General features: G+C 41.3%; 101 protein-coding genes (2 of these 101 cut by a window edge). 49 read left to right on the top strand and 52 right to left on the bottom strand.

Going from position 1 to position 115,343, the window contains the following annotated elements:
- Nucleotides 1-393 carry the 5' end (the start) of a ribonuclease R gene (gene rnr, locus Q0590_RS17455; protein WP_302038868.1) on the bottom strand. 1,851 nt of this gene lie to the left of the window's left edge, so 393 of the gene's 2,244 nt are visible here — the first part of the coding sequence; its start codon is at nt 391-393; its stop codon lies off the left edge, out of view.
- Nucleotides 394-705: 312 nt separating this feature from the next.
- Entirely contained in the window at nt 706-1,641 is a 936-nt protein-coding gene (locus tag Q0590_RS17450; RefSeq protein WP_302038867.1) for an energy transducer TonB, read from the bottom strand.
- A gap of 180 nt (nt 1,642-1,821) precedes the next feature.
- Here Q0590_RS17450 and bamJ point away from each other — a divergent pair, with 180 nt between their 5' ends.
- From bamJ to Q0590_RS17430, 4 genes are all read left to right on the top strand, one after another.
- Nucleotides 1,822-2,301 carry a BamJ family beta-barrel-assembly machinery protein gene (gene bamJ / locus Q0590_RS17445; protein WP_302038866.1) on the top strand — a complete coding sequence of 160 codons (480 nt, stop codon included), beginning with the start codon at nt 1,822-1,824 and terminating at the stop codon, nt 2,299-2,301.
- 514 nt (nt 2,302-2,815) lie between these two features.
- Nucleotides 2,816-4,744, top strand: coding sequence for a PrkA family serine protein kinase (locus Q0590_RS17440; RefSeq protein WP_302038865.1), 1,929 nt, complete (start codon nt 2,816-2,818; stop codon nt 4,742-4,744).
- A 64-nt stretch (nt 4,745-4,808) separates the two neighbouring features.
- The gene (locus Q0590_RS17435; protein WP_302038864.1) at nt 4,809-6,077 is read left to right on the top strand and encodes a YeaH/YhbH family protein; all 1,269 of its coding nucleotides are present in this window, start codon (nt 4,809-4,811) and stop codon (nt 6,075-6,077) included.
- 130 nt (nt 6,078-6,207) lie between these two features.
- Nucleotides 6,208-7,716 (top strand): SpoVR family protein, encoded by a 1,509-nt coding sequence (locus Q0590_RS17430; RefSeq protein ID WP_302038863.1) that lies wholly within the window; start codon nt 6,208-6,210, stop codon nt 7,714-7,716.
- Between the two features lie 96 nt (nt 7,717-7,812).
- Here Q0590_RS17430 and Q0590_RS17425 read toward each other — a convergent pair whose 3' ends face one another.
- From Q0590_RS17425 to Q0590_RS17390, 8 genes are all read right to left on the bottom strand, one after another.
- The gene (locus Q0590_RS17425; RefSeq protein ID WP_302038862.1) at nt 7,813-8,313 is read right to left on the bottom strand and encodes a hypothetical protein; all 501 of its coding nucleotides are present in this window, start codon (nt 8,311-8,313) and stop codon (nt 7,813-7,815) included.
- Nucleotides 8,314-8,438: 125 nt separating this feature from the next.
- Nucleotides 8,439-9,734: a DUF4142 domain-containing protein gene (locus Q0590_RS17420; RefSeq protein ID WP_302038861.1), complete on the bottom strand. Its 1,296-nt coding sequence runs from the start codon at nt 9,732-9,734 to the stop codon at nt 8,439-8,441.
- Between the two features lie 186 nt (nt 9,735-9,920).
- The gene (locus Q0590_RS17415; RefSeq protein ID WP_302038860.1) at nt 9,921-12,005 is read right to left on the bottom strand and encodes an alpha-L-fucosidase; all 2,085 of its coding nucleotides are present in this window, start codon (nt 12,003-12,005) and stop codon (nt 9,921-9,923) included.
- A 159-nt stretch (nt 12,006-12,164) separates the two neighbouring features.
- A complete protein-coding gene (locus Q0590_RS17410) occupies nt 12,165-13,145 on the bottom strand; it encodes an isoaspartyl peptidase/L-asparaginase family protein (RefSeq protein WP_302038859.1) in 981 nt (326 codons plus the stop codon).
- Nucleotides 13,146-13,278: 133 nt separating this feature from the next.
- The gene (locus Q0590_RS17405; protein ID WP_302038858.1) at nt 13,279-14,025 is read right to left on the bottom strand and encodes a YebC/PmpR family DNA-binding transcriptional regulator; all 747 of its coding nucleotides are present in this window, start codon (nt 14,023-14,025) and stop codon (nt 13,279-13,281) included.
- Between the two features lie 317 nt (nt 14,026-14,342).
- The gene (nth, locus tag Q0590_RS17400; protein ID WP_302038857.1) at nt 14,343-15,047 is read right to left on the bottom strand and encodes an endonuclease III; all 705 of its coding nucleotides are present in this window, start codon (nt 15,045-15,047) and stop codon (nt 14,343-14,345) included.
- Nucleotides 15,048-15,136: 89 nt separating this feature from the next.
- Nucleotides 15,137-15,370: a hypothetical protein gene (locus tag Q0590_RS17395; protein WP_302038856.1), complete on the bottom strand. Its 234-nt coding sequence runs from the start codon at nt 15,368-15,370 to the stop codon at nt 15,137-15,139.
- On the bottom strand, nt 15,345-15,944 hold the full coding sequence (locus Q0590_RS17390) for an RNA polymerase sigma factor (protein ID WP_302038855.1): 600 nt from the start codon (nt 15,942-15,944) through the stop codon (nt 15,345-15,347). Before Q0590_RS17390 ends, Q0590_RS17395 begins: the two co-directional genes overlap by 26 nt.
- 238 nt (nt 15,945-16,182) lie before the next feature.
- Between Q0590_RS17390 and uvrA the strand changes: the two genes are divergently transcribed.
- Nucleotides 16,183-19,008: an excinuclease ABC subunit UvrA gene (uvrA, locus tag Q0590_RS17385; RefSeq protein ID WP_302038854.1), complete on the top strand. Its 2,826-nt coding sequence runs from the start codon at nt 16,183-16,185 to the stop codon at nt 19,006-19,008.
- Nucleotides 19,009-19,047: 39 nt separating this feature from the next.
- Here the strand turns inward: uvrA and Q0590_RS17380 are convergent, their stop codons facing one another.
- The 5 genes from Q0590_RS17380 to Q0590_RS17360 form a co-directional block, all read right to left on the bottom strand.
- Nucleotides 19,048-19,485 carry an acyl-CoA thioesterase gene (locus tag Q0590_RS17380; protein WP_302038853.1) on the bottom strand — a complete coding sequence of 146 codons (438 nt, stop codon included), beginning with the start codon at nt 19,483-19,485 and terminating at the stop codon, nt 19,048-19,050.
- A 75-nt stretch (nt 19,486-19,560) separates the two neighbouring features.
- Nucleotides 19,561-20,544 (bottom strand): YsnF/AvaK domain-containing protein, encoded by a 984-nt coding sequence (locus Q0590_RS17375; protein ID WP_302038852.1) that lies wholly within the window; start codon nt 20,542-20,544, stop codon nt 19,561-19,563.
- Between the two features lie 74 nt (nt 20,545-20,618).
- Entirely contained in the window at nt 20,619-21,086 is a 468-nt protein-coding gene (locus tag Q0590_RS17370; protein WP_302038851.1) for a YsnF/AvaK domain-containing protein, read from the bottom strand.
- Between the two features lie 390 nt (nt 21,087-21,476).
- Nucleotides 21,477-22,109: a hypothetical protein gene (locus tag Q0590_RS17365; RefSeq protein ID WP_302038850.1), complete on the bottom strand. Its 633-nt coding sequence runs from the start codon at nt 22,107-22,109 to the stop codon at nt 21,477-21,479.
- A 148-nt stretch (nt 22,110-22,257) separates the two neighbouring features.
- Complete coding sequence (locus Q0590_RS17360) at nt 22,258-23,160, bottom strand: EamA family transporter (protein ID WP_302038849.1); 903 nt, start codon at nt 23,158-23,160, stop codon at nt 22,258-22,260.
- A gap of 329 nt (nt 23,161-23,489) precedes the next feature.
- Between Q0590_RS17360 and Q0590_RS17355 the strand changes: the two genes are divergently transcribed.
- Together Q0590_RS17355 and Q0590_RS17350 are read left to right on the top strand one after the other, a co-directional pair.
- The gene (locus tag Q0590_RS17355) at nt 23,490-23,729 is read left to right on the top strand and encodes a hypothetical protein (protein ID WP_302038848.1); all 240 of its coding nucleotides are present in this window, start codon (nt 23,490-23,492) and stop codon (nt 23,727-23,729) included.
- 177 nt (nt 23,730-23,906) lie between these two features.
- Nucleotides 23,907-24,494, top strand: coding sequence for a hypothetical protein (locus Q0590_RS17350; RefSeq protein WP_302038847.1), 588 nt, complete (start codon nt 23,907-23,909; stop codon nt 24,492-24,494).
- Between the two features lie 77 nt (nt 24,495-24,571).
- Here Q0590_RS17350 and Q0590_RS17345 read toward each other — a convergent pair whose 3' ends face one another.
- Nucleotides 24,572-26,377, bottom strand: a complete 1,806-nt coding sequence (locus tag Q0590_RS17345) for a M61 family metallopeptidase (protein ID WP_302038846.1) — start codon at nt 26,375-26,377, stop codon at nt 24,572-24,574.
- Between the two features lie 210 nt (nt 26,378-26,587).
- On the bottom strand, nt 26,588-27,184 hold the full coding sequence (locus tag Q0590_RS17340; RefSeq protein ID WP_302038845.1) for an acyl carrier protein phosphodiesterase: 597 nt from the start codon (nt 27,182-27,184) through the stop codon (nt 26,588-26,590).
- Nucleotides 27,185-27,295: 111 nt separating this feature from the next.
- Here Q0590_RS17340 and Q0590_RS17335 point away from each other — a divergent pair, with 111 nt between their 5' ends.
- Entirely contained in the window at nt 27,296-27,808 is a 513-nt protein-coding gene (locus Q0590_RS17335) for an FKBP-type peptidyl-prolyl cis-trans isomerase (protein ID WP_302038844.1), read from the top strand.
- 51 nt (nt 27,809-27,859) lie between these two features.
- Here the strand turns inward: Q0590_RS17335 and Q0590_RS17330 are convergent, their stop codons facing one another.
- Nucleotides 27,860-29,185, bottom strand: coding sequence for a NupC/NupG family nucleoside CNT transporter (locus tag Q0590_RS17330; RefSeq protein WP_302038843.1), 1,326 nt, complete (start codon nt 29,183-29,185; stop codon nt 27,860-27,862).
- Nucleotides 29,186-29,329: 144 nt separating this feature from the next.
- Complete coding sequence (locus Q0590_RS17325; RefSeq protein WP_302038842.1) at nt 29,330-30,982, bottom strand: S8 family peptidase; 1,653 nt, start codon at nt 30,980-30,982, stop codon at nt 29,330-29,332.
- 379 nt (nt 30,983-31,361) lie between these two features.
- On the opposite strand from Q0590_RS17325, the gene Q0590_RS17320 reads away from it, so the two are divergent.
- Together Q0590_RS17320 and Q0590_RS17315 are read left to right on the top strand one after the other, a co-directional pair.
- Nucleotides 31,362-31,757 carry a hypothetical protein gene (locus Q0590_RS17320; protein WP_302038841.1) on the top strand — a complete coding sequence of 132 codons (396 nt, stop codon included), beginning with the start codon at nt 31,362-31,364 and terminating at the stop codon, nt 31,755-31,757.
- A gap of 125 nt (nt 31,758-31,882) precedes the next feature.
- Nucleotides 31,883-32,299, top strand: coding sequence for a septal ring lytic transglycosylase RlpA family protein (locus tag Q0590_RS17315; RefSeq protein ID WP_302038840.1), 417 nt, complete (start codon nt 31,883-31,885; stop codon nt 32,297-32,299).
- Nucleotides 32,300-32,347: 48 nt separating this feature from the next.
- Here Q0590_RS17315 and Q0590_RS17310 read toward each other — a convergent pair whose 3' ends face one another.
- The 4 genes from Q0590_RS17310 to Q0590_RS17295 form a co-directional block, all read right to left on the bottom strand.
- Nucleotides 32,348-33,391 carry a hypothetical protein gene (locus Q0590_RS17310; protein ID WP_302038839.1) on the bottom strand — a complete coding sequence of 348 codons (1,044 nt, stop codon included), beginning with the start codon at nt 33,389-33,391 and terminating at the stop codon, nt 32,348-32,350.
- Nucleotides 33,392-33,443: 52 nt separating this feature from the next.
- Nucleotides 33,444-34,214 carry a LytR/AlgR family response regulator transcription factor gene (locus Q0590_RS17305; protein WP_302038838.1) on the bottom strand — a complete coding sequence of 257 codons (771 nt, stop codon included), beginning with the start codon at nt 34,212-34,214 and terminating at the stop codon, nt 33,444-33,446.
- A 94-nt stretch (nt 34,215-34,308) separates the two neighbouring features.
- The gene (locus tag Q0590_RS17300) at nt 34,309-35,394 is read right to left on the bottom strand and encodes a sensor histidine kinase (RefSeq protein ID WP_302038837.1); all 1,086 of its coding nucleotides are present in this window, start codon (nt 35,392-35,394) and stop codon (nt 34,309-34,311) included.
- 131 nt (nt 35,395-35,525) lie between these two features.
- Nucleotides 35,526-35,915, bottom strand: coding sequence for a T9SS type A sorting domain-containing protein (locus Q0590_RS17295; protein WP_302038836.1), 390 nt, complete (start codon nt 35,913-35,915; stop codon nt 35,526-35,528).
- A 258-nt stretch (nt 35,916-36,173) separates the two neighbouring features.
- Here Q0590_RS17295 and Q0590_RS17290 point away from each other — a divergent pair, with 258 nt between their 5' ends.
- The 8 genes from Q0590_RS17290 (at nt 36,174) to Q0590_RS17255 (ending at nt 44,873) form a co-directional block, all read left to right on the top strand.
- Nucleotides 36,174-36,770, top strand: coding sequence for an RNA polymerase sigma factor (locus tag Q0590_RS17290; RefSeq protein WP_302038835.1), 597 nt, complete (start codon nt 36,174-36,176; stop codon nt 36,768-36,770).
- Between the two features lie 13 nt (nt 36,771-36,783).
- Nucleotides 36,784-38,130 carry a TonB family protein gene (locus Q0590_RS17285; RefSeq protein ID WP_302038834.1) on the top strand — a complete coding sequence of 449 codons (1,347 nt, stop codon included), beginning with the start codon at nt 36,784-36,786 and terminating at the stop codon, nt 38,128-38,130.
- Nucleotides 38,131-38,287: 157 nt separating this feature from the next.
- Nucleotides 38,288-39,169, top strand: a complete 882-nt coding sequence (cysM, locus tag Q0590_RS17280) for a cysteine synthase CysM (protein ID WP_302038833.1) — start codon at nt 38,288-38,290, stop codon at nt 39,167-39,169.
- A 173-nt stretch (nt 39,170-39,342) separates the two neighbouring features.
- Nucleotides 39,343-40,608 carry an erythromycin esterase family protein gene (locus Q0590_RS17275; RefSeq protein ID WP_302038832.1) on the top strand — a complete coding sequence of 422 codons (1,266 nt, stop codon included), beginning with the start codon at nt 39,343-39,345 and terminating at the stop codon, nt 40,606-40,608.
- Nucleotides 40,609-40,674: 66 nt separating this feature from the next.
- Complete coding sequence (locus Q0590_RS17270) at nt 40,675-41,262, top strand: methylated-DNA--[protein]-cysteine S-methyltransferase (protein ID WP_302038831.1); 588 nt, start codon at nt 40,675-40,677, stop codon at nt 41,260-41,262.
- Nucleotides 41,263-41,477: 215 nt separating this feature from the next.
- The gene (locus Q0590_RS17265) at nt 41,478-42,959 is read left to right on the top strand and encodes a circularly permuted type 2 ATP-grasp protein (RefSeq protein ID WP_302038830.1); all 1,482 of its coding nucleotides are present in this window, start codon (nt 41,478-41,480) and stop codon (nt 42,957-42,959) included.
- Nucleotides 42,960-43,025: 66 nt separating this feature from the next.
- Nucleotides 43,026-43,973 (top strand): alpha-E domain-containing protein, encoded by a 948-nt coding sequence (locus Q0590_RS17260; RefSeq protein WP_302038829.1) that lies wholly within the window; start codon nt 43,026-43,028, stop codon nt 43,971-43,973.
- Between the two features lie 27 nt (nt 43,974-44,000).
- Complete coding sequence (locus Q0590_RS17255) at nt 44,001-44,873, top strand: transglutaminase domain-containing protein (protein WP_302038828.1); 873 nt, start codon at nt 44,001-44,003, stop codon at nt 44,871-44,873.
- Nucleotides 44,874-44,963: 90 nt separating this feature from the next.
- Here Q0590_RS17255 and Q0590_RS17250 read toward each other — a convergent pair whose 3' ends face one another.
- A complete protein-coding gene (locus Q0590_RS17250) occupies nt 44,964-46,151 on the bottom strand; it encodes a sensor histidine kinase (RefSeq protein ID WP_302038827.1) in 1,188 nt (395 codons plus the stop codon).
- Nucleotides 46,152-46,345: 194 nt separating this feature from the next.
- Between Q0590_RS17250 and hemA the strand changes: the two genes are divergently transcribed.
- Complete coding sequence (gene hemA / locus Q0590_RS17245; protein WP_302038826.1) at nt 46,346-47,620, top strand: glutamyl-tRNA reductase; 1,275 nt, start codon at nt 46,346-46,348, stop codon at nt 47,618-47,620.
- A gap of 86 nt (nt 47,621-47,706) precedes the next feature.
- On the opposite strand, the gene Q0590_RS17240 is transcribed toward hemA, so the two are convergent.
- A complete protein-coding gene (locus Q0590_RS17240; protein ID WP_302038825.1) occupies nt 47,707-49,224 on the bottom strand; it encodes a DUF5723 family protein in 1,518 nt (505 codons plus the stop codon).
- 353 nt (nt 49,225-49,577) lie between these two features.
- On the opposite strand from Q0590_RS17240, the gene tyrS reads away from it, so the two are divergent.
- Nucleotides 49,578-50,855, top strand: coding sequence for a tyrosine--tRNA ligase (gene tyrS, locus Q0590_RS17235; RefSeq protein ID WP_302038824.1), 1,278 nt, complete (start codon nt 49,578-49,580; stop codon nt 50,853-50,855).
- A gap of 35 nt (nt 50,856-50,890) precedes the next feature.
- Here the strand turns inward: tyrS and Q0590_RS17230 are convergent, their stop codons facing one another.
- Both Q0590_RS17230 and dinB read right to left on the bottom strand, forming a co-directional pair.
- Nucleotides 50,891-51,418, bottom strand: coding sequence for a GNAT family N-acetyltransferase (locus tag Q0590_RS17230; protein WP_302038823.1), 528 nt, complete (start codon nt 51,416-51,418; stop codon nt 50,891-50,893).
- 473 nt (nt 51,419-51,891) lie between these two features.
- Entirely contained in the window at nt 51,892-52,986 is a 1,095-nt protein-coding gene (gene dinB, locus Q0590_RS17225) for a DNA polymerase IV (RefSeq protein WP_302038822.1), read from the bottom strand.
- Nucleotides 52,987-53,433: 447 nt separating this feature from the next.
- Between dinB and Q0590_RS17220 the strand changes: the two genes are divergently transcribed.
- The 4 genes from Q0590_RS17220 (at nt 53,434) to Q0590_RS17205 (ending at nt 57,918) form a co-directional block, all read left to right on the top strand.
- Nucleotides 53,434-54,936, top strand: coding sequence for a PAS domain-containing sensor histidine kinase (locus tag Q0590_RS17220; RefSeq protein WP_302038821.1), 1,503 nt, complete (start codon nt 53,434-53,436; stop codon nt 54,934-54,936).
- 102 nt (nt 54,937-55,038) lie between these two features.
- Nucleotides 55,039-55,494 (top strand): response regulator, encoded by a 456-nt coding sequence (locus Q0590_RS17215; RefSeq protein WP_302038820.1) that lies wholly within the window; start codon nt 55,039-55,041, stop codon nt 55,492-55,494.
- A 96-nt stretch (nt 55,495-55,590) separates the two neighbouring features.
- A complete protein-coding gene (locus Q0590_RS17210; RefSeq protein WP_302038819.1) occupies nt 55,591-56,829 on the top strand; it encodes a hybrid sensor histidine kinase/response regulator in 1,239 nt (412 codons plus the stop codon).
- A gap of 39 nt (nt 56,830-56,868) precedes the next feature.
- Nucleotides 56,869-57,918, top strand: coding sequence for a response regulator (locus tag Q0590_RS17205; protein ID WP_302038818.1), 1,050 nt, complete (start codon nt 56,869-56,871; stop codon nt 57,916-57,918).
- 64 nt (nt 57,919-57,982) lie between these two features.
- Here Q0590_RS17205 and Q0590_RS17200 read toward each other — a convergent pair whose 3' ends face one another.
- The 3 genes from Q0590_RS17200 to Q0590_RS17190 form a co-directional block, all read right to left on the bottom strand.
- Nucleotides 57,983-58,831 (bottom strand): universal stress protein, encoded by an 849-nt coding sequence (locus Q0590_RS17200; RefSeq protein WP_302038817.1) that lies wholly within the window; start codon nt 58,829-58,831, stop codon nt 57,983-57,985.
- 179 nt (nt 58,832-59,010) lie between these two features.
- A complete protein-coding gene (locus Q0590_RS17195; RefSeq protein ID WP_302038816.1) occupies nt 59,011-59,553 on the bottom strand; it encodes an SRPBCC domain-containing protein in 543 nt (180 codons plus the stop codon).
- A gap of 56 nt (nt 59,554-59,609) precedes the next feature.
- Nucleotides 59,610-60,761 carry a helix-turn-helix domain-containing protein gene (locus Q0590_RS17190; protein ID WP_302038815.1) on the bottom strand — a complete coding sequence of 384 codons (1,152 nt, stop codon included), beginning with the start codon at nt 60,759-60,761 and terminating at the stop codon, nt 59,610-59,612.
- Nucleotides 60,762-60,896: 135 nt separating this feature from the next.
- Between Q0590_RS17190 and Q0590_RS17185 the strand changes: the two genes are divergently transcribed.
- Nucleotides 60,897-61,391, top strand: a complete 495-nt coding sequence (locus tag Q0590_RS17185) for a GNAT family N-acetyltransferase (protein WP_302038814.1) — start codon at nt 60,897-60,899, stop codon at nt 61,389-61,391.
- Between the two features lie 90 nt (nt 61,392-61,481).
- Here Q0590_RS17185 and rsgA read toward each other — a convergent pair whose 3' ends face one another.
- Nucleotides 61,482-62,555 carry a ribosome small subunit-dependent GTPase A gene (gene rsgA / locus Q0590_RS17180; protein WP_302038813.1) on the bottom strand — a complete coding sequence of 358 codons (1,074 nt, stop codon included), beginning with the start codon at nt 62,553-62,555 and terminating at the stop codon, nt 61,482-61,484.
- Nucleotides 62,556-62,929: 374 nt separating this feature from the next.
- Between rsgA and Q0590_RS17175 the strand changes: the two genes are divergently transcribed.
- Nucleotides 62,930-63,724, top strand: coding sequence for a TspO-related membrane protein (locus Q0590_RS17175; RefSeq protein ID WP_302038812.1), 795 nt, complete (start codon nt 62,930-62,932; stop codon nt 63,722-63,724).
- On the opposite strand, the gene proB is transcribed toward Q0590_RS17175, so the two are convergent.
- Nucleotides 63,725-64,831 carry a glutamate 5-kinase gene (gene proB, locus Q0590_RS17170; protein WP_302038811.1) on the bottom strand — a complete coding sequence of 369 codons (1,107 nt, stop codon included), beginning with the start codon at nt 64,829-64,831 and terminating at the stop codon, nt 63,725-63,727.
- Between the two features lie 165 nt (nt 64,832-64,996).
- Here proB and Q0590_RS17165 point away from each other — a divergent pair, with 165 nt between their 5' ends.
- Entirely contained in the window at nt 64,997-65,677 is a 681-nt protein-coding gene (locus tag Q0590_RS17165; protein WP_302038810.1) for an HAD family hydrolase, read from the top strand.
- Between the two features lie 55 nt (nt 65,678-65,732).
- Here Q0590_RS17165 and Q0590_RS17160 read toward each other — a convergent pair whose 3' ends face one another.
- Together Q0590_RS17160 and Q0590_RS17155 are read right to left on the bottom strand one after the other, a co-directional pair.
- Complete coding sequence (locus tag Q0590_RS17160) at nt 65,733-66,518, bottom strand: DUF4488 domain-containing protein (RefSeq protein WP_302038809.1); 786 nt, start codon at nt 66,516-66,518, stop codon at nt 65,733-65,735.
- 124 nt (nt 66,519-66,642) lie between these two features.
- Complete coding sequence (locus tag Q0590_RS17155) at nt 66,643-67,254, bottom strand: hypothetical protein (RefSeq protein WP_302038808.1); 612 nt, start codon at nt 67,252-67,254, stop codon at nt 66,643-66,645.
- Nucleotides 67,255-67,638: 384 nt separating this feature from the next.
- On the opposite strand from Q0590_RS17155, the gene Q0590_RS17150 reads away from it, so the two are divergent.
- The gene (locus Q0590_RS17150) at nt 67,639-68,298 is read left to right on the top strand and encodes a hypothetical protein (protein ID WP_302038807.1); all 660 of its coding nucleotides are present in this window, start codon (nt 67,639-67,641) and stop codon (nt 68,296-68,298) included.
- A 375-nt stretch (nt 68,299-68,673) separates the two neighbouring features.
- On the opposite strand, the gene Q0590_RS17145 is transcribed toward Q0590_RS17150, so the two are convergent.
- Entirely contained in the window at nt 68,674-71,901 is a 3,228-nt protein-coding gene (locus tag Q0590_RS17145; protein ID WP_302038806.1) for a PQQ-dependent sugar dehydrogenase, read from the bottom strand.
- A 413-nt stretch (nt 71,902-72,314) separates the two neighbouring features.
- On the opposite strand from Q0590_RS17145, the gene Q0590_RS17140 reads away from it, so the two are divergent.
- The 5 genes from Q0590_RS17140 to Q0590_RS17120 all read left to right on the top strand — a co-directional run bounded on the left by Q0590_RS17140 (nt 72,315) and on the right by Q0590_RS17120 (nt 77,323).
- Nucleotides 72,315-74,726: a TonB-dependent receptor gene (locus Q0590_RS17140; protein ID WP_302038805.1), complete on the top strand. Its 2,412-nt coding sequence runs from the start codon at nt 72,315-72,317 to the stop codon at nt 74,724-74,726.
- 296 nt (nt 74,727-75,022) lie between these two features.
- On the top strand, nt 75,023-75,592 hold the full coding sequence (locus Q0590_RS17135) for an RNA polymerase sigma factor (protein WP_302038804.1): 570 nt from the start codon (nt 75,023-75,025) through the stop codon (nt 75,590-75,592).
- A 1-nt stretch (nt 75,593) separates the two neighbouring features.
- On the top strand, nt 75,594-75,815 hold the full coding sequence (locus Q0590_RS17130; protein WP_302038803.1) for a hypothetical protein: 222 nt from the start codon (nt 75,594-75,596) through the stop codon (nt 75,813-75,815).
- Between the two features lie 118 nt (nt 75,816-75,933).
- Nucleotides 75,934-76,611 carry a ClpP family protease gene (locus Q0590_RS17125; RefSeq protein WP_302038802.1) on the top strand — a complete coding sequence of 226 codons (678 nt, stop codon included), beginning with the start codon at nt 75,934-75,936 and terminating at the stop codon, nt 76,609-76,611.
- 313 nt (nt 76,612-76,924) lie between these two features.
- The gene (locus Q0590_RS17120) at nt 76,925-77,323 is read left to right on the top strand and encodes a YybH family protein (protein ID WP_302038801.1); all 399 of its coding nucleotides are present in this window, start codon (nt 76,925-76,927) and stop codon (nt 77,321-77,323) included.
- A gap of 74 nt (nt 77,324-77,397) precedes the next feature.
- Here Q0590_RS17120 and Q0590_RS17115 read toward each other — a convergent pair whose 3' ends face one another.
- Nucleotides 77,398-77,640, bottom strand: coding sequence for a TraR/DksA C4-type zinc finger protein (locus tag Q0590_RS17115; RefSeq protein ID WP_302038800.1), 243 nt, complete (start codon nt 77,638-77,640; stop codon nt 77,398-77,400).
- Nucleotides 77,641-77,825: 185 nt separating this feature from the next.
- Between Q0590_RS17115 and Q0590_RS17110 the strand changes: the two genes are divergently transcribed.
- The 6 genes from Q0590_RS17110 to Q0590_RS17085 all read left to right on the top strand — a co-directional run bounded on the left by Q0590_RS17110 (nt 77,826) and on the right by Q0590_RS17085 (nt 84,900).
- Complete coding sequence (locus Q0590_RS17110) at nt 77,826-78,860, top strand: spore photoproduct lyase family protein (RefSeq protein WP_302038799.1); 1,035 nt, start codon at nt 77,826-77,828, stop codon at nt 78,858-78,860.
- 170 nt (nt 78,861-79,030) lie between these two features.
- Entirely contained in the window at nt 79,031-79,921 is an 891-nt protein-coding gene (locus Q0590_RS17105) for a cation diffusion facilitator family transporter (protein WP_302038798.1), read from the top strand.
- A gap of 218 nt (nt 79,922-80,139) precedes the next feature.
- Nucleotides 80,140-80,751, top strand: coding sequence for a DapH/DapD/GlmU-related protein (locus Q0590_RS17100; protein WP_302038797.1), 612 nt, complete (start codon nt 80,140-80,142; stop codon nt 80,749-80,751).
- 136 nt (nt 80,752-80,887) lie between these two features.
- Entirely contained in the window at nt 80,888-81,463 is a 576-nt protein-coding gene (locus tag Q0590_RS17095; RefSeq protein ID WP_302038796.1) for a DUF1572 family protein, read from the top strand.
- 109 nt (nt 81,464-81,572) lie between these two features.
- Nucleotides 81,573-82,349, top strand: a complete 777-nt coding sequence (locus Q0590_RS17090; protein ID WP_302038795.1) for a GNAT family N-acetyltransferase — start codon at nt 81,573-81,575, stop codon at nt 82,347-82,349.
- Nucleotides 82,350-82,608: 259 nt separating this feature from the next.
- A complete protein-coding gene (locus Q0590_RS17085) occupies nt 82,609-84,900 on the top strand; it encodes a sodium-translocating pyrophosphatase (RefSeq protein ID WP_302038794.1) in 2,292 nt (763 codons plus the stop codon).
- 74 nt (nt 84,901-84,974) lie between these two features.
- Here the strand turns inward: Q0590_RS17085 and Q0590_RS17080 are convergent, their stop codons facing one another.
- Nucleotides 84,975-85,931, bottom strand: coding sequence for an SH3 domain-containing protein (locus Q0590_RS17080; protein ID WP_302038793.1), 957 nt, complete (start codon nt 85,929-85,931; stop codon nt 84,975-84,977).
- Nucleotides 85,932-86,324: 393 nt separating this feature from the next.
- Between Q0590_RS17080 and Q0590_RS17075 the strand changes: the two genes are divergently transcribed.
- The 4 genes from Q0590_RS17075 (at nt 86,325) to Q0590_RS17060 (ending at nt 89,368) form a co-directional block, all read left to right on the top strand.
- The gene (locus Q0590_RS17075; protein ID WP_302038792.1) at nt 86,325-87,212 is read left to right on the top strand and encodes a mechanosensitive ion channel family protein; all 888 of its coding nucleotides are present in this window, start codon (nt 86,325-86,327) and stop codon (nt 87,210-87,212) included.
- A gap of 32 nt (nt 87,213-87,244) precedes the next feature.
- Complete coding sequence (locus Q0590_RS17070) at nt 87,245-87,928, top strand: class I SAM-dependent methyltransferase (protein ID WP_302038791.1); 684 nt, start codon at nt 87,245-87,247, stop codon at nt 87,926-87,928.
- Nucleotides 87,929-88,088: 160 nt separating this feature from the next.
- Nucleotides 88,089-88,733 (top strand): 3-keto-disaccharide hydrolase, encoded by a 645-nt coding sequence (locus Q0590_RS17065; RefSeq protein ID WP_302038790.1) that lies wholly within the window; start codon nt 88,089-88,091, stop codon nt 88,731-88,733.
- Nucleotides 88,734-88,759: 26 nt separating this feature from the next.
- The gene (locus Q0590_RS17060) at nt 88,760-89,368 is read left to right on the top strand and encodes a hypothetical protein (protein ID WP_302038789.1); all 609 of its coding nucleotides are present in this window, start codon (nt 88,760-88,762) and stop codon (nt 89,366-89,368) included.
- Between the two features lie 4 nt (nt 89,369-89,372).
- Here the strand turns inward: Q0590_RS17060 and Q0590_RS17055 are convergent, their stop codons facing one another.
- Together Q0590_RS17055 and accC are read right to left on the bottom strand one after the other, a co-directional pair.
- Nucleotides 89,373-90,242, bottom strand: coding sequence for an RES domain-containing protein (locus Q0590_RS17055; RefSeq protein ID WP_302038788.1), 870 nt, complete (start codon nt 90,240-90,242; stop codon nt 89,373-89,375).
- A 57-nt stretch (nt 90,243-90,299) separates the two neighbouring features.
- Nucleotides 90,300-91,793 (bottom strand): acetyl-CoA carboxylase biotin carboxylase subunit, encoded by a 1,494-nt coding sequence (gene accC, locus Q0590_RS17050; protein WP_302038787.1) that lies wholly within the window; start codon nt 91,791-91,793, stop codon nt 90,300-90,302.
- A 176-nt stretch (nt 91,794-91,969) separates the two neighbouring features.
- Here accC and Q0590_RS17045 point away from each other — a divergent pair, with 176 nt between their 5' ends.
- The 3 genes from Q0590_RS17045 to Q0590_RS17035 all read left to right on the top strand — a co-directional run bounded on the left by Q0590_RS17045 (nt 91,970) and on the right by Q0590_RS17035 (nt 93,343).
- Nucleotides 91,970-92,146 carry a hypothetical protein gene (locus tag Q0590_RS17045; protein WP_302038786.1) on the top strand — a complete coding sequence of 59 codons (177 nt, stop codon included), beginning with the start codon at nt 91,970-91,972 and terminating at the stop codon, nt 92,144-92,146.
- A gap of 126 nt (nt 92,147-92,272) precedes the next feature.
- Complete coding sequence (locus tag Q0590_RS17040) at nt 92,273-92,779, top strand: c-type cytochrome (RefSeq protein WP_302038785.1); 507 nt, start codon at nt 92,273-92,275, stop codon at nt 92,777-92,779.
- 63 nt (nt 92,780-92,842) lie between these two features.
- The gene (locus tag Q0590_RS17035) at nt 92,843-93,343 is read left to right on the top strand and encodes a c-type cytochrome (RefSeq protein ID WP_302038784.1); all 501 of its coding nucleotides are present in this window, start codon (nt 92,843-92,845) and stop codon (nt 93,341-93,343) included.
- Nucleotides 93,344-93,422: 79 nt separating this feature from the next.
- On the opposite strand, the gene cysK is transcribed toward Q0590_RS17035, so the two are convergent.
- The 12 genes from cysK to tpiA all read right to left on the bottom strand — a co-directional run bounded on the left by cysK (nt 93,423) and on the right by tpiA (nt 111,482).
- Nucleotides 93,423-94,337, bottom strand: a complete 915-nt coding sequence (gene cysK / locus Q0590_RS17030) for a cysteine synthase A (RefSeq protein ID WP_302038783.1) — start codon at nt 94,335-94,337, stop codon at nt 93,423-93,425.
- 65 nt (nt 94,338-94,402) lie between these two features.
- A complete protein-coding gene (gene epsC, locus Q0590_RS17025) occupies nt 94,403-95,236 on the bottom strand; it encodes a serine O-acetyltransferase EpsC (RefSeq protein ID WP_302038782.1) in 834 nt (277 codons plus the stop codon).
- Between the two features lie 91 nt (nt 95,237-95,327).
- Entirely contained in the window at nt 95,328-96,551 is a 1,224-nt protein-coding gene (locus tag Q0590_RS17020) for a chorismate-binding protein (RefSeq protein ID WP_302038781.1), read from the bottom strand.
- 131 nt (nt 96,552-96,682) lie between these two features.
- Nucleotides 96,683-97,105 (bottom strand): hotdog fold thioesterase, encoded by a 423-nt coding sequence (locus tag Q0590_RS17015; protein WP_302038780.1) that lies wholly within the window; start codon nt 97,103-97,105, stop codon nt 96,683-96,685.
- Between the two features lie 18 nt (nt 97,106-97,123).
- A complete protein-coding gene (locus Q0590_RS17010; protein WP_302038779.1) occupies nt 97,124-98,395 on the bottom strand; it encodes an MATE family efflux transporter in 1,272 nt (423 codons plus the stop codon).
- 84 nt (nt 98,396-98,479) lie between these two features.
- Nucleotides 98,480-101,710 carry a ligand-binding sensor domain-containing protein gene (locus Q0590_RS17005; protein WP_302038778.1) on the bottom strand — a complete coding sequence of 1,077 codons (3,231 nt, stop codon included), beginning with the start codon at nt 101,708-101,710 and terminating at the stop codon, nt 98,480-98,482.
- A gap of 198 nt (nt 101,711-101,908) precedes the next feature.
- On the bottom strand, nt 101,909-103,273 hold the full coding sequence (locus tag Q0590_RS17000; RefSeq protein ID WP_302038777.1) for a dipeptidase: 1,365 nt from the start codon (nt 103,271-103,273) through the stop codon (nt 101,909-101,911).
- Nucleotides 103,274-103,365: 92 nt separating this feature from the next.
- Nucleotides 103,366-104,007 (bottom strand): glycerol-3-phosphate 1-O-acyltransferase PlsY, encoded by a 642-nt coding sequence (gene plsY, locus Q0590_RS16995; protein ID WP_302038776.1) that lies wholly within the window; start codon nt 104,005-104,007, stop codon nt 103,366-103,368.
- Between the two features lie 191 nt (nt 104,008-104,198).
- Nucleotides 104,199-109,094, bottom strand: coding sequence for a hypothetical protein (locus tag Q0590_RS16990; RefSeq protein ID WP_302038775.1), 4,896 nt, complete (start codon nt 109,092-109,094; stop codon nt 104,199-104,201).
- A gap of 112 nt (nt 109,095-109,206) precedes the next feature.
- Nucleotides 109,207-110,034, bottom strand: coding sequence for a 50S ribosomal protein L11 methyltransferase (gene prmA, locus Q0590_RS16985; protein ID WP_302038774.1), 828 nt, complete (start codon nt 110,032-110,034; stop codon nt 109,207-109,209).
- Between the two features lie 324 nt (nt 110,035-110,358).
- Nucleotides 110,359-110,703, bottom strand: a complete 345-nt coding sequence (locus tag Q0590_RS16980; protein ID WP_302038773.1) for a 7(1) septoil knot domain-containing protein — start codon at nt 110,701-110,703, stop codon at nt 110,359-110,361.
- Nucleotides 110,704-110,714: 11 nt separating this feature from the next.
- Nucleotides 110,715-111,482, bottom strand: coding sequence for a triose-phosphate isomerase (gene tpiA / locus Q0590_RS16975; RefSeq protein WP_302038772.1), 768 nt, complete (start codon nt 111,480-111,482; stop codon nt 110,715-110,717).
- Nucleotides 111,483-111,608: 126 nt separating this feature from the next.
- On the opposite strand from tpiA, the gene Q0590_RS16970 reads away from it, so the two are divergent.
- From Q0590_RS16970 to Q0590_RS16960, 3 genes are all read left to right on the top strand, one after another.
- Complete coding sequence (locus tag Q0590_RS16970; protein WP_302038771.1) at nt 111,609-112,466, top strand: DUF5694 domain-containing protein; 858 nt, start codon at nt 111,609-111,611, stop codon at nt 112,464-112,466.
- A gap of 42 nt (nt 112,467-112,508) precedes the next feature.
- Nucleotides 112,509-113,315 carry a 3-deoxy-8-phosphooctulonate synthase gene (gene kdsA / locus Q0590_RS16965; RefSeq protein WP_302038770.1) on the top strand — a complete coding sequence of 269 codons (807 nt, stop codon included), beginning with the start codon at nt 112,509-112,511 and terminating at the stop codon, nt 113,313-113,315.
- A gap of 191 nt (nt 113,316-113,506) precedes the next feature.
- Nucleotides 113,507-114,472, top strand: coding sequence for a glycosyltransferase family 2 protein (locus Q0590_RS16960; RefSeq protein ID WP_302038769.1), 966 nt, complete (start codon nt 113,507-113,509; stop codon nt 114,470-114,472).
- A gap of 9 nt (nt 114,473-114,481) precedes the next feature.
- Here the strand turns inward: Q0590_RS16960 and Q0590_RS16955 are convergent, their stop codons facing one another.
- On the bottom strand, nt 114,482-115,343 hold the 3' portion of the coding sequence (locus tag Q0590_RS16955; RefSeq protein ID WP_302038768.1) for a phospholipase A. It continues 47 nt past the right edge of the window; the window shows 862 of its 909 coding nt (coding positions 48-909); the start codon falls outside the window, past its right edge — the gene reads right to left on this strand; the stop codon is at nt 114,482-114,484.

Here is a 115,343-nt window from a genome sequence, read left to right as displayed (position 1 = left end):
CACAGCTACTTTAACGGTGTCACCATCCAAGGCACCTTTCAGTGAACTGGTATTTACCCAGATGTCTTCTCCCCCTTCTTCGGAAACAATAAAGGCATACCGGGGATTTACATGGTCTACCACACCGGTTATAGTAGTGGTAGAGGATGATTTTAGCTTATAGCTGCCGTTTTTCAGGTGAGCCAGGGTGTTATTGCGTTCCAGCTCAAATAAAGCATCGTATAAGGCATCTTCAGAACTTTTGGAACGTAAGGCTAATTTTCTTCTGAGCTGGGCAGCCGTGAAGGTTCTGTTCTTATTCTGATTAAAAAATGAAAGTAATACGTCTTTCAATTCATTACGAGTGTCTTCCGCTTTTCTACCTCTCGTGTTTTTCTCTTTTGTTTTTTTCATGTATATCGTATGGTTTCAATCGTAGAAACGGCTGAAACGCAGTTAAGTTGATTTGTTTATGGATTAATAATAGGAATTAAATTCAATACCTGTTGCTAAAATGGGAATTAATTTTGTGTTAGCTGCTACAAGTAGAAAATTGTGTTTCTCTGGCTTTATAACATAGACTGATAAAAAATAATGCGGCATCTCAGCATTTTATTTACGCTAGTATACGCTGAACAAGTTAATATGATTTGCAGGCAGATGGCTTGCTTCCCTGAACGATAAGCGGCTGTATACTTCCGAACACGCCAGATTTTGTTAGCAACATTACCCAAGCTTAAATACAATCGGTAAACTCATTCTCACTTTTACTTCCTGTCCTCTATGAACGGCTGGTGTCCACTTGGGGAATCCTTTGACTACCCGTAGGGCTTCCTCATCGCAGCCCCCTCCTATTCCTTGCATAAGTTCTATCCCAGAAAGGCTGCCATCTTTATTTACATAAAATTGCACCATTACTTTCCCTTCTATTCCCTTCCGTCTAGCCTGCGTGGGATACCGTAACGATTGCATCAGATACCGCATTAACCCGTTCATGCCTCCTTTGGGCTCTGGTAAAATTTCCAGCACCTTATAGCTGTAAGGCTTGCCTGCCTTGTCATAGCTAACGCCGCTTATCAATTCTCCGGCAGTATATTGCTCTGTAAATGGTATGGATTCATCCGTATCCGGTATTTGGTAGGTTCCCTCCCATTCACCGTGCTTTACTCCATTCTGGTAGCTGCCTTTTCCTGTCGTAATGCCATTTTCAACATACTGTACTTTTCCATTTCCGTTGGTTACCTGCTGTACGCCGGTGGAATCCCAGTAGCTTTCAATTTTGTAAGTATATTCCTCAGCTTTAAGTTTAATAGTATTTTGTTGCTTATCCGGAGATGTTTTCTTTTCAAAATAGCCTATTTCTGCAGGTAATCCATTTGCATACCACCATTCCCATTTACCGGTTCTGGCATTGTTTTCATAATTTCCCTTTGCATATAAATTTCTTGCGTAATCCTCATTGTTGAGGTAAAAATATTCTGCTGGCCCATTCAGCATATTATCTTTATCGACTGCCGCCACTCGGAAATAGCTGGCTTTTTCTTTCTGTTCAACCGGAAAAAGATTCCAGTCAACATACACTTTTGTGGCAGTGGTTTGTGCAAAAAGCTGGCTCTGCACAACTAGTAATGCAAAGCAGCAGATGGTAAGAATTGCTTTCATTCAGTTAATAAAGTTTGATACTATAAAATTATACATTTACCTTAGTGGAGCTAAGACTTTATAGGGCCAGATACAAGATAGAGCAAAAAATAAGAAAATTTGCCAACACACAAAAATCCTCCAGGCTAATATTTGTCAGACTATGGCAGCAACTGTATTTCACAAATCCTAAAATTTCTTATGTTAGCAAGCCGCTTCGTTATATATTGTTTATTATTTTTTGGTTTAATTGACCTTAGCTGTTCGGGCAACAATCAGGAAGCCTATGACGCACACAAAAAGGAGAATGAAGATTTTTTGAAAGAAAACGCCTCAAAAGAAGGTGTAAAAACGTTGCCCAGCGGCTTGCAATACATCGTGTTGAAAGAAGGTTATGGCTCAAGTCCGGAGCTTACTGAATCGGTTACGGTGCATTATCATGGTACCTTAATTGATGGTACTATTTTCGATAGTTCAATAGATAAAGGTCAGCCATTAACTTTTACGGTAAACCAGGTTATCCCTGGCTGGCAGGAAGCCTTACAATTAATGCCTCAGGGCGCCAAATGGCGGGTGTTTATTCCTTCAAACCTAGGATATGGTCAGAGAGGAGCAGGATCTAAAATTAAACCTAATTCTGTACTCATTTTTGATATGGAACTGATCTCTATTAATGGATAAAGAGATAAAGCGTATAGAAAGCACTTGTAGGTAAGTTGACTTTCTGTGTTAAAAAAAATAAATTTAAATAAATCAAGACTTTTTTGAACTTTTCAAACAGGCAATACATTATACTTTTACCCATCTAAAATCTGAAGCTGAGATGGATAATGCATGAAAATTCTGTATAGAGGGCTTATAGCTTTTAATTTATTTGTAGAAATTAAATCCAGGGCTTTTAAATCATCGTATTATTCATTAAATTACAATTACCTGTGCATACCTGATTATACATCAGAAACATGCCCAGTTAGATTGTATTCGTACAGAGCATCGGTCAGCTTAAAATAGTCTTTCTGGAATTTACGTAATAAGACGTATTTCGGTAGATACCAGGTATACCAGCTATTTTCTCGATAGCGACTAAATTCAATACAGCATCTTAGAAAGTAACTAATTGGTAATTCATAAGTTAACAGTACTGCGCTACAACCTCTACTTATAATTGCCAGCCAACTAACACATATTTTTAATTATGGGTGTTTTAGATAAAATCAAAACCAATTACAGTATTTCTGCTAATGAAATGTCCATAGCAGCGTATCTGGAGCTTTGCAAAAGTGATTCCAACGTGTATGCTAAACCAGCAGAACGGATTTTGGATGCTATCGGCTCTCCTGAGTACATTGATACGCGGGAAGATCCAACCCTTAGCCGTATTTTCTCCAACAAAAAAATAAAAGTTTACCCTGCTTTCAGAGAGTTCTATGGAATGGAAAACACCATTGAACAAATTGTATCTTATTTCAGGCACTCGGCCCAGGGGTTGGAAGAAAAGAAACAAATTCTCTACCTGATGGGGCCGGTAGGTGGCGGCAAAAGTTCGATGGCTGAGAAGTTGAAACACCTCATGCAGAAAAATCCTATTTACGTGCTCAAGGCAGGACAAGAGTTGAGTCCGGTTTTTGAGAGCCCCCTGGGATTGTTTGCCGATTTTAAGAAGGAAATGGAAGATGAATACAATATTCCAACCCGCTACATTCCGGTTTGCATGAGTCCATGGGCTACAAAACGGCTCCGCGAGTTTGAAGGAGATGTAAACCGCTTTAGTGTAGTTAAACTCTACCCTTCTATTCAAGACCAGATTGCCATTTCCAAAACTGAACCCGGCGACGAAAACAACCAGGATATTTCTACCCTGGTAGGTAAAGTAGATATCCGTAAACTGGCCGAATACCAGCAAAGCGATCCGGATGCCTATTCCTATACCGGTGGTTTGTGTCTGGCCAATCAGGGGATTATGGAGTTTGTGGAGATGTTTAAAGCCCCGATAAAAGTCTTGAATCCACTGCTGACAGCTACACAGGAAAACAACTACAAAGGTACCGAACCTATTGGCGCTATTCCATTCGAAGGTATCATTCTGGCACACTCCAACGAATCGGAATGGGCTAAGTTTACCAATGACAAAAAGAATGAAGCCTTCCTGGACCGTATTTATAAGGTGCAGGTACCCTATTGCCTCCGCGTAAGCGAAGAAATCAAGATCTATGAAAAACTGATCCGGGAGAGTTCATTACGGGAAGCTACCTGTGCGCCTAAAACACTGGAATTGTTATCTCAGTTTTCAGTAATGACCCGTATTAAGGAACCCGAGAATTCCAATATCTACTCTAAAATGCGGGTATATAATGGGGAAACACTGAAAGAAACCGATCCGAATGCCAAATCTATTCAGGAATACCGCGACGAAGCAGGAATTAATGAAGGCATGAATGGCATATCAACCAGGTTTGCTTTTAAGATTCTTTCCAAGGTATTTAATTTTGATTCAGAAGAAATTGCAGCCAATCCTGTACACTTACTGTATGTACTGGAGCAGGAAGTAATTAAGCTTAGTTTGCCAAAAGAAACTGAGGATAAATACCTGGATCTGATAAAATCGGTTCTGGCCAGCAAATATGCGGAATTTATTGCCGATGAAATTCAGAAAGCCTACATTGAATCATACAGCACGTATGGCCAGAATATTTTCGAAAAATACGTAACCTATGCCGACTACTGGATGCAGAACATAGATTACCGTGATCCGGATTCGGGAGAAAGTCTAGACAGACGTATGCTGAATCAGGAACTGGAGAAAATTGAAAAGCCTGCTGGCATCGCTAATCCGAAAGATTTCCGGGCAGAGATTACTAATTTTTCCCTGCGGTACAAAGCCAATAACAATGGCCAGACTCCTCGCTGGGATGCGTATGAGAAGATTAAAAATGTAATTGAGAAGAAGATTTTCACCAACACCGAAGATCTGCTGCCAATTATATCATTCAATGCAAAATCCAATGAGGATGATGAGAAAAAGCATAAAGATTTTATCAAACGGATGAAAGACAGAGGATATACCTACAAGCAAATCCGGATTCTGGTAGACTGGTTTATGCGTGTCAGAAAAACAATGTCCTAATCTAACAAGAGCAGTATAGGCAAATTATACTGCTCTTCTTTTCTCATTAACACCCGTTCAACCCATGAGCAATATTATTGACAGGCGTAAAAATGCCAAAGGGAAGTCTACCGGTAACCGGCAGCGGTTTCTGAAACGCGTAGAAGGCCAGATAAAAAAAGCCTTACCAGATATTATTAGCCAGGAGAGTATCCAGGAAAGTAATACTGGTGGCAAAGTAAAAGTACCTATTAAAAGTATTAAAGAACCTGCTTTCTCGCACGATCCGGCTTCAGGTAACAAGCAAATTGTACGGCCCGGCAACGACCGTTTCAGTGAAGGAGATAAAATTCCTAAACCCAAAGGGAGTGGCCATGGTGGCGGACGTGGCAAGGGATCTAACAGCCCGGAAGTAAGCGAAGACGAATTTGCCGTTGTACTCTCCAGAGAAGAGTTTCTCAAATACTTTTTTGAAGACCTGGAACTGCCAAATATGGTGCAGAAGTTTTTGGAAAACACCGAATCTTTTGAGAACAAAAGAGCTGGCTTCATTAAATACGGGAATCCTTCCAGGCTGAATATCAAAACAAGTTATCAGCAGTCGCTAGCCCGGCAAATAGCTTTACGGGGTGCTTTTCTGGCTAAATTTAAGAAACTGGAAGCAACCCTGGCTACAACCACTGACCCAGTTCAACTTGCAGCGTTGCAGGCAGAAATTGAGAAAGTGAAAAAACAGTCGAATACTATCCCCTTCTTTGAAGATGTAGACTTGCGGTATAACCATTTTGAACAGATACCCCTGCCTACTACTTCGGCGGCTATGTTCTGCATTATGGACGTATCAGCTTCTATGGGCTATCATGAAAAAGATATAGCCAAACGCTTTTTTACCCTGCTCTATATATTTTTAACTAAACAGTACCTGAATGTAGAACTTATATTTATCCGGCACCACACCACAGCTAAGGAAGTGGATGAATATGAATTTTTCAATTCCAAAGAAAGTGGCGGCACTGTAGTTGCCCCTTCCCTGGAATTGATGGATAAAATTATTAAAGAACGGTACAGTGGCGGAAACTGGAACATTTACTGCTGCCAGGCTTCGGATGGCGATGTATGGTCGGATTACGATGCCGATGAGTGCGGCGTTATTCTACGGACGCAAATTTTGCCAGCCATTCAGTACATGGCTTATATTGAAATCAGCAACCATTCGCGGGATAGTTCCTTGTGGAGAACCTACCGTAGCCTGGAAGATGAAAACCGTTTCTCTATGCGTAAACTGTATGATGTAAGTCAGATATGGCCAGTCTTCAGGGGTTTATTCAAAAAAGAAAAAGCTATTCCAAGCTAGGCCAAAGGCTACCCTATATAAACACCAGGTATGAAAGTACCTGGTTTAACTTTTATGATAAAATTCCCGGTACCCTTTCAAAAGCAGTTCAAGGATGTTGCCGGCATAGTTTACCCGATTTTTTATACCCATGAATACAGAATTATACAGGCGTCTGTTCAGCAATCCCACCTGGGATGACCAAACGCTGGAGGCAGCCGACGAAATAACCAGTAAAATAGGTAGAGAGTCGTTAAAACTCCTTACCTATCCCAATCAGATTGAGATCGTAACGGCCGAGCAAATGCTAGACGCATACTCACTGATCGGTTTACCTACTTCTTATCCGCATTGGAAATTCGGAAAAGATTTTGTACTGAATCAAAACAATTATTCTAAAGGACGAACGGCCCTCTCCTACGAAATGGTAATTAATTCTAACCCATGTATTAGTTATAACATGGAGAATAATACCACCTGCATGATGGTGCTGGTTATTGCCCATGCCTGCCAGGGTCACAATGCTTTTTTTGCGAATAACTACATGTTTAAAGACTGGACCGCCGCCGATTCAATCATCGACTATATGGTGTTTGCCAGGGATTTTATTCTAAAATGCGAAGAAGAAGTGGGCCATGAGGAGGTTGAACGTGTTTTAGATGCGGCCCATGCCTTAATGAATCATGGGGTGGATAAATACCGTAAGCCCACTAAACTTTCGGCCAGGCAAGAAAACGAACGGCTAAAAAACCTGGTGAACTTTAAACGGCAAACATATAATGAACTTTGGAGAACAGTACCAAAGCCCAGACCCATTGCTGATGGCCAATTTCACCGGAGTTTCAAATTCCCGGAAGAGCCAGAGGAAAACATTTTATACTTCATTGAAAAAAATGCGCCAACCCTGCCTGTCTGGAAACGGGAAATTATCCGGATAGTCCGTAAAGTGTCGCAATATTTCTATCCACAGGGCCTTACAAAAGTGATGAATGAGGGGTTTGCAACCTTTGTTCACTACCACATTATTAATGAGATGTATGATAAGAAGCTGGTAGACGACAATTTTATGTTGGAGTTTATTCATAGCCATAGCTCTGTGCTGTATCAGCCGGAATACAACAGCCGGTATTTTTCCGGGCTTAACCCTTATACTCTGGGTTTCAATATTTTTATGGACATCAAGCGGATTTGCCAGAACCCGACACAAGAAGATAAATACTGGTTTCCTAACCTGGCGGGCAAAGACTGGCTGGAAGAAATTCACTATGCCATGCAAAACTTCCGCGACGATAGTTTTATTCTGCAATATTTATCGCCAAAAGTTATCCGGGATATGAAGTTGTTTGTGGTAGCAGATAACGAAGACGACGATGATTATGAAGTTAGTGCTATTCACAATGAACGTGGCTACCGTAAAGTGCGCGAATCGTTAAGCAACCAGTACATGCGGGAGTTTTATGTGCCTGATATTCAGGTAGACCGGGTAGATCTACATGCAACCAGCAAATTGCATCTGGTGCACCGGGTTATTAACGAACGCAGTTTACATAATGAAGAGGCGAAAGATACGCTGGAGCATATACGGTATTTATGGGAATTTCCTGTACAACTGGTTTCTAAAAACAAGCTAGGAATTAACGATAAAATATTTGAGAGTTAGTTGGCTACCAAAGTCTATAAACTACAAAGAGCTAAGTTGGGTAAATCGCCAGCTTAGCTCTTTTTTTATACGGTTCTTTGTTTTCTCCATCCTTGCTTACCAATTTTTTTGAGGCGGCCTCACCAAAGAATCATTCGCCTGATAATAGGTACCTCCATTTTTATAAGGCAATGGCGGCTGCGTAATAGTTGATTGTGGCATATTAACTGATTGGCTGGGATTATACGCCCCACTGTTGTTATTAACCGGGCTATTGCCAAAGGCATCGTAGGTCTGATTGGGAAGTTCCAGGAAAATCATTGGCCTGTTGAATGGAATGTCATTTTGAGGTGAAATGATCTGCTTGCGGTTTACCTCCTTATAATTCTGAATAACCGGTGCGTTAGCCTGGTAGGCTTTGTTAATCGAACTATTCACTTGCGGATTGGTGATGTTGCTCTCAACTTCATCTTCCGTATTTGCATCGTCAGCAGAAGATGGGGTTGAGGCTCCGGCCTCGGGCCTCACTTGGGCAAACACGCCGGAAGGAGGCAATAATGTTATACTCAAGGCCACTATTGCGCCGGGTAATAGTTTTTTTATATCTCTGATATTCATAGCTATATTGATTTAGTTCTTTTAATAAGTACTTCCTTTTCCCCCTATTTGTTTTATTTTTAGCCAAATCAGGTAAAAATAAAAAGGCTGTTTTTAGAACAGCCTTTTATTAGTAATATCAAACTCTATTTACTTCCTTTACTTTTCGCATCCGGATTCATTGGGCTGTTACCACTTAAGGCTTTGGCTTTTTCATAGTGTTCTTTAATCAACGGAAGTGTTTTAGATGCAAAGGCTTGTAATTGACTATCACCTTCGTTGCTTACCAATGCATGCTTCTCAAACAATTGTACAGATTTCGCGTGGTCTTTTACCATGGCCTGTATATATTCTTTGTCAAACTCAGCACCAGACAATTTGGCTAATTTATCTCTGAGTGCTTTATGCTCCGCAGAAAGTTCATTAGGTAAATCATACTTCATCGTTGAATTCATCATGTTTACCTCACCACTTGCTGTGCTGTTGTTGGCAGAACTATTCAGATCCTGCGAATTATCTGATGAGTTAGGGGTAGTACGGCTGATCCTGCTGTTGCTCATACTGCTGGTAGTTCCACCGGAATTGGCTCCTGCTCCACCACCGCCAGTACCATCAGATTCGTTTTCCTGCACATTAGCATCATTTGCTGTGGCCGGTGAAGTATTGCCTGGTTCTGTTAATTCGCCTCTGCCTACCCTGGTTCCACTCATGCTGGGGTTTGTAGTAGAATTGGCATCTGCCTGTGAATTCGAATTGCTGTTACTTCCATTGGAAGGTGTATTTTGTGATGCTGCCCCATCAGATGATCTTCCCTGCTGGCTACCAGTTGTACCAATGGCCCCGCCAGCATTACCTGAACTATACGTACTCCCGGTATCAGTAGTTCCTCCGGAAGCATTCGTTGAATTATCTGCGCCAGCCTTATCCTTAGAGGACATATTGCTATTGTACTGGCCATTAGTTTTTCCATCGGCCTGTGTATTCCCAGTAGTTCCGGCAGTGCCCCCGGTTGAACTCATTTTATCGGCATCATTGGCATCTGTATCCGTAGAACCTACCGAGTTAGCACTTGTGTAAGCAGATACAATAGAAGCAAGTTCAGTCTGGGCAGTGGTATGGTGTTGTATCATCATCTGAGCATATTCTTTCACTTTATCAGAAGATGACTTTTGCATGGCCAGTTCGCTAAGCTTTATTTCCGCCAAATTCGATTCAGAAGCCTTTTTTACAAAATTGGCATCAGCAGCATTATGGCTCATCGATTTTTTACCTCCCTTGGTAGCATTTTGGGTAGTTCCATGGTTGGCATGGCCTTGCGATTGCTGAGTACTCGGATTTGTCTTTGGTTGGGTCTGAGCAAAAGTATTTTCAGGCACCCCAATCAATATACCGGCTGCTATCATCATAGAAGCAGTCAGCTTATGTATAATATTTCGTTTCATAACTGGTTTTTTAATGTTTGTTATAATGCTATACCATTTTTATTGGATTATGTTGCAAAAAATCTATACTTTTTTCATGTAGAAAATAAGTAATAAATTAATGCAGCTAGGTTTAGCATATAAAAAAAGCTTACAATGCCAGATAGATGTGGCATTGTAAGCTTTACGACAGGTAAATGAACTAGCTTATTTTGTAGTAAGCACGCCTATTTCGGCGAAAGAAGCAAAGTTCTTGTTGTGAATCTCTGTTAACGCTTTTAATTTAATAAACCGTGCTTTTACTTGTGTAAAGTGTTTAGTTTGTAATACCGGATTGTTTTTAATATTACTGAACTCTCCGGAGGACACAGGTTTACCCCATGATTTACCATCCTGGCTGACATAAAATTCATATTGCGCAATGGTTCCTTCAATATTTCTTCCCTGTAAAGGCAAATACGTAAATCCTTCTAAAGCAAGTTCCTCTCCTAAGTCAATTACTACCTCGCAAGGGAATGGCAAAGAGTTATCTTTGGTACGGCTGCTCCATCCAGTTTCCGGGTCATCATCAATAAGTTTGGCTATGTTCTTATAGGCAACTGCTTGGGTGCTGATCACTTTCCATTTCTTCTTGGCTATGTCAAAATCCATCCGGCTTACCGGACTTTGTTTTCCGCTCGCATCTATTGCCAGGGCTTTCAAAGTGGCCTTGGTTTGTAAAGGAAAAGAAGCCTTGTATTTCTTGGATTGTTTGTTAGGCTCAGAACCGTCGGTCGTATAATAAAGGGTTACGCCTGTATCTGGAGCCCGCAGGCTTACCACTCCTTCTTTCGTACGGTTGATTTCTGGAGCGGCCAATAAAGCAGGTGCATGATATAGTTCTACGTTGGTAATTAGCGGACTTGCTTTGGCCTCCAATATTGTTACCCGTACTTTGGAAGCACTTATTGTAGGGAAGCGAAGAATCCGCTTATACCCAATAGTTGTTCCTTTGGCTATCTCTTTCCAGGCTCCGTTCGTAAATGCTTCTACGGAAAAAGATTTCACCCGTTGGCCCAGCTTTATATACTCCTGCACAACAAACCGGTTGATTTCGGTAGCCTTGCCTAAGTCTACTTCTACTGAGCCTTTGTGCGTTCCATCTGCTGTAGCCCAGTAAGTAGTGTCATCCCCATCCACCACATTAGCAGCCGCAAATACTTCTTTATCTCTCTCTTGGCTAGCTGTGACTTTTTTACCTTTTGCCAGATTCGTTGAAAAGTCCGCATCAATTACTGCTTTTAATTCTTTCAAGCGCTGAACATCATTTTCATGTACAAGCCCTCTGCGGTCTATTGGCAGATTTAGCAGCAAGTTGGAACCCCTGCCTAGAGATTTATAGTAAATATCTACCATATGTGTCAGGGATTTCACCTTATGGTCTTCTGACTGGTGATAATACCAACCTGGCCTAATGGAAACATCTGTTTCGGCAGGTATCCAGTGTGTTCCGTCTTCGTGGCCTGGGGTAAGCTCCTGATACTTTTCATACCCAGGGTACACTTTGTCGCCGTTTAGCGTTGCCCAATTGGTTTCTCCTGCAATTCCTTCTTCATTACCCACCCAACGGCAACCCGGGCCTGCATCGCTGAAGATAATAGCTTTAGGCTGGTATTTATATACCGTTGCAATGAATCCGGGCCAGTCGTAAACCTGCTTTTTGCCATTTGGCCCTTCGCCATTTGCCCCATCAAACCAGACTTCAAATACATCGCCATAGTTAGTGAGAACTTCTTCCAGGGTTTTCTTGAATATTTCGTTGTATTCCGCTGTGCCATATGCCGGATGATTTCTGTCCCAGGGAGACAGGTATACGCCAAATTTTAGCCCATACTCTTTACAGGCATCCGATAATTCCCGTAATACATCGCCTTTCCCGTTCTTCCAGCTGCTATTTTTCACTGAATGCTGGGTGTATTGTGAAGGCCATAAACAAAAGCCATCATGATGCTTGGCTGTAATAATAATTCCTTTCATTCCGGCTTCTTTTGCCACTTTGGCCCATTGCCGGCAGTCTAACTGTGTTGGATTAAAGGCTGACGGCGATTCTGTACCATGTCCCCACTCCTCGTCAGTAAATGTATTCATGTTGAAATGCGCAAATGCATAATATTCCATTTTGTGCCAATCTAGCTGCTGCGGGGAAGGAGTAGCTCCGAATGGCGCGGGAGGAGATTTCTGGGCACTGGTCTGGAAGCGGCAAAATAAAAGTAAAAAGAAAAATATACTAAAACGGGGGCGTAACAAGTTCATGGGATTGGTTAACATTTTTAGCAAAAACTACACCTGTAAATTATAGTTTTTGCAAGATCACGTTAGTTAAAAATAGGTTTAGTGATTCAATACGTTTGATATAGTTTCATAAGTAACAAGAGTAACATCTTATTACTATGCACACGTATAATCCTTATATTATTTGGTTATATGACTTTTGGAATCAATTAGTTGATTGTTAGTTCCATTATGAACGGCATAATTGAATCCGGGATGAATGGCGTAAGCTCCATATTCTCCATTTTTGTTCATAGCCAGAAAACCCACCTGCAAGTCAGTAACATCTTTGTACCGTTTTAAGATGCGGTCTACAGCCATTTTACAGGCCTGCTCCGGGGTATTTCCCTGACGCATCAATTCTACTACCAAGTGGCTGCCTACGATTTTAATCACAGCCTCCCCTACTCCGGTAGCACAAGCACCGCCTACTTCATTATCTACATATAAGCTGGCACCTATGATGGGAGAATCGCCTACCCGGCCGTGCATTTTCCAGGCCATTCCACTGGTGGTACAAGCTCCGGACATATTTCCGGCACTGTCAATGGCCAGCATGCTAATAGTGTCGTGGTTCTCTCTGTTTACAATAGGTTTATATTGAGCAGTTTTTAACCATTCTTTCCAGGCTTTTTCTGCTTCTTTGGTTAGTAGGTTTTCTTTTTTAAACCCATTGGCCAGGGCAAACTGCAAAGCTCCTTCTCCTGCCAGCATTACGTGGGGTGTTTTCTCCATCACCAGTCTGGCTACAGAAATAGGATGTTTGATGTGTTGCAAAAAAGCCACCGAGCCACAATTTCCCTGTTCATCCATAATACAGGCATCTAATGTAACTTTACCATCACGGTCAGGAAGCCCGCCATAGCCAACACTGTTCATTGCAGGATCGGCCTCCGGCACTTTAACGCCTTGTTCTACTGCATCCAAAGCCCTGCCATTGGCAGCTAACACTTTCCAGGCAGCATCATTGGCTGGCAAGCCATGATTCCAGGTGGAAATAACAATAGGTTTGATAGCAGATTGGTTTACAGAGCTACCAGGCAGGACTCTTGCCAATGTGCTTCCGCTTACTAAAGCAGAGCCAGCTAATGAACGGAGAATAAATTTACGGCGGCTGTTCATAGATATGGTTTGGGGATAAAGATCAATAAAAAATCCAATTTACAAAAAAGATCAATAGATAAAAGTAAAAGACCTCAACGGTTTTGGAAACCGCTGAGGTCTTTCAGAAATAACGCTGAAGTTCAGGTAGATACTATTCGATAAGTGCCATTTGTTCTTCGTTCATTTCTATATTATGATATACTTTCTGCACATCATCATCGTCTTCCAAAGATTCGATTAATTTCATTACTTTCTTAAATGCTTCATCATCCAGTTTCACAAACGTGTTTGGGATACGTTGCAACTCAGCATTTTCTACTACGATCTCCATTTCATCGAGCTTTTTCTGCAACGCACCAAAATCCTCACGGGCGCAATATACAGTAATATATCCTTCTTCAAATTCTACATCTTCCGCTCCGGCATCTATCAACTCCAGGGTAAATTCATCCACATCAATCCCTTCCGGCTGCACAATGGTAAAAACGCCTTTGCGGGCAAAAATAAATTCCAACGATCCATTCGTACCCAAAGCACCTCCATATTTATTGAATAAGGACCGGACGCTGGCCACTGTGCGGTTTAAGTTATCTGTGGTACATTCCACAAAAACCGCCACGCCATGAGAAGCATATCCTTCATAGGTATGTTCTGTATATTGGGCACCATCCGTACCAGATCCTTTTTTTATAGCCCGTTCAATGTTTTCTTTCGGCATATTGGCTCCTTTCGCATTTTGAATTGCTAATCGAAGACGTGGATTACTAGCTGGTTCTGAACCTCCTTCGCGGGCTGCAATGCTTATTTCTTTAATAATTTTTGTAAATATCTTTCCTCTTTTGGCGTCTAGTGCCCCTTTTTTTCGCTTTATGGTCGACCATTTACTATGTCCTGACATATGACTTCTACAGTTTATGCTACTAATTCTGATTTGTATGCAAATTAATCAATCTTGAGAAGATGTAAAAGGAAGACTTTAGATGAAGTTATCTATAGACAATGAGACAGGCTAAGGAATTTATACGCTGCACCATCAGATAGAAAAGCAGAAATTGATCTGAGATAGGCTTTCACCTTTTTTGGAATAGGAAGCGGCGTTTCGATTCCCCAGCCACAAGAAATATACTTGTAAGTATAGAGAACATTAGCCCTGTTGCCATGTGAATAAGAATGCCTTTCTCTATAGAACCAGATTAAATATAGAAATCTTTTTGTTTAATCAGCACCAGGCATTTGCTTTATACTCTCCGAACCTGGTTGTGTCTGTTTATTGCTTTTAGCTACATTCTTTTCATAGTATTTACAAAAATGCGTGAGCGGGCAAATGTCACATTTAGGCGACCGGGCAACACAAATATACCGGCCATGTAGAATAAGCCAGTGATGTGCACGAGAAATATATTGCGTGGGAATGTATTGTATCAATTGTTGCTCCACTGCCAGCGGTGTTTTAGCATCTTCTTTCGCCAGCCCCAGCCGCTTCGAAACCCGGAAAACATGCGTATCTACGGCCATTACCGGCTGGTTCCAGACTATGGAGGCGATTACATGCGCCGTTTTGCGGCCTACACCAGGCAATTTCTGCAATTCTTCAACCGTCGCTGGTACTTCCCCACTAAAATCTTTTACCAGCATCTGGGCCATTCCCAGCAGATGCTTGGCTTTGTTATTAGGATACGATATACTGCGGATATAAGGAAAAATTTCGTCCACAGAGCTAGCGGCCATTTCGTACACAGAGGGAAACCGTCCAAATAAGGCAGGGGTAGTCATATTTACCCGCTTATCTGTACATTGTGCACTCAATATCACAGCTACCAGTAATTCATAAGAGTTGGTAAAGGATAATTCGGTTTCTGGTTCGGCATAATGCTGGGTAAAGTATTCTACAAAATGCTTGAACCGTTCTTTTCTATGCATAAAAGGCTCTGTATAAACCCCTAAATCCCCTGAATGAAAACTACAATAGTCTCGTCCAGGGGATTTAGAAATGAATTATTTTGATTTTATTATGGTCTATTCGTTTGAAACTCTCTGGAATACGTGAGTATTTGTCCAAGTACTTTATCGGAAGGCTCTCTCATTATTTTCGATATTTCCTGCTTTATTCCCAAAATTTCTTCATAGAACGTCCGCAAGTCGGTATCGGTTAATAAGGTGTAAGCAATCAGTTTATTCTCTTCCGCTGAGGTTTCTTTGTAGACATACCTGATTACATCATTTGGGGTAAATGTTTTGATCATAATTTATATTATATTTAGTCATCTGCTTCCGCAAATTGATCAATGCATAACGCATTCTCCCCAACGCTGTATTGATACTTACCCCTGTTGCTTCAGCAATTTCCTGGAAACTCATATCTGCATAATGCCGCATTAACAGAACTTCCTTTTGTTGTTCAGGCAACTTCTGAATCATCTCCTTCAACTTCTCATGCGTTTCCATTTTTATCTGAACCGATTCAACTGAATCTTCAGAGAAATTTAACGTATTAAATACATTGCTTCCATCTTCCAATATTACGGTAGGATAACGTTTCTCCTTCCGGAAATAGTCTATAGCTAAGTTATGCGCAATCCGTACGATCCATGGTAAAAACTTCCCCTCTTCGTTATATCGGTTCGTTTTAATGGTCGTGATCGCTTTGATAAACGTATCTTGTAATAAATCTTCGGCTATATATGAATCTTTCACAATCAGATAAATAGCCGTATACACTTTGGATTTGTGTCTTTTTACCAGTAGTTCAAAAGCTTTCTCGTTACCGTTTTGATAAAGTGATACTAACGCACCATCACTTACTAAACTTTTTTCCATTTGCGAATCTTATTTAGTGAACGTAAAGCTTTATATCATAGTATACTGTTTAGAAGTTTTTTGAATTTTTGAGAAAGGCAATATTTCAAAACTACAGAGAAGAATTCAGATATGCAAGGGCTCCTGAGTCGATGTAAGGAAATTGCACATTTTTTTTATGATAAATATCCTATAAAATACTTTTAACATCCAATAACCTGTTACGCTTTCTGCTTTTATCTACCTAACTTTGTATGTGATGAACAGAGAAAAAGAGCTTGTGGCCGTGCCACAAAACCAACTATTAGACCAGCTGGACCCTAAAGAATTTATAATCATAAAAGGTGCCAGAGTTAATAATTTAAAAAACCTGAGTGTTGCCATTCCCCGAAATAAGCTTGTTGTAATTACCGGTTTGTCAGGTTCTGGCAAATCTTCACTAGCCTTTGATACACTTTTTGCAGAAGGGCAGCGGATGTATGTAGAAAGTTTAAGCTCGTATGCGAGGCAATTCCTTGGGCGAATGGAAAAACCGGAAGTGGAATACATAAAAGGCGTATCACCTGCCATTGCCATAGAGCAGAAAGTAAGTACCCGAAACCCGCGTTCTACGGTTGGCACCAGTACTGAAATATATGATTATTTAAAGCTGCTCTTTGCCCGGATTGGTATTACTTACTCCCCTGTTTCCGGAAATATTGTAAAAAGAGATTCCGTTAGTGATGTAATAGATTACTTATATACGTTTGAAGATGGACAGCGCTTTATGATCATGGCCCCCATGCACCATGATAAAAGCCGCTCGTTGCAGGATGAATTAAAAGTATTACTTCAGAAGGGATTTACGCGGATAGTAGCCGGAGGCAAACTCATATTTCTGGAAGAAGCTATTGAAAAAGGGTTAACTGAGGCTAATCCGGATGAAGTATACATATTAATAGACAGAAGTACAGTAAACCATGAAGACGAAGACAACCGATTCCGTTTATCAGATTCTGTGCAAACGGCCTTTTATGAAGGAGAAGGTGTATGCCTGGTTGAAGTAATAGGTAAAGAAACACGTACCTTTTCTGATAAATTTGAATTAGATGGAATCGTTTTTGAAGAACCGAGTATTAATCTCTTCAGTTTCAATAACCCCTATGGTGCCTGCCGCCGTTGCGAAGGCTTCGGTAAGGTACTGGGTATAGACGAAGATCTGGTTATTCCTGATAAATCTTTGTCTGTATACGAAGGAGCTATTGCTCCCTGGCGCACAGAGAAAATGAATGAATGGCTTACACCGCTGGTAAAAAATGGTATCAAGTTTGATTTTCCCATACACCGCTCCTATCAGGACTTAACAGAAAAGGAAAAAGAGCTGTTGTGGACAGGCAATCAATACTTTGATGGGTTAAATGCATTCTTCCGGCATATTGAATCACAAACGCATAAAATTCAATACCGGGTAATGCTTTCCCGGTACAGGGGGCGTACCACTTGTCCGGAATGTAAGGGAAGCCGGCTTCGCAAAGATGCAGCCTATGTAAAAATTGCCGGCAAATCTATTACCGATCTGGTATTAATGCCGATAACGAAATCTGCTCAGTTTTTTGAGCAACTGCAATTAGATATCTATCAAGAAAAAGTAGCGCAGCGCATCTTACTGGAGATTCAGAACAGATTAAACTACCTTATTAAAGTAGGACTTGGATACATAACCCTCAACCGACTAACTTCAAGTCTTTCTGGTGGCGAATACCAGCGCATAAAACTGGCTACTTCCTTAGGGAGCGCCTTGGTTGGCTCTATGTATATTCTGGATGAACCCAGTATTGGATTACATCCCCGGGATACCCAACGGCTAATTGGCGTACTGGAACAATTACGGGATCTGGGAAATACGGTAATTGTGGTAGAACATGAAGAAGAAGTTATGCGAATGGCCGATCAAATCATTGATATTGGGCCAGATGCTGGTTCACATGGCGGAGAGTTGGTATTTCAGGGAACACAGGACGAAATTTATCTGGCAGATACCCACACCACGCGGTTTTTGAATGGAACAGATAAAATTTATGTACCAAAAGTAAAACGCCGCTGGTCGGATTTTGTAGAGGTACAAGGCGCCCGGGAAAACAATCTGAAGAATATTTCTGTTAAATTTCCTATTGGTGTACTAACAGTCGTGACCGGCGTAAGTGGTTCTGGCAAATCTACCTTAATAAAAAAAGTTTTATACCCTGCCTTAAGTAAAATATACGGGAACTACAGCGAAGAATCGGCCAAGTTCGACCGCATTGATGGCAGCCTCACCTTGCTTACCCAGGTAGAGTTTGTTGACCAGAATCCTATAGGAAAATCTTCTCGTTCTAATCCAGTCACGTACATTAAAGCCTATGATTTAATCCGTAACCTGATGTCGGACCAGCCACTGGCTAAAGCCCGATCTTATAAACCTGCACATTTCTCTTTTAACGTAGATGGCGGACGCTGTGAAGTTTGCCAGGGTGAAGGTGAAGTAAAGATTGAAATGCAGTTTATGGCCGATATTTTTCTAAAATGCGAAAGCTGCCATGGCAAACGTTTCAAAGGCGAAATCCTGGAGATCAAATACAAAGACAAAGATGTGGCCGACATTCTGGATATGACCATTGATGAGAGTATTGATTTCTTTGCGGATAAACCTAAATTACTCGAAAAATTATTGCCTTTACAAGAAGTGGGCCTTGGCTATGTAAGGCTCGGACAATCTTCCAATACACTTAGTGGCGGTGAGGCACAGCGGGTAAAATTAGCTTCATTTTTAGGGAAAGGAAACCCACACCAAGGCAGCACCTTATTTATATTTGATGAGCCTACTACCGGCCTCCATTTTCACGATATTCAGAAATTACTGCATGCCATTAACGCTCTGGTAGAGCAGGGAGATTCTGTCATTATTATTGAGCATAATATGGATGTAATCAAATGCGCTGACTGGATAATTGACCTGGGTCCGGAAGGAGGCGAAAATGGCGGCTATGTAACCTTTGCAGGTTTACCAGAAGATATGCTGAAACTAGAGAATAATTATACGGCTACCTTTTTGCGGGAAAAGATGTAGGAGTGAAGTTTTCCCATAAGGCACTGTGAGGTGGCTTCCCTACTGCACCCATTCAAAATCATCAGTTTTCGGCATGGCCTCTAGTATGGTTTTATCCTCTATAATAGGTAAGGTTAATTTCCGTATTCTGGTATTGATCCAGGCGGCGTCGATGGTAAGTATGGCACAAACAGTTCCATCATTTCGGATAAAGTCATGTTGTATGCTGAATCTGGAAAAATCCTGACGGGCTTTCTTTAATTTGCTGGTTAGTTGTATGGAATCACCATACCGGATTTCTCTGCGGAAAATACATTCTTCCCGGAACAATACAGGCCCAAATTCTGCCTGTTGCATAAAATGTACGGTGAGCCCTATGGAATGTAGTAAATCGATTCGGGCTTGTGCAGCAAAATCATAATAGGCTGTGTGCCGTAAATGAAAATTAGGGTCAAGGTCTGCCCACCGGATAGAGAGGTCTTTTATGTAAGCTGCCATTTCTTGTTTATTCTTTTTAAAAATAAAAGCGGTACCTGTTTCCAGATACCGCTTTTTATCAACTCATTATTTATATTATAAACCAGCAGGTCTGTTCAGATCCAGATCATCTGAATCTAATCTGCGGTCATTATCAAGTCTGTTACGGTCATTATCCAGATCCAGTCTGTCTTTATCATATCTGTCTTTGTCAGTACCAGTCAGGTTTTCTACGTCTACGTCTGTGCGGCGTACAGTATCTCTTACTACTTCATCCCGCTCTGTTACTTCTTTATTCAAGCGTACTTCTTCGACTATGCGGGCTTCTTTATTCACCATTGCCTGCTCTGCATGTTCAGTCATTTCAATGGTACCTTCCTGGAAATTATTCAGGTCAGCAGCAGAAGCCGGACGGTTAACAGGATTTCTTTCTACGGTTACGTGTTCTTCACGCAGGCGAAGATGCTCTTCTACTGGGCGCTCAACAATCCGGCTGCGGAGGCGTACACCACCTGTAGTTACTTCACGCTTACCTACATTCAGGTTTTCTTCAATGATCGGAATAGACTTTTCAGAATCTATCGTGTCCCTATCCCTGAAACTTGTATCTGTATCTAACCTGTCTGTATCCAGCCTGGATGTATCAGCATATCCACTAGTTGTGGTATCTACAAAGCCGGTTGGAGCGGCAGAACTTCCGTAACCTAATTTCATTGCACGGTCGTTCACATCCACTGATCCATACTCATCCAGAATGTCAGCGGCTCTTTCAGCTTCTGCCATAGACTGTGCATGTACGGTTACAACACAACTTTTGCTGGCTACTCTGGAATATTTGTCAGCTTCATCCCCTCCAAACAATGAACTAAAGAAATTACCTACTTTATCGCCAAAGTCAACATCTCCATCTCCATCTCTGTCACGTTTGTCGTAAGTAGAACCACTAGTGGAGCCATAAGCAGAGTCACTCTTGTTTGAAATATCTATACTGCTTCTGGAGAAGCCATTGCTTACCAGATTGTCAACTGCATTTTGTGCATCTCTCGAGTTGTCAAAAACTCCAATTACTGTTTGTGCCATGATTTTTGGTTTTAAGGTTTAAATTGTGGTTTGTTTTAATTGAAAATTTAATTAATCAGGTGTTATTGCTTCATTTACTGAATTCGAGGTGAATTAGCTTCTGTACGATTTATTACTTCCCTATCTACAGTTACTTCTTCTTTGCGTAAGGTTACCTCTTCTTGCTTTTTGGTTTGCACCAATTTTTTGGTTATCCGTATTTCTTCTACTAATACTAGTTTTTTTTGAATCACTACTTCTTCCCGCAAAACTGGGATGATCATGGTAGCTCCATCGTGCCTGATTGAAGGGGGCGTATCTACGTATTGGTTTATTTCCACTCGCTCTACCTCATGTTCTTCATGAATGAGTGGAACATCTACCATTACGTTTTCTTCATGTACTTTTTTGGAAACACGGACTACACCCGATTCTATTACTTGTTTCTCTATCCGTGCCTGCTCTTCAATTACAGGGATTACCATCGATTGCTGAGAATCGTGCGTATCTAACGGACGGCTTCCATATTCGGAATCCCGGTTTGAGTCTGTCGTTGGGTTCATCTTCTATTACCAGTTTAATTCCTTGCTAATCTTAGTTGCTATCCTTTTTCTGACCATATTTTCATATACCCACACAGGTATACCTATGGAAGTTTTCCAGAAATACAGAACAACAAATTTCCTATAAGCTTACGGTGTGACGTGCACAAGGTTTTGTGTTTTACGATCTTTTTTCATACTATTTATCAGTTAAACACAAATGAATCTTGGCACTTAATTATTATTCAGGCATTTACATAACAAAAAAGAGGATTCATATATGTTACTCATTGTCACATACATGAATCCTCCCAGCGGACCTTAACTAAAACTTAGTTACCTATCAGATAGAGAAACCAAATGATATCCTCTATTTTATAAGTATATAAGCTTACGAAAGCTTAATACATTTTAGTCATCTTCTAATTTCAATTGTTTCGTCCAGAGTTTGTACACCCGGCCATATACATTCCCTTCTTCATCTATCGGATACTCCATACCAAGCTTTGCCATAAAATCTACGATTTGCCAACAATCGCCATACTCAAACTCATCGTCCGGATATGCTTTATCTTCCTCCCCCAGGTCATCCCATCTAACAAAGTACTTTTCTATCGTAGCTGCCGAAAGGCCAGAAACATACTGAACAATCTCTGGTGCATTTCCCTGCCAGCTCTGCAGTTCCTGGTCCGAAATAACATCCTGCCAATAGTCTGGCACTGGGTTAAAGCGGCTAACTAGTTGCCCTTTATGAAATAACTGGAACATCCATAAATCCTCATCGTGAATATGAAAGGAGAAAACACTGGTTTGTAGATCTAGCGACAGAAAGGCTGATGCATCATCCCATTCTATAAAATCGTTTGGATATAGCACCGTTGTATGTTGCCCATGCTCCGAAATAATTGCCAGGTTTGGATGATCTTCTTCTACCTCTTCTCCTAGCAGCCCACCTTCAGCATTTGTTGCAAATTTGCGCAGACTAGTTTCTACTTCTTCTGCTCGTTTATTAATAACCCCTGAAATTGATAGAAATATTCCCATTCTAATGCGTCTGTTACTAATTTATAATTTAAAATCCGTATAAGCCTTGTCATAGAAACGTACGTTTCTGTCTTTAGTAAGCGTTTAGTATTGAGTGACATTTTTTCTTTACTACCGGATTAACTAATACCTGTTATGAATGCACCTTCTATCCTGAAATATTACCTAGCTTGTACCCTATCTTTATCTTACTGATAAATAAAAGAACTGACAAAAAAATCAACAGATACGCTAACCATTGAATAAAGCTTACTTGTTCATTAAAAGCAAAGAAGGCCACTAAAAAACTAACCAACGGGTTAATATACATGAGTATACCTACTGTAGCTGATTTTAATCCTTTTAATGCAAACAAATTTAAAAATAAGGGCAAAATCGTAAATACGGTGCTTAACACAAAAACAATCCCGTAAAACTCAGCTGATGCAGGTGGAACACCCCTGAAACCCTGCCCAAGGCAACTGATTAACAAAAAGGCCATCCCAACCTGCAAAGTTAATAGCACCATTTTGTCATAGACCTTAACATACCGCTGCGAGATCAGGTACAGGGCATACGATAAGGCAATAAGTAAACTAAATGCCATATTCCCCAAAGATTCGTATCCAAGAATTGCACAACTTATAAAACTAATTGCCACCGCCAGCCACTGTTGAGGGCTTAGGCTTTCTTTCAATAAGGCATATCCCAGAAAGGCCGTAAGGATGGGACAAATTAAATAAGCAAAAGATGCGGTTTGCAGGCTAACCTGATTGACGACATAAATGAAAAATAGCCAGTTTGCCGTAAGCAACAAACTTCCTGCTATAGCAGCCAGAATACTTACCAACCGGCTTTTTTTGTCAGAGGCTTTATACAGTGCAACGGTATCGGCTATGGCTTGTCTTCGGAATAGTATAAGCAGAACCGGCAAACATATAAAAGCCATAAGTATTCGATAGAATAAGATCTGGGTACTCGGATAGGTACTTAATCCTTTTAATGGAAATGCAATAAATCCCCAGATAATATAGGCACCGATGGCAGCGAAAGTATAGGAAGTAGATCTCAAGGAATAATCAGAATGTTAGTGGCAAATTTGCTCAGGAAACCGTCTATAAACAGGATAAGTTCGGTAATTAATTTTTAACAAAATTGTTAACATACTTACTCATAGTTCCGTTTAGACGGTCAGATTAAGCCGGAATACACTAAGTATTTATCAAAAAAAGTAAAGTTCTTTCTCAATTGATAAAATCGGGTAGAAAAATCATATTAATTTCTGGCATTTCGTGTAATAATTTTTTGTTTGATTCGTATACATATTCGTTATTAAAACTGTTTTCGACTCTAATTCTCTGCTAACCTTAAGCCCTTCATTGGATCAATCACGTAAACTATATGAGAGTAATTGCTGATATCCCTCACGAGGCATGCAAGATAACTGTATTTGCCTGGAATAGCAGATATATTATAAAACTGGAAAAAGGGTTGCTTGAGCAGACTTATAAGGTTGATGAATTTGAACTCAACGGCATTGATGATATAAAAAAACTCCTGAATGAAAAATTCATGCAGCAAGCCCTGGAACGGTTTGCTGCTATGCGTTCCAGTTTACAGGCAGCTCTGGAGCAAATTTAAGTTTGCATGGGGGACAATCAGGCATAAAACTTGGCATAAGAATAGATGAATTAACACTTACAACGTTTTTTTGTTATACAAGATAAAGTACTCCGGTGCATGGCTTATGGGAGCAGATCAGGGAAGAGCACGTTTACTTTTTATCTTTTCAATTGATTAATAATATAATATTAGCCTATGTCTTTTGCCGAAAATATACTTGATAAGCTTTTTTCAAATGGAAATGCGCCTAATGAGCCATTTGTGAGTGAAATTCTGGAACGCAGCAAGAATGATAAAGCCAGTTATCAGAAGTGGATGCAGGAAAACAAACACAAAGAATTAAGCCAGATTTACTCCCTGTCTCACTTTCTAAAAAAGCGGCTTATTACCTGTTCTGCCAATGTGCATATTTTTAACTCCAGGTCAGCAAATGCTTTTTCTATCTCTTGTTGCAAATACATTGATGCCAAAAGTTTCCAGCATTACTTTGATTTTTTAAAAAACCGGGTATTGGAGAAAGGTTACGAATTGCAGCATTCGGACAGAGAGATTATTGACCGGATTCACTATATTGAAACCATTGACCGGCATTACCTGAAATTTCCGGAGATTATGCTCCCTACAGATAAGATTAATCAATTGTATGGAAATATCCAGATAGAGCACATTACCATAGACGACCGGCCGAGCTACATTAAATTAATGGCTTCTTACCAGTTGGATTCTAAATTTTCTGAACCCATTAGTTTCGACAAGCTTACCAGACATCTGTTTGATTTTTAAGCTGAAAGATTATATAGACCAAATAAAAAGCCTGTCCGATAGCTGGACAGGCTTTTTCGTTGTTATTCTGGCATGTATTACATATGGAGCCATTTTGCTAATAACGCTTCTTGTTGAGGAGTTGCATTTGCGACCCGCTGCATACGGTAGCTGATATTCGGATTCTTCAATACTACGGTTTCCAATGTCTGTAGTATGCCTGCCCGGTTAATGAGGATATTGATTTTATCTCCTACTTTTTTGGTAGCCATAATCCTGTTCAAGTCATCGTTTACCCGGTAATTATCAATGGCTAGTATTTCATCATTCACATTCAAGCCTGATTCGTAGGCTGTGGTTCCGCGCATCACTGAGGTGACCATTAACTTTCCATTCGTGTTGGATGTATTGGCTCCCAGATAGGGTTCATTTTTTCCTTCCCCAGCATTTATTAGTTTCAAGCCTACATATCCCAGGTATTGGTTATAATCTATAGGCTCAGTACCATACACATATTTCTGAAAAAAATCATTCAGGGATTTCCCGGCAACTTTTTCTACAGCCGCCTGCATCTCCGCCTCTGTGAAACCTCTTTTCTGCTTTTTAAAATATTCATTGTATAATAACCGGAGTACATCATCAAAGCTTTTTTGCCCCTGCGTATTATTTAAAATTTCCAGGTCCAGTAACATACCCAGAATAGCACCTTTGGTATAATAAGAGATTGAGGTATTATTAGAGTTTTCATTCGGACGATAATATTTAATCCAGGTATCGAATGAAGATTCAGCAGCCGATTGCACTTTGTTACCAGGAGCATTCTCAATAGTTCCGATATTGCCAGTGGCTGTATACAGGTATTCATCCGGGCTGCTGAGTCCTACCCGTCGTAACAGGTAATCGTCATAATAGCTGGTAATTCCTTCAGAAACCCATAACAAGGTGGTATAATTCTCATTTTCGTAATCAAAAGGACCCAAAGCTTTAGGCCGGATACGTTTCACATTATATAAATGAAAATACTCATGAGCTACCAGACTCAAAAAGCCACTATAGCCAGCTTCAGAACCATAATTCCAGCGGCCGGTTTGCAAGGTTGTGGAATTTAAATGTTCCAGGCCGCCTCCGCCACTTTGCAGATTATGAACAATAAAGGTGTAATGCTCATAAGGTATCTCACCAAAAATACCGGTAACTTCTTCTACAATCGTCTTCATGTCTGCCAATAGCCGCTTCTCGTCATAGTTGCCTTCGCCATACATGGCTACCCGGTGAGGTATATTCTGCACGGTAAACTCCATTATTTTATGTGTGCCTACTTCTATCGGGGAATCTACTAACACATCATAATTGGGAGATTTTAACACAAATTTATCAGTAGCAGCGGCAGATAATCCGGTAGAAATCTGGTTCCACTCTTTATACGGTTTAATAGTTACTGTAGCAGGAGTAGCCATTAATTCTTTCACAAACATAAAAACCGCTGCCGGTTGAATATATCCATGGCTTGCATCCAAAAAAGGAGTACGCACACTAATTTCAAAAGCATACACTTTGTAGTTCACAGTTATTTCATCGGCAGAATTGCTGGACACACGCCATGTATTTTTGTTAACCTTTTCCCATTTTAATGCTTGCCCCTTGCTATTTTTGGCTGAAAATGCTTCTACATTCCTGGCATATTCTCTGATCAGGTAAGAGCCCGGTGTCCAGACTGGCATTTTAAAGTCGATGTACTGTTTTTTGTAGCCGCTTACTTTCATCTGTACATCAAAATAATGGGTGTGGGGTTCATCCATAGAGACAGTGTAAGAAATCTGGGGAGCTGCTTGTAGAAAACTACTGGTTATCAGGCATATCCATAGCAAGAATATAAGCCGCAGTGCTGTTCTTTTTGAAATCATTGGTTAGTGACAAAAGGATTTTTTAAACAAGTGGCAAAAATACCTATTTTCCATAGGAAAAATAAGATACTAGTACTTGTTTAAGAAGTTTTATATGTATGGAAAGATTTTCAAACTATTTCTCTTCCATCCTATGCTCTACAAGAAGTATAGAAAGAGCTGCCTGGTTGTGTAGATTAAAGCTCAGCTATCATAGTATTGCAGACAGCGTTAGGAGGATTTCAAGTTGATGCTGCACCACTCTTGTACGTATTCTATAACAATAGGAAAAAAATTAAGAAACTCTTTGCTGTAGGCTGTATAATCTCTTTCCAGATCATGGATAGCCAGCTCCATATTAGACAGAAAAGTTGTCCGGCGGGCCATTCCCTGCAATACACTGGCTACTCCTTCTATCTGTGCATACGATACTAACCAGTTTTGCTGTTGCATATAGTGAAACATTTCGTGCATGGTTACCGGTAATACAGCTTTGTGCTCATTAATCAGAGAATAGGTTTTAGTCGCAAAAGCAGGTAGGGATTCTTTGGAAAACACCGACCAGTTGCTAGCTAGAAAATGGTCGTAAAAGATGTCAACTATCACTCCGGCATATTTATGATAGGCTGGCTGTAATCTCCGGATGCTTTGCCTGACTACCGGGTGAGTATCAGTAAAGGTATCAATCAGGCGATGCAAGGCAATTCCTTTAACTACATTCTCTGGCAAATGGGCAGCAGGTTTGCCCTTTACAAAATCAGCTATAAAGTTTCCGACCAGTATTTCTTCCGAGTCGCCAGATAAATATAAGTGTGCTAGAAAATTCATGCCTGTTCCAAAATACGAAGGTTCTCTCAATAATTTTACTAAAATTGTAGTTATCTGCTGGTATTATACGTATACTGGCTAAAAGTTTTGTGAACACACTTTATTTAAATTATGACTGTCAACGAGAACAAAGTAGTATCATTAACTTACGAGTTAAGAACAAATGATGAGAATGGCCAGCAAACGTTAGTAGAAAAGGTAGAACAAGATAACCCTATGGTATTTCTGTATGGGGTGGGCGGTTTGCTGGAACGTTTTGAAGATAATATCAAAGGATTAGCTGTAGGAGACCCTTTCGAATTTTCTATTGATCCGGAAGAAGGATATGGAGAATTTGATGAAGAAGCGGTTGTTAGCCTTCCGAAAGATGTTTTTAAAGTAAATGGAAAAGTAGATGAGACGATGTTGCAGGTGGGAAACTTTATTCCGATGACCGACAATGAGGGAAACCGGCTGCAAGGCAGAGTATTGGAAGTAGAATCAGAAAATGTGGTAATGGATTTTAATCATCCGCTAGCCGGAAAAAATATGCATTTTAAGGGTACCGTAGTAGGTGTACGGGATGCTACCTCGGAAGAACTTGCGCACGGACATGTACATGGCGAAGGTGGCCATCATCATTAAGTTAAACAGATGAATGAATAATGACGAGTGATTATTCATTCATCTTTCCCATTATTCCGCATCGCCAATTAAGGCTCCGGCTACTGTGGCCGACATCATACAAGCCAGGGTAGCGCCAAGCAAGGCTGTAAGTCCCAGCCTGGACAAATTTCCCTGCTGATTGGGAGCCATACTGCCAATTCCTCCTATCTGAATAGCAATGGAACTAAGGTTAGAGAACCCACACAAGGCATAGGTAGCTATAACAATTGACCTTGGACTCAGTATTCCTTCAGCCTTCATCTGCGACAAGCCTAAATAACCCACAAACTCATTGATGGCTGTTTTCTGCCCCAGTAAGCTGCCTACTTCCAGCGAATCTTTCCATTCAACCCCCATAATAAAGGCCAGTGGCCTAAAAATCTGACCAAGGATATACTCAAAAGAAAAACTCTGGAAACTTCCGTTACTGCTTTGTTGCACCCAGGTATTCAACCCTATAGCCTCACCGATTAAGTTAGCCAGTATATAGTTCAATAAGGCAATAACCGCAATAAATGCCAGCAGCATACCTCCAATATTTAACGCCAGTTTTAAGCCGTCTGCTGCTCCGGTAGACATTGCATCGATAATATTTACTCCCAGACTTTCTTTATTCACCCTCAATTTAGTATCTATCTTATCTTTCTCAAGTTCAGGCAATAGCATTTTAGCCATTACAATTCCTGCCGGGGCATTCATAATAGAAGCACTCAGCAAATGGGCAGCAAACTGGGCCCTTAGTACAGGATCGTCTCCCCCCAAAAAAGTTACATACGCCGCCAACACGCCTCCAGCTATGGTGGCCATACCTCCTGTCATTAAACATAGGAGTTCTGACTTGGTCATATTTGGTACAAAAGGCCGCACCAACAAAGGAGCTTCCGTTTGCCCAAGAAAAATATTTCCTGCGGCTGATAAACTCTCTGCTCCTGAAAGGCGCATGGTTTTGGACATAACCCAGGCTATACCAAACACAATTTTTTGCAAAACGCCCAGATAATACAAACCCGCAGAAACAGTAGAAAAGAAAATAACGGTAGGCAACACTTGAAAAGCAAAAATAAACCCCAACTGATGGGTTGCTTTGGGGTCATCGGTGGCATAACTAGTTGCCAACTCTCCGAATACAAACTTGGCCCCTTCTTTTGAAAAATCCAGAAAAATAACAAAGCCTCTGCTGACCGTTGCAAAAATATCCTGTATAAAAGGCACCCTAATTACTAAAAAGCCAAAGATCAGTTGTAGCAGAATACCAATACCAACCAGTTTCCAGTCAATGTTTTTTTTATGTTTTGAGAATAGAAATGCGATAAACACCAGAACTATAATCCCTATAGCACCTCTGAGATAATACATCCGTAAGTAAGGTTGATTGATGAAGATAAAGTACAATAATACTACTTTACTCTATAAAAGTAAAAGTTAATCCCTGCGAACACCTAAAACAAAACAAAAAGCCTGCAATGATAAATTGCAGGCTTTTTGTTTTGTTGATGCCTTTTACTTTTGCGTAGTAATTTGCTGGGCCATTTTTACGGCTTCCAGTGCATTTACAATACCACCAGTGATGGATAAGTCAGTAAAAGAAATGGTTTCTCCTTTTTTTCCACCAGGCTTATTTACTTCAGCGTCTGAATATTTTACAACAGATTTTATCACAATATCTTTTACTTGTTCAGCTGAAAGCTCAGGAAAGTATGACATAAGCAAGGCTGCCACACCACTGGCTACCGGAGCTGCCATACTGGTACCATTCTTATTTTCGTATTTCTGGTCAGGCGTAGTTGAATATATATCTACGCCAGGTGCAAAAAGATCAACGGAAGACTTGCCGTAGTTGGAAAAGTTTCCAACAAAGTTAGTATTATCTCCCCAGGAAGATGCCCCGATCTCCAGCCAGTTTTTGGCTTCGTCTTTCGATTTTTGCAACTTACGGGTAGGAAAATTCCGTGCTTCATCCAGATTTTCGCCATCGTTGCCAGCTGCATGAATAAGTAGTACGCCTTTAGATTCTGCATATTTTACGGCTTTGTCTACGGCTTCTTTGTTAGGAGAGTAATCCTTACCAAAGCTCATATTGATAATATTCGCTCCATTATCTACGGCATAATATATGGCATTGGCTATGTCTTTATCCCGCTCGTCTCCATTCGGAACCGCCCGGACAGGCATAATCTTCACATTATCGGCAATACCCATAATGCCCAGGTTATTTTTACGGTCGGCGGCTATTATTCCAGATACGTGTGTACCATGGGACGGGTCTGGACCTTTTACGTCGTTATTACCATACCCTTTTTCATCCAGATTCTGATAATTGTCGCCAACGATAGAACGGGGATCGAATTCTGTGTTGTATCCAAATTTCAATCCCTTATTAAAGTACTCTTCGGCCTCTTCCAGGTATTTTTCCGTAATGCTGTTTTCCAATGCATAGGCTAATACAGCTTTAGACTGCTTTGTCATTTCATCGGTTGCATTCACTTTCTCTAGATCTTCTGCGGTTATTTCGCCTTCTTTGTCTAGCTGAGTTTTAATAAGACTATTCGCTATTTTATAGATTTCAGCAAACTTCTGGAAATCGTTGTACTGGTCTTTAAGTTCGGTTACTTTTCGTTCGTACTCCTTTTTTACTTCCTCATAATAGCTATGTTCTGCCCTGTCTTTCTTGCGGATTTTCTTCATTCCGTCAAACTTCTTTTTCAGCCGGACATATTCGCGGGTTAGTTCATAGGTATCTGCATCTACATTTTTGCCATCTTTTCCACCTATAAAATTCCATCCATGTACATCGTCTACATACCCGTTTTTATCATCATCTACTCCATTGCCGGCAATCTCTTTCTCATTCGTCCAGATTACTGATTTCAAGTCTTCATGGTCTATGTCCACCCCACTGTCTATCACACCGACTACAATCGTACGGGAAGGCTTATTGCCCAGTAATTCATACGCTTTGTTGGAGCTTACACCCCGTATATTATCTGTGGCTTTGTCCAGGTGAAACCAGTTTTCTGGTGCTTTACTGGTAGAATCTTCAGGAGGGGTTGTTTCCTGATAAAAGGCAGCATAGGAAGCATTTGCTTTTTCTGCCAGGAATAAATTAGTCTGTAAGGCAAGTACGCCCAGAACAAGATACTGTGTTAACTTCATTAGCTTTTTCTTATAACTAAAATTTAAAATTAGCAAGATATTATTGGATTGCGGATAAGCTTATTACATTATTTCTTCAGACATAGTTCTATTCATCAAATACCGCTGTTAAACTCCATGCTGACAAATACACGCCCGGACAGGTATGCTATAAGTATTCAGCCGGAAAACTGGTTGCCTTTCCTTAGTAACTTTTTGTTACTACTTGTTTAACTCACAAGCAGTATATATAGTTAATTGTTTTTCTAAAAAAATCCTTTACTCCACTGCTATTTTACCACTCATCAACCGTATAGTTCTTCCATTGATTTTTTTTGTAGGGACAGGTTACTTTGCCATGCTTTCTCCACTAAGGAATAAATTTCAATAACTTATCCCTATGCATACTAAATCCATTCTTTTATCCAGTCTGCTGACCTTGCTCCTAGTCTCTCTTTTTGCGTTCAAAAGTGCAGAAGATACACCTAAACGGGTAGTATACATGCAGGTATCTACCATAGAATCTATTATTCCAGGAGGCTTGGGCCGCTCTAAAATGATTATTACCCTGCCTGATGGAAAACAGAACGATGCCGGTTTGGAAAACTTCTACAGTCTGGCAGGTATTAATTTTGGCAATGTACAGAGCAACGAGCGGTCGATTATTACTAAAATTAACCAGATTACCTCTGAAGGTTGGGAGTTGCACCAGGTAACTTCCGGCGTACAAAGCCCTTCTGATGGAAATGCCCAAGGAATATTTATTACCCGGTATTTATTTAAGAAGGAAATGTAGTAGAAATGGAGGAGCTGGTAAAATCCGGTAACCATCTGTTCATCTTTTCAAACCACCAGGATAGTATCAACTACTCAAGCGTCTGATTTCTTCTTAATTCATCTATATTGCTTATTTTCGCCTCTATGAATGAGGTAAAAAATGTACCAAGCATAAAAATATTGATCCAGGCACTGGTACTACTACTGGTGCTTGGATTGTTTTCTTGTAAAACAGCCTCCTCCCCTCCTAGTAAAGAAAAGGCCAAACTCCGCACCGAAACAGGCATGGCATCTTTTTATGCCAACAAACATAACGGTAAGAAGACGGCTAGTGGGGAAAGATACCAAAGCAGTAAACTGACGGCTGCCCATAAAACACTCCCATTCGGTACGATGGTTAAAGTAACCAATCTTTCAAATGGCAAAACCGTAGAGGTACGCATCAACGACCGTGGCCCATTTGCCCGTGGCCGTATAATTGACCTCTCCCGAAGCGCTGCTAAACAAATTGATATGATCAATGCTGGCGTTACCAAAGTGAAATTGGAATATAGAAAATAAAGCCTTTCTCCTCTATTCTTCTTTTAAGTAGCTAACCGTCAGTTTTCCTTACTCGGTATCCGCTCTTTTGCCAGGCAAATCTATCCAGCCAGGAATAAATATATCTACCGTATCGGCCATGCCATATTCATATTGACGGTTGGATATTTTATTGCCGTACGCATCTACTTCTTCGGTTTGCCATCCTCCTCTGGTGAATTTGAATTCTATATATTGTTTTTTGGCAGGCAATGTTATGGTATATAGGTTTTTCTCTATTTGTTGAAGTCTGTAATTTTTATCGCCCGCATACCAGCTATTAAATGTTCCTACTATATAGATGGGAGCATCGGAAGGCGTATTTTCTGCTGTACGCACCCTGAACGTTACAAAGGGTTTGTTTACTTTTTCAATGTCCTTCCACCCTGGTATGGATAAATGAACGGTATCTATCCGGCCATAGGTAAATTGCCGGTTGGGTATGGGTTCACCGAGTTCATCCACTTCTTCCCGCCACCATCCGCCCCTGGTAAACTTGTATTCAATAGTACCGGCTTGTTTGGGTACTTGTATGGAGTAGGTGCCGTTTTGGTTTTTTGTTAGCATATATTTTTCATCCTCTGGATTCCAGTTATTGAAGTTGCCTGCAATGTAGAGGGGTTCATTTGCAGGCGTTTGTGATGGGGGCTTTACTACAAAGGTGACCAGATCACAATCTACCGGGCCGAGGTCTTCCCAGCTTAGAATCTGTGTGTATAAGGTATCTGCTTCCCCATAGGTGAAAGTGCGGTAAGGCTGCTCATGGCCGCACCCATCACGCTCTACGGTTGTCCAGTCGCCGCGGGTAAATTTATAAGTAATTTTACCAGTTCCCCTGGGCAACCTAATGGAATACGTACTATCAGAATTCCGCCGGAGCATATAATTCTGGTCTCCAGGATCAAATACATTGAAATTTCCAGTAACAAACAACACAGATCCTTTTGGTGTATTGCCAGGTATATCTTTCACCACAATCGTTACCTTTTCACAAGAAAATAACGTACTGCTAAGTAGCAAAAGCACCAGCCAGACAGCTATTTTATGTATTTTTTGCTCAGGCACTGTAGACATTGTTTGGATAATATTCATTTCCTCATTTTCATTTTTTAATGCTCGAATTGACTTAGCCATCCATCCAATCCAGAAAGTCGGGTACTTTTACCCGGCTAATCAAGATCTCGTCATCTACTGGCGGAAGTAACATTACCTTTAGTCGGCTGTTGAAATACTTATGCACATCGCCAATGGCAGTAATGCGGGCTATATATTTCCGGTTAATCCGGAAAAAATACTTAGGATCTAGCAGGCGTTCGAGCTGGTCGAGGGTGTAGTTGATAATATATTTTTTCTTATCGGTAGTTACTAAATATACGGTATCGTCATCTGCATAAAAATAGGCTACCAGCTCTACATCAATGTGTTTGATACGGTCGCCTATCTGGGTGACAAAGCGGCTTTTATATTCTTTTTTATTTAGCTTAATAAGTTGTTCTACCTGCTCGGCACTGAAAAAGGCCTGTGTGGGCGCTGCAAACTTTTGTTTCAGCGTAGCATATTTCTTTAAAGCCAGTTTCAGAGCTTCTTCTTCCACCGGCTTCAGCAGGTAGTCGATGCTGTTTACTTTAAACGCCTGAATGGCATATTCATCATAGGCAGTAGTAAAAATTACAGGAGCTTTTACTTCCGTATGCTTGAATATATCAAAGCTCAGCCCGTCGGATAGTTGAATATCCATAAAAATAAGGTCCGGTTCATTGGGTTCTTCCAGCCATATAATACTGTCTTCCACCGAATCTATACACTCCCACACCGTAATGTTTTTGTCGCACAGCGCCAGCAGCCGTTTTAGTTCTTCCTGAGCAAAAGGCTCATCTTCTATAATCAATACTTTCATGTGTGAATAATTATTCATTAACATGTTAATTTTTAATGGCATTCATGAATGCTAAGCATTTGATTGTCAATGGTCACATAGATTTTGCATCTGCCTATTTATTTATCCTGTTGGCTGTTTCAGAAAGCATGCTCGTTTCATACACTTTCTCCAGCAAGGGAACTCTTACTTTGAAATAATCTCTGTTTTCTTCAATAATAATTTTCCTATCGGTAATAAATCCATAGCGGCTACTGATATTTTTCAGCCCGATATTTGAAGAATACTCCCGGACCTCTTTCTTCTGCAGGTTATTGGTAACCGTAATATGATCGAACATATCGGCATAAATCTGAATGGTTAGTGGTTTTTTGTGAGATACTATATTGTGTTTAATGGCATTTTCTATCAGCATTTGGAGAGTCATGGGTGCAATAAGTTTATGCTGCATTTTTTCCGGAATATCAATTTCTACTTTCAGGTTTTCGCTGAATCGCAAGTGAATCAGGTAAATAAATGACTGCAAAAAAGTGAGTTCTTCTTTCAGGCTTATTACCTCTTTATCCCGGTTCTCCAGTACGTAACGGTAAACCCTGGCCAGTTGCCTGACAAATTTAGCTGCCGTATCCTGGTTGGTATAGATCAACGAAGAAAGCGTATTCAGGCTATTAAACAGAAAGTGTGGATTTACCTGATTCTTAAGCATTTCAAAGTGGAATTCAATATTTTCTTTCTTAAATCTCTCCAGCTCTGCCAGGGAAAACCGCCATTTGTTGAGCAGGTACAATCCCAGATCCACGAAGGTAGAGGCAAGCACAGCCAGCAGCACCACCGTATTGACAATCAGTTCATCGGAAAGCTTAACAAACTCATCCGGATTAATCAGCCGCTGCACCATTAGCCTCCGCAGCACCAGCATTACTAACAGCGAAAGCAGCATATTGGTACCTGCCTGAACAAAAAAACGACGCTTCGTATCGCCATCCCAGGGATAGGTTACATCCAGGCGTTTGTTGATTTGCCGCATACCTTCTACAATTACTGCTGCCAGCAGGATGGCGCCTAGGTAGTCTGTCCAGACTATTTCATAATTCCGGTAAAGGAGTTTAAAAACAAGGTCCAGCAGCAGTTTCAGAAAAAAACCTTTCAGAAGAATACTTAACCACCGCCACCACATGGTTTTTTGGTATAATGGAGCCATAAGGCTTATCATATTGAATAGAAGTAAATGTAAGCAGATTTATGCAAATCCTGGACTTTATCCGGTCGCACAAACAGGCAGGCACTTATACCTATTATGTACAAGTTCCTGCCTGCCGTACGAAGCTTAAATTATTTTATTTCCACTTCTTTTTTATAAACTTTGTTCAGGCTTGCAATTTCAAAGGTGTACATGCCTTTTGCCAAACCTTTGGTTACATAGTCAGAATTGATCAGGCCGTGTTTGCCCAATTTTTCTTCACTGATTAGTTTTCCATAGCTGTTATATACTTTTATAGTTACCTTCTCCTGGGTACCTTTTGCCACATGTACGGCAATATTGCCATTGTTACGTGGAAAAACTGATGCCTGAAAAGACGTATAATACGCTGCCGGTGGAGTAATCCGGGCTTCTTCTGCAATGGTAGTGGCAGATATAGTATTCATGGCTACTTCCTGGGCAAATACAGCAGTAGAAAATAAAGTTACTACAAGGGCGAAAGTCAGGGATAGAGTTTTCATAGTTGTATTGTTTTATAGTATGTGAGTTGTTTTTTTATTTATTGATGAATCAAAGATACAGGCTACTATTTGTGGAAGAAATGGCTTATCGGCCACATTCATTTTCAGGGGGGTGAACTGCATAAGAAGCAAGGTGAACTTACGGCCAGGTAAGTAAACTGTATAGATAGAGGGTTTTGAGACTCTACCAAATAATGTGTACATTTAATAAATTAGGTCTGCTACCCAGTATTTATTGCCTTGAACTGACAGAATTACATGTTTTTTAAAAGACTCTTCAAGAAAAAACCTTCCAACGAAGATGCCGACCTGATCAGGCAGTATAAGCAAACACTGGATACAGCTTTTGCCGGTGAACTTTATGGCCGCTACACGCACCTGGTCTATGGTGTTTGCCTTAAATATCTGAGAAACGAGGAAGACAGCAAAGATGCGGTCATGCAGATTTTTGAGAAACTTCTGATTGAGTTGAAACACCATGAAGTAAGTAATTTTAAAAGCTGGCTTCATGTACTGGCTAAAAATCATTGCCTGATGTGGCTTCGTTCGGCCAGAGTACGGCACGAAAAAAGCATTATTACCTATGATGTAAAGCCAGATATGGAAAATGAGGAATATTTGCATCCTCTAGGGGAGGAAGAAAATGGAACCTTAGAAGAAAATCTGGTTGCTCTGGAAAAAGGCATTCAGGAACTGCCAGTTGAACAAAAACGGTGCATAGAATTGTTTTACTTGCAGCAGAAATGCTATAAAGAAATTACCGAAATTACCGGTTACGACCTGAAGAAGGTAAAAAGTTATATCCAGAATGGTAAACGTAACCTGAAAATTTACCTGGATAAAGACCATGAGTAAGCCTATAATACATATGAAACAGAATACTGAGGACAATCATTTGTCTTTGCAACTGATGCAAGAGTACCTGGAAGAAAACCTTCCGGAGCGGCAGATGCATCAGATAGAAAGGCATTTATTGGATTGTGAACTTTGTGCAGATGCCATAGAAGGCTTATCGTTTGTAAAAGACCCCGAGCAGCTAGACGATTCTGTTAATTACTTGAAACGCAAAATCCGTAAACGTAGCCTTCGCGAACCTTCTTTAAAAAGAAAAAAGAAAAAAAACCCCTTGCTCTGGCGTCATATGAGTGTGGCCGCTGCCACCATTATATTAGTGGTAGGCAGTATTCTGGTGTTTAAGTTAAATACGCATAAACCTGCTATACAGTCCATTTCGATGACTAAAGCAACAGAAGAACCATCGTCTGTACCTGTTTCGCCTGAGCTTGCTGCACCAGCTCCTGTTTACTCCGATGCGTTGCCTACAGAAAAAAATACGCTGAATGCCAAGACAAATGCCGGAGCTAACTCAGCTAAACCGGCAGCTCAAAAATTAACATTGAAGGCTCCTTCCGGAAAAACTGTAACAGATTCGGATGCCGGGCTAGCTCCTGAAATAGCTATTGATCAGATTGAGGAAGAGTTGAAAGATAATGAAGCTATTGTTTTACAAGAAGAGCAAAGTATACGTCCGGTGCCTCCGGTAAGTGAAGCGAAAAGAGAATCTGCGCCCGGAGAAATTTTATCAAGCAAACGAGCCGCAGCGCCTTCAAGTGCGGTAGGAATTACGCAAAATTTCATCACCATAACTGGCAAAGTAGCAGCAGCCTCCGATACGAATCTATTTTTACCGGGTACTAAGGTCAATATCAAAGGTACCAATACCTATGTAATGACTGATTACCGGGGGAGGTTTTCTCTTGCTACCCCACCCAAAAGCACCTTGATTTTCAGTTTGGAAGGAATGAATCCGGCAGAAGTAACCGTGGTGGACCGCAAGCCTATACAGGTGTTGCTGAAACGGGAAGGCGAAGAAGAAACTGAGGAAAAACCTGTAGAGGAAATGGTGGAAGAAAATAACTTATCCTATAAGCCCCAGCCGGAAAATGGCTTGATGAGTTACCGAAATTACCTCAAAAAAAATCTGCAATATCCGGCTGAAGCCAGAAAAAACAACATACAGGGCAATGTACGGGTAGAATTTACTGTAAATGCAGATGGCCAATTAGCTGATTTCTCAGTTAAAAAAGGGTTAGGCTATGGCTGTGATGAAGAAGCTCTCCGCTTAATAAAAAATGGCCCTGCCTGGAAGCCAGCGGTTTACAATGGCAAAAAAGTAGACCGGAAAATTACTGTCTACGTTCCATTCAAACTGTAGATTTCTATATGTATCTTCTAGTAAATTCTTCCTCACTTCATGTACATACTTTTTAAAACTGAACACCCAATTTTACTGTTATAAAAATAATTACTGAGCACAGGTGATTTTTTATACCTTCTGCCCGACAAACCATTAATTTTGATAAAATTGCAAAATGGCTACATTACTGAATTTTATTGGAAACACTCCCTTAGTAGAGTTAAAAAATATTAATAAAAACCCAAAAGTTAAATTACTTGCCAAACTAGAAGGCCACAATCCGGCAGGCAGTGTAAAAGACCGGGCTGCATACGGCATGATCAAAGGAGCTTTAGACCGCGGAGAACTAAAACCAGGCATGAAATTGATTGAGGCCACCAGTGGAAATACAGGCATAGCCCTGGCCATGATTGCCCGGCTGTTTAATGTAGATATTGAGCTGGTAATGCCTGAAAATGCCACCAAAGAACGGGTAGCCACCATGCAAGCCTATGGAGCCAAAGTGATCCTTACCTCTGAACAAGGCTCTATGGAAGAAGCCATCGATTATACGCACCAGAAAGTGTCTGAAGGCGGCTACCTGATGCTGAACCAGTTTGCCAATCCGGATAATTATAAGGCTCATTACGAAACCACTGGTCCGGAAATATGGCATGATACTGAAGGTACAGTCACCCATTTTGTTTCGTCTATGGGTACTACTGGTACCATTATGGGCGTATCCAGATACTTGAAAGAGCAAAATAAAGCCGTGCAAATTGTAGGTGTACAACCGACGGATGGTTCACATATTCCTGGTATACGCCGCTGGCCGGAAGCCTACCTACCTAAAATTTTTGAACGCGAAAGAGTAGATACGATAATTGATGTTTCGGAACAAGATTCTATAGACATGACCAGGCGGCTTGCCAAAGAAGAAGGTGTTTTTGCCGGTATGAGCAGCGGCGGAGCCGTACTGGCAGCTATTAAACTAATAGAACACCTTAATTCGGGCGTAGTGGTATGTATTATCTGTGACCGGGGCGACCGCTATTTATCTTCGGACATTTTTGGCTAAACTATACTCACCTATGTCTTTTTTAACCCGCTACCGCCTATAGCGGGTTAATTATTTTTAAAAAACCTGTTTTACAGTAATCATTCACCGGCGTTCATCCGTAATAAAGAATAAGACTTTCTGAGACAGGCTATTTGTCCTTATTTTTTATTGTGGATAAATTTTTTACTGCTATGAACGCACAACCAGCTCCACAAATTGACCTCGACAAACTACTAGACCGTATTGGAGATGCCCAGTATGTATTATTGGGCGAAGCTTCACACGGTACGCATGAGTATTATACCTGGCGCAGCCAGATCAGCAAACGGCTGATTTTAGAAAAGGGCTTTTCCTTTATTGCGGTAGAAGGCGACTGGCCCGATTGCTACCGGATCAACCGCTATGTAAAAGGTTATGCAGATGCCGGATTAAATGCTCTGGAAGTGCTACATACCTTCAACCGGTGGCCTACCTGGATGTGGGCAAATTGGGAAATAGTAGCGCTTACCGAATGGCTCCGGAAATATAACCAGAGCCTACCCTACGGAAATAAGATAGGTTTCTATGGCCTGGATGTTTATAGCCTCTGGGAATCTCTGGATGCTATGGTGAACTATTTAAAAAAAGAAGATCCGCAGGCAGCCAGAGTAGTAGAAAGGGCTATCCAGTGCTTTGCCCCTTATGGCGAGGAAGGACAGGAATATGCCATGGCTACCAAATATTTTTCTGAATCTTGCCGGGATGAACTTATCCAGGTATTGCAGGAAGTACGAAAAAAATCCCTGTCCTACGATCATGATCTGGAAGCATCGTTGAATACGGAGCAAAATGCCATTGTCGCCTTAAATGCGGAACGGTACTATCAGGCCATGGTGTCGTTTGGAGCAGAGTCATGGAATATCCGCGATACCCACATGGCCGAAACTCTGGACCGGCTGGTAAAATTTCATGGAGAAGGGGCCAAGGCAATTGTCTGGGAACATAATACGCATATTGGGGATGCCAGATATACGGACATGCGGCATGAAAATATGGTAAACGTAGGTCAGTTAACCAGGGAAGTGTATGGAGAAAAAAATGTAGTATTGGTTGGCTTTGGTTCGTATGAAGGGTTGGTCATTGCAGGTGATGCGTGGGATGCGCCTATGGAAAAAATGATCGTTCCTCCGGCTAAGCCCGGTAGTGTGGAAGCCCTGCTGCATAATGATGGGCTCGGCAATCAACTACTGATATTTGACAATCCGGAAATCCGCCAGCGGTTTGATAAAAAATTAGGACACCGGGCCATTGGGGTAGTGTATCATCCGGAACGGGAAAGGTTTGGCAATTATGTAGCTACCTTGCTTCCCTCCCGCTACGATGCCTTTATCTTTTTAGATAAAACACAAGCATTGCATCCGTTAAAAATACATCCGTCCGGTCACCAAACACCGGAAACCTTCCCTTTCGGTGTGTAGAAGATAGGCTAAATATGAAAATACTACCTTCCCAAAACCGATTGGACTACTTTCATCCAACAGGTTTTGTTTTCTTGTCAGCTAGGCAAAATTAACCGGATTAGCCTTTCATCCTATCCGGATCATCCCTATATTGGCATCATTCATTTTAGAAAGATGGAAGCCACCTACACTACCTATTACTCCTCTCCTATCGGCCTTATCAAAATCATTGGTTCTACGGATGCATTACATCAGATGCTGTTTGTAGAAACCAAAGATGATTATACGTCAGACAATGTACCTCCTTTGTTTACTACCTGTATACAGCAGTTAAATGATTATTTCCGAGGCCAGTTGAAAAATTTTACACTACCTATGCTGTTTGAAGGAACGTCTTTTCAGCAGCAAGTATGGACAGAGCTAAGTGCTATCCCCTACGGCCGTACGACTTCTTACATAGCTCTCGCCCGTAAATTAAAAAACTCCAATGCGGTGCGGGCCATTGGCAGCACCAATGCAAAAAATAAACTGTGTATAGTTGTGCCCTGCCACCGGGTAATTGGTAACGATGGAAGTTTGGTAGGTTATGCCGGAGGCTTATGGCGCAAGCAGTGGCTGCTGGAACATGAACGGGGATTTACAGGCCAGCGGCAATTAACGTTATTTGGGTAATATCATTTGAGTATAGCCAGTAAACAGTATTTTTCTTACTAAACTTCTTTCGTTGAAAAGAAAGATTCTATAATTATACCATTTCCATAAATTATTGCAATTAACCTATTTTGATAGTATAAAATTACGCCACAGCAAAAATACTTGAAATAAAATTTTACATATACTTTATTTTTATATATTTTAATTGGGTTATATCTTATACCTATTCCCTTATGACCCAATCTACGCAGCATCAGTTTACCTCTGATGTTCTTACTAATTATCCGCTGAATCTGGCATTGCTGGATGAAGTGTTTAATAAAGAAGGCAAAGTAAATACGCATTATACTAAAGTACTCGATCAGTTCTCCTGTTACTCTGTAGAAGATTTTAAAGAATTGAATGAACACGCCAAACTATCTTTCTTTAATCAGGGAGTAACCTTTGCCGTATATTCTGATAAATCGAAAGGCGTAGAGCGGATATTTCCTTTTGACTTATTTCCAAGAATAATCCCGGCTGCTGAGTGGCAACGGCTGGAAGAAGGCATTATTCAACGGAACATGGCCATTAACTGGTTCATCCACGATATTTACCATGAAAAGCTGATTTTAAAAGATGGCGTAGTTCCGGCAGAACTTATCTTCAGCTCTAAGCACTATACCAAAGCTATGCTGGGTATGAAACCGGTAGGAAACATCTACAACCATATATCCGGTACTGACCTGATTAAACACAGTGACGGGCAATATTATGTATTGGAAGACAATGTCCGCACTCCTTCCGGCGTAAGTTATGTACTCTCTAACCGGGAAGCCATGAAAAAAACACTCTCTGGGCTTTTCAGGAAATACAATATCCGGTCGGTGCAGGATTATCCCCAGCATTTACTTTCCATGATGCAATCGGTAGCTCCCGAAAGTGCAGATAATCCCAATTGTGTGGTGCTTACGCCAGGCATGTACAACTCTGCTTATTACGAGCACTCGTTTCTGGCCCATAACATGGGTATTCCGCTGGTAGAAGGCCGCGATTTGTTTGTAGATAAGAATTTTGTGTACATGAAAACAATTTACGGCCCTAAACGGGTAGATGTGATCTACCGCCGCATAGACGATGATTTTATAGATCCGCTGGTTTTCCGGCCAGATTCTGTGCTGGGTATCCCTGGGATTATGGCTGCCTACCGGGAAGGGAATGTTACCTTAATTAATGCACCAGGTACCGGTGCTGCTGACGATAAAGCGGTGTATAGCTACGTTCCGGCCATTATTAAATATTACTTAAATGAAGAACCTATCCTAAATAATGTGCATACCTACCGCTGCGAATTGGAAACTGATTACAAATATGTAATGGAACACATGGAGGAACTGGTAATAAAACCGGTGGATGAATCTGGTGGCTATGGTATTCTGATCGGTAGCCGGTCTACAAAAGAAGAACGGGATGAGTTTAAGCGGATCATTACTGCCAACCGCCGCAAATATATAGCACAACCGGTGATGTCACTATCCGTCCATGCCACCTTTATAGAAGAAGAAAATGTATTTGAACCCAGGCATATTGATCTGCGGACGTATGCGCTGCTTGGCAAAGACAAACAATTTGTGCTCAAAGGCGGCCTCTCCAGGGTAGCCTTACGCAAAGGCAGTTTAATTGTCAACTCTTCGCAGGGCGGTGGCTCCAAAGATACATGGGTGTTGGAAGAGTAAATAAACCCCATCCATGTTTTCATCACCTGTCACTAATCATTTGTTTATTATCATTACCCCATATACATGCTTTCAAGGATTGGAAATAGTTTGTTCTGGCTGGGCCGTTACATCGAAAGGGCCGAACATATTGCCAGATATACCAAAGTGCAATATGTGTCTTCTCTGGATGCGCCCTATGCCCAGGGCCGCGAATTCGTATTGGAATCCATTCTGGATATGATCGGCATCAGCTATCAGTATTATGCTTCTTATTCTCAGTTAACAGATGAGGATGTATTGTTTTTTGTAACCCTAGATGAAAACAATCCCTTGTCCATTCATTCAACGATTGGCTATATCCGGGAAAATGCCAGAGGTGCCAGGGATTCTATCTCCTTGGAATTGTGGGAAGCCATCAACCGTTTTTACCACAGTATGAATAACTATACGGTAGTGAAATTGCATAATGAAGGTATTCATGAGTTTTCGCAGAAAGTGGAAGAAAACAGCTCTGTACTAAAAGGGTGCATAGATAATACCCTTATGCGCAACGAAGCCTGGATGCTGATTTGCCTGGGAATTCATATGGAACGTGCCATACAGGTAGCCAGAATTTTAATTACCAAAGTAAAAGACATTGAAAAGATTGACCCGGCAAAACTAGGGGGTCCGGTAGAAAATTACCAGTGGACCACTTTACTAAAAGGAGCCGAGTCATTTGATATGAATAAAAGGCATTATAAAGCAAACCCTAACCGGCGCAACTCCCTGGAATTTTTAATGTTTAACCAGGCGTTTCCTAAATCTATTGCCTACAATTTGGACGTGGTGCATAAAAATATTCAACAAATTGCTTTTCATGATGAAAAAGGATCAAACTCCCTGGATTTTATGGCGGGCAAACTGGCCGGACAGTTTAAATACACCACTATAGAAGAAACGGAAAAACAAGTAACAGAATTTCTGACTTCTACGCTTGATAAAATCAATCAGATGGCTAACAAACTCTTGGAAAAACACCTCATCTATTAACCTGACCTATTTCCAACGCCCTACCGGATGACCGCAGAATACCTGATAGAATATTATACACGTAATGTATATGAATCTCCTGTTACCGAAGCGCTTTTTGAATTTATAGTTACACCGGCCTCAGATTCCGCCCAGCAACTCAAGGAAATTAAGTATGGATGCTCCTTGCCCGGCCAATTGTTTCATCATACAAATCCATTCGGTTTTGTGGCGACAAACCTGCGAACAATTAAGCCTTTCACTGAGTTTGAGTTCAGCATGATTGCCCGGGTAGAAAAAACCTATATAGCTCCTAAAACTTATCAGCCCTTGTCTCCGGAAGAAGAGTTGTTTTTACTGGCCTCCAGGGTTTTCATTATTGACCATTACCATTTTCTGGAATTTACCAAATACACCACCATAATTGATGAGCATGCAAACTGGATTGTATATAAACAACGCCGGCAACCAGTTTTTGATTTTTTACAGGAGTTAAATCAGTATATCTACAGCCGGCTGGAGTTCGACCCGGAGCCTACCAATGTGCATACCACCGCCAGCGAAGTAATAAATTTAGGCAAAGGCGTATGCCAGGATTATACGCATCTTTTTTTAGCTATTGCCCGGAAAAACCGAATACCCTGCCGCTATGTGTCCGGTTACCTGAATCAGGGAGGCAATCTTACCGGAGCTGCTGTCATGCATGCCTGGGCAGAAGCATTTATTCCCGGGCTAGGCTGGTGCGGTTTTGATCCGACGAATAACCTGCTAGTAGATAACAACTATATAAAAGCCGCCTATGGCACCGATTACAGTGACTGCTCACCCATGAAAGGTGTACTTAAAACTACCGGAAATCACCATACCGACTATCAGGTAAAAGTTACCCAGCAAGCAACAGAACCTGGTTCACAACAATAAAATAATGGCCTATGATTGTAGATGAATGATTAAGCACCTTTACACAAGTATATCATCCCTTGTCAATAATCATTCCTCATTAATCATTCTCTACGTTGTATCTATAATGATCCGGAAAGTGGTGCCTTTATTGATTTCCGATTGTTTGACGAATATCTTGCCCCGGTGATAATTTTCAATAATTCGTTTGGCCAGGGTTAAGCCTAATCCCCATCCCCGTTTTTTTGTGCTAAAGCCAGGCTCAAATACACGGGTTAAGTTAGATTTAGATATACCTTTTCCATTATCAGCAATATCAATGATCAGTTTATTATTTGGCTGCACCTTCAGATTAATATTGATCTCCCCTGCCCCAACCATGGCATCTACGGCATTTTTACAGATATTCTCTATCACCCATTCAAACAAATGCTTGTTGATATTAATCAAGGGAATTGGCTCATTGGGACAATTAACGTTTATCCGTATTTTACTGGATATCCGTTTCTGTAAATACCCAGTGATATGGTGCAACACGTCACACAAATTTTCCGGCCTTAGCGTAGGCATAGAACCAATATTGGAGAAACGGGCCGTAATCATCACCAGCCGCTCCACATCTTTTTCCAGCTCAGGAATTACATCATCTTCCGCAAACTTGGGATCAGATTTAAAATATTCAATCCAGGCCATTAGGGATGATAGCGGTGTACCCAGCTGATGCGCTGTTTCTTTAGCCAAACCCACCCAAACCTGGTTTTGCTCAGCTTTCCGCGAATAGCTAAAGGCTAAATAGGCTAAAAAAGCGAACACTGCTATTACAGTAAGCTGCACATACGGATAATACTTTAACTGGGAAAGCAAATAGGAATTCCGGTAGTAAATATATTGCACTTCATTATCGCCAAAGTTTACTACTACCGGCAGGTGCTCCTCCCGCATAATTTCTAATTCCTTATTCAGATACGCTTGCTTTTCCGCATGATTAATATCCAGGGAATCTATGCGGGCAGGCATCTTTATGTTCCGGTAAGACAAAATATTGCCATTGGCTACCCATATCACCGGAAATATCTCATTGGCCCTAATTACTTCCTTGAAGAAAAAAGTAATAGATTCATCATTGTCATCATTCACTAAAAATTGCAAGGCATTTGCATACAACTCTATCTGCTCCCGTTCCCGTTGCGCGAGCCTGTGTACCAGAATATTGGTATAATACACCGATCCACTTCCTATTAGCAAAGCTACAAGTACAATAATGATCTTGAATTTCGACTTGTCTTCGTATATATTCATGTGTGAATAATTGATTTTTACTAGTTCTACCCAATCTCTTCAGTATTAGTATCCCCTGGGCGAACGCAGTGCATAGCAATTTTATAAAACCAAATCCAATAGTTTAAAATTATTACAAATTGATGGTTTACTTGTGAAAAGTTTCATAATTAAGCAAAGAACTTGTAAATTTGCACCATAATTGAAACGTTTATATGCATCAACAATTTAAAGCTATCAGTATCTCCTACAAGCAGGCGCCACTGCATATCCGTGAAATGGTTGCATTAAATGAAGATAGCTCTAAGCGATTGATTACTACCCTGAAAGAAGTACTCGACATTTCAGAGGCCCTAATTCTCTCTACCTGTAACAGAACTGAGATTTATTATAGTTCTCCTGCTGATTTGAGTGTGGAGATAGTGAAGTTGCTTTGCGTGGAAAAAGGGGTAGCTACAAGTAATACGATACATGAATTTGTTCAGGTAATTAATTCCCATAACGAAGCCGTACAATATTTATTTGAAGTTGCTATTGGGTTGCATGCACAGGTGGTAGGCGACATTCAAATAATTAATCAGGTAAAACAAGCCTATCAATGGTCAGCAGACCTGGGTATGGCCGGGCCTTTTCTTCACCGCCTGCTTCACTCTATTTTCTTTACCAATAAAAAAATTGTACAGGAAACTTCCTTCAGAGATGGAGCTGCCTCCGTGTCATATGCCGCTGCTGAGTTAATAGAAGAATTAACTACAGATATTTATCAGCCAAAAGTTCTGGTGGTAGGGCTAGGAGAAATTGGAACAGATGTATGTAAAAACTTAGCTGAAAACAAAAAGCTTGACATCACCATTACTAACCGTACGCTTCATAAGGCACAAGAAATAGCCGCTGAACATACGTTGAAAGTAGTGGCGTTTGAAAATGTTTGGGAATCTATTGCCACTTCAGACGTAGTTATTTGTTCAATTGCCAAAAATGAGCCTTTCATTACTAAAGAACTGGTACAAAAAATAAATATCCTCTCGTATAAATTCTTTATCGACCTGGCAGTACCCCGCAGCATAGAAAGCCATGTAGAAGAAGTACCTGGTGCTTTAGTGTATAACATTGATGATATTCATGCTAAAGCAACCGAAGCCTTACAAAAACGGATTCAAGCTATTGATAAAGTGAAGCAGATCATTACAGCTTCCATTGCAGAATTTAATGAGTGGACGAATGAAACAGCTGTCTCTCCAACGATTAATAAATTCAAAAATGCTTTAGAGCAGATACGTCAGGAAGAAATGGCCCGGTACATGAAACAATTATCTGCCGAGGAAGCCGAAAAGTTTGACAAGCTTACCAAAGGTATGATGCAGAAAATTGTTAAGCTGCCAGTGTTACAACTAAAAGCTGCCTGTAAACGTGGCGAAGCCGAAACCCTGATAGATGTATTGAATGATTTGTTCAACCTGGAAAAACAATCCGAAAAATATACGAGTTAGTTTATCAAAATTTTAGTCTCTTGATACCTAACAAAAAGGCACTATTCCATAGGATAGTGCCTTTTTGTTTACTCTCTTTAAACCTGTTATATCTCAGGGCATCCTTTTAGTTCCCAAGTGCCAGGTACCGATTTACATTCATCTTTTTTATTCGAAACACCATCTTTGTCTTTATCTTTTATCTTACCTTTGAAGATAGGTATAACCATACCGGCGTATACGTTGGTACCGAAGGGCTTACCTCCTCCTACTACACCAGAAATATTATCTGATCCAACAAACAAAGGACCCACTTTCAGCATCGTACCTAAAGCAAAATCCCGGTGATTATTCATTAAAGCTAGTGGGAAAGATACTTCCAGCCATTTCATTTCCACACGTGGAGTTACCGCTACCATGGAATTCTGCCTCATACTAACCCCATACTTGCCACGCAAGCCTTGAATGATAGAAGTATTTACATATAATCTGTTAGCTATCCTGTAGTCGAAGGTAAGATGCAAGGCAGTAGGTAACCCAGACTTAAAAGAAGTTGCCTGTTCGGAAGCTTTAATATCCAGTACATCCACCAGCAGATCATCTATATTGTCGCTGTCGCTGTTTTCGATATCTTCTGCAGATATACTAACATTTTGCCGGGCAACGGTATAGCTACGGGAAAGGCCGGAATCGTTGTAGCGGATGCCGCCTATATCCATTAATGCTACGCCTACGCGGTATTTGTATTTATTTTTGCTGTTATCCAGTCCTTCTTCGCCATCCAGGGTGTAGCGGTAGTTATCAATAGCCGGGCGGTACTCATAGGTAAAGCCCAGGTCCATCCCCCATCCTTTGCCTGGAGCATTGCGGCTACCAAAAGAGGCTGCAGGATCAATTTCAAAACTACCTCTGGAGTAACCCATGCGCATATCCATACGCTGAATTTCAAGCATTGGGTTACCCTCCGTATCTTCTTTGATAGTATAGTTTAACTCTTTATTAATAAGATGAGCCGAATAAATACCTGTTAGTTTTTTAACAGTAACGCCGCCTTTTAGGAAATGCTTGTCTTTATCCAGGATAACTCTACCATAGGTAAGGCCGGTCTCCAAAAATGAATTCACATTAAACCCAAAATGACTGTTGTTGTACACATTTTGTAAACCATCGTTATCGGCTCCGTATTTTATAAGCTTTAGAATGTCTTCAGAAATACTATTTCCCTGAACGGCAGTTCTAAATCTGGAAGCTACTGCAAAACTGTGCTTAGCACTTAAGCGCACCATAAAAGAAGGCATACGTACATCGCCTGCCAAGGTGAACATCTTAGGTTTTCCATTCAACCGTTCCTGTAAATAGGCATTGTCTTTGCCAAAATCGTCGTTTGCCAGCGACTCAGCAAAGTTAGGGCCTGAATACCGTAAATAGTTATTGGTAACCAATCCATCAAACGTAAACATATTCAGATGAAACGTATACCGGGAATCGGCAATAGAAGAGGGATTCATATAAATCCCGTTGGTGCCGGCATAATTGCTGTTTGCAATGCCCAGTAACTGTTGTGCTTGAACATACTGTGTACCTAATAAGGCAGAAGCTGCCGTAATGAGTAATTTTTTTATCATAAGATCATTTGAATTATTGCAGCCAATAATAATACTCAGGCATCTTTCCGGAATTGTTTTTACACCCAAAACCCCACATGTGCTATAATGAAAGTCAATATTTACCGCTAATGCTATAAGTCATACATAAACAATCACTTATCTATTGGACTGAGTTTTATCGCAGGCTTTAAAAGTATATTGTATTTCGTGTTTTCTATCAAAAAATACCAAAGCTAGCCTTAGGGCGGTTTCTGTTTTGTACCTATAAGGCAGGTCTTGTATTGTATACCTCCAAGCAGTAGAGATGTCATACTTGTTTAAATATTCAGTGCATTCTGCTAACTTGCAACCTGAATTTTCACCTTATCCCAATGAAGAACTTTATAGAAGAACTACGCTGGCGGGGAATGATACATGATGTAATGCCAGGCACGGAAGAATACTTGAGTAAACAACTAACGGCTGGGTACATTGGTTTTGATCCTACTGCTGTCTCCTTACATATCGGAAACTTAGCTACCATTATGCTGCTCAAGCACTTACAACTCGCAGGCCACAAGCCGATTGCCTTAGTGGGTGGAGCTACCGGCATGATTGGTGACCCTTCCGGCAGAACGGCAGAACGGGAGTTTTTATCTGAAGAAACACTTAAGCGTAATCAGTTAGGTATAAAGAAACAGCTGGAAAAGTTTCTCGATTTCCATTCAGGGGCAAATGCTGCTGAAATTGTAAACAATTACGACTGGTTCCGCAATATAAATTTTCTGGAGTTTTTACGGGAAGCAGGCAAGCATCTTACAGTCAATTATATGATGGCCAAAGAGTCGGTAAAGAAAAGGCTTGAAGTTGGATTAACGTTTACTGAATTTTCCTACCAGCTGCTTCAGGGCTTCGATTTTTATTACCTGTATAAACACAAAAATGTCCGCTTGCAGATGGGCGGCTCTGATCAGTGGGGAAACATTACCGCAGGTACCGAACTCATACGCCGCAAAGATGGTGGTGAAGCTTTTGCTCTTACTGCCCCATTAATTACCAAATCAGATGGAACCAAATTCGGAAAAAGTGAAGGAGGCAATGTGTGGCTGGATGCCTCCCTTACCTCTCCTTATCAGTTTTACCAATTCTGGCTGAATGTATCGGATGAAGATGCATCCAGACTGATTCGGGTGTATACTTTGTTGGATAAGGTCAGCATCGAAACCCTTGAAGCTGAACATGCACAAGCACCTCATACACGGGTGTTGCAGAAGGCTTTAGCAAAAGAGGTAACCAGCATGGTTCATTCTGAAGAGGAGTATGAAAAAGCAGTAGAAGCCTCAGAAATCCTATTTGGTAAAGGCACCACCGAAACGTTACAATCCCTGGATGAAAATACGTTGCTGGCAGTTTTTGAGGGAGTACCTCAGGTAGAAATTAAAAAAGAAGCCTTACAGACAGATATTGCTTCGTTCCTCTCCTCTCATACCCAGTCATTGATATTTTCTTCGAAGGGGGAAGCCCGCCGGATGGTAAGTGGTGGCGGAGTAAGTATTAATAAGGTAAAAATTGAAAATGCAGATGAGGCAATGAATGTTGAATTACTTCAAGATAAGTACCTGATTGTACAGAAGGGCCGGAGAAACTATTATCTGGTACGGGTAGTGTAGAAACTAAAAAAGGCAGGTTTGTACCTGCCTTTTTACTATAATCTTTTTCGCATAACAAAATCATTCATCCAGAAATCGCCAATCGGTATATCTTCTTCTTTGTAAAAGACAAAGCCTACTCTTTCATAAAATGCCCTGGCCGGATTATATCTGTTTACATTCAACTCCAGTGTTTTGCCCCCTTCTTCCTGTACCTTATCTTCCACTGCCTTTATGAGTAGTTTTCCTATGCCTTTCCCATGTAATTCTGGTAATAAATATAGTTTCTGCAACTTATAAACCGTGTCGTTTTCTGGTTTAACAGAGTAAGACGCATATCCGGCAGGTTTATTCTGTATGTATAAGATTAAAAATGTATGCCCTAAACTGACCATCTGATTTTTAAGAGCCGCAGGCGCATACATTTCATTAAACATAAAATCTATCTGAGCCTTCGAAAGTATACCCTGATAGGTTGGTTCCCAGGTAGCTTTCGCCAGATCAATTATTACCGGCACATCACTCTCATTGGCTTTTTTAATCTGACTTTGTGGTATATCAGTTACAATCATATCAGAATTCATAGTTAAAGGGTATAGTATTCTCAATAAATGGGTAAAGAGTAAATTTAAAATTCTATGTAATATACAAAATCCTTTACTTACCGTTATCTTTAAATAAAATGTTCTGTAAATACAATTATCTATTTTTTAATGAAATTGTTTTCCAAATTTATTATTTTTCAACTATTTACCAACATATTTTTAAAAAAAGCAAAAGAAAATATTGAACTTTTACAGACTTGAATTAAATACTAGTTTATCATCAAATTATTTAAATTATATTTTTTAGTAAATTTATCCTACCATTTGTTTAGTATGCATACGTCGTACTATTTCATTTTTCCAGACGGCAGAATTTTCTATTTTCTGTGGATAGAACCTAGCTGGCTAACTAAACTAACAAATAATTTATACGGATAACAGAGGCAATTTGTGTAATCGGAGGATTGGAAATAAAATAGGGTGAGGTCTGAATTACCCAATAGTAAGTATGTTTAAAATGGAAATGAGAGTTGCTGGTTTTGAAAGGGTATCTCTCTATTTAACCCTGAAATACTTAAACCTAACAACCTAACCGGCTTAGTCCATTGTATTTCGTCGCACAACTGATAGGCAATTTGCATAATGGAACTATGGTCAGTAATGGGAAAGAGCACTGTTTTACTTCTGGTAATTTGCTTAAAATCAGAAAATTTAACCTTTAATGTTAATGTTTTCCCATAAGCCGTATGTTTATTTATTCTACCATCTACATCAAGGGCGATCCGAGCCAACTCTTCTTTTACACTATCTACGTCAGTTAAGTCAACCTCAAAAGTACTTTCAGCGCCTAATGACTTCCTGATCCGGTTAGGGTTTACGTCGCGGTCGTCTTGCGCACGGGATATCTGGTAATAAAAGTGGCCAACTTTCCCAAATTGTTTCACCAAAGCTGCTTCCTCCCATTGCATTAGATCGGCTCCCGAAAATATGCCCAGTGACTGCATTTTGGCAGCCGTAACTTTGCCAACACCATAAAATTTATCAATGGGTAACTTGGCTATAAACTCCTTTGCCTGCTTGGGCGTAATTACTGTCAGGCCATCTGGCTTCTGGAAATCCGTAGCCGTTTTAGCAAGAAATTTATTAAAAGACACGCCGGCAGAAGCGGTAAGGCCAGTTTGTAATTTAATCTGATCTTTTATCAACTGGGCTGTATGACGGGCAGAGGCTAACTGTTTTTTATTGGCTGTTACATCCAGATAGGCTTCATCCAGCGAAAGGGGCTCTACTAATTCGGTGTATTCCAGAAAGATGGATCGTATCTGCAGCGAGACCTCTTTGTACACATCAAACCGGGGTTTAACAAATACTATGTGGGGACAATTGGCATACGCTTTTCTGGACGACATAGCAGAATGAACACCAAATTTACGCGCTTCATAACTGGCAGCCGCCACTACCCCCCGTTCACGGCTCCCTCCTACGGCTACAGGTTTTCCTCTCAGCGTTGGAAAGTCACGTTGCTCTACAGACGCATAAAAAGCATCCATATCAATATGAATGATCCGCCGCATAGGTTGCAAATTGTTTTCTTCCGCTACACGCATAGGGTAAATGGCTGTGCCAGGTAATAACTCAATAATACGATTCTTTTCAAAAAGTTGCAGATTCTCTTCTAAGAGCTTCCTTGACTTTTAGTAGCTATACTGGATTTGCATTTAAGTGAAAATAGTAAGGATTCCTACAAATAAACAGGCCAAATACACGTAGTCTCTAAGAATCACTTCGCATAAATAATAGCAAAAAATTTCATTTACACGATTTATAAAAGCTAGTTGCTACAATCCTGGTAACAGGTGTATCTATCGTCTATTTTTTATTAATAGATAAATAGCAGATAGTAAATAGTAGTATCCTGTGATTTGATACCTCCACTACAAAAACTATCAGCCGGTTTGTTTATTGTTTCTGCTCCACAACTATGGATTTTCAACAGTTACCGTTTTTTCAGCCCATCATATTCCTTACATTTGTTTATTCCCAGTTAAATGCCTATGCCACTAAACCATAAAAATGCCGATAATTATTCCCAGTTAAAAGCTATTATAGACCACTTGCTGGATGGCATTCTTACCTTGGATACAAACTGTCATATCACGTCTGTAAATCCAGCAACGCTTTCTATTTTTAAGTACGAATTGGATGATATTATTGGTTTGCCTTTTTACAAATTACTCTCCCAGCCGTTTCAGGACTTTAACATCCGCGAGTATACTGGCAAAACACAGCAACTGGAAGGCGTACGGAAAGACGGCACCACCTTTCCTTTTGTACTGAGCAAAAGCACCATTGATTTGAATGGGAATATTTTTTATACCTGCACTATTCACGATACTTCGGATATGAAGCAAATGCAGGAAGCCTTACAGATCAGTGAGAACCGGATAGATGCCATTATCCGCAGTGCAGTAGATGGCATTATTACCATTAGTGAACGGGGAATTATAGAAATGGTAAATCCTTCGGCATCCAAGCTATTTGGTTATCAGCCAGAAGAACTAATGGGCAAAAGTGTGAATATGTTAATGCCAGAACCCGACAAAAGTTCACATGACCGCTACATGCAGAATTATATGCAAACTGGCATTGGCCGGATCATTGGCATTGGCCGCGAGGTTACTGGTTTACGTAAAGATGGCACTACCTTTCCCTTTCACTTAAGTATCAGCGAAGTACATTTGCTGCATAGGCGGGTATTTACCGGCTTTATTCACGATATTACAGAGCAGAAACTGTCAGAGGAAAGACTAAGGCGCTATGCCAATGAACTAGAACGCAGCAATGCCGAATTACAGGATTTTGCCTATGTGTCATCCCACGATTTACAAGAGCCGCTCCGCAAAATACAAGCATTTGGCGACAGGCTTAAGTCCAAAGAAGCAGATGCCTTGAGTGACCAAGGTAAAGATTATATAAACCGGATGCTAAATGCCGCTTCGCGAATGCAGAGTTTGATTAACGACTTGCTTACCTTTTCCAGAGTTACAACCAAAGCGCAGCCATTTTGCAAAGTAGATCTTAACGAAATCCTGGAAGGTGTGCTCTCGGATCTGGAAGTAGCCATTAACCAGTCGAATGCCCATATTGAAGCCGTAAAACTACCTGTGATTGAAGCAGAACCCATACAAATGCGGCAATTATTCCAGAACTTATTAGCCAATGCATTGAAATTCCGGAAAGCAGATACCTCTCCGGTAATTAAAATTACCACCAAACATTTGCAACGGAAAGCCCATTTAATAGCCACACCAGGCGATGAATTGATAGAGTTATCTGTTGAAGATAACGGCATTGGCTTTGATGAAAAATATCTGGATAAAATTTTTAATGTATTTCAACGGTTGGAAGGCCAGAAGTATGAAGGTTCGGGCATTGGCTTAGCCATTTGCCGCAAAATAGCTATCCGGCATGGAGGCAACATCACGGCTAAAAGCGAGCCAGGAAAAGGTTCTACCTTTATTGTTACCTTGGCTACCAAGCAACCAAAAAACACCTGATATAGTATAGAACAACTAGCAACTTTCTATTACTTTTGCTTCTACCCTCTTCTGGTAAGCTAAAGATCCGATATTTCCGTTTTTATTTTTTTATCTATTCTTATGGCGAAACAAACTCATACTTCAATAGTGATACTTGTAGCAGACGACGATGCCGAAGACCGGATGCTGGTCAACGACGCTTTAGAAGAAAGCCGGCTGGCAAACATGGTTCATTTTGTAGAAGATGGCGAAGAACTGATGGACTATTTGCGTAACCGGGGCAAATATGTGGATAAAGCAAAATACCCCTCTCCCGGCCTCATTCTTCTGGATCTAAATATGCCCCGGAAAGATGGCCGCGAAGCTGTTAAAGAAATAAAAGCAGATCCGAAACTGCGCATTATTCCCATTGTGGTGCTTACCACATCCAAAGCCGAAGAAGACATTATCAAAACCTACGATCTGGGCGTAAGTTCCTTCATAACCAAACCCGTCACCTTTTCATCGATGGTCGAAATCATGAAAACACTAGGAAAATACTGGTTTGAGATTGTAGAGCTACCTCCCAAACGGTAATAAGTTTAATGGTTTATAGGCATATTAGTTATTTTCCGGCAAAGGCTGGCATGCCTGCTTTATACATCCATCTTTTACAACTTACACACAGCATAAATGGAGGAAGTGATAAAGATACTACTCATAGACGATGATGAAGAAGATTATATCATCACACAGGATATTATTGAAGATATTCCCAACAAAAAGTATCTTCTGGAGTGGGTTAATTCTTACGAAAAAGGGAAAGAGAACATTGACCAAGCAAAGCATGATATTTACCTGGTAGATTACCGCCTGGGTATAAACAGTGGCCTGGAACTTATCCGCGAAGCTATTGGAAGTGGGTGTACCACGCCGCTTATTCTGCTTACCGGGCAGGGCGATCAGGAGATTGATGAAAAAGCGATGAAAGCCGGAGCAGCCGATTATATAGTAAAAGCTACCCTGAATCCTTACCAACTGGAACGCTCCATCCGCTACTCGATAGAACATGCCCGTAATCTGAAACAAATCCGGCAGCTGAATATGGACCTGGAAAGACGCGTAGAGCAGCGGACACAGGACCTGGAACTAGCCTTGAAAAAACTAGAACATACCAATGAAAATTTAAAACGGGCAGAGAAAGAAACGCTTAAAGCACTGGAAAAAGAACGGGAACTTAACACCATGAAATCCAAGTTTGTAACCATAGCCTCCCATGAGTTCCGTACACCCCTAAGCACCATTCTTTCTTCTGCTTCGCTGATAGCTAAATACAACGCACCCGGCGATGAGGAGAAACGCCAGAAACATATTAGCCGCATTAAATCTTCTGTAAACAACCTCACCGGCATCCTGAACGACTTTCTTTCCATCGGAAAACTGGAAGAAGGAAAAGTTACCAATGATCCTACAGATATTGATATCCGGCATTTTTCAGAGGAGTTAATCGAGGAAATTACGCCCATGCTAAAAGAAGGGCAACATATTATCTATACACATCAGGGAGAAAACAGCAATTTGCATACCGACAAACAACTGTTGAAAAATGCCCTGCTCAACCTGCTCTCCAATGCCAGCAAATACTCTGAGGCAGGGAAACCCATTGAATTGAGTTCGTCTATCACTGATAAAGCCTGTATGATTGCCGTAACCGACCATGGCATTGGCATACCCGATTCCGATAAGCAACACTTATTCAGCCGCTTTTACCGTGCACAAAATGTAACCAATATTCAAGGCACTGGTTTGGGGCTAACAATCGTAAAAAGATATGTAGAATTAATGAGCGGAATTATTAAATTTAATAGTGAAATAAACAAAGGCAGCACATTTACCATTATGCTTCCGCTTGCCATTGGCAAAATCCGGTAGTTAGTGCTACCATGGATATTAACCTTACTTTTATTTTCGATGAGAAAGATATTATTAATAGAAGACAACCCAGATGTAAGAGAAAACACAGCAGAAATATTAGAACTGGCTAACTATGAAGTACTAACCGCGGAGAATGGGAAAGTAGGTGTGGAGCTGGCAAAAAAAGAAATTCCCGACCTGATAATCTGCGATATCATGATGCCCGAACTGGATGGCTATGGGGTGCTTCATATGTTGGGGAAAAATCCTGCTACAGCTGGAATCCCCTTTATTTTTCTTACGGCAAAATCAGAGAAAGACGATTTCCGCAAAGGAATGAACCTGGGTGCCGACGACTACCTGACTAAACCTTTTGACGACCTGGCATTATTAGATGCCATTGAGATGCGCCTGGCTAAAAACGACCGGCTGAAACAAACTGCCGGTGCCGGAAATGCTTCTGCCATTACTTCCCGGGGTCTGGAAGAGTTGGATAAACTCCTGGCCGACGAACGCAAGATTGTACAGGTGAAGAAAAAACATGTTATTTTTTCGGAAGGCAGCCACCCCCATGCGCTTTACTATATTATTCAGGGAAAAATTAAAACATACAAAACCAACGAAGATGGCCGTGAATTTATCACTGGCTTACATGCAGCTGGCGAATTTATCGGGTATATAGATTTGTTAGAAGAAAACAGATACACCGAATCAGCGGCAGCTCTGGAGGAATGTCAGTTATGCGTGATCCAGAAGCAAGATTTCTTTGCCTTATTGCATCAAAACCGGGAAGTATCCGGCAAGTTTATTAAGCTACTGACCAACAACGTTATTGATAAAGAAGACCGCCTGTTAAAACTTGCCTACAACTCAGTACGGAAACGGGTGGCCGAATCCCTGCTGATGATGTGTACCCGGTACGACAAAGAAAATGCTGCTGAAAATGGATTCCCAGTATCCAGGGAAGATCTTTCTGCGCTTACCGGAGCCTCAAAAGAAACCGTAATCCGCACACTATCCGACTTTAAAGACGAAAAACTGATAGAAATCTCAGGCAAAACCATTCGCCTGTTAAATAAAACAAAGCTGGAAAGAATGAAAAATTAACACAAAAGCCCTGCTTAAAAAGCAGGGTCTTTGCCAAACAAATCAAACACTTATTAATCTTTATTTAACTAATTATCCTATAACTAAGTACAGGAATATTGGCATGGTTGACTACATTACCGGTAATACTGCCATCCATAAAATAGGCTAAGCCCCGTCGTCCGTGCGTAAGCATCACAATCATATCTGCTTTTGTTTTAGAAGCAAAATTGATAATACCTGCCTCATAGCTAAATTCATTGACGATGGTAAACGTATAGTTTTGCAGCTGATATTTTTTGCTGAACCGCACCATTTTTTCTTCAATATTGGCTGAAGTATCAAAATTTAACGGCGTATTGATATGCACTACATGCAAACTAAAATTAAATAGCTTTTGCCACTCGAGTAGTTTATGGAGAAAGGAAGAATAATTTTCCTCAAAGTTTGCTGCCAGTACCACATTTTTCAGCTCAAAGGCTTCAGGTTGCTTCCGGATAGATAATACCGGACAGGTGGCAAACCGCACTACTTTTTCCGTATTAGAACCTACTAATAACTCATGCAGGCCACTATCCCCTTTTGTACCCATCACTATCAGGTCTACGCGTTCGCCGGCTATGCTCTGGGCAATATGCTTATATACATTGCCTACTTTTACCTCATGTGTAAGCTGGATACCAGCCAGCTTTTTATCCTGCATCCGGGCATGCAACTGCTCATGGGCTTTTTCAATAAGCTTCATCACAAACAATTTATCCATAGAATTCTGAGGAATATAATCGCCTGCAGGGCTAAACGTCTCATGTGGCAAATCTTCGACTATGTGTAATAATTCTATACTTGCTCCGGAGGTGGCCGCAATCTTGGCGGCTGCTTCCAGGGCATAGTCTGCTTCCGTAGAGAAGTCGGTAGGAACTAATATCTTTTTCATAGTTGTAGTGTTTTACTCTCCAATTGCCTACGAACGAAGCGCTGTATTATCCATTTTCCAGGAAACTCGTAAAGCAGCTTTTTTTGTGTTCGTAACAATACAAATTTGCTTATTTGCTCTATGGCAGCCAACGACGGAAAGCACCAGACATGCTGACGTATATCATTTTTTGCTTTTTGCTACTTTTTTTCTGCCCGCTCTTTCAGGGCCTGGTTCATGAGTTCGAAACCTTTTAAAGTGGGTGCATGCAAGCTATTCCAAAGAAGCGGCACCAATATGCCACTAAATTGCTCGGAATGAATTAACAGTGTCTGTGCCTGCGCTACCGGAACCAATTTAAAACTATGCCGGCCATCAAATAATCCGGAAATCCATAATTTGCCTAACCACTGTAATTCCGAATTAACTTCATACGTTTGAATAAGCGGCGTAAATTCCATGGCTTTCCCCCCATACGGTTGAATTAATGCTTTAAGTCTTCCCTGTACTTTTTTTTCGCCACTTATTTTTTTAATAAAAGGATTCCATACAGGATATTGCTCGAAATCGGTTAAAATAGCCCATATTTTTTCAGGAGAAGCATTTATTTGAATTTCTGTGCGGATAGTTTTCATTGTGCTAGTGAGTTGAGTGAATAAGATGATGTAAAGTTGCCGGATTGCAAAGGCAAAATCGTTCGTAAGGCTAAACCTGGACGTCCAGGTTTGTAAACCTGCACTCATTTCGCATGAGAAATAGCTGCGTACCTACTAAGGGTTGTTATACAAGATAGAGGGGATTATTTTTTAACCTGAACCCGGAACTGGGAAGGGGTCTGGCCAGTCTGATTTTTAAACGCCAGGTTGAAGGCCGATTTAGAGTTAAACCCAGAATCGAAGGCAATTGCCAGGATGGTAAAATGGCTGTAGGCAGGATCAAGCAATCTGGCTTTTACTTCTTCCACCCGGTGGCTATTTATAAAATCGTAGAAATTCTGCCCAAGCTGCTCGTTAATAACTTGAGACAGATAATGCGCTGGTATGTCCAGTGTATCGGCCAGTAGTTGCAAGGATAGATCGGGGTTGAGGTACAACTTATCTTGCTGCATTCCTTTCAACAGCTTTTGCAAGTATTTCTGAGATTTTTCTTCGCTAAGGGTAGAGTTCTCATACCGGGCAACTGGCCTTACTTCTTCCGGAACTACAGGTACAGAGTGAGTCACTACATTTTTTTCTACAGAAGCTGGCATTACAAATACCCTAGCCTGCCGGATACCCAATACACCTACCGTGTAGATGACACTCGTTAACAGCAAAGAAGTTAGGTAGTTGCTTACAAGAAAACTTAAATGCCCAGTAAGAATAAGTGCATACATGAGAAAGCTACAGGCGATAACCACCAAAAGTAGTTTAGCTACCTGGTTAAGCCAATCCAGATTCAGCCTTTCCACATTAGAAAATTGTTCCTTTAGTTGCTTATTGTAATGATTTAACAAACGATAGGTAAAGTAGGTGTAAACCAATAGGATTACTGAACGAAGCAAAATAATAAATAAAATTCCAGGCGATGTAGATTCCTGCATCTGTTGAACAAAAGCAACTTTCTGTGCAGCAGGTTGTAGAAAAAACGGAATAAGATAAAGAACATAGCCTGCAAAAGGCACAAAGTGTAATAAATCTTTGCGGGTAAGTTTATTCCGCGTGAGTGACCGGGCATAGAAAAGAAACAGCGGGCCAATCAGTAATACCACCGGATCGCCTACGCGGATTAAATGTGGAAACTCCATGTAATAACCCGATGCACCCAGCGTAGCTCCGGCAATGCCAATAGCAAAGCTTACAAGCAAAGCCGCCAGTAAATAGTTAGCTTGGCGGTTCCCTGCTTTCACCGTACATAATGCGACCGCCGTGAATAGCCCTTGTGCTATGCCTAGCAAATTTATAATAGCCACAACGTACCAATGATCATTTACTAACATAAGAGCAGTTCTCAACCAAAATTACGCATTGGCTGTACTTTCACAAATTTTGCAGTAAATTCAATCTTGAAAAGCTACCATCAACCTACTTTCCTGTACACCCTTCCTATGGATACCCACTTACTCATCAGACAAGCATTGGAAACCGATAAAGAAGCCATTTGGGAGATTATCCGTCAGGTAATCCGTAACGGCGATACGTATGTATTTTCTCCGGACACGCCTAAAGATGAAATGCTTCAGTACTGGTTCAGCAATGGTACCTATACCTTTGTAGCAGAACTTGAAAACAAGATTGCTGGCACCTTCATTTTCAAGGCAAACCAGCCAGGGCTTGGCTCACATGTAGCCAATGCCGCTTTTATGGTCAACCCAGCTATGCAAGGCAAAGGAATCGGCAGCGCATTGGGCGAAGCAGCCTTACGGGAAGCTAAACAGGCGGGTTTCCTGGCTATGCAATTCAATATAGTTGTCAGCACAAATACGGTAGCCAAAAGACTGTGGGATAAACTGGGATTTACAACTATCGGTCGATTGCCAAAGGTATTCAACCATGCGGAATATGGTTTAACAGATGCCTTTGTTATGCACCGTTTCCTGTAGCTTTTAAAACACGTATACCTTCCTGGACTATATCTGGCAAGCTTGTTTGGTTCACTAGCCCAGTCAGGTGTACGTGTTCTGGTCAATGTATTACTCCCGGTGTTTGTAACTATTTTTTAATTGTTTATGCAGGCTTTTTACTTGTTTCTTGTGAGCCAGAAAACTATGTATATCCGTTTTGACAGATAAATAATTCAACTCTTTCTGCAACTTCAGAAAACTCTGGTACCTCTCCGGAAGTAATTCTCCTGCGTCTATAGCTGCCAAAACCGCACATCCTTTCTCCTGCGTATGGCTACAATCTGCAAACCGGCATTGTAAAGTAAGCTGAGAAATATCCTCAAAGGCTTCGTCCAGGCCTTCCTCTGCCTGCCACAACTGTAACTCCCGCATACCCGGAGTATCTATCAGAATTACGCCATTTTCAAGCAATAGCAACTCCCGGTGAGTGGTAGTATGCCTGCCTTTCGAATCTACACTTCGCACAAGGCCGGTTTCTAGCCTCTTTTCTCCCGCCAGCTGGTTAATAAGACTAGACTTTCCAACCCCGGAAGAACCGGTGAATGCTATCGTTATCCCTGGTTGTAAATAGGGAGCTAACTTTATAGACACATTGTCTTCCAGGCAGCTCAAGGCAACTACCGGAACATTACCAGCCGATGCTTTCACTTCCGTTAGCTTCTCTTCCAGGTTATGGCACAAATCTGATTTGTTTAACACCACCACTGGCCTGGCCCCACTCTCATGCGCCATTACCAGATACCTTTCCAGTCTGCGGATGTTGTAGGACTGATCCAGGGATTGTACGATAAATAGCAGATCAATATTGGTGGCTATTATTTGTTCTTCTACTTTGGCTCCGGGTACTTTCCTAGAAAAGCACGTTTTCCGCTTTAATACCTCGTGAATAATTGCCTTTTGTTCTTGCTCGAAAACAGAAATAACTACCCAGTCGCCTACTTTGGGTAAATCCGCAGGTGACTGACTGGTGTATAAGAGTTTTCCGGTAAGTTCTCCGGTAAGCAATCCGTATTCCGAATAAACAACATACCGGGTTTTGTTCTCTTGTACGATTCTGCCTGCAGAAAAGCCTTGGTTTTTGTAAGATATAAATTGATTATTAAAATATGGGGTAAAACCCATACCTTCTAAGGGATGATTCATGGTGAGATTAATTGAGTGATATAAAAAATTAGAATGGAAGAAAAGGCGAAGCGGCCTTTCTCCAAATGAAAAAGGATAGAGGATTCTTGGATATACTAGCTAGTGAAGTACAACCAAGAGATTAGGCTATCTCAGGCAGACGGTACATAACCTGTGGGAAAAGTAGTAAAGAAACAGTCGTTTTCAGAGGCGTTGTTTTATTCAACTACCCAAATATACAATCATACCTGTTTCGTGTCAATACAAACAACCGTTTTTTTTGGCTTATCCTAAGGTACCCTACCCTGCTATTTCGTACACCCATTATATTTATTCTTAACAATAGCTTAGCTCAGCCGTTATACAAGTATAAAATCAGCAACCAATATTGTCCAATGAATACCAAACAAACGCAACCGATACTAAGGCGGTGGGTAACTTTAGTAGCCGTTCTGGTGAATGTATTCTTCAACTATTATCTGAACGCAAAACCCATTAGTGGAAAAACGATAGGTGATGTTTCCAATCAGTACCCAACGCTGATTACGCCTGCTGGGTATGCCTTCTCTATCTGGGGAATAATTTATCTGTCGTTTATTATTTATGCGATTTTGGGGGTCTTACCCTCACAACGAAAACATCAGGTTTACAGCCGGTTATCCATGCCATTAATTGCCACAAGTATGTTAAGTATTACCTGGCTTATTAGCTTTAGCTTTGAGTACATAGCCCTAAGTGTACTGATTATTTCGGGTATGCTGCTGACAGCGATCATTCTTTTTGGGAAAGCGAAGCAAGCTGTATTCCGTAATGAAGCCCGGTTCTGGATTGCTATCCCTTTTGCTTTGTACATAGCTTGGCTGTCGGTGGCAACCATTGTAAACACATCCGTCTGGCTGAAGGACATGGGCTGGAAGGGAGGTGCCTTGGGCGAATCGCCCTGGACCATGGGCATGCTTGGTGTTATATTAGTGGTAAGTATAGTCATAAGCTATATCTTCCGGGATATCGTGTATCCGATGGTGATTGCCTGGGCTACCATTGCCATCTATGTCGCCAGGCAAAATGAAAACGAATCGGCGGTAGCTACAGCCGCCTTAATAACCGGAATTAGCGTAGGTGTATGGGCAATCGGATATGGGCTGTGGCTGTACAAAAAAGGTCAGCCCATAAATGCCTGGCAAGCGTAACTAAGATACCGGTGACTCTGCCTGGTCGTAGAGAAACAGGTAATCGTAATGCACCAAAGGCTTTTTGTTTTTTTCGCCCATCGCAGATCTGGCAAGGTCAGAGCTATACTGGGCCATTCCAAGGCCTACCAATTCTCCCTTTTCTGAAAATATCTTTACAATATCTCCTTTGGCAAATTCACCTTCTATTTTCACAACGCCTACAGGAAGCAAACTGGTAGCTTTTTTTGTTTGGAACAATTTTTCCCTGGCTCCTTCATTAATTAATACTTTTCCTTTGGCATACCCTTCTGAGTTGGCCACCCACCGCTTTAACTTGGATTTGTTGGCGAGTGTAGAAAATACCGTACCTACCGTTTCCTTATTTAAAATGGAAGTTACTATACCAGGTGTTTTGCCATTGGCGATATGCACTTTTATTCCCACTAATGAGAGTTTATGGGCTATACTGCATTTAGTAAGCATGCCGCCCCTGCCAAAATTAGATTTCTCGGCGGAGATAAAGGCAGAAAAATCAGTTTTACTCGAATCAATCAATGGAATTACCTGGGCTCCGGGTTCTTTTGGCGGCCGGTCGTATATCCCATCTACGTTAGTCAGAATGATGAGCGCTTCAGCCCCTACCATAGAAGCAATGAGTCCGGCCAGTTCATCATTATCTGTAAACATCAGCTCCGTAACCGAAACCACATCATTTTCATTTACTATAGGAATAATATTATGCTGTAGCAGGGCTCCCAGGCAACTCTTCATATTTAAGTAGTGAATGCGGTCGCGGAAATCTTCTTTGGTCACTAGTACCTGGGCGCAAAGCAAGTTATAAGCTTGCAGCAGACTAGTATACGTATTTATTAATTTTACCTGTCCGATGGAGGCTAGCAGTTGTCTTCTGGCAACTGTATCCGTTTTGGCAGATACCTGAAATAAACTTCTGCCGGAAGCCACCGCACCCGAAGAAACCAGGATTACTTCCGTGCCTTGTTTTTTTGCCTGGTGTATCTGCTCTATCAACTGACTCATGATGCTCAAATCGGGCAAGCCATTTTCGCCGGCAATAACATTTGAACCAACCTTCACAACAATTTTTCTGTACACAGAGGCAGACATAAAAAAATAGATTTATGCTGGCGAAAATAGAAAATAATCAATCTTTGTACAAAATATCGGCTGTAAAGAATATGCCTGCAACTTCTTTGTATCATTTGTCTTGAATTACAGGTTATTTACCCTAGCTCTTATTTAGAAAAGAAATATAAAACCTTCGCATACTTTATGAATACAACAAAAATAGCCGTGCTGTTTGATATGGATGGTGTACTGGTAGACAATATGGCCTATCACAAAGATTCCTGGTTTGAGTTCTTCAACCGGTATAATCTCCCTCTTACCGAAGAAGAGTTTGTCAACTTTGTTAGTGGCAGGGTTGCTAAAGAAGTATTGGAACATTTGTTCAGAAAGCCGTTAACACCGGAAGCAATTAGCAGGTATACAGAAGAGAAGGAAGAGTTGTACCGCAAAATTTACAAACCTCATATTAAACCGATGCCCGGCCTGATTAACTTTTTGCAATCGTTGAAAGAAAACAAAGTAGCCTTGGCCGTGGGTACTTCAGCGCCTACCTCTAATATTGATTTTACATTGGTAACTACAGGCCTGAAGCCTTTTTTTGATAAAATAGTCGATGCTTCCTTCGTAAAAAAAGGCAAGCCAGACCCTGAAATATATCTGAAAGCAGCAGATTTCTTGCAGGTATTGCCACAAAACTGTGTCGTGGTGGAAGATTCTCTGTTAGGTATTCAAGCTGGTATTCAGGCAGGCATGAAAGTAATTGGTGTTACTACCACGCATGCAAAAGAAGAGCTAACCCAGCCTCACCTGCTGATTCAGGATTTTCGGGAGATTACCTATGATCAAGTAAAAGCACTGTTGCAAGCGAAGCAGAAAGAAACCTGAACAGGCAACTGAGTTAATTCTCCAGATGCCTGCTTGTTTCCTGCGCATATTTTTTTTAGTTGCTTACTTCATCTACATTTGACCATACTTCTTTAATCGGGTTTCCAGTAGAGCTTGTTCCAGAGTGAAGCCAGTCGCGGCCATTTACTTCAAAATCAAAACTTAGTTGCATCCCTACCCGGCTTGGATCTCTGGAAAAGAACTCAATGGTTTCCGTGTATTTACCTTCTTTGGCTGTATAAGTGCCACCGCCTGTGCCTGAAAACTGTTTGGTAGCTGTATTGAAAGCAATCCACTGGAACCGGGTGTCTGACATCATCTTAATCGTTTTACGTGGCCCTTGTTGCATAGCAGACATGCTTCCAGTAGAAGGATCTACCCGTTGGGTGATGCGCCAGGCTCCACGTAAAGGAGAATTCCTAGCTGACTCTTCCGGTATTTTTTCCCAGGTTTCATTAACTGTTTTTCCATACTTAGTTCCGGAAAGTTGCCATTTGCCGTTTTTCAAAACACTTTTCAACGTAACAGTGCTTCCAACAGTAGTTGAATCCATGCTGTTGAACTCCATGTTCTCCAGCAGGTTAGTGCCATTTAATGAGTATGTCCCTCCTTCGGTTCCAGCAAATTTCTTTCCTGCCAGATCATAATAGGCAATGGTAAAATAAGAACCTGTTACAATCTTTACTGCCGTAACCTCACTAGTTCCTAGTTTGACTGTCATACGGTAAGCACCTGCCAGGGAACTGTCGGCATACTGGTTGGTGGGGCTATAAAAATGAAAGCCGGTAAGAGCTGCTAAGCTGAAAAAAATCAAACATACAAATGTACTCGGGGTTTGCATAAATAATAAGTTAGGTTGATAGGTAGATCAATCGGATTGGCCGTATAATAATAGATTTAATTCAAGCTTTGAATAAACAGAAAAGCATAAGTGATTAACCACAAATTAATTACACTAAGTTATTCTATCCTTCCAGAAGCATCCGGATGACACCATCACGTAAGTATACTTGTATTTGTTTGAGCTGTACACCTGCTGCGGCTGCTGGTAATACGATATTCTGAAAACTATTTGTTATGGAAGTATCCAGGCTATAATACAATGCGCCATCCTGGTAGCGTACCTGCATGGTAACAGGCATTTTATATTTTACTCCCCCTATCGAACATTCTCCCTCCAGAACCAGTGTGCGGCCATTACGGAAATCTGTAAAATTAGGTACACTTTCGTTCAGGTAAGCATATAACCGGAAACCTTCCGATAACTCCTGTGATGTACCCCTTTCAATAAAAACCGTATTAAATACATTCATCTCGGTAGCACTGTTGGAAGCATATACCTCTTGCAAGGGCATCAGAAACTCGAACCTTCGCAAGCGGCTATTGTAGCGGCCATCGAAATGCCTGCCAATGTAGTCGTAGGAATTACTGCTGCCCCGCATCGTAAGCAGCACATTGGTAGATCTGGTAAAATCAATGGTTTGCGCAATGGCAGTTTCTTGAAACAGAAGCCCCAAAACTAGACTAACCAGTGATAGTGTTATGTAATAATTAGGCTGGCGTAATAAATATCTCATAGTGAATAAGCTATAATAGTAGTAATATAAACAAAAACCACTAATTATTTACAAACCAAACAGTTACTTAGCATTTCTTGATTTTAATAATTAACTTGCTTATTGCAAGCATTTTATCATTGGGGTTAGCTAAGTCATTTAGGTATTTATCTGTTGGTTATGAGGTTTTTGCGTGCAAAAGTTACATGGATTAACATTTTTTCTAATGAAAAAATAATAAATGGGAAACTTTTAAGTTATTGTATTAAGTTTTTCAGTTGGTATTAGTTAATCGTTTACTGATACAAATTGTTTTGTTTAACAGAGTAATAAAATAATCAATATATTAATCTATAAACCTTCTTGCAGAGAAACCAGCTCTCAAGAGATAAACAAGTGTATGTTATGAAATTTACCAAATTACCAGTTATTGCTCTTCTCGCATTGCTCAGCTTTGGTTCTGTGGGGTATGCTCAAACTGAAAGTTCTTCGGATAATTCAGGGGCCCGGGCGGCTAATTCCTTGAATAAACAGTTTCTGGAGATGAAAGAGAAGGCCAATAACTACCAGGATTATAAAGTAATCAAACATAACCAGCTGAATGACTTCTGGAAAGGGGTTATGGATTCTGTTACTTCTTACAAGAAGGAAATTGTAGTGGCTCAGAAACAAATTGATATACAAAAGGCTGAGCTGAATAAAATTAAGCAAGAATTAAAATCTACACAGCAGGAAGTACATAAGAATGATTATGCCAGTGCCCGCATTTCTGTATTGGGCATACAGATGCTGAAAGAAAATTATATTTATCTGAATTTTGGAATCATCCTGGTATTACTGGTTACGCTGGCTGTTGCCTTCTTTAGCTATAACAAAAGCAAGCGTATTGCCCATGAAAAAGTAACAGAATTTGATTCTGTACAGCAAGAGCTGAATAGCTACAAACAACGGCTGCGTGAAAGAGAAACGATTATGGGCCGCGAATTGCAAACGGAGCGTAACAAGGTAGATGAACTGATGCAGAAGCTTGCTAAATCTAAAACTACCAACACCGCATTAAAATAAATAATCTGAATATCTCTATATATTGAAATAAGGCTGTCTACAAAGGCAGCCTTATTTTTTTCTCATTTCCCCTTACCTCATATAATCGGAAAACAGGATACGGAAGCTGGGTTGTGTGATGCTATCAACTGCTGCATTTCAGGCAACACCCGAGTAAGGCCAATGGGAAAAGCTAAAGTTATCTTACCTAGCAGCTTGACATTATCTGTATTCTTCTGATTGATTCGTGTTAACTGGTATTCGCTGAGCTACGCTGCTTTTGTCAGGCTTCTGTCTGTAGCCACAATTTTTTTATTGCACAACCTGAATATTCTATGAAAACAAAAAGAGCAACTCCCGCTGCTCTTTTTGTTTGATTTCTAATCCTGAGTAACCTTATTTCGCACTTGCCTGCATTCTTCCTCCATTATTGAAATAAATCCAGTCTACTGTCATCAGTTTCTTGTCTTTTATTTGTTCATGCGTGAAAACAAAGTACAAATCGTGGTTGCCATTGGTAGCTTTTACTGGAGCTTTCACCTCAGTCCAGTTCGTAAATCCACCTGTTGGTTTAACCTGAACAGTGCTTACTACCTCTCCGGTGGGTGAATCCAGATGGATTTTTATGGTTCCTCCGGTTTCAGAAGCCAGCCGGTAAGTTACGTTTTGAACGTCTGTCAAATCTAATTGCTTAAAGGCAAAGTGAGAACCATTACGTACATTCATAAAAGCCAGAGCTCCGGCATTTGGCCTATCCATCCAGGAACTTGCATTGGTATCAAAGTCTTCTGCTTCTACTTTCGGATTACGTAATGCTACTACTTCACGGGCAGTTATAGGGCCAATGCCGTTTGCGCCTTTATCTGTGTAGGTTAAGGTAAAGAAATACTTACCCTCATCGCCTGTCCCAATGTGTTGTTTGGTAATTAAAGTTCCTTTGGCTGGCATAGCGGCTTTCTGATCTGCCAGAGATAAAATGTACCGTACCATTTCCGTGGTTTGCTCTACTGTTAATTGTGGATGAGCCGACATAAGTCTGTCTCCCCAGTTGCCGTTGCCTCCTTTGATGATCTTCATTGGTAAAAAACCCAGGGCATGTTTATCTTCTTTATACCGCTGGGCTACCTGTGTATAAGAAGGCCCAACTGAGGGTTTATCTAACATGTGGCACGATTTACAATCACTTCCATCTAGTAGCTGTTTACCTGCCAGATACTTAGCTGAGCCAGTTTCATATTGGCCCTCCATCACCAATGCCAGATCCCGGCCTTGCGGCAAGTAATCAAAATTTACCTGTACGCCTGCCGGATCAATGCCATTTTCCAGGGTACCATCTTCCTTATCCTTAACGTGTACCTGGTAGGCTAGGGCTGCATTATCCCAAAAGAAAGTCCGGTTGCCCGTTACATCTAAAGCTATTTCAGGTTTGCTGTTCCCTACTTTTATTTCAATAGTAGTACTGGCACTTTCTCCCTGCTTGTCGGTTACCATCAGTTCTGTTTTGTATACGCCGGGTTTAGTAAAAGTAAAGCTTGGGGAAGCCTCTGTAGAAGTTGCTCCATCGGCTCCGGTAAAACTCCATTGATAAGTAAGGCTATCCTGGTCATAATCTAACGAGTTGGTACCAGAGAACTGAACAGTAAGCGGAGCGGCACCAACCGTTTTATCGGCAATAATGGCTGGTACTGGAGCCCGGTTACCTTCGGCATAGACAATTTTACTTAATCTGGCTTCCGGATTCTTAGCAAAATAGGCTGATCCATATTCAATCATATACATTGCCCCATCTTTTGCAAAATGAATATCTATGGGTTTTACTATTTCCATGGTTGGCAGGAAGGGTTCAATTTTCTCTACCTGCCCATCTTTATTAAAGGAAACTACTTTTATCCAGCTGCGTGCCCATTCATAAATAAACAGTTTGCCATTGTAATAGTCAGGGAAGCGGCTCTGTGCGGCAGTAAAATTATCGGAGTAAAACACCGGACCTGCCATAATACTGCGGCTTCCGGTACCCAGCATCGGAAACTCCTTAGACTCTCCATACGGATACCAGATAATAGGCATATTGGTAGGCGGCAATTTTTGCAGACCGGTATTGTTGGGCGAAGCATTTACAGGACTTTGCGGATTCTGGTATGTATCCAGAATAGTATTGGTAGCAAAATCAAAATCCGGATAAGCCTTGTTGTTCCCTACAAAATAAGGCCATCCAAAATACCCGGCTTGCCTTGCCTGATTCACTTCATCATAACTTTGGGGTCCACGGGTACTGTCCAGGCCGGAATCTGGTCCTACATCGCCCCAGTACAGGTAGTTGGTTTTGCTATCAATAGAGATCCGGAAAGGATTACGGCAACCCATAGTATAAATCTCCGGACGGGTATTGGGAGTTCCTTTGGCGAAAAGATTGCCGGCAGGTATTGTATAGCTACCATTATCTTCAGGCTTAATCCGGAGGACTTTCCCGCGCAGATCATTCGTATTAGCAGAGGATTTCTGAGCATCGAACGGTGCCCGGCCCGGACGTTCATCCAACGGTGTGTAGCCGCTGGATTCTTTAGAACTGGTATTATCTCCTACGGATATATACAACAATCCATCCGGCCCAAATTCCAGATCGCCACCGGAGTGGCAGCAAGTCTCCCGCTGCACTGCAACTTCCAGCAATACTTTCTCTGAATCCATAGCCAGGCTGTCACCAACCAGGGTAAACCTGGAAACGTGTTGCTTAGGAGTATTGCCAGCCGGGGAGTAATAAAAATAAACCCAATGATTTTGATCGAAGTCAGGATCTAGCGCCATTCCCAGGAGTCCGTCTTCCAGCAACGAAAATACATTCATCCGGGCAATTACTTTTATGGTTTTAGTAGCCGGATTGTAGCGTTTTACGGCCCCTTTTCTTTCAATAATATATACTGAGCCGTCGCCTGCTACATCCAGTTTCATAGGTTCATCCAGATCTCCGCCCAAGTCAGCTTTGATAAAACGGTTATCGTCAGGGATAAGGGCAGCTTTGGCTTTTTTGTAGTCTGCTTCTTTATTTTCACCAATTACATATTGAACGCTTTCTGCTACCAGCTTTATATATTCTTCCTCTCCGTAAGGATTAACTTCTTCTGCGCCATTTAAAATGGCCACTCTTCCCCCATCATAGGCCAGGGTTTTGGCAGGCTTTTCCTGTGTATTTTGTACAGGTTTTACTGTTTTCTCTTCAGAAGTTGTGGCCTGCAAGCTGTCCATACCAACCGCTTTATAATACCAGGGCCATGAATACCGGGATTGTAACGGTGCATTAATAGCAGCCACTCCTCCCCCTGCCTGCACATAGCGTTCAATGGCATTCTGCTGACGGTAATCCAGGGCTTCTGCCTTTGTATGCAGTAAAACGATTGCACTATACTTTTTCAAACTGTCTTCACTCAAATAAAGCCCATTCTGGCTGGTATCTGCTTGTATTCCCTGTTCGTTGGCAAATTTAGCAATAGCTGCAATGCCATTGTAGATATTGGTGGTAGTGGCTTCGGTGGGTTTATAAAAAACCAGAATGCGTTTTTCTTCCCGAGTTTTTGAGCAGGCCAACGCAATAAAGCCTAACAAAAAAATCGTATACAGTTTTTTCATTAGAAAATGGTAGGGTGATGATCTTAATTATTTATCCCAAAACACTGTTTGGTTGCTGCAAATGTGCTTATCCGTTCACAGCATCTACAATATTACGTAAAAATCAGTTACAGTCCCGAGTAAAGTAGGCTGCAGTTTTAGATAGCCTGATCTGTATCTGGTGTAGTTGCTCTCTCAACCATCAAGTGCAGGGTAGGCACTTAAATAAACATAGCTGCCACTACTGAAACCGATGTTTAGCGGCTGACTTTACCAATTGTAGTGTGCTTGGGTAATAGGACTATAGCATGGCGGTGTTGTACAAAAATTACAGGCAAATGTCTATTTTTTTGCTGAAGGTGTAGATTATATTACCGGTCTTCAAAATCTCTTCAAAATATTTTTGCAACTTGTAGCAGTAAAATTCCATTTTCATGAAGCACTTTTTTACTTTATTGTTTTTTACTCTTTTTAGCAGTTTACTTTTTGCCCAGAGCCCTTCTTCGCAGTACCATGTAAAAGGCACCCTGATAGACGATCAGAAAAATGTAGTACCCTACGCAAATGTGGCGTTGTATTCAAGTAAAGATTCTTCACTGGTTTCTGGTGCAGTATCAGACGATGCCGGCAAATTTGATGTAACTGTCGTTCCCGGGACTTATTATGCCAAAATCACTTATTTATCCTTCGAAGACAAAACCATAGCCAAAATACAGGTTTCTAATGCCGATATAAGCCTGGGTACCATCACCTTAACGAGTATAGACAAAATGCTGGAGGAAATAGTGGTACAGGGAGAAAAAAGCAAAATGGAATTGACCTTAGACAAAAAGGTGTTTAACGTAGGAAAAGACCTGGCGAATGCCGGGGGAACCGCCATAGATATTTTGAGTAATGTACCTTCTGTTGCAGTAGATGTGGAAGGAAACGTAAGTCTGCGGGGAAGCGGCAACGTGCGGATTCTGATAGACGGAAAACCCTCCGGCCTGGTAAACCTACGGGGCGGAAGCGGGTTACAGCAGTTACAGGGCAGCCAGATTGAACGGGTAGAAGTTATTACCAATCCATCAGCCCGCTACGAAGCGGAAGGTATGTCGGGCATCATTAATATTGTGTTGAAAAAGGAACGCACAGAAGGGTTTAATGGCTCTTTTGATATTATTACCGGCTATCCGAGTAACTTTGGCGCTGCGGCCAATGTAAACTACCGCCGCAAAAACCTGAATTTCTTCGTTAATTATACAGCCTCTTACCGGGTTGCCCCCAACCGAACTTCTATTTATCAAGAGTTATATGATAATGACACCACGTTTATTTACCAACAAACATTTGCCGGACGTTTACTGGGTATGAGCAATAATGCCAGGGCAGGCATTGATTACTTTTTTAATGATAAAAATATTCTTACCGGTGCCTATACCTGGCGCATCAGCAAAGGCAAACGCCTGTCGGACATTCAATACCGGGATTATTACTACACCACCGCTAGCCCCTACCGCATTATTGACCGCACACAAGATGAGACAGAAACCGAACCCAATTCGGAATATGCCCTGACCTATAAAAGATCGTTTATCCACAAAGGCCATGAGTTAACGGCTGATCTCCGCTTTTTAGATAACTGGGAAAAGTCAGACCAGTATTTTACCGAGAAAGAATTTCTGCCAGATGGCAGCCCCTCCGGCGAACCAACTATTCTGCAGCGGTCGCTTAATGATGAAACAGACCAGCAATGGTTATTGCAGATAGATTATGTACATCCGTTCGGAAAAGAAGGCAAATTTGAGACAGGTATGCGTAGCAGTTTCCGCGATATGATGAATGATTTTTCAGTAACTGAGCAGAAAGAAAGTGGTATTTGGGAACCACTGGATAGCTTAAATAACATTTTTTTATATAAAGAAAACATTCATGCCGTGTATGGAATTATCGGGAACAAGGTCCGTAAATTTTCGTACCAGGTAGGGCTCCGGGCAGAGTGGACAGATGTAACCACTACTCTTAAAAAGAAAAATGAAGTAAATCCACGCGATTATGCGAATTTATTTCCCAGTGCCCACCTTACCTATGATCTGCCAAACCAACATGCCTTGCAGGTAAGTTATAGCCGCCGAGTGCGTAGGCCACTTTACAATGATCTGAGCCCTTTTATGACCATCAGCGACCAGCGGAATTTCTTTAGCGGAAATCCAGACCTGAACCCGGAGTTTACGGATTCATATGAATTAGGGCATATTAAATATGTGGAGAAAGGGTCTTTTACCACTTCTTTGTATTACCGCTATACCACAGGCAAAATTCTCCGTATCCGCCGGGTAGATCCCGCTACTGGCTTTTCTACCTTGTTACCAGAAAACCTGGCTACCGAAGATTCCTATGGCGCAGAGTTTACAGGTTCTTATGCCCCATTTACTTGGTGGAAAGTAGATGGGAGTGTAAACTTCTTTAGAGCCATTACGGATGGAAGCAACCTGGATGATGCACTACAGAGTGATACCTATAGCTGGTTTGCCAGAGCCACTTCGCGGGCAACATTATGGAAAAACACTGATTTTCAGCTGCGTGGCAATTATGAAGCGCCTCAGTTAATGCCACAAGGCAAACGCAAAGCCATTGCCACGCTGGATATGGCCATTAGCAGAGATATTCTGAAAAACAATGGTACCCTTACCCTAAATGTAATTGATGTGTTTAACTCCCGCCGTTTCCGTACGATTACAGAAGGGAAAGGTTTTTATACAGAAACTAACTCCCAGGGCAGGCTTCGTCAAATTAATTTAACACTCAACTACCGCTTACACCAGGCAAAAAAGAAGACGAAAGTAGTAGGTGAAGGAGACTATTAATAGATTACAAGTATGGTTATAGCTTTTACAATGAATGATTACCCAAGTAGAAACCTGTTAGGTTTTGCAAACCTAACAGGTTTAAGCGTAAATCTGAAGTAGGTATTTGCTAAAAGAACTATAATTAAAAGGAAGCCAGAGAATGGCTTCCTTTTTTATACTAGGTAGGTGGCTACATTCCGGTAGTCTGTTATTCTTTCTCTTTCTGCAAAAAAATTCGTACTATTTGATAAATATTTCTGGCCATAAGGGTGATAATGGTCTTTCCCCTGCATAAACCAGTAAACACAACGTCTATGTATCCAACTGTTAGTATAAATAAAGCAGAGCAGTTACGGGAAGCTCTGCTTACCAGCCGTGAAAAAACCCTGGAACAGATCTATGCCAAAACCTATCCGATGGTTGTACATTATATAAAACAACATGGAGGCAATGCCGAAGATGCCAAAGATGTGTTACAAGAAGCCCTCATTCTTGTGTATGAAAAAGTAATGGTAGACCAACTTACACTTACCTCCTCTATCACTACCTATTTAATGGCTATCTGTAAAAATTTATGGCGGACAGAATACAGAAAACGCAGCAAATTTGATTCGCTTGATGATTATGAAGTCGATCAACCGACTGACGAAACGTTGGCAGACACGCCCCAACAAACGAAGCAGCTGATGCAGTATATGGAAGCCTTAGGCCAGAAGTGTAAAGACATCCTGGTAGACTTTTATTACCACAACCTTCGGATGGAACAAATTTCCGTCAAACACCAGTACCGCACGATACATTCGGCTACGGTGCAGAAGTTCAAGTGCCTGGAAAGGCTTCGTAAAGCTGTTTCTTCTTTTTCCTACAATCAGTTTCTGAACTAATATGCGACCTCAACTGGAACACCTACAGCTACTGGAAAATTACCTGCATCAGCATTTGCCGGAAGAACAAAGGCAGGATGTAGAAATCCGCCTGCTGTGGGATAAAGAATGGCAGCAAAATGTAAGCAGCCAGCAGGTGGCGTATGAGGCCATTCGTTGTGAAGGCCGAAAGCAGTTAAGAAAAGAACTTGAAGCTATTCATACCCGGCTGTTTTGTAAATAAATGAACGTACCCTGGCAATTATCCTCCTCCCTACCGGTGAGGCTGACAGCCTATTTGCCAAGTTTTCCAACCCTCTAGAAAAGTAAATCTAACTCAATCAATTTTCTCATTTTCCAATATGTATCACAAAGAACTCAGCAAACAGGAGTTTTATAAATTCGCTGTGCACGGTCAACACCTCAACGGGCTAATGGTAGACCAGTATCTGCATTCCATGCAAAACATGACCCGTTCAGTTATTGAAGAAAGACCTATTAATTTCCGGGAGGTAGATGTATTTTCCCGCTTAATGGCTGATAGAATCGTTTTTCTTGGAACTGCTATTGACGACAACATAGCCAATGTTATTGTAGCCCAGTTACTCTTCCTGGAGTCAGCAGATCCTAAAAAAGACATCTTGTTATATATTAATAGCCCTGGTGGCAATGTCTACTCTGGCATGGGCATTTACGATACCATGCAATATATCCGGCCAGATGTGGCTACCATTTGCACCAGCCTGGCAGCTTCCATGGGAGCTGTGCTGCTTTGTGGAGGTGCTTCAGGCAAACGGTCGGCGCTGCCCCATGCCCGCATCATGATTCACCAGCCACATGGGGGAGCTCAGGGGCAATCGGTAGATATAGAGATTGCTACCCGGCAATATGTACAACTGCGGAATGAGTTATATGAAATAATTTCCCGGCATAGCGGGCGGCCATTTAAACAAATAGAAAAAGATGCCGACCGGGATTACTGGCTGAAAGCAGGCGAAGCCCAGGAATATGGACTAATAGATGAAGTGCTGTACAGATAACTTTCTTATTCATTTAATTTATAGTAGCAAAAGTCAGCAAAGGTTAGGAAAGCACCTCCCTCCTTCGCTGACTTTTGCTAGTATAATTTTTTATATACTTAACTTGCTTTAATCTGTATAAATACATATTTTCATCATCATTCAGGACGCATCCAGCAGTGGCTTACTTCATTAAGATTTTTCAACGCTTGTCAAAGTAATTTTTATTCCAGGGCTATACCCGCACTTTATATTTTCACATTTACCGTACCTCTATTTACTGCTTATTACTGCTTAGTACAAATTTCATTTTCAATACTAACACTTCAAGCATATGGCAACCTTAACAGAAAGTACGCCTGATATCCGGACAGAGATTAGGAAGATGAACGACAGGTTCGAAACATTATTTGCCCTGGGAGACGCCTCGGGCGTAGCTTCTTTATATACCGTGCATGGCACCTTATTACCACCAGGTAGCGAGGCTATTCGGGGATTTGAAGGAATCAGGAATTTCTGGCAAGCCGTTATGAATATGGGAATTAAGCAGGTTAAGCTTGTTTCTGTAGAAGTGGAACAGCTAACCGATACAACCATAGAACAAGGCCAGTATGTGCTAAGTGGCGAAAACGAACAAACCCTGGATCAGGGAAAATACATGGTGATCTGGAAACGCCATCAGGATCAGTGGAAACTGGACCAGGATATGTGGAATACCAGTTTGAAACCTTAAGAATATTTTTGCAAACAGATACAATGAAAAAAGCTGCCTTGTTAAGGCAGCTTTTTTTAGGACAAAAAACAAAATTAATTACGCTTCTCTTTAGTAATATACGCTGAAGCACCTGTGCCCTTTCTTGCCTGCATCTTGCTTAGCCGCTGCGCTTCTTGCTGCGAAACTATTTGTAAGGCTGAATATTCTGTCTTCCCGGTGATGAGAGCAAAGCCGGCAACCCGCTCCACGCTTGAACAGGCTACACAGGTTTTGGTTGCAGGTAAAGCCTTTAACCTCGCCTCCACTATAGGTTTTTTACATCTGATACAATTCATAATTCATATATATCTTATTAAAGTAACAACAGCAATCTTCTACAAAAAGTGCAACAACAGAGCAATAAACAATTATAGTTTTAATAAAAAAATAAAGTACAAAAATAGTATATAACTATCTCATTATCAGCATATTAAATTGTTTACATAATGAACAATGCTAGTTTGTTTTGTGTTGTTTGTATATGCATACTTATCAACCGAATACTATTCTTTATACACCAAATTCGCTTAACGACCGGGGTGTAAAAACGTTACTTGCTTATCCGCATGCTATACGTGAAGAGATTGTACAGCACAACCGCCTTCCTCGCCTGGAAGATGAACACCATTATAAAGTAAAGTCAGATGTACTCGTATTGGGCCGTTTGAAGACACTGGTTTGTAAGGAGAGTGGCCGCAGTTCAGACTTCATTGCCCCGAGTCTCGCCAATGGCTGTGTGGGAGCCTGTGCCTACTGCTATGTAGACCGGAATAAACGGATAAATCCAATAACACTTTTTACCAATACAGAAGAAATACTGGAAGCTGTTGATAAACACGTAAACAAACAGCCCTGGACAAAAATACCCAATCAGACACATCCAATCTACTATACCTACGACATTGGATGTAACTCTGATATTTCAATAGATGCATCTATTTCCGACAATGTAAAGGTAGCCATCGAGTTCTTCAGGAACCATCCTAAAGCATTTGCCACCTTTGCTACCAAATTTGTGAACCCGGAATTGCTCACCTATGATCCACAGCGGAAAACACGTATCCGCTTCAGTCTGATGCCGCCCAACGTAAGCAAGTTAGTAGATGTACGCACCGATTCTATAGAGAAGCGGATACTAGCCATTAATGACTTTTATGAAGCAGGGTATGATGTGCAGGTCAACTTTGCGCCCATTATTGTATACGAGGGCTGGGAAGACGACTATCGCCTGTTATTTGAGCAATTGAATGAGGCTGTGCATCCCAAAGTAAAAGCACAGATGGCTTGTGAGGTAATTTTCTTAACTCATAACTACTGGCAGCACCAGACCAATCTGTCGATTAACCCCAAAGCAGAAAACATGATATGGACTCCGGAAAACCAGGAAACCAAACGCAGCCAGTTTGGTGGAATTAATGTGCGGTACAAGCATCAGTTAAAAGCCCAGCTTGTCTCAAATTTCCGGCAATTACAAGAAGAGGTAATTCCCTGGTGCCATATCCGGTATATTTTCTAATAGCAGCTATGTGAACACCGTCCTTCTCTTTCAGTAGAGAAGGATTTTTTATGCTATTTGCCATCTATTACTTCTAAGTATACGTACTTTTGCCAATGAAACCAGTTCTCCGGTAATCGGTGTTAGCTGATAAAACAAGGTAAGTATAGGTAATTTCCAGTGATGTCACTATGCTATTAAATGAGTCAGAAAAAATTCACCCCTCCCGAAAAGGACTTAAAAGTACCATCATTGGTATTTTGCTGAATGCGTTACTGGCAATTATTAAGGGAGTGGCTGGAGTGCTGGGAAATTCATATGCCCTGGTAGCCGATGCTATAGAGTCCAGTTTCGATATTTTTACCTCATTTATTACTTGGGTTGGCTTGAAAACAGCTTCAAAAGCACCAGACGAGGACCATCCGTATGGACATGGAAAAGCAGAGCCGCTGGCGGCTATGGTTGTTTCCTTATCTCTGATTGCGGCTGCTATCTTAATTGCTATTCAAAGTATTGAAAATATTCGTACCCCTCACGATCCTCCTGCGGCTTTTACACTGGTAGTTTTGGCGCTTGTAGTAGCCGTAAAAGAAGGCTTGTTCCGCTTCGTACATAAAGTAGGAGATGAAGTAGCAAGCAATGCCGTAAAAGCCGATGCCTGGCATCACCGCAGCGATGCCATTACTTCCGCTACTGCCTTTATTGGTATTACGATAGCCCTTATTGGCGGAAAAGGATACGAAAGTGCTGATGATTATGCAGCGTTGATTGCTTCAGTTATTATTGTGTTTAACGCTTACCGCATTTTTATGCCTTCTTTCGCCGAAATTATGGATAAAGCTCCAGATGGTAGATTAGTTGAAGAGGTTAAAGAAATTGCCCTAACCGTGAAAGGGGTACAGGGCATTGATAAATGTTTTGTTCGGAAAATGGGGTTTGAATATTTTGTTGACATTCATGTAATTGTTGACGGAAGCCTCTCTGTACGTACAGGGCATGATATTGCTCATTCGGTAAAAAATGCCGTACTACAAGCCAAACCTACTGTATACGACGTACTTACACACATAGAGCCCGCATGACAGGGTGAATGATTGCTTTTGAAATGCATTGTATCATTCGTATATTTTCTTTAGAGAAGCATTCCCATAAATTGATACTATTCGATTAGAACCAAGTGAGGAAACAATAGACTATAAATAGTATATAAGTATTTACATCGGAGGCAATCAACAATGATGTAACAGTTGCTCCAGGCAAAAAGTGAGTTAATTCCTTTGAAACTAATGTACCCCTCACCATGAAAATAAACATTGATGATTTTATTGAAGGCTTTTCTCAAACTTTTCTATCGTTAACCAACACCCAGCCCTGGCATATTACTCAACATCTTCTACAGCTTCTACCTGAACTAATTACCAATTTAGATGCCCATTTTAACATTGATAAGGGGATTGCTATACATGCTTCAGCCATTATTGAAAACAATGTAACAATAAAAGCACCTGCTATTATTGGCGAAGGTTGTTTTATCGGGGCAAATGCCTATTTGAGAGGCGGTGTGTATATCGGTAAAGGATCTGTTATTGGCACAAGCTGCGAGGTAAAATCAAGTATTTTGATGGATAATTCTGCTGTAGCACATTTCAACTTTATTGGCGATAGCCTCATTGGCAGCCGTGTAAATTTTGAGGCCGGCTCTATTGTGGCTAACCATTACAATGAGAGAGCAGATAAACTGATCAGCGTGGTTTATGAGGGGCAGGTTTTGAACACAGGTGTAGCAAAATTTGGCGCGTTAATAGGCGACAATTCCAAAATAGGTGCCAATGCTGTATTATCCCCAGGCACCATTTTACCAAAGAATTCAATAGTTAAGCGGCTTGAGCTAATTGAACAATATAGATTATAATAAAATTAACGGCTATTTTCTTACGTAGGAAGCACATTCATTTATAAGAAATTTTCTTACCTTTTAGTAAATGTACGCTGCTACTTGTCTTCAGCAGGCAAAACGATGAAATCCTATGCAATAAACCCCTTTGTTTATGAACACGAATGAAAACTATCTGGCTAGTGTAAAAAAACAGTTTTTATACTATAAAATGCTTGGTGAAAAAGCCATAGACCAGCTGGAGCCAGGGCAACTCTTCCAGGCCACCAATGAAGATTCTAATAGCATAGCCACTATTGTGAAACACCTACATGGCAATATGCTATCCCGCTGGACTAACTTTTTGAATTCAGACGGTGAGAAAGTATGGAGAACCAGAGATGCCGAGTTTGAAAACGATCTTACCGGTAAATCACAGGTAATGGACAGATGGAATGCAGGTTGGGCATGCCTGTTTACTGCCCTGGATTCCCTGCAGCCCGAACAACTTTCTGCCATCATTTACATCCGTAACGAAGGCCATACCGTAATAGATGCCATTAACCGGCAATTAGCTCATTACCCCTACCACGTAGGACAAATTGTATATGCAGCTAAAATGCTAAAAAAAGGCGAATGGCAAAGTTTATCTATTCCCAAAAATAAATCTAACGAATACAATACTGGTAAATTTGCACAGGAAAAAGCGGTACGTCACTTTACTGACGAAGAATTAAAAAAGTTGCAGTAAGTACCTCTGGTTATACACAGATGTTATAAACAGTTCCTTAGCCTGCATTTGAACTTACCCCTGTTTATTTATAGTATTGTTGCCTGTTCTCCTACCATATACACTGCCCATGAAAAAAGCTTTTGAGCTCATTGACGACAATTTTTTTCAGCATTCTTGGAAACTTACCGACAAAATTGAAAATATGCAGGTGGTTTCTACAGAGAGTATGACAATAGCTGATTGTGGATTATCCTGCGATACATTTAATATCATCTATGTACGGAATGCAGAAAGGCTTACCCTGGCGGATCTTCAACAAGCTAAACAACATTTTGAAAGAAAAGACTTTGCCTATACACTGTGGGTTGAAGAACGTAAACTCGGTACCAGAGCCAGAGAGTTACTAACATCTGCCAATATGGAGGTAACAAACCGGGAACCGGGGATGTTTCTGGACCTTATCTCCTATTCACCTATTGATAAAAATTCTTTTGCACATATTAAAAAAGTAGCAACTCCTGAAGAGGTAATACTTTTTGCACAGATAGTAGCGCAAAACTGGCAGCCCCCAGACCAAAATCTTGTCAATTATTATATAAAGGCTACTCCAATTATTCTAAGCCATACCTCTCCCTCCCATTTCTTTTTATATTTTATTTCCGGAAAACCAGTAGCAGGTGTTGAATTGTTTATGTCCGGCCACACTACGGCTGGAATATTTGGCTTATCTACCCTGGCAGATTACCGCGGTCAAGGAATTGGTTCTACACTCTTTACCTATGTACTTAATGAAGCAAAAAACCGGGGATGTGCACAAGCTGTATTACAAGCATCGGAAGATGGCATAGGAATTTATAAAAAATTGGGGTTTTCTATAGAAACCTATTTCTATGAATGGCATTAGAAAGGATGTTCTGTGCATATAATAAGCCGTACTGAGCATATACTTTTCCTGTACCGATGAAAACTTTTAACAAATTGATACATAAAGTATTAGTACCATAGTTTATACAGATGCCTGAAAAAGTGTCCGCTAAATGTGAACACTGTTTTTTCCTATTATTTCTTGCTAAAGAAAAATCTATTCAGAAAGCTTAATAAAATTTTAAAATCATTGCTCAAATGATATATTTGCGAGTCAAATAAAAAAAGTTACATAATATATGGATAAAATCATCTACATTATTCCACTCTTTGGTGTAGTGGCCTTACTCTTTACAGCCTGGCGGTCATCGTGGGTAGCCAAACAAGATCCGGGTTCAGAAAAAATGCAAGCTATTGCTGCCCGTATTGCTGAAGGAGCTATGGCCTTCCTTAAAGCAGAATATAGAATTTTGGCTATTTTTGTACTATGTGTCGCCATATTGCTAGGTATAACCGCCAATAGCGAAACATCCTCTCCATTAGTTGCCTTATCCTTTATTATGGGTGCTTTGTGCTCTGGTTTGGCCGGATTTATCGGTATGCGGGTAGCTACTAAAGCCAACGTGCGTACTACAGCTGCTGCCCGTACTTCTTTAGGAAAAGCCCTGGAAGTAGCCTTTACCGGTGGCTCAGTAATGGGAATGGGTGTGGTAGGCCTGGGCATACTAGGGTTAAGCATACTGTTTATCATCTATAGTAATATGTTTGGCGTTGATACGACGGCCAATCTTAACCGCGTAATTACGATTATTACTGGTTTTTCTTTTGGTGCCTCTTCTATTGCTCTTTTTGCCCGGGTAGGTGGCGGTATTTATACCAAAGCAGCCGATGTGGGCGCCGACCTGGTTGGTAAAGTAGAAGCAGGTATCCCGGAAGATCACCCCTTGAACCCAGCCACTATTGCCGATAACGTAGGCGATAACGTAGGTGACGTAGCCGGTATGGGTGCCGACTTATTTGAGTCTTATGTGGGTTCTATTGTAGGCTCGATGGTACTAGGTGCTGCCTTTTATTTGATTCCAGGATTTACCGACAATTTTGGTGGTTTATCTGCTGTGTTGCTTCCGTTGGCTTTGGCAGCGGCCGGTATTATTGTGTCTATTATCGGTACTTTCTTTGTTAAGGTAAAAGAAGGGGGCGATCCACAAAAAGCGTTAAATATAGGAGAATTTGGCTCTTCTGCCATTATGATTGTGGTTTCCTGGTTTATTATCAAAGCCATGTTGCCCGAGTCCTGGCAGTATAACGATCCTTTATATAACCAGCCCGGAGAGTTTACACAATATACTTCTACTGGTATTTTCATTGCTACTATTATTGGTCTGGTTGCCGGGGTATTAGTAGGCCTCATTACAGAATACTATACGGGTATGGGTAAAAAACCTGTATTATCTATTGTACGCCAGTCTTCCACAGGTGCCGCTACCAACATTATTGCCGGCCTGGGTGTAGGTATGATGTCTACTGCCCTGCCTACCCTGATTATTGCCTTTTCTATTATTGGTGCTTTCTACTTTGGCGGGTTGTATGGGATAGCCATTGCTGCCGTTGGTATGCTATCTAACCTGGGTATTCAGCTGGCAGTAGATGCCTATGGCCCTATCTCAGATAATGCCGGTGGTATTGCTGAAATGTCTGAATTACCCAAAGAAGTCCGTGGCAGAACCGATAAACTGGATGCCGTAGGGAATACCACAGCCGCTATCGGGAAAGGGTTTGCTATTGCATCTGCTGCATTAACAGCCTTGGCTCTGTTCGGCGCCTATATGACGGCTGCCCGCATCAGTACCATTGATATTTCCAAAGCCAATGTAATGGCCGGGGTTTTCATTGGAGGTATGCTGCCTTTCGTATTTTCTGCCCTGGCTATGAATGCAGTTGGCCGTGCAGCTATGTCTATGATTGAAGAAGTAAGACGCCAGTTCCGCGATATTCCATTATTAAATAAAGCACTGGCGGTTATGCGCAAAAATGAAGGTGTTGAAATGGAGCATTGGTCCGCTGAAGATCAGCGTACGTTCCATGCGGCAGACGGCTCTGCAGAATATGGCAAATGCGTGGAAATTTCTACAAAAGCCGCTATCCGCGAAATGGTATTGCCTGGCTTGCTGGCTGTAATTGTACCTGTAGTGGTGGGTTTTATGCCTGGCTTTGGTGCTGAGGCATTAGGCGGCTTATTAGCCGGTGTTACGGTTACCGGTGTATTAATGGCCATTTTCCAATCGAACGCTGGGGGTGCCTGGGATAATGCTAAAAAGAGTTTTGAAGAAGGTGTAGAAATTAATGGACAGATGTACTATAAAAAATCTGAACCACACAAAGCGGCCGTAGTAGGCGACACAGTGGGTGACCCATTTAAAGATACTTCTGGCCCATCGCTTAACATTTTATTGAAACTGATGTCAGTAGTGGCGCTGGTTATAGCTCCCTTGTTGGTAACCAACGAGGTAAATGTAAATGCCCCAGAAACCGGACAACTTCAACCTAAAGTAAAAATTGAAAAAGTAGCCGAGATACGGGATTTAAGATAGAGTACCTCTGTACAAACAAAAAAGAAGCTCCCTCGATTGGGAGCTTCTTTCATTTATAGGGTGTTTATTGCAAATTAGAAGTTATACCGGATACCGGCGCCACCTTGCGGATAAATAACAAAAGGAGCATCAATTATTTCTACAAACAGGTTTACATCCAGGAAGAAAGATAAAGGAATGTCTTTCATCATATACTCCAGACCTAACACACCATCCAAACCTAAGTCAATGTCTGTAACCCGGTCTTCTCTGTATTCCCAATCTCTGTCATTATTGTAGTAATACATATAGCGGTATCTTACAGGCGTGAAACGGGTCTGGATACCACCCCCATAGTAAAAACTTAAGCCATCTGCTCCGCTAATTGGTTTGCTCCACAAATAACGAACCTGCAAAGCAGTAGTGAAGCCTGGGTAATACCCATAATATTTATACATATCCCGGTTATCGTATTTATCATGTTTGTAAAAATCATCCCCGTTGTAATGGTGCCCCCATCTGGAAGCTCTACCTAGGTTAACTTCCCAGGCTGTATTGTTGGAGTTGTATTTTTTTACACTCACACCCAGAGGTTCTCCTAAACGTAATCCAATCCCCCACTTATACGCATTACTACTACCAGAGCTTTTAGCTGCTGAACTTTTGTTGCTGTTTTTATTCTGGCTGCTTGAGTTGCTCGGACGTTGAGATGCATTAGAATTACTTTTTTGAGCTGAATCGTTTGAACGGCTATTATTAGCAGAAGTTGATGAAGGATTGCTCTGATTGTTGTCTTCTTCTACCAGGGAGCTGGATACATACCCGGTTTTTCCGTTGTATTCCACTTTATACCAGCCATCGTTGTTTTTTTCTACCACTTTAAGTTTAGCACCTGCGGGTATAGTTGTAATAACTTCTTTTCCAGTAGCCGGCCCTTGTCGTAGATTAGCCCCGCCAGATGACTTTACTTTATAGGCTGCCTGTGCAGAAACAAGCTGCGCCGACCCCATAAAGAACAGGAATACTGCAATAGCTTTTGTAAATGTTTTCATGTGTTGTTGATCAGACTAAATATATTTTCAAAAATATACTGGCCAACCGGAAAAGATTGGGTTATTTGGTGGGATATTCCACAGATGTAAGAATACTGGTAGCTCCTGATACCCGGCAGGTAAGTGAAATGAAATATATACCTAATTATCAAAATATTAATAAGCTACGTACTTAGCCTGCCAGGGCTTATTACCTTACTTAGGTGCGTAAAAAACGGGGATATTTTAAAAGATAACCACACATTTCACCTAGCAGAAACCATTTTTAAGGCAATAGTACAGGCTCCAGCAGATAGATGGGTGATCGTTTATTGAGCTTAAAATTTCATAAGGAATAGCATCCACTTATAAAATCACGTATATTTCCTCAAATTATACCTATTCCACCGCTGTATGATAGCAGAACTCAGAAGAATTTTAGAGTTTACTATTTTCAAAATAAAAGATTATGAAATCTCTGTTATTGACCTGCTGATTGCTTTCCTGATTATTGCCGGAAGCCGGTTAATAGTTTGGTTCATCCAGAAGTTTTTACAGAAGAATGTTTACTCTAAAGGCACCATAGACGAAGGCAGGCAATTTGCTTTTACGCAGTTGATCAAATACTTTGTGTATACCATAGCAGTGCTGATGATCTTTCAGGCTTTGGGCATAAGTGTATCGCTGCTACTGGCCGGGTCGGCAGCTTTATTGGTAGGTGTAGGGTTAGGTCTGCAACAAACCTTCAACGACCTGGTTTCGGGGCTAATTCTTTTGTTTGAGGGAAATGTACGGGTAGGCGATATTATTGAAATTGATACCTTGATTGGCCGGGTAATCGCCATTGGTGTGCGGACGTCGAAAGTAGAAACCCGCGATAATGTTACCATTATTGTACCTAACTCCAAATTTATTGTAGACAATGTGATTAACTGGAGTCATAATAAAAAAATGACCCGCTTTACCATTTCCGTCCGTACCTCCTACAGTTCCGACCCGGTTCAGGTGAAACAGTCGCTGCTTAAAAGTGTAAAACAGCACCGCGATGTAGTAGATAAGCCTGCGCCTATTGTGCGCCTGCAAGATTTTGGAGAAATTGGCTTGCATTTCGATTTACTCTTCTGGACGCATAACATCTGGCGGATAGAAAGCCTAAAAAGTGAAATCCGCTTCTCCATTCTGAAAGATTTCAAAGAAAACAATATTACCATTCCCTTTCCGCAACGCGATTTGCATATTAAGTCGAATGGTAACTTTCCCTGGGCTAAAGAACAGGAACAAGCGGAAAATTCAGATCAATAAGGAGTATCAACGGAATACAACCGAGTAGTTTTATGGCTGATTTACTGGGCAAGGCACTAAACGATTATTTTACAGGCAATCAAGAGGCATTTCTGCTGGTACACACCAGCTATGGAGAGATTGAAACCATGCCCGCAGCTGTATTCTTCAGAACGTATGAAAATATGCCAGACCTTGAAAAATATGCACTCTCGTTATGCAGGGGCAAAATCCTGGATGCTGGAGCTGGTGCCGGGAGCCATGCCCTGGAACTTCAAAAACAGAATCTGGAAGTGGTGGCCCTGGATATTTCGCCTAAAGCAGTAGAGATTATGAAGCAAAGAGGTGTGCTACATGCCGTAACAGATGATATTTTTACCTACCAGGGCGGCCGTTTTGATACCATTCTGCTCTTGATGAATGGAATAGGCATTGCCAGAGACATGATTGAAATAAACTATCTCCTGAAACATCTTAAATCTCTGCTACTTCCCGGCGGACAACTGCTGCTCGACTCCTGTGATGTAGCGTATTTGGCCGGGGCAAATATTTACCAGCATTATATTGGCGAAGTAACCTATCAGTTTGAATACAGGGGAGAAAAAAGTGAGCCTTTTGGCTGGTTATACCTGGCCCCCCCTATGCTGAAAAAAGTAGCAAAAGCATCGGGCTGGAAATGCCAGATTATTTACGAAGAAGGTGAGTCATACCTGGCCAGGTTAATTGAGGCTTCGTAATACGGTAAGCAAAATAAGCTAGCTTTTTTCTCTATTTTGTGAATTGTGTAGAAGAAATGTTTATCTTTCCATAGAGAAAATATCCAATAAAACACAAATAAGCTTATATTTTTAAACTACGTTATATTCCTGTTCACTACCCAACCTAATTTCCTTTTTTATGTACAAAAGTATCGTTTATTGCGCAGCCTTTATAGTATTTCTTGCTTTTACTAGTGCCAAACAAGGCAGTCCCCAAAAAGACTGGACTAGCTTGTTTGATGGTAAAACATTGAATGGATGGAAAGCCTCCGATAACCCGGCTACTTTCAAAGTAGAAAATGGCACCATTGTAGTAGAGGGTCCGCGGGCTCATTTGTTTTATGTAGGGCCTGTAAACAACCACAATTTCAAGAACTTCGAATTTAAAGCCCAGGTAAAGACTACCCCAGGTTCTAATTCTGGCATGTATTTCCATACCGAATACCAGGATACCGGTTGGCCATCCAAAGGCTACGAGGTACAGGTAAATAACACCCACACCGACTGGCGCAAAACCGGCAGTTTATATGCCGTTCAAGATGTAAAAGAAATCCCTGCTAAAGATAATGAGTGGTTTACCCAGCATATAACTGTACAAGGTAAAAAGGTAACTATTCGCGTAAACGACAAGGTACTGGTAGAATACACAGAACCTGATACGCTGACACGTTTACAGGATAAGCCAGGGCGTTGGATTTCCAGCGGTACATTTGCCTTGCAAGGTCACGACCCAAAAAGTAAAGTATACTACAAAGACATTATGGTGAAAGTGCTGCCAGATTAAAGGGCATCTTGGTGTTTTTTGCGAACATGCCTACTTACATTTTTCTCGTCATTTTCTGCATATATGCTCCTTGTCTGCATGCCCAGTCATGGACAGCAAAAAATGCTGTGTCCGTAGATGTTGGAGATATCTATCAGCTTAATTCCTCAGTGAGTTACTCAAGGATTCTCTTTCATAAAAATACAATTACCTTAACAGCCAGTGCCGGCATATCTGTGGAGCCAGTAGCTTACAGTACGCTCTGGCAACCGTTATTTCCAGTTGAAACCTCCCTATTTACGGGGAATGGTAAACATCATTTGGAAAGTGGTATATGGCTGATACCAGGCCTATATTACGACTACTACCTGTATAATGACTATTTGGTAAGTGCAGAGCCAACGAAAATAATTACAAAAAAAGCAATAGGGACAACAGCCGGTTTCCGGATTGGCTACAGGTTTCAGAAGCCAGGTGGCGGCTTCTTCTTCCGGCTGGGTTTTACGCCGGTGTTATATTCAAGTTTTACACCATTTTTTCTCACCTATCTAGATGCAGGGAAAGATGGATGTGTGCTGTGTATCTATAGTGAACCATCCGGAAAAAAGGCCGGCTTCGTTCCTGGTATCAGTATTAGCCTGGGCAGAAGTTTTTAATGTTTTATAAAGGAAAACCTTTTTGCTCTTCCTGTGTAGCTGGATGCCAGGAAATAGTTGTGCCTTCAATTTTTCCTGACTGGAATAAGTCTGGCTGCTTGTTAAAATTTTTGTCCGTTACTTTTACTTTCCAGATTCCAGTCATCTGCAGGTATTTGTCAGCAAAATCCGGATGAATGGCCAGATTGCAATACTGGTCGGCATCTACACAGCTAGGATACACCAGTATATTGGTGTCAGGTTTTTTGTCGGCATATAATAACTCGTGACCTATCAGGGAAGAAAGCGTGTATTCGTCTCCCAGAAAAGCTTTGCAATAGGCCTTATGTAACTGATGCCGCTTTTCCTTTAGAGCCTCTGGTGAATCTGCCAGAGATTGATGGAATTGTTCTTCCTGCTTGGCTCTTACCTTTTCCCAGGGATGCTGCTTTGGCAGCGGATGATCGAAGAATAAGAACAGGCGGGCTTTTTCAGCATTTTTCACTTGCCATTCACTCACAAATACCACGTCTCCCTTCTTGCATTCTGCTTCCTTTAAGGCAGTTGTTGGGTTATCCGCTACATAAAACACCGGACACCCTTTTTTATTAGCTCTGGCAAGTTCACATTTTTCAGGGGTAGGGTACGAAAAAGTTTTTACCTGGCTTATGGACGCCTCTCCTATTCCTTTTTCGGCCCGTACGCGATAAAGCTTAAATGGAAAAGCCTGGTGCGGGTATTCATATTGCCAATGCGACAGATAAGGCAGTGCCGCCAGTAGATGGGTAGCTGCTTCTTGTTGTTCCTTGTCTGAAATTTTTTCTTTCTCTAATTGGGCAATAGCTGCACAAGCAGCTTCCACAATAGCTGTAACCTTATCAACAGCAAACTTCATAAAAAATAGCAAATGGTACGCAGAGCCATTGTACGTAAAAACACAAGCAATATGTTTTTACAAACGGTTCTTTTTCCACGAACGCTGCCCAGCATTCACAGGCTGGGTAACAGGTACAGCCTCTGTTTGCTTTTGTTGAATTAGCAGCCTGGCTACCAAGGCAGCCGCTAGCTGGGCTTCATTTTCAAAGGGAGTTTCCAGCTGTTGTGGCGTAAAATGTCTGGCTACAAAATTGGTATAAAACTTACCGGAAACAAAAGCCGGGTGTTGCATAACAAATTTACAAAAGCCTAAAGTAGTTTGTACACCACTTACCTGATATTCATCTATTGCCCGGATCATCCGGCTGATGGCTTCTTCCCTGTTTTTGGCAAACGTGATCAGTTTGGCAATCATCGGATCATAATAAATGGGAATATCCATACCTTGCTCAAACCCATCGTCTACCCGGATACCTGGGCCTTGTGGCCGTACATACGTTTGCAGGCGGCCAATGTCTGGCAAGAAATTATTTGCCGGATCTTCGGCATATACCCGTATTTCCAGAGCATGTCCATGTATTTTCAGATCTTCCTGACGGAAGCTTAACTTTTCTCCCTGTGCAATCCGGATTTGTTCTTTTACCAGGTCTACGCCAGTAATTTGTTCAGTTACCGGATGTTCTACCTGTAACCGGGTATTCATCTCCAGGAAATAGAAGTTCAGATTCTCATCTACAATAAACTCAACGGTTCCGGCCCCAAAATAATTACAGGCTCTGGCTACGTCTACCGCACTCTCGCCCATTGCCTCCCGTATCTGGGGAGTAAGTACAGAAGAGGGCGCTTCTTCTACTACTTTCTGATGGCGGCGCTGCACAGAGCATTCTCTTTCAAACAAATGCACAATATTGCCATGTTGGTCACCCAATACTTGTATTTCGATGTGTTTGGGAGAGATAATATATTTTTCTATGAACACAGAGCCATCGCCAAAAGCCGAAGTAGCCTCACTTACAGCCCGTTGCATCTGCTCCTCAAAGTCTTGTGGATGGTCTACAACCCGCATACCTTTGCCTCCGCCGCCTGCACTGGCTTTAATCAATACTGGGTAGCCAATTTTATCACATATTCTTTTTGCTTCGGTTATGTCTGTTACCGCATCTGGGGTGCCCGGCACCATAGGTATATTAAATTTAGATACGGCTGCTTTGGCTGTCAGCTTATCACCCATTATCCGGATAGATTCCGGGGAAGGCCCAATAAATACGATACCTGCTTCTCCTACTGCCTTAGCAAAAGCGGCATTCTCAGATAAAAATCCGTAGCCGGGGTGAATGGCATCCACACCTAATTTTTTGCAGACATCAATTATTTTATCTCCTTTTAAATAAGATTGCGCAGAAGCAGCCGGACCGATACAAACTGCTTCATCCGCATAACGAACATGTAGGGCATTGCGGTCTGCTTCACTGTAAACGGCTACTGTGCGGATGCCCATTTCACGTGCGGAACGCATTACCCGTAAAGCTATTTCTCCTCTGTTGGCTATCAGTATTTTTTTTATCTGCATGGTGGCTTCTTATGGGCTTATGAATAGTAATTGATTTATTTATTCGATAAACAGATGGGCTAACTCAGGTGTTTATCGATTGGGATGCTGCGAAATTAAACTATCTCTTCAAATTATCATTTCTTGTGAAGAATAAATAATTTTGCTGCTCCTGCTATTTCATTTATCTGGCTTGTATGAACCGATCTAAAAAAATATTTCTTCTGATAAGCGCCGTTTTCATTCTGCTGATGATCTATTTTACAGTAGATATTTTTTCGCGGACTACAGCCCCCTGGAAAAGGAAAAAGAAATCCACTTCCACAGAGCAGGTAACTGACTCCACCCGTACAGATACTGAAAGTGGGCAATAGCTTATTTCTTCGCCGGAAAATAATGCGGTTAGCCACAAATTAAAATTTTTTATTTCTATCCTTCTTATTTATTTCACGTACAAATTTGTATTGCTAACTATTATCCTATTAACTGAATAACTACGTATGAAAAATTTGATAGAAAGATCTGTTATGTTGTCTGTGCTTGCCGGTATGCTATTATTTACGGCTTGTAATTCTTCTGAAAACAAAGAAAACACGACTACTGAGACAACAGCCACAGAAAATACAGCTCCCGATGCTACAGCTACTGAAAATACAGCTGATCAAACGGCTACAGGCAACAGCACAGCCAATGCGTCTACACCTACGGCTTCTGCAGCTGATCTGGAAAAAGCTAAACAATTATACAATACCAATTGTGCCGTATGCCATAAATTGAATAATGAAGTATTGATAGGCCCTGGCCTGGCAGGAATTAACCAAAAACATCCGCAGGAATGGCTGGTTAAATGGATTAAAAACTCTCAGAAGGTGATAGAAAGCGGAGATAAATATGCAGTGGAGTTATTTAACAAATACAACAAAGTGCCTATGCCTGCCTATGAGAACTTTAGTGACGATGAGATTAAAGCCATACTGGCCTACATTGAGCAAAACCAGGAAAAATAGTCTATTCATTTACCAATAAACTTTATCCCTTATACATATACACTATTTTTTAACTTCCTAGATATGGATTACATTAAACAACTTCAATTGATTATTATTCTGCTGTGCGTGATTGTTGTTCTGTCTATTGGTACTGGTATTGCTTTTGTGGCCACCTATACGCCTGGTAGTGAAAACGTTGCCCAGCAAGCTACTGCTACTGCTAATGGACAGGCATCGGCGGCTCCTGCACAAGCGGCTGCTATTACCGACCCGGTAGCCAAAGCCGGAGAAACGTTATTCAAAAATAACTGCGCGGCCTGCCATGCAAGTTCTACGGAAGTAGTTGTAGGCCCGGGCTTAGCCGGTATTACTCAACGGCGTCCCGAAGAATGGCTGGTTGCCTGGATCAGAAACTCACAGAAAGTGATACAAAGTGGCGATAAGTATGCAATTGAGCTTTTTAACAAATATAACAAAACAGTAATGCCTGCTTATGATTATTCCGATGATCAGATAAAATCTATTCTTCGCTATATAGAAGCAGTGAATGGAGGAACAAGTGGCTCTGTTGCACAAAAATAAACCGCTGAGGGTTTTAACAAAAAACCACCTGAAATAGCTCAGGTGGTTTTTTGTTTGTGTGAATAGAGAGTATTACTTATTATACGAATAACCCCTCGATAGATAAATATCGTTCGCCAGTATCATAGCAGAAGGTAAGCACTTTAGAACCTTCTGGTATTTCAGGTAATTTTTTAGCTACAGCAGCCAGGGAAGCGCCAGACGAAATGCCTATAAATATTCCCTCTTCTTTTGCTGCCCGTATGGTATATTCAAAGGCTTCTTCTTTGCTTACCTGGATGGTTCCATCAACACGGTCCACATAGAGGTTTTTTGGAATAAAACCGGCACCTATCCCTTGAATGGGATGCGGGCTTGGAGAACCGCCACTGATAACCGGAGATAAGGCAGGTTCTACAGCAAAGCTTTTCATATTCGGGTAATATTCTTTTAATACTAGGTCGCAGCCGGTAATATGCCCGCCGGTACCAACGCCAGTAATCATATAATCTATTTTACCTGGAAAATCCCGCAGAATTTCCTGTGCAGTGTGCTCCCGGTGTGCCCGTATATTGGCTTCATTATCGAACTGCATCGGCATCCAGGCTTTCGGGTTAGAAGCTACCATATCGTGTGCACGTTCAATTGCTCCTTTCATTCCTTTTTCGCGGGGGGTTAGCTCAAACTGTGCTCCGTATGCCGACATCAAACGGCGGCGCTCAATGGACATAGATTCGGGCATCACCAGCACCAATTTGTACCCTTTTACAGCAGCTACCATAGCCAAACCTACACCCGTATTCCCGGAAGTTGGCTCAATAATAATGCTATCTGGTCCCAGTAAGCCTTTTTTCTCCGCATCTTCAATCATTGATAAGGCAATACGGTCTTTTATACTGCCGCCGGGGTTTGCCCGTTCTAATTTCATCCATACTTCTGCACGTTTACCAAACAAGCGGTTAATGCGTACAATGGGGGTATTTCCAATGGTTTCTAATATATTATTTGCTCTCATAAGTTTAGTTAGATGTGTTTATTTGTTGCCTGGTACCTAGTGTATCAGGCTATATAATATGTTAGTTATATATAAAATTCCAGATACTGTTCTACCGCTTTTTGTCCGCTAACTTTAATCTGGCTTTTGTGGTATACTTTGGAATAGGCCGGCACACTTTCTGTCAGCCATACGTTTCCCCCGATCACGCTATGTTCGCCAACTACTACTTCGCCCCCTAAAATTGTTGCATTAGCATAAATCACTACATAGTCACCGATAGTGGGGTGCCTTTTTACATTGGCTAGTGCTTTTTCTACACTAACGGCTCCCAGCGTTACGCCCTGATATAGTTTTACATGATTGCCAATAATGGTGGTTTGTCCGATGACTATACCGGTACCATGATCTATGCAAAAATAAGAGCCTATCTGGGCACCCGGGTGAATGTCTATGCCTGTTTTTTGGTGGGCGTACTCTGTTAGCATTCTGGGGATATAGGGAACATCCAGCTTATAGAGCACGTGTGCCATCCGGTAAATAGCAATCGCATAAAATCCAGGGTAAGTAAGAATAACTTCATGTATGTCTTTAGCCGCCGGATCTTCCCGTACAATGGCTTCTGCATCTTTCAGTAATTGCGTATAAATAACCGGTAAAAAGGAGAAAAATTTCTTAGTTAGTAAAGTATCCGGCAAATGGGCATGACACTGGGAAGATTTTAATAATTGCACAAAATCCAGGCTCAGCTTCTCTACAAAATCTTGTATTTCTGCAGTAGAACTGAAAGATTTACTGGCAAACTGCGGAAACAGTACTTTAAGGAGATTCTCAGCAAATCCGTAAACAGCCTCTTTGCGGGGTATTGCCTCGGATGCTTTATGTGCCTGTAGGAGTGTATGCAGAAAATGAGTATCCATAAAAAAATGAGTTATCAATTATCACTAAACAAACAACAATAAGCAATGTTTAACGCATAAAAATTTAGTAGCTATGCCGGAATTTGATTCGTTACTGCTTAAAAACATCCAGTAAGGTGCGGCATTTCAGTTCGGTTTCTATCCACTCTTTTTGCGGATCAGAATCGGCGGTGATTCCTGCTCCGGCATATAAAATGGCTTTATCAGGACTTAGCTGCATACACCGTAAATTTACAAATAAATGTGTCTCCGCATTTACATTTACCGGCCCCAAAAATCCGCTATAAAAAGACCGATCATGTTTTTCAAAATCCAGAATAAATTGCAGGGCAGGTTCTTTCGGTGTACCACACACCGCCGATGTTGGATGAAGGAGTTGCAGCATAACAGTACCCAACTGCGGAAAATTTACTTCCTGGGTATCTACTGTAAATTCCGTTTGTAAGTGCATCAGATTTCCGGCGGCCACTGTTCTGGGGCCTATTTCCTCATACTCCCGCAGACGTATTTTTTTAAAACAATTAACAATATACCGGCTTACCAAGGCTTGTTCTTCAATCTCTTTCTGTGTCCATACAGCCTGGCTTACCGGAAGCCCCTCCACCAGCCGCTGCGTACCAGCCAGCGATACCGTGCGGAATATTCCCTGTTTGTCAACACTAATCAGTGTTTCAGGCGAGGCTCCCATCCAGATACCCACATCGGGAATAAAAACCAGGGAAACAAATGCATGCGGGTACCGGCTGCATAAGCTCAGGAAATTCTGCACATTGTCTGGATTCGAGAGTAGAGTTATTTCTTTTGTCCTGGACAAGACGACTTTCCGGAAATGGCCTTGATTAATTGCCTCTATGGCTTTGGAAACAGCTCCCTCAAAGGTACTTTTTGCCACATTTTCCAGAGGAGTTTCTGTATATTTAATGTCGGATGTTTGCTTACTTTCCGGATCGGTTAGTTCATCAGCCACTTGCTGCCGGAAGCGGTCATATCTGCTAGCATTGAAAATATTCGCTTTCAGGGTTTCCTCGGTAATGGCACCATCCGTAATGGTATAGTACATATCTCCTCTGATAAACAAACTGGCCTGGCCATTGTCATTTAAAAAAGGGCTGAAGGCAAAACCGGCAGGTAGTTCTTCCAGGTCTATAGGGGTGGTAGTGGCTGTACCGGAAAAATCGACCATCAGGTGTATAGTGCCGGTATGTGGCAAACGCCAGAGAGCTACCGGATAATTGTGTTGCAAAGCCTGGTGCCATACCGCTTTGCTGAAATCTAATGTGTTATTCTGAAAGGCAATGGTTGTCGTTGTGTCCACTCAAGTTACATTTTTCTTTTTTCACTAAGACATATTACTTTATAAAAGCCTGATGTCTGACCATACATTTACCCTTGTTCTACACATATGGGCAAAGGAATTCTGTTTATAGTATAACCATCCTGAGGGCCTTACTGTTTTTTTTCCAGTACAGCTATTGTTATCCGGCTGACACATACCAGTTGGCCAGATTCATTGGTAATCCGGATTTCCCAAACCTGCGTTTGCCGGCCTACATGTAGCGCAGTTGCTTTTCCATATACATATCCATCCCGTACACTCCGTATATGGTTGGCATTGATCTCTAACCCAACACACTGATATTTCTCCAGATCTACTGAAAGGCTGGCGGCAAAGCTCCCCAGAGTCTCGGCCAATACAACAGAGGCTCCCCCATGTAACAGGCCAAAAGGTTGTTTGGTTCGATGGTCTACAGGCATTCTGGCACATATATAATCACTGCCTATTTCGGTAGCTTCTATTCCCAGGTGTTCACCCATATTACCCTGGTTGAGTTTGTTCAAATAGTCGAGCGTAACATTGGAGTTAATCATAGCTATTTAGTTAAAGAGTTATAGATCTTTTGTGGTAAAAATAAGTAAACAAATGGCATATCCGGCAGACCGTATACAATAGGCTATCGGAAAGGCTTCAATACCCATAGGTGTATACAGAGAAAAAACAGCAAGTATATACAAAGCCGCGGACAAAACCTGCATTATAATAAACAGGCGGATATGGGCTTTTCCCAGCAAAACGTAGGCAAAAAAATAGGATACCATAATAAAAAAATCACCTAATACCTGCCATTTAAAATAGGCTTCGCCGGCTAAAAAACGATCGTCGAATAGCAGCAGCAGTATATGGTAACGGGTAAGATAAACGCCAATCAATCCCAACATGATAATAGGCAACCAGTTTAGTATTGCTTGTGAAAGAACCTGTTTTATCGCTTGCTTATTGCCAATGGCTGCTGCCACACCTGGGAAATATACCACGGCGAGCAAGGCCGTAAATACCTGAGTATACCATTCAGATGTTCTAACAACAGCCTGCCAAAGGCCAGTAGCCTGGCTACCAAACTGATTGATGGCAAATTGGCGGATAAAGAAATCAACCGTCCTGCCAAATAGAACCAGACTCAACGCCATGAGGCTATATTTTCCCAGGGCAATAAATGCCTGCTTCAGGTTATTTTGAACTACTCCCTGATTCACATAGTGCCAAAGGTCTGTAGATAAATCCGTAACAGAAATATGGTAAAATTTCAACAAGATCCATATACCAACAAGTGAAAGCCCTTGCCCGGCAGCAAAACCAGCTAAACTATAGGATAAACTTGAGGTACTTACCCCCACGATTACTCCACTTAAGACTATTATACTGGAAGCTATCTGAGCTAACAGATACACTTTCGTTTTTTGTGCAGCTAATAATAAGGCGCTACAATAAAGGTATACTAACTGGCCAAGGGATGCCACGGCCACTAAAGTAAACCATTGAAAACGGTGCCAGGAAGCTGGAAAAACCTTAAAAAACGGATTGATCAACAGCAGGAAAGCCAGGCTACAAATTACCCATACCAGCATATGCCAGAGTAATCCTGCTACTAAAAAATCTCTCCGGAGACCTTTGTTTACTTGCTGATCTGCTATGTATTTCACCAGGCCTTTTCCAATGCCTTCTGCCGGAACCAAGGTAACAATGCTAAACAAATTTTGCAGGTGGGCTAAGGCTGTAATTCCGGTTGCTCCGAGAAAAAAAGCAAACAGCTTGTTTATCGCAAGGCTACTCCCAATCCTTACCAGAAGCATGACAAGGGAGCCTGTATATTTTCGGAGCATAGTGCAAAAGCTGGAGATTGGATGCCAAAATCAGGGCAAAGGTATTCAAAGCAAGACATATACCAGCTAATACGCCTACAAAAACTAATGGACAGGTTGAGGAATCTGCAACACAAACTTTATACATGTTCCGGCACCTGGAACAGATTCGATCAGCAAATGGCCTTGCAGTTTTTTGGAGCGGCTTTGCATATTCATAAGCCCGTTTCCCCCTTTCTCTTTTTCTTTTTCAAACCCCAGCCCATCATCTGACAAACTAACGCTCATCTGGGTATGATTTATGCCGAATTGCAGCCGTACCTTCCGGGCTTTGGCATGTTTAAGAATGTTGCTCATCCCTTCTTTAAAGAGTAATATCAGATGACGGCTATCGCCCATAGGTAGCATTACCGGGCGTAGTTCTTCACTTATTCCCATCACTTCGAAACATACGTCCGTTTTTTCAAACAAGTCATCGCCGAAATCTTTCAGGCGGATGGCCACCTCATACAAACTATCATTTTCTGGGTTGATAGACCATATGAAGTCTTTGGTGCCCTGATAAAGTTGATTTGAGTTGTCGCGGATTTTGGTTAACAGGTGGTCTACTTCTGCGCCATGCCCATTTAATCTTGCTTTGATCAGTTCAGTGATTAAGGAAATACGGGTGAGGCGGTTCCCAAACTCATCGTGCAGGTCCTGGGCTGCTAGCTTGCGTACCCGTTCATTTTCGGTGAGCTTGGCCTTTTCAATCTCCATCAGGTGATGTACTTTTTGTTTTACCCGGTAATCGTAGGAAAGTTTGATGGCAATAGCCAGCACTGCAAAAGTGGCCAGATAAAACCAATAGGTCCGCCAGAAAGGGGGAGTTATTATCAATTTTACCACCGCTTCCTGCTGATCACTCCAGATTCCGTCACTGTTAGACCCCTTCACCCGGAATGTATATTCACCCGGACTCAAATTAGTGAAACTGGCATAGCGGCGGTTTCCGGCATACATCCATTCATCCTGAAAATTATCCAGCTTAAAGGCATACTGGTTTTTGCGCGGATTGGTATAATCCAGGGCTACAAAGTCGAAAGAGAAGAAATTTTCCTTATAATTCAAGCGGATTTCGCCTTGTGCAGCCAGCAAGCTATCGAGGTTTATTGGTTTTTCGAATATTTTGAAGGAAGTAAGCTGAATTTTGGGTACATGCTGATTATCTGAGATACTATCCGGATCGAAACTTACTACGCCACTATTGCCTCCAAAAAACATCTCTCCTTTCTCACTTCTATGATAGGCACCTGAGTTGAATTCATTATTAGGCAATCCATCGGTTACATCATAATTTTTGAACTGTTTACTTACCGGATCAAACCGGGAGATGCCCAGGTTTGTACTCATCCAGATACGACCTTTGTCATCCAGTAAGGCACCGTAGACATAATTATTAGATAAACCGCTTTTTTCACTGTAATGAATAAACCGTTCGTTTCCTTTGGTAACTTCCAGTTTGTTGATGCCCTGGTCTGTACTAAACCACAAATTTCCCTGCTTATCCTCTAAAACAGACCAAACCATATTGCTACTAATACTATATGGGTTATTCTCCTGATGCAGGTATTGCGTAAATGTTTCCGACTGACGGTCAAATTTACTTAAGCCCGACAAAGAGCCAATCCATAGGTTTTGTTGTTTATCTTCTAAAATGGAAGTGATAAAATACCCTTTCAGCCCAGTATCTTCCCAGTAGCTTTTTGTTTCCCCGGTAGCCCGGTCGTATTTTTTTAAGTCGAACCCAGTGCCGATCCAGAAATTATTCTGACTATCCTCATACAAATACATGATTTCATTCTCCATGTATTTCCGTTGATGGTTATTAAAGTAAATTCTGGTAAAAGTTTCTTTCTGCCTGTCGAATTTATTGAGCCCAAAATGCGTACCTACCCATAATGTACCTTGTTTATCTTCATAAATCCGCTCCACCATATCGTCGCTGATACTTGTTGTATTCTTCGGATCGTAGGTGTATTTCTTGTATTGATTGGTTTTGCGGTTGATTCTTACCAGCCCTTTTTGTGTGCCTATCCAGAGGTTATCTTCTTTATCGGTGTATATAGCAAAGGTAGAGTTGGTGGCAAAAGACTTTTCCTGGCTGGTGAAGCGGTTCCAGAACACAAATTTATTTTTGGCCCGGCTGTATTTATGCACCCCGGCTCCGCGGGTTCCAATCCACACTACATCTTCAAAAGCATCTTTACTCTCGTAGAGAGAAAAGATCATATTACTTTTCAAGCCTTTAGTTGCAAAAAAATCATCTTTTATATGGATAATGGAAGCCACAGTGTGTTTATCCTGCATGATGATTTTACAGATCCCGTTAGATTGAGTGCCGATCCATAGATCGCCTTTCTGGTCTACAAGTAACGTTTTAATCACATTATCACTTAAACCCATTGGCTTATCTGGGTCACGGTAAAAATGTTGGACTTCGCTGGTGTTTTTATCTATTCTATTAAGTCCCCGGGTGGTTCCTACCCATAAGTTTCCAAAATGATCTTCTGTAATGGCTGTTACCACATAATCCGATAGCCTAAATAATGAACTTGAGCTATTCCCGGCATGCACAAAACTGAGTTTTTGTTGACTTGGATGCTTGTCTGGATTCTGAATAACTACCTGATTGAGGCCTTTTGCTGTGCCAAGCCATACTTTTCCTTCTTTATCTTCGAAAATAGTAAATACCCTATGGTTGCTGATACTACTTGCATCTGTAGAATCTGGCTTATAAGTATAGATCTGGTACTCGTTTTTTTCTTTATCGAATACCATCCGTTTTAATCCTTCAACGGTTCCCAGCCATATGCTCTGCCACTGATCTTCATAAATACTAAAAATCGGAAATATATCGGCACTTGCAGTGTCAGCAGAAAGTTGAGGAAACCGCACAAATGTATTGGTGGTTTTGTCTAATCTATTTAATCCGTCCAGTGTACCTACCCATAAGTTGCCTACTTTATCTTCATGCAAATGATGGATCTGGTTGTTGGACAAGGAAGTGGAATCGTAGGGGTCGTGTTTATAATGAATAAAAGTGTATCCATTGTATTTATTGAGGCCATCTACGGTGCCAAACCACATAAAGCCTTGCTTATCTTTTAAGATGGTATATACTTCGCTTTGCGAAAGCCCATCTTCTACTGAAATATGATCGAAGTTGGCTGTGTTGTATTGGGCAGAAAGGGAAAAATGCACTAAGCAAAACAACAGCCAGAGCCATCGTATGCTTGTATTGAATGCATAGATGATAAAAAAATCAATTATCTTTTTTGGAAAGAACCAATACATAAAGTTCTTGTTATAAGTCTCTTATCTTCAATATTATCAAATTTTTCGCAGAATACTGTTATTTAGCCAGTGAAATAGTAATGCATATAGTAGTACTATTCTATAGGTACATAGCCGTCCGATTATATACATAAGCAAAAAGCCTGCACTTGCGATGCAGGCTTTTTGCTTATGTATCAAGTTATTCATGCAGCCAAATTAAGCCTTGCTAAGTGCTGCAAAATGTTTAAAAAACAGCGGTATGGTTTCTATCCCTTTTAGGTAATTAAAAATACCATAACTTTCATTGGGTGAATGAATAGCATCAGAATCCAGGCCAAAACCCATCAATACACTTTTCAGCCCAAGTTCCTTTTCAAACAAGGCTACTATAGGTATACTGCCACCTTCCCGTTTAGGGATTGGTACTTTCCCCCAGGCCTCTTCAAAGGCTTTGCTTGCCGCCTGGTAGGCCACCGAATCTACAGGAGTAACTACAGGTTCTCCCCCGTGATGCGGTTTAACTTTCACCCGTACACTTTTGGGAGCAATGGATTCAAAATGCTTCTGGAATAACTCCGTAATTTTGTGAGAATGTTGGTTGGGTACCAGCCGCATGCTGATTTTTGCATTTGCTTTGGAAGGAAGTACAGTCTTGGATCCTTCTCCGGTATAGCCACCCCAGATACCATTAACATCCAGCGTTGGCCGGATAGATACTCTTTCCAGAGTAGTATATCCTTTTTCGCCATGGATATCGCCAATGTTGAGTTCTTTCTTGTATTCTTCTAGAGAGAATGGGGCTTTTGCCATTTCCGCCCTCTCCTGTTCGCTTAGTTCCTGCACATCATCGTAAAAACCTGGTATTGTAATATGATTGTTTGCATCTTTTAAGGAAGCAATCATTTCGCAGAGGATGTTGATGGGATTTGCCACGGCGCCTCCATACATACCTGAATGCAGATCGCGGTTGGGTCCAGTAACCTCCACTTCCAGGTAACTCAGCCCCCGTAATCCCGTCGTAAGCGAAGGACAATCATTAGCAATAATGTTGGTATCAGAAATCAGGATAACTTCTGCCTTTAGCTTTTCTTTGTTATTCTTTACAAATATGCCCAGATTGTCAGAGCCTACTTCTTCTTCGCCTTCAATCATAAACTTCACATTACAGGGCAGCGTATTAGTGGCTAGCATCGTTTCCAGGGCTTTTACGTGCATGTATACCTGGCCCTTGTCGTCACAGGCACCTCTGGCATAAATTTTTTCGTCTTTAATTACCGGCTCAAAAGGCGGCGAATGCCAAAGTTCTAAGGGGTCGGCAGGCTGCACATCGTAATGTCCGTATACCAGTACTGTAGGCAAAGACGGATTAATGGTTTTTTCGCCGTACACAATCGGATGGCCAGCTGTTTCGCATAGTTCGGCCTGATCTGCTCCGGCTTTCAGTAATTGCTCGCGGATAAATTCTGCGGCTTTTCTCACTTCAGCCTTATATTTACTATCGGCACTCACAGAGGGTATCCGTAATAAATCAAGTAATTCGTTGATAAACCGGTCTTTATGTTGATGAATGTAATCTTGCATAGGTTTTTGGTTAATGCTTGATATAAAATAAGAAAGGGCTAAAATAGCAAATCTGCTTTTAACCCTTTTGTAATCGTGTATAAAAATTGATGTTACTTCTTTTTCAGCCGGATAGTGGTGCGGTTTTCTTCCCCGTTTATCAACCGGACTATATTTTTCTGATGGGTAAGGGCCACAATGGCAAACAGCACAAATCCGAAAATATTTAACAGTGGTTCTTCTGGATTAAATCTGGGAATAAGTAGCAGAATCGGAAAAGCCAGCGTTGCAATCATGGAACCAAGTGAAACATATTTGGATGTCAGCAATACAATAATAAAGATCAGCACACAAAGCAAGGAGGCTTCCAGATGTATAGCCAGTGCCATTCCCAGCAAGGTAGCCACGCCCTTTCCTCCTTTAAAATTAACATAGACCGGAAAGATGTGCCCTACCACCGCCAGAATACCGAACAACAGTTTAAATTGTATGATAGACTCTGCAGAAATGGCGTCCATGAAGTACAAAATAAGGGCAAGAGAGGTAGCGGTCCATCCTTTAAAAATATCTACCAGCATCACAATAATACCTGCTTTTTTACCTAGTACCCGGAATGTATTGGTTGCTCCGGCGTTGCCACTGCCGTACTTACGCACATCTATACCAAAGTAAGCTTCGCCCAGCCAAACCGACGTAGGCAGGGAGCCAATCATATAAGCCATTATTGCACCACAAATAATCAGCAATATATCCATCTAAAATAGTTCTTTAAGTAATTGTAACTGAAACAGAAGTTAGTTAAAAATAATTTACAGTAGGTCCTCCAAATATATATAAGTTCACAGGATAACTCCAAATATTCCTGCCCTCACTTTAGACTACTGGTTTACCATTACTTTTACGAAACTTTCCTTTACTAAAGATGTATTTTTAGGAAAACACCTCATTAAAATCCGTCTTTTTTCTCAAACTTAGTATCTTTCTCTGGTTGTTTCTCTTCTGTTGGAGCTTCTTCCTGCGGTACTTCCAGGGTTGGTTGCTCTTCTTTGCCTTTTTTCTTCTTTGTTTTTTCTTTTTTCTGCTTTGCTGGTTTTGGTTGCGCTTCTACCTGCTGCTCAACAGGGGCTTCTTGTGTAAGTGTCTGTTCCGGCTTTGGCTGTTCCTCCGTTTTGCTTACCTGCTGCTTCACTGTGTTGGTCGCAATACCTTTGTACTCGCGGTTGAAGCGGTCAATAAAGGTGGCTCTTTCGTCGTGGGTAGCCATTGCCAGGCTAAACTGGCCGGGTTTGCCAGGTTTAGCCTTTTTGCCCATTACGTCATTGAATTTCTCATCGGACGATAAAACCATTAGCTGGTTCTGTGTAAAATCAAAATAATACCAGTCATCTGAAGTAATTTCAAGGTAAATGGTGGCATCATCCCCGGAAGGTGTTTTTCGAATCTCCACCATTCCGCCTAGCAATGAATTAATATCAACATTGGCAATATTGGATACACCCAGTTGGCCATTGCTGTAAAAAGCCTTATTTGCTTCCGACCATTTCAAATTCACGTTAGACAACACCATGGTTGCGAGCAGCCGCTTAGAGGCCTGGTGTAAAGGAATAAATCCTTGTTTAGATTTTTCTTTATAACTTTTAGTAGCTCCGTTACCAATAATAGCAGCTAGTTTTTCATATAATAGTTCTTTATCGTCATTCGCTTCTTTATCGCCTACCCCTTTATCTAACTTGGTTTGAACGATGGTATTTCCCATGGTCGTTACTCCCTGCATAGGCAGTGGAAAATTGAAGGCAAGTAAAGAATTGAGGCTATAATCATTTGATGCAAAATCTACTTCACCAATACCAGAAGATAACAGATACTCACTGGGTGCACTGAACAAATCAACCTTACCAGAAAACTTAAGCTTTCCGGTAGCATCATTCAATACCAGCTGGTTTCCTTCCATGGAGGCATTATTTAGCTTCTCTATCGGAGCAACCGTAAATTCATTAGTAGCCGGGTTATATTTTAACTGCCCTTTGGCTGTAATTAGATCCTTATCATCCTGGTTAGATTTTACAGAAAGGAAGGTAGTGTAAATGGAGGAAGTTTGCTTATCAATATGAATGCCTGTTGTTACTGGTAAATTATCTACGGTCAGGTTTTCATCCACATTAATTACAATATTTTCTTCTCCTTTATTGTTTTTATAGGGCAACCATGCTCCCAGTGTCGCCTGACTCTTCAGATCCAGCTTAATTGACCCGTCCAGAATCAGGTTTTTTTCCGGAGCAAGCATGGTTACATTACCCTTGTACAATATTCTGGGAGCAATAAGAAACTTGTCTTCTTCCAGTACTTCACCGGCAGCCACTGTGTAGCTCCGGGGAGTCTTGTCCTTTTTAGTAGCTTCCTCCTGTTTGAGTTCAAAATCACCTAGTTTAATATTAAACTCTTGTTTTTCAGAATTAATGTACTTATACGTAGCATTTCCAACAAACTTAGAACGGGATAGAATCTGCACATTTCCGTCGAACAGATTATGATAAGCATATACTGTATCTATCGAAAGTTTTGCTTCAACCAATGGTTCCATTAAGGCATTCTCTTGGATGCGGACAACACCATTTTTTGGCATAATGCGGGCATCCGCCGATTGGATATAAGGAACACCACCAATATTCAGCGTATATTTTTCTATGTTATAGAGAGCAAAACGGGCATTGAATGTCAGGTTCTCCTGAGTAGGCTCCATAGAAGTAAAGGTACTGGTTTGTACATCCCCCTCCATGATAATACTTTTCTTCGCTATATCCCATTTTGCTTTATTAATAGATGTTTTATAGGCGGCATAGGGAAATTCCAGACTGGCAAAACCTGAAAGCGCCGGATTAGTACTGGTACTAATAGTTACTAATCCCTGGCCCATATTAAAATCTACGTTTACAAAATTGGCAGATAATACTGGCTTGGTCAGCACATTCGATTTAATACGGAATTCGGCATCACTTGCTTTAAAGAAGGTTTTATCCAGCTGAAAAGCAGAAGAATAGGTTTCAGAATCTTTTCTATCTAAAGTACCACTACCAAATAAGCCAGTAGAGCGGACTACCATCATCCCTTTGAAAGTAGCCCCTGTCTGTTTATATATTTCAAAAGGTGTGTCGGTATTAGAAATATTCATACTATCGGCCCGGGGCATCCACTTTAGGGAATAGTTCTTCAATTTTACCTGTGGGAAAGAGCCTGCACCAATAGTGGTTTCTTTAATTTCGGCTGTAGGACCTTTGGCTATCACAGAATCAGGGGTGAATAATACATCTTTCGAAGTAAGGGTAGTACTTAGATGCTCAATAGTACCGGAAGTCCGCAAACCCTTCATATCCATAATTATGTCTCCACTGAACACAATTTTGGAGGGTGAGTCGTATAAATTATACGCGTTCTGAGTTGGTTTATGACGGAATCCTAAGGTATTATCCGGCATAGGCACCAATGCTTCTTTGAAAGGCGGGAAAATACCATCCGAATAGAAAGTTCCTTGGTAATCGGGGTCTTTGCTGTTTAAGCTATCCAGTTTTACAGATGGAATTTCGAACCGCACATTTTTATTATAAGAACCTGCAATTCTATTCCGCTGATCGAAATAAATGGTGGCTCCTGACTCTACGTTCAATCTGGGGTATTCAGGAAAATCAGTTAAACCAGCCTTATTGTTAGGCTTATTGATGTACAGGGTTCCGGCACCATATCTGATCTCTCCACCCAGTTCTTTTTTATTCCCTTTTTTCAATGCTTCTTGTGAAGTAAACAGAATGGTGTCAATCTGAGGCATTTCTACGGTAAATTCGTCGTAGAGAAAGAAAAAACCCGATCCTTTAAACTTATAGGTACCCGCAGCTACCTCACCATCTAACAGGAAGTTCCGGTCTTTCAGCAGTTTTATTTCTTTGTTTCTGGGTTTAACCGATACGTTCAGTTTATTACTTAAATAAAACCGCTCTATTCCTTTAATTACCAGTTCGTTACTGCCAAAGTTTAAAGTAGCATTTGGCCCGCTTACACTTTTAGATTCTGCCCTGAAACTATCATAATCTCTTTTTTTACCGTTGGCTAGCACATTGTGGTCTCCTTTCCGGTTCATCTTTACCATGCCAGTTTCTGCATTATAATCCACATAACCCTCCTGCATCATTTCAATCATGGCTCCCCGCACAATATTTTCATTCAGCTTGTATTTGGCAGCCAGATCCCCTACATAAAAAGACTGGGTTTTAGTGGAATTGCTATAGGCCATCAGCATTTGCAGCGGATGGAAATTGTAGTTTCCTTTTAGAGATATATACCTGGTAGAATCGAAAAAATCATAGGACTCGAATATAGCCGGCACTTCTGACCGGGCAGTTAAAGTATAAAAATTAAGTTCTTCCGAGTTCAGATCCCATTGCACGCCATCAACGGTAATTTCTACTTTATGATAGGTGTCTACATAAGGGGTACTTTTGAATCCATCTAATGTATGATTTAAGCGCAGCAAGGGAATATTTTTATTGTAATTCAACTTTACCGACGGATGGTAAATAGAGTCGCGGTTATGTGGAATGACAACACTTATTCTGGGAGCAACAATAACTGAATCGCCAAACTCATATTTATGACCGGAAGTTTTAAACTTGGTTTCCCCATTTTCAACATAATTCAACAAGGCAGGTTTATTGTTTAAAGCTGTGCTGAATGTACGCTTGCCTACCATTGAAAAACCACCCAGGTACACCAGATTTTTTCCTACATTTTTCAGGCTTGCCTTATTGTAGTACGACATAAACCGTGGAAACTGCGCATCTTCGGGTCCTTTGTGTTTTTTGCTGATGAATTCAAAAATACCTTCTATTGGTTCGGTTAACACATCCGGATAGGTCATTTGTACGCCTTCTGCCGTAAGTTTAGTCGACCGCGTATCAAAATTATATTCTTTCATATCGCAATATGCCTGGGGTAATCCGGCAATAGCCCAGTCGAACTTACCACCAGCCCCCACAAAAACACCTTTTTTCAACATTAACGAACCCTGCGTACCTGTTAATTGAACTGAATCATACGCCGTGGCAAACACCAGGTTGGTATTGGTGAACACTAACAAGGCACCCTGGGGTACTGGCTGAATAGGTTTTTCAAATATCATTTCCTGTACGGGAAGTGGGGCGTCTGCTCCCGCATTAGTATCTGTCTCCAGATTGTCCCAGCTTGACCAACCATCATTGGCAGGAGGCTGAGAGGTGTTAGTATTTGTCTCTTGTTTTTCTTCTGGTTGCTCACCTATCTCTTTAAAAGTATCTGGAACCTGGGAGGCAGCAGTTTCATCTTTAAAAGCAATCGTATAGGTGCCGCCCTGTGCATATATGCGGTGATAGTTTGAGTTGTACAGTGCTTTTTTAGAAAAAAACAGGTTAAACGTTTCTACTACTTTCAAAAACTGCTTACTGTCGTATTGTTCCGCTGATTTTTCGGTAGCCATCAACAGATTATCCAGTTCACCGGAAGAGATGTTTTCTACCATGGTGGCTGTGTTAAGCATCCGGTATACCGGATAAAAGTGAGCAAACGCTTTGTATTTTTTGCCCGACATTTTTTTGGAAATAGCTATTAGTTTCTGCCGCTGGCCTTCACTCATCCGGGTAGTAAAAATATTTTCCAGATCTTTTCCTGCTTTTATGGCATCTGCATTTTTGGTAGCAGCCATCATAGCCGAAACATCCACCAGAAATTCATCCGGCTTATCTGATAACTTATATTGAGCCAGCAATAGTTGAGGCAGCAAGCTCAATAAAAGGAGAGTAAGTAGTATTTTCATTTTCATACGAAAACAGGTTGTATAGTAGAAGTTGCGTTACCCTCTGCGCATTGGCCAGCAAAGTTTTGATTATGAGAGAAGGCAGGCAACATTGTAATATGCTATAGGTATTAAACGTTTATTTTTCAAAAACTAGCGAAGCCCAAGGTTGTTTTATTCGCTGCTCGCGTTTAGAAAAGCCTTGTGTACTAGCTAAGCTTTCTATATCGGCAATATCTTTTTCATAAAAGCCACTTAACAGCAACTTCCCTCCTGCTGGCAGAAGCGTGGCATATACCGGGATCTCATCCAATAACACATTTCGGTTAATGTTGGCTAGCACAATATCGTAGTTAGGAGCCAATTTCACCTCCCGGATTGTGCCTTGCTGAATAGTGGCTGTATTGCAGGAATTTAATTCAAAGTTTTCGCGGCTGTTTTCTACCGCCCATTCATCTATATCAAACGCATCTACTTTGGCAGCCCCCCGCTTACAGGCCATTATAGCCAGAATACCAGTGCCACAGCCTACATCCAGTACACGCTTTCCGGTATGTGAAATAGCTAATTGATTTTCCAACATCAGAGCAGTCGTTTCATGATGCCCTGTTCCAAACGACATTTTAGGGTTGATAATAATCTCATAGGGATAGGTTCCTAAGCCATCATGAAAGGAAGCCCGCACCAGGCACTGATTTCCGATGATAATAGGCTCATAACTTTTTTCCCATTCTTCATTCCAGTTTCTACGTTTAATGATAGAGAATGTATACGTGATGGCTGTTAAATGGCTGTACTTCTCTGTAATGGATGCAACCTGCTGTTCATCAAACAGGTGGGCTGGTATGTAGCCATCCACCCCGTAGTCTGTGTCTAGAAACGATTCAAATCCAATCTCTGCCAGTTCTGCAATAAGAATGTCAGAAAAGTCTGGTGGTACTGTTACTTTCAGTTCAATAAAATCCAAGGTATGTTCGGGCTAGTTATATGTATATAACGGAACAACGGGCAAATTACTATTATTATCAAGGTAGGCCAGTATAGAAGGCCCTGCAAACTTACATATGTACAGGCAAGCTTTATTAAAAAGCGGTTACCAGACATTCAGAGGATAACAAACTGACTGCTTGCAAGTTACTTTACATCATAATATTGAATCTGGGTAGAAACAAAGCTTAGTTTAATTACCCAGTTACAGAAAAATTTAGTTTCAATACAGGGGCTTCTAGATACTGAGTAAATGCCTCTTCCTGTATAGGTTAGTTCAGGGAGCAGATAAATTGACCTCAGCTTATCTACAGCCGGCAAAAGACCTGGTTTCCGTGTAAAATACTTTTACATCGGCCATATTCTTTTCTTTTTCAATAAATACCCTAAAATCTGCCAGGCCTCGGTTATTGGTAAAAAACCACACGCCTGATTTGTCGGCAAACAACTGGTTATCCTCTTTAAAAACTACCAGGTCGGCAAAACTTTCCTCTTTTTCAAGGTAAATAGTAAAATCAGCATTACGCCTGTCATCTTCTATAAACACACTACCATATACATCACATAAACGGCTACTCTGTGCATGCGTTTGCTGACCGGCCAACGCCATCAGCAAACTTGCACCTATACATATAAAGAAATACTTCATCAAACAGATTTTTATTCGCTAAATGATTTTACTATACTCACAAAATCCCTGGATTTAAGGGAAGCTCCCCCGATAAGCCCACCATCCACATCCTTACAAGCAAACAGCTCGGGTGCATTCGTTGGATTGCAGCTGCCACCATACAGAATAGACACTTCGGCCGCTGCGGCTTCTCCGTATTTAGAAGCGATATGCTTCCGGATTACTTCATGCATTTCCTGCGCTTGCTCGGTGCTGGCTGTTTTGCCGGTGCCAATAGCCCATATCGGCTCATAGGCAATAACGACTTTTTGTAATTGGTTGGTATCCAGATGAAACAAACTTTCTGTCAATTGTTGCTTAACAAAATCAATATGAATGCCTTTTTCCCGTTGCTCCAGCGATTCGCCACAGCAGAAAATCGGCCGGATATTATTTTGCAAAAGTAGATTGGTTTTTTCAGCCAGTTGCTCATTGGTTTCATTGAAATACATTCTGCGCTCACTGTGTCCGATAATTACAAACGAAACGCCAATTGATTTGAGCATATCTACCGAAACCTCACCGGTATACGCACCGGATGTTTTATGGTGGCAATTCTGGGCAGCTAAGGCCAGTCGTTTCTGTCCTTCAATAAGTTTGCCTACGGCGGTTAATGAAATAAAAGAGGGCGCCAGAATAACCTGAACATCGGTGTTCACCTCATCTTTTACCATGTTGCTTACTTCAGATGCCAATGCCAACGCTTCATCCAGCGTTTTGTTCATTTTCCAGTTTCCGGCTACAATTTTTTGTCTCATAAGGATTGGTGGGTTAATAAAACTCAAAGATATACATATTTTACAAGGTATCCGAAGTACAGATATGGGTTTGGCTGCGTATATTGCAGGCTGCGTGCAACCATACAGTGCAGGTATAATTAGTAAATGAAAAAACTACTCTTATTGCTTTTTTCAATATGGGTGATGTGCATCCCCTTATCCGCACAAACAAACCGAACGGAAATACTGTTACTCGGCTCTGACCACCTGGCACAGATTTATAAAAAAGAGTACCCCAATACAGATGTCCTACTTCCTGCCAAACAAAAAGAACTACAGGCGTTTACTGCTTTGATAGAAAAGTATAATCCGGATATGATCATGGTGGAAGTTTTGCCGGAAGAGCAGAAAAGTACAGATAGTTTGTATGCCCTTTATTTAAAGAATACGCTTAATTTAGCTGCTTTGGAGAATGGCAGAAGTGAAGTGTATCAGCTGGCTTTCCGGCTGGGTAAAAAAATTGGACTGCCCCGAATTTATTGTGTAAATGCACCAGGCGGAACCTCCCAGAGTGTCCTTGATAATGGGGAGAATATAGAGCTTTATAAAAATGAGACGGTAGCCTTAAGAAAAATCGTTTCAGAAAAGTACCAGGCTTTACAAAAAGGCACCCTTTCCTTGAAAGAGTATCTGACTTTTGTTAACCAGCCCCAAACCTATAACCTGATTTATCACTTACGCTACATTACCCCAGCCAGAGTAGTGAATGGCACATTTAAGAATCCGGACGAGATGATTGATACTGCATTTGTAAACCCAGCTTATATAGGTGCTGAACTCATTTCGGTTTTTAAAAACAGAGATTATAAAATTTATTCCAATATTGTAACCACCCAATTGGCCCATACACCTGCCAGGATCTTACTGATCATTGGTGTAGCACATATAGGTTCCTTAAAAAATATTTTCCAAGATGACCCTGACTATAAAGTAATAGATGCTGTGCGCTATTTAAATCAGTAAACTATCTTATTATCAAATTTTGTACATATAATTAGCCTGACTATGCAAATACCCAAGTTAAAACATACCCAAAGCCAGAACTTTTTCCTCATTGCCGGGCCTTGTGCCATTGAAGGCCGCGACATGGCTTTAGAAATTGCCGATAAAATAAAAAGAATTACCGACCGGCTAGAGATACCTTATATTTTTAAAGGCTCATTCCGCAAAGCCAACCGGACCAAATTGGACTCTTTTACTGGCATAGGCGATATTAAGGCATTAGAAATTTTGAAAGAAGTTGGAGCTACCTTCGATATTCCGACCATTACAGATATCCATGAAACCGAACATGCAGCTATGGCCGCCCCCTACGTGGATATACTGCAAATACCAGCTTTCTTATGCCGCCAGACAGATCTGCTAGTAGCTGCTGCCCAGACAGGCAAAGCCGTAAACGTAAAAAAAGGACAATTCCTTTCAGGAGCGGCGATGCGCTTTGCTGTAGAAAAAATCAAATCTGTAGGCAACGAAAACGTATTCCTCACCGACCGGGGAAATTCTTTTGGTTATTCTGACCTGGTAGTAGACTACCGTAATATCCCGGAAATGCAGGCAACCGGAGTTCCGGTCGTAATGGATTGCACCCATTCCCTGCAACAACCTAATCAAAGTTCTGGTGTTACCGGTGGCCGCCCCGCATTAATTGAAACTATTGCCAAGGCTGCCATTGCCGTAGGTGCCGATGGCTTGTTTATGGAAACGCATCCCAGACCCATGGAAGCTAAATCTGATGCGGCTAATATGTTGCCTCTGGATAAACTGGAAAATTTGTTAGAAAAGCTGATAAAAATCCGGAAAGCAGTAGTTTAATGTGCTAATTTGGGTTGTACTAAGGTACTGCTGAATTACTTATGACAAAACCTGTGAGGTCTGCAATAAAGCTGTACGAGCGATGTATATTTCCAGACTTTACAGGTTTCTATATGGCTGTTCCTCGTATTGCGCTTGCTAGTTAGTAACCTTATCTGCACATTTGTACCTTAGTTAATCTTCCTTTACCCTTGCGCAAGTATTCCATTATTATTCCGGTATACAACCGTCCTGACGAAATCAACGAATTGCTGGAATCTTTAACCAGGCAGACTTACCGGAATTTTGAGGTACTCGTTATTGAAGATGGCTCAAAGCTGACTTGCCAGCATATGGTAGAACAGTTTGCCGGCCAGCTGGAAATCCGGTATTATTTTAAAGAGAATAGCGGACAGGGTTTTTCGAGGAACTATGGCTTTACCCTAGCCAAAGGCGACTATTTTGTGATATTTGATTCGGATTGCCTGATACCGGAACATTATTTTGCTACAGTTGACGCATACTTAAATACTCATTACCTGGATGCCTATGGAGGACCAGACCGGGCTCATCCCAACTTCTCTCCTATCCAGAAAGCCATTAGTTATTCTATGACTTCGCTGTTTACTACCGGGGGTATCCGCGGAAATAAAAAACGGGTGGGCGGAGCTTTTCATCCCAGAAGTTTTAATATGGGTCTTTCCCGCAAAGTATATGAAACCGTAGGCGGCTATGTGATTACCCGGATGGGAGAAGATATTATTTACACCATTAACATTATCAAACATGGGTTTACTACCGGTTTGATAGAAGATGCCTATGTGTATCATAAGCGCCGTACCAATTTCCGGCAGTTTTTTAAGCAGTTGCATTTTTTTGGCAGAGCCAGAATTAATATTTCCCGGTTCTATCCAAAAGAACTAAAGCTGGTGCACATCTTTCCGGCATTATTTACGCTCGCATCCTTCAGCATTCCCCTGCTTTCCCTTTTTTCTACCCCGCTGTACCAGCTGGCCCTTAGCTTATTTATTCTTTATTTCCTGCTTATCCTGCTGGATGCTACAATCAAAAATAAAAGCCTGGAAGTAGGTTTATTAAGTATCATTGCCGTATTTGTACAATTAGTTGGGTATGGTATCGGCTTCCTCACAGAAGGCTGGCGAAAACTTAGGGAATAAAAGCCTGTATTATAACCACTCTACCAGTGATATGCCTAAACCAATAGTTGTCTGACGGTGGTTGTAATCAACTAATGTTTCGCCGTAGCCATGCATCAGCTGCATATGGCCTCTCAGGTAATTCCGGATTCGGCAAGTCCAGTCAAATAACAGCTGGCCCCGGTTCTTTCTCCCTAATCGTAAAGAATGGCTACTGGTAAGGGCAAATAAATTTCGCCCGGCATTATAGGTTAGTGTAGCATCTGCTCTTCCAATATAATCTGTGATAGCTGGGTTTTCATCGTCCGTATCTTTTAGCCGGTACCATGGCCGTATAAGCAGCACCCACTTGCCCCGTTCAAAGGCAGCATGGGCAATAACTCTGTTCCAGCTCCTGGAAAGCGGCAGTGCCCTGCCATTAGACTGATGATTGAGGCCAATGCCCATCATTCTTAACTTAAAACCAAGCAAAGAAAAGTTAGTAGCAAAGTTGAGTAAGACTTCTGGTTCGTAATTGGTCTCGCGGAATGGCCTGGAAAATTCGGTATTATAAATCTGCCAGTGCGACCGCTGTGTATAGGCAATCCATAAATCTCCATGCTTGCCGAAAATCTCCTGCAATAGTTTTACTTTGAAACTCAACTGATATTTTGCTTCATAATTTCCATAATCTACGCGGAAAGGAAGCGAATACGCAGGATTCTCACTGAATGGTTGCTCATTAGGTTTATCCGACCACCGGCCTGCTGTAATATACACTGGTTTGTATGGTGTAATCAGAAAAACACCTCTTTTGGTGACGGAATCTAGTTCCCATCTTTCAGATAAACTATGGGCATTTAGTTTTTTTTGAAACAGCGGATCGGGCTGTGCCTGTACAGCTAAACTGCCC

This window comes from Rhodocytophaga aerolata (assembly GCF_030503435.1).
Classification (GTDB): Bacteria; Bacteroidota; Bacteroidia; order Cytophagales; family 172606-1; genus Rhodocytophaga; species Rhodocytophaga aerolata.
This window is presented reverse-complemented; position numbering and strand designations above follow the sequence as displayed.

What these genes read in the sequence shown, in the direction of transcription:
- Q0590_RS17450 (WP_302038867.1), bottom strand. Translation starts at nt 1,641, where the DNA reads ATGAAAGCAATTCTTACCATCTGCTGCTTTGCATTACTAGTTGTGCAG.
- bamJ (WP_302038866.1), top strand. Translation starts at nt 1,822, where the DNA reads ATGTTAGCAAGCCGCTTCGTTATATATTGTTTATTATTTTTTGGTTTA.
- Q0590_RS17440 (WP_302038865.1), top strand. Translation starts at nt 2,816, where the DNA reads ATGGGTGTTTTAGATAAAATCAAAACCAATTACAGTATTTCTGCTAAT.
- Q0590_RS17435 (WP_302038864.1), top strand. Translation starts at nt 4,809, where the DNA reads ATGAGCAATATTATTGACAGGCGTAAAAATGCCAAAGGGAAGTCTACC.
- Q0590_RS17430 (WP_302038863.1), top strand. Translation starts at nt 6,208, where the DNA reads ATGAATACAGAATTATACAGGCGTCTGTTCAGCAATCCCACCTGGGAT.
- Q0590_RS17425 (WP_302038862.1), bottom strand. Translation starts at nt 8,313, where the DNA reads ATGAATATCAGAGATATAAAAAAACTATTACCCGGCGCAATAGTGGCC.
- Q0590_RS17420 (WP_302038861.1), bottom strand. Translation starts at nt 9,734, where the DNA reads ATGAAACGAAATATTATACATAAGCTGACTGCTTCTATGATGATAGCA.
- Q0590_RS17415 (WP_302038860.1), bottom strand. Translation starts at nt 12,005, where the DNA reads ATGAACTTGTTACGCCCCCGTTTTAGTATATTTTTCTTTTTACTTTTA.
- Q0590_RS17410 (WP_302038859.1), bottom strand. Translation starts at nt 13,145, where the DNA reads ATGAACAGCCGCCGTAAATTTATTCTCCGTTCATTAGCTGGCTCTGCT.
- Q0590_RS17405 (WP_302038858.1), bottom strand. Translation starts at nt 14,025, where the DNA reads ATGTCAGGACATAGTAAATGGTCGACCATAAAGCGAAAAAAAGGGGCA.
- nth (WP_302038857.1), bottom strand. Translation starts at nt 15,047, where the DNA reads ATGCATAGAAAAGAACGGTTCAAGCATTTTGTAGAATACTTTACCCAG.
- Q0590_RS17395 (WP_302038856.1), bottom strand. Translation starts at nt 15,370, where the DNA reads ATGATCAAAACATTTACCCCAAATGATGTAATCAGGTATGTCTACAAA.
- Q0590_RS17390 (WP_302038855.1), bottom strand. Translation starts at nt 15,944, where the DNA reads ATGGAAAAAAGTTTAGTAAGTGATGGTGCGTTAGTATCACTTTATCAA.
- uvrA (WP_302038854.1), top strand. Translation starts at nt 16,183, where the DNA reads ATGAACAGAGAAAAAGAGCTTGTGGCCGTGCCACAAAACCAACTATTA.
- Q0590_RS17380 (WP_302038853.1), bottom strand. Translation starts at nt 19,485, where the DNA reads ATGGCAGCTTACATAAAAGACCTCTCTATCCGGTGGGCAGACCTTGAC.
- Q0590_RS17375 (WP_302038852.1), bottom strand. Translation starts at nt 20,544, where the DNA reads ATGGCACAAACAGTAATTGGAGTTTTTGACAACTCGAGAGATGCACAA.
- Q0590_RS17370 (WP_302038851.1), bottom strand. Translation starts at nt 21,086, where the DNA reads ATGAACCCAACGACAGACTCAAACCGGGATTCCGAATATGGAAGCCGT.
- Q0590_RS17365 (WP_302038850.1), bottom strand. Translation starts at nt 22,109, where the DNA reads ATGGGAATATTTCTATCAATTTCAGGGGTTATTAATAAACGAGCAGAA.
- Q0590_RS17355 (WP_302038848.1), top strand. Translation starts at nt 23,490, where the DNA reads ATGAGAGTAATTGCTGATATCCCTCACGAGGCATGCAAGATAACTGTA.
- Q0590_RS17350 (WP_302038847.1), top strand. Translation starts at nt 23,907, where the DNA reads ATGTCTTTTGCCGAAAATATACTTGATAAGCTTTTTTCAAATGGAAAT.
- Q0590_RS17345 (WP_302038846.1), bottom strand. Translation starts at nt 26,377, where the DNA reads ATGATTTCAAAAAGAACAGCACTGCGGCTTATATTCTTGCTATGGATA.
- Q0590_RS17340 (WP_302038845.1), bottom strand. Translation starts at nt 27,184, where the DNA reads ATGAATTTTCTAGCACACTTATATTTATCTGGCGACTCGGAAGAAATA.
- Q0590_RS17335 (WP_302038844.1), top strand. Translation starts at nt 27,296, where the DNA reads ATGACTGTCAACGAGAACAAAGTAGTATCATTAACTTACGAGTTAAGA.
- Q0590_RS17330 (WP_302038843.1), bottom strand. Translation starts at nt 29,185, where the DNA reads ATGTATTATCTCAGAGGTGCTATAGGGATTATAGTTCTGGTGTTTATC.
- Q0590_RS17325 (WP_302038842.1), bottom strand. Translation starts at nt 30,982, where the DNA reads ATGAAGTTAACACAGTATCTTGTTCTGGGCGTACTTGCCTTACAGACT.
- Q0590_RS17320 (WP_302038841.1), top strand. Translation starts at nt 31,362, where the DNA reads ATGCATACTAAATCCATTCTTTTATCCAGTCTGCTGACCTTGCTCCTA.
- Q0590_RS17315 (WP_302038840.1), top strand. Translation starts at nt 31,883, where the DNA reads ATGAATGAGGTAAAAAATGTACCAAGCATAAAAATATTGATCCAGGCA.
- Q0590_RS17310 (WP_302038839.1), bottom strand. Translation starts at nt 33,391, where the DNA reads ATGTCTACAGTGCCTGAGCAAAAAATACATAAAATAGCTGTCTGGCTG.
- Q0590_RS17305 (WP_302038838.1), bottom strand. Translation starts at nt 34,214, where the DNA reads ATGAAAGTATTGATTATAGAAGATGAGCCTTTTGCTCAGGAAGAACTA.
- Q0590_RS17300 (WP_302038837.1), bottom strand. Translation starts at nt 35,394, where the DNA reads ATGGCTCCATTATACCAAAAAACCATGTGGTGGCGGTGGTTAAGTATT.
- Q0590_RS17295 (WP_302038836.1), bottom strand. Translation starts at nt 35,915, where the DNA reads ATGAAAACTCTATCCCTGACTTTCGCCCTTGTAGTAACTTTATTTTCT.
- Q0590_RS17290 (WP_302038835.1), top strand. Translation starts at nt 36,174, where the DNA reads ATGTTTTTTAAAAGACTCTTCAAGAAAAAACCTTCCAACGAAGATGCC.
- Q0590_RS17285 (WP_302038834.1), top strand. Translation starts at nt 36,784, where the DNA reads ATGAAACAGAATACTGAGGACAATCATTTGTCTTTGCAACTGATGCAA.
- cysM (WP_302038833.1), top strand. Translation starts at nt 38,288, where the DNA reads ATGGCTACATTACTGAATTTTATTGGAAACACTCCCTTAGTAGAGTTA.
- Q0590_RS17275 (WP_302038832.1), top strand. Translation starts at nt 39,343, where the DNA reads ATGAACGCACAACCAGCTCCACAAATTGACCTCGACAAACTACTAGAC.
- Q0590_RS17265 (WP_302038830.1), top strand. Translation starts at nt 41,478, where the DNA reads ATGACCCAATCTACGCAGCATCAGTTTACCTCTGATGTTCTTACTAAT.
- Q0590_RS17260 (WP_302038829.1), top strand. Translation starts at nt 43,026, where the DNA reads ATGCTTTCAAGGATTGGAAATAGTTTGTTCTGGCTGGGCCGTTACATC.
- Q0590_RS17255 (WP_302038828.1), top strand. Translation starts at nt 44,001, where the DNA reads ATGACCGCAGAATACCTGATAGAATATTATACACGTAATGTATATGAA.
- Q0590_RS17250 (WP_302038827.1), bottom strand. Translation starts at nt 46,151, where the DNA reads ATGAATATATACGAAGACAAGTCGAAATTCAAGATCATTATTGTACTT.
- hemA (WP_302038826.1), top strand. Translation starts at nt 46,346, where the DNA reads ATGCATCAACAATTTAAAGCTATCAGTATCTCCTACAAGCAGGCGCCA.
- Q0590_RS17240 (WP_302038825.1), bottom strand. Translation starts at nt 49,224, where the DNA reads ATGATAAAAAAATTACTCATTACGGCAGCTTCTGCCTTATTAGGTACA.
- tyrS (WP_302038824.1), top strand. Translation starts at nt 49,578, where the DNA reads ATGAAGAACTTTATAGAAGAACTACGCTGGCGGGGAATGATACATGAT.
- Q0590_RS17230 (WP_302038823.1), bottom strand. Translation starts at nt 51,418, where the DNA reads ATGAATTCTGATATGATTGTAACTGATATACCACAAAGTCAGATTAAA.
- dinB (WP_302038822.1), bottom strand. Translation starts at nt 52,986, where the DNA reads ATGCGTGTAGCGGAAGAAAACAATTTGCAACCTATGCGGCGGATCATT.
- Q0590_RS17220 (WP_302038821.1), top strand. Translation starts at nt 53,434, where the DNA reads ATGCCACTAAACCATAAAAATGCCGATAATTATTCCCAGTTAAAAGCT.
- Q0590_RS17215 (WP_302038820.1), top strand. Translation starts at nt 55,039, where the DNA reads ATGGCGAAACAAACTCATACTTCAATAGTGATACTTGTAGCAGACGAC.
- Q0590_RS17210 (WP_302038819.1), top strand. Translation starts at nt 55,591, where the DNA reads ATGGAGGAAGTGATAAAGATACTACTCATAGACGATGATGAAGAAGAT.
- Q0590_RS17205 (WP_302038818.1), top strand. Translation starts at nt 56,869, where the DNA reads ATGAGAAAGATATTATTAATAGAAGACAACCCAGATGTAAGAGAAAAC.
- Q0590_RS17200 (WP_302038817.1), bottom strand. Translation starts at nt 58,831, where the DNA reads ATGAAAAAGATATTAGTTCCTACCGACTTCTCTACGGAAGCAGACTAT.
- Q0590_RS17195 (WP_302038816.1), bottom strand. Translation starts at nt 59,553, where the DNA reads ATGAGTGCAGGTTTACAAACCTGGACGTCCAGGTTTAGCCTTACGAAC.
- Q0590_RS17185 (WP_302038814.1), top strand. Translation starts at nt 60,897, where the DNA reads ATGGATACCCACTTACTCATCAGACAAGCATTGGAAACCGATAAAGAA.
- rsgA (WP_302038813.1), bottom strand. Translation starts at nt 62,555, where the DNA reads ATGAATCATCCCTTAGAAGGTATGGGTTTTACCCCATATTTTAATAAT.
- Q0590_RS17175 (WP_302038812.1), top strand. Translation starts at nt 62,930, where the DNA reads ATGAATACCAAACAAACGCAACCGATACTAAGGCGGTGGGTAACTTTA.
- proB (WP_302038811.1), bottom strand. Translation starts at nt 64,831, where the DNA reads ATGTCTGCCTCTGTGTACAGAAAAATTGTTGTGAAGGTTGGTTCAAAT.
- Q0590_RS17165 (WP_302038810.1), top strand. Translation starts at nt 64,997, where the DNA reads ATGAATACAACAAAAATAGCCGTGCTGTTTGATATGGATGGTGTACTG.
- Q0590_RS17160 (WP_302038809.1), bottom strand. Translation starts at nt 66,518, where the DNA reads ATGCAAACCCCGAGTACATTTGTATGTTTGATTTTTTTCAGCTTAGCA.
- Q0590_RS17155 (WP_302038808.1), bottom strand. Translation starts at nt 67,254, where the DNA reads ATGAGATATTTATTACGCCAGCCTAATTATTACATAACACTATCACTG.
- Q0590_RS17150 (WP_302038807.1), top strand. Translation starts at nt 67,639, where the DNA reads ATGAAATTTACCAAATTACCAGTTATTGCTCTTCTCGCATTGCTCAGC.
- Q0590_RS17145 (WP_302038806.1), bottom strand. Translation starts at nt 71,901, where the DNA reads ATGAAAAAACTGTATACGATTTTTTTGTTAGGCTTTATTGCGTTGGCC.
- Q0590_RS17140 (WP_302038805.1), top strand. Translation starts at nt 72,315, where the DNA reads ATGAAGCACTTTTTTACTTTATTGTTTTTTACTCTTTTTAGCAGTTTA.
- Q0590_RS17135 (WP_302038804.1), top strand. Translation starts at nt 75,023, where the DNA reads ATGTATCCAACTGTTAGTATAAATAAAGCAGAGCAGTTACGGGAAGCT.
- Q0590_RS17130 (WP_302038803.1), top strand. Translation starts at nt 75,594, where the DNA reads ATGCGACCTCAACTGGAACACCTACAGCTACTGGAAAATTACCTGCAT.
- Q0590_RS17125 (WP_302038802.1), top strand. Translation starts at nt 75,934, where the DNA reads ATGTATCACAAAGAACTCAGCAAACAGGAGTTTTATAAATTCGCTGTG.
- Q0590_RS17120 (WP_302038801.1), top strand. Translation starts at nt 76,925, where the DNA reads ATGGCAACCTTAACAGAAAGTACGCCTGATATCCGGACAGAGATTAGG.
- Q0590_RS17115 (WP_302038800.1), bottom strand. Translation starts at nt 77,640, where the DNA reads ATGAATTGTATCAGATGTAAAAAACCTATAGTGGAGGCGAGGTTAAAG.
- Q0590_RS17110 (WP_302038799.1), top strand. Translation starts at nt 77,826, where the DNA reads ATGCATACTTATCAACCGAATACTATTCTTTATACACCAAATTCGCTT.
- Q0590_RS17105 (WP_302038798.1), top strand. Translation starts at nt 79,031, where the DNA reads ATGCTATTAAATGAGTCAGAAAAAATTCACCCCTCCCGAAAAGGACTT.
- Q0590_RS17100 (WP_302038797.1), top strand. Translation starts at nt 80,140, where the DNA reads ATGAAAATAAACATTGATGATTTTATTGAAGGCTTTTCTCAAACTTTT.
- Q0590_RS17095 (WP_302038796.1), top strand. Translation starts at nt 80,888, where the DNA reads ATGAACACGAATGAAAACTATCTGGCTAGTGTAAAAAAACAGTTTTTA.
- Q0590_RS17090 (WP_302038795.1), top strand. Translation starts at nt 81,573, where the DNA reads ATGAAAAAAGCTTTTGAGCTCATTGACGACAATTTTTTTCAGCATTCT.
- Q0590_RS17085 (WP_302038794.1), top strand. Translation starts at nt 82,609, where the DNA reads ATGGATAAAATCATCTACATTATTCCACTCTTTGGTGTAGTGGCCTTA.
- Q0590_RS17080 (WP_302038793.1), bottom strand. Translation starts at nt 85,931, where the DNA reads ATGAAAACATTTACAAAAGCTATTGCAGTATTCCTGTTCTTTATGGGG.
- Q0590_RS17075 (WP_302038792.1), top strand. Translation starts at nt 86,325, where the DNA reads ATGATAGCAGAACTCAGAAGAATTTTAGAGTTTACTATTTTCAAAATA.
- Q0590_RS17070 (WP_302038791.1), top strand. Translation starts at nt 87,245, where the DNA reads ATGGCTGATTTACTGGGCAAGGCACTAAACGATTATTTTACAGGCAAT.
- Q0590_RS17065 (WP_302038790.1), top strand. Translation starts at nt 88,089, where the DNA reads ATGTACAAAAGTATCGTTTATTGCGCAGCCTTTATAGTATTTCTTGCT.
- Q0590_RS17060 (WP_302038789.1), top strand. Translation starts at nt 88,760, where the DNA reads ATGCCTACTTACATTTTTCTCGTCATTTTCTGCATATATGCTCCTTGT.
- Q0590_RS17055 (WP_302038788.1), bottom strand. Translation starts at nt 90,242, where the DNA reads ATGAAGTTTGCTGTTGATAAGGTTACAGCTATTGTGGAAGCTGCTTGT.
- accC (WP_302038787.1), bottom strand. Translation starts at nt 91,793, where the DNA reads ATGCAGATAAAAAAAATACTGATAGCCAACAGAGGAGAAATAGCTTTA.
- Q0590_RS17045 (WP_302038786.1), top strand. Translation starts at nt 91,970, where the DNA reads ATGAACCGATCTAAAAAAATATTTCTTCTGATAAGCGCCGTTTTCATT.
- Q0590_RS17040 (WP_302038785.1), top strand. Translation starts at nt 92,273, where the DNA reads ATGAAAAATTTGATAGAAAGATCTGTTATGTTGTCTGTGCTTGCCGGT.
- Q0590_RS17035 (WP_302038784.1), top strand. Translation starts at nt 92,843, where the DNA reads ATGGATTACATTAAACAACTTCAATTGATTATTATTCTGCTGTGCGTG.
- cysK (WP_302038783.1), bottom strand. Translation starts at nt 94,337, where the DNA reads ATGAGAGCAAATAATATATTAGAAACCATTGGAAATACCCCCATTGTA.
- epsC (WP_302038782.1), bottom strand. Translation starts at nt 95,236, where the DNA reads ATGGATACTCATTTTCTGCATACACTCCTACAGGCACATAAAGCATCC.
- Q0590_RS17015 (WP_302038780.1), bottom strand. Translation starts at nt 97,105, where the DNA reads ATGATTAACTCCAATGTTACGCTCGACTATTTGAACAAACTCAACCAG.
- Q0590_RS17010 (WP_302038779.1), bottom strand. Translation starts at nt 98,395, where the DNA reads ATGCTCCGAAAATATACAGGCTCCCTTGTCATGCTTCTGGTAAGGATT.
- Q0590_RS17005 (WP_302038778.1), bottom strand. Translation starts at nt 101,710, where the DNA reads ATGTATTGGTTCTTTCCAAAAAAGATAATTGATTTTTTTATCATCTAT.
- Q0590_RS17000 (WP_302038777.1), bottom strand. Translation starts at nt 103,273, where the DNA reads ATGCAAGATTACATTCATCAACATAAAGACCGGTTTATCAACGAATTA.
- plsY (WP_302038776.1), bottom strand. Translation starts at nt 104,007, where the DNA reads ATGGATATATTGCTGATTATTTGTGGTGCAATAATGGCTTATATGATT.
- Q0590_RS16990 (WP_302038775.1), bottom strand. Translation starts at nt 109,094, where the DNA reads ATGAAAATGAAAATACTACTTACTCTCCTTTTATTGAGCTTGCTGCCT.
- Q0590_RS16980 (WP_302038773.1), bottom strand. Translation starts at nt 110,703, where the DNA reads ATGAAGTATTTCTTTATATGTATAGGTGCAAGTTTGCTGATGGCGTTG.
- tpiA (WP_302038772.1), bottom strand. Translation starts at nt 111,482, where the DNA reads ATGAGACAAAAAATTGTAGCCGGAAACTGGAAAATGAACAAAACGCTG.
- Q0590_RS16970 (WP_302038771.1), top strand. Translation starts at nt 111,609, where the DNA reads ATGAAAAAACTACTCTTATTGCTTTTTTCAATATGGGTGATGTGCATC.
- kdsA (WP_302038770.1), top strand. Translation starts at nt 112,509, where the DNA reads ATGCAAATACCCAAGTTAAAACATACCCAAAGCCAGAACTTTTTCCTC.